The organism is Paenibacillus tyrphae, assembly GCF_000722545.1.
Lineage (GTDB): Bacteria > Bacillota > Bacilli > Paenibacillales > NBRC-103111 > Paenibacillus_G > Paenibacillus_G tyrfis.
In genome coordinates this window covers 1-115343 of sequence record NZ_JNVM01000020.1, presented here as the reverse complement: position 1 = coordinate 115343, position 115343 = coordinate 1, and the positions used below count along the sequence as shown (strand labels likewise).

101 protein-coding genes, 1 tRNA gene and 3 riboswitches (1 of these 105 running past the window's edge) are annotated in these 115343 nt (G+C 55.7%); of the genes, 82 read left to right on the top strand and 20 right to left on the bottom strand.

The features are described from left to right. Window positions 1-1465 carry the 3' portion of a bifunctional metallophosphatase/5'-nucleotidase gene (locus ET33_RS23840; protein WP_036687754.1) on the top strand. It extends 119 nt beyond the left edge of the window, so the window shows 1465 of its 1584 coding nt (coding positions 120-1584); its start codon lies off the left edge, out of view; its stop codon occupies window positions 1463-1465. An 85-nt stretch (window positions 1466-1550) separates the two neighbouring features. On the opposite strand, the gene ET33_RS23835 is transcribed toward ET33_RS23840, so the two are convergent. Together ET33_RS23835 and ET33_RS23830 are read right to left on the bottom strand one after the other, a co-directional pair. Next, complete coding sequence (locus ET33_RS23835) at window positions 1551-2876, bottom strand: nucleobase:cation symporter-2 family protein (protein WP_051775560.1); 1326 nt, start codon at window positions 2874-2876, stop codon at window positions 1551-1553. A 50-nt stretch (window positions 2877-2926) separates the two neighbouring features. Beyond that, the gene (locus tag ET33_RS23830) at window positions 2927-3526 is read right to left on the bottom strand and encodes a xanthine phosphoribosyltransferase (protein WP_036687751.1); all 600 of its coding nucleotides are present in this window, start codon (window positions 3524-3526) and stop codon (window positions 2927-2929) included. A 164-nt stretch (window positions 3527-3690) separates the two neighbouring features. Continuing rightward, window positions 3691-3793: riboswitch (purine riboswitch) on the bottom strand. A 771-nt stretch (window positions 3794-4564) separates the two neighbouring features. Between ET33_RS23830 and ET33_RS23825 the strand changes: the two genes are divergently transcribed. Next, a complete protein-coding gene (locus ET33_RS23825) occupies window positions 4565-4873 on the top strand; it encodes a CD3324 family protein (RefSeq protein ID WP_010499607.1) in 309 nt (102 codons plus the stop codon). A gap of 137 nt (window positions 4874-5010) precedes the next feature. Here ET33_RS23825 and ET33_RS23820 read toward each other — a convergent pair whose 3' ends face one another. After that, window positions 5011-5151, bottom strand: coding sequence for a hypothetical protein (locus ET33_RS23820; protein WP_036687748.1), 141 nt, complete (start codon window positions 5149-5151; stop codon window positions 5011-5013). 212 nt (window positions 5152-5363) lie between these two features. Between ET33_RS23820 and ET33_RS23815 the strand changes: the two genes are divergently transcribed. Then, complete coding sequence (locus ET33_RS23815; protein WP_036687826.1) at window positions 5364-5768, top strand: gamma-glutamylcyclotransferase family protein; 405 nt, start codon at window positions 5364-5366, stop codon at window positions 5766-5768. 12 nt (window positions 5769-5780) lie between these two features. On the opposite strand, the gene ET33_RS23810 is transcribed toward ET33_RS23815, so the two are convergent. Continuing rightward, window positions 5781-6029, bottom strand: coding sequence for a hypothetical protein (locus ET33_RS23810; RefSeq protein WP_036687746.1), 249 nt, complete (start codon window positions 6027-6029; stop codon window positions 5781-5783). A gap of 212 nt (window positions 6030-6241) precedes the next feature. On the opposite strand from ET33_RS23810, the gene ET33_RS23805 reads away from it, so the two are divergent. The 3 genes from ET33_RS23805 (at window position 6242) to ET33_RS23795 (ending at window position 10040) form a co-directional block, all read left to right on the top strand. Continuing rightward, window positions 6242-6625 (top strand): response regulator, encoded by a 384-nt coding sequence (locus tag ET33_RS23805; protein ID WP_036687744.1) that lies wholly within the window; start codon window positions 6242-6244, stop codon window positions 6623-6625. Between the two features lie 25 nt (window positions 6626-6650). Then, window positions 6651-8372: a response regulator gene (locus ET33_RS23800; RefSeq protein ID WP_235206800.1), complete on the top strand. Its 1722-nt coding sequence runs from the start codon at window positions 6651-6653 to the stop codon at window positions 8370-8372. A gap of 120 nt (window positions 8373-8492) precedes the next feature. After that, window positions 8493-10040, top strand: a complete 1548-nt coding sequence (locus ET33_RS23795; RefSeq protein ID WP_036687742.1) for a methyl-accepting chemotaxis protein — start codon at window positions 8493-8495, stop codon at window positions 10038-10040. 98 nt (window positions 10041-10138) lie between these two features. Here the strand turns inward: ET33_RS23795 and ET33_RS23790 are convergent, their stop codons facing one another. Both ET33_RS23790 and ET33_RS23785 read right to left on the bottom strand, forming a co-directional pair. After that, window positions 10139-11176, bottom strand: coding sequence for a ribonucleotide-diphosphate reductase subunit beta (locus ET33_RS23790; protein ID WP_010499619.1), 1038 nt, complete (start codon window positions 11174-11176; stop codon window positions 10139-10141). Between the two features lie 296 nt (window positions 11177-11472). Continuing rightward, the gene (locus tag ET33_RS23785; RefSeq protein WP_036687737.1) at window positions 11473-13698 is read right to left on the bottom strand and encodes a ribonucleoside-diphosphate reductase subunit alpha; all 2226 of its coding nucleotides are present in this window, start codon (window positions 13696-13698) and stop codon (window positions 11473-11475) included. Window positions 13699-14203: 505 nt separating this feature from the next. Here ET33_RS23785 and ET33_RS23780 point away from each other — a divergent pair. Together ET33_RS23780 and ET33_RS23775 are read left to right on the top strand one after the other, a co-directional pair. Further along, window positions 14204-15871 (top strand): copper resistance CopC/CopD family protein, encoded by a 1668-nt coding sequence (locus tag ET33_RS23780; protein WP_036687734.1) that lies wholly within the window; start codon window positions 14204-14206, stop codon window positions 15869-15871. 144 nt (window positions 15872-16015) lie between these two features. Next, window positions 16016-17752, top strand: a complete 1737-nt coding sequence (locus tag ET33_RS23775; RefSeq protein ID WP_036687731.1) for a putative bifunctional diguanylate cyclase/phosphodiesterase — start codon at window positions 16016-16018, stop codon at window positions 17750-17752. A 107-nt stretch (window positions 17753-17859) separates the two neighbouring features. Here ET33_RS23775 and ET33_RS23770 read toward each other — a convergent pair whose 3' ends face one another. Then, window positions 17860-18789 carry an aldo/keto reductase gene (locus tag ET33_RS23770; RefSeq protein ID WP_036687729.1) on the bottom strand — a complete coding sequence of 310 codons (930 nt, stop codon included), beginning with the start codon at window positions 18787-18789 and terminating at the stop codon, window positions 17860-17862. 192 nt (window positions 18790-18981) lie between these two features. On the opposite strand from ET33_RS23770, the gene lepB reads away from it, so the two are divergent. After that, window positions 18982-19497 carry a signal peptidase I gene (gene lepB, locus ET33_RS23765; protein ID WP_081890460.1) on the top strand — a complete coding sequence of 172 codons (516 nt, stop codon included), beginning with the start codon at window positions 18982-18984 and terminating at the stop codon, window positions 19495-19497. Window positions 19498-19565: 68 nt separating this feature from the next. Here lepB and ET33_RS23760 read toward each other — a convergent pair. Then, a tRNA-Gly gene (locus ET33_RS23760) sits at window positions 19566-19636 on the bottom strand. A 242-nt stretch (window positions 19637-19878) separates the two neighbouring features. On the opposite strand from ET33_RS23760, the gene ET33_RS23755 reads away from it, so the two are divergent. Then, complete coding sequence (locus tag ET33_RS23755; RefSeq protein WP_036687724.1) at window positions 19879-21111, top strand: MFS transporter; 1233 nt, start codon at window positions 19879-19881, stop codon at window positions 21109-21111. A gap of 9 nt (window positions 21112-21120) precedes the next feature. Here the strand turns inward: ET33_RS23755 and ET33_RS36640 are convergent, their stop codons facing one another. Next, window positions 21121-21792, bottom strand: a complete 672-nt coding sequence (locus ET33_RS36640; RefSeq protein WP_051775559.1) for a helix-turn-helix domain-containing protein — start codon at window positions 21790-21792, stop codon at window positions 21121-21123. Window positions 21793-21985: 193 nt separating this feature from the next. Here ET33_RS36640 and ET33_RS23745 point away from each other — a divergent pair, with 193 nt between their 5' ends. Continuing rightward, complete coding sequence (locus tag ET33_RS23745) at window positions 21986-22420, top strand: ArpU family phage packaging/lysis transcriptional regulator (RefSeq protein WP_036687721.1); 435 nt, start codon at window positions 21986-21988, stop codon at window positions 22418-22420. 146 nt (window positions 22421-22566) lie between these two features. On the opposite strand, the gene ET33_RS23740 is transcribed toward ET33_RS23745, so the two are convergent. Both ET33_RS23740 and ET33_RS23735 read right to left on the bottom strand, forming a co-directional pair. Then, on the bottom strand, window positions 22567-23037 hold the full coding sequence (locus ET33_RS23740) for an ImmA/IrrE family metallo-endopeptidase (RefSeq protein WP_036687718.1): 471 nt from the start codon (window positions 23035-23037) through the stop codon (window positions 22567-22569). Window positions 23038-23062: 25 nt separating this feature from the next. Then, window positions 23063-23509, bottom strand: a complete 447-nt coding sequence (locus ET33_RS23735) for a helix-turn-helix domain-containing protein (RefSeq protein ID WP_036687715.1) — start codon at window positions 23507-23509, stop codon at window positions 23063-23065. A 263-nt stretch (window positions 23510-23772) separates the two neighbouring features. Between ET33_RS23735 and ET33_RS23730 the strand changes: the two genes are divergently transcribed. The 22 genes from ET33_RS23730 to ET33_RS23625 all read left to right on the top strand — a co-directional run bounded on the left by ET33_RS23730 (window position 23773) and on the right by ET33_RS23625 (window position 42303). Beyond that, window positions 23773-24090: a hypothetical protein gene (locus tag ET33_RS23730; protein WP_036687713.1), complete on the top strand. Its 318-nt coding sequence runs from the start codon at window positions 23773-23775 to the stop codon at window positions 24088-24090. Between the two features lie 74 nt (window positions 24091-24164). Beyond that, window positions 24165-24677, top strand: coding sequence for a DUF1492 domain-containing protein (locus tag ET33_RS23725; RefSeq protein WP_036687709.1), 513 nt, complete (start codon window positions 24165-24167; stop codon window positions 24675-24677). 117 nt (window positions 24678-24794) lie between these two features. Beyond that, window positions 24795-25430, top strand: coding sequence for a hypothetical protein (locus ET33_RS23720; RefSeq protein WP_051775558.1), 636 nt, complete (start codon window positions 24795-24797; stop codon window positions 25428-25430). 362 nt (window positions 25431-25792) lie between these two features. Next, window positions 25793-26221: a phage tail terminator family protein gene (locus tag ET33_RS23715; protein ID WP_036687707.1), complete on the top strand. Its 429-nt coding sequence runs from the start codon at window positions 25793-25795 to the stop codon at window positions 26219-26221. Continuing rightward, a complete protein-coding gene (locus ET33_RS23710; RefSeq protein WP_051775557.1) occupies window positions 26214-26435 on the top strand; it encodes a hypothetical protein in 222 nt (73 codons plus the stop codon). The genes ET33_RS23715 and ET33_RS23710 overlap by 8 nt, the downstream gene beginning before the upstream one ends. After that, window positions 26436-27752, top strand: a complete 1317-nt coding sequence (locus ET33_RS23705) for a phage tail sheath family protein (RefSeq protein WP_036687704.1) — start codon at window positions 26436-26438, stop codon at window positions 27750-27752. 1 nt (window position 27753) lies between these two features. Beyond that, on the top strand, window positions 27754-28227 hold the full coding sequence (locus ET33_RS23700) for a phage tail tube protein (protein WP_036687701.1): 474 nt from the start codon (window positions 27754-27756) through the stop codon (window positions 28225-28227). 25 nt (window positions 28228-28252) lie between these two features. Continuing rightward, window positions 28253-28675 carry a phage tail assembly chaperone gene (locus ET33_RS23695; RefSeq protein ID WP_036687698.1) on the top strand — a complete coding sequence of 141 codons (423 nt, stop codon included), beginning with the start codon at window positions 28253-28255 and terminating at the stop codon, window positions 28673-28675. A gap of 224 nt (window positions 28676-28899) precedes the next feature. Then, a complete protein-coding gene (locus tag ET33_RS23690; protein WP_036687695.1) occupies window positions 28900-31263 on the top strand; it encodes a hypothetical protein in 2364 nt (787 codons plus the stop codon). Beyond that, window positions 31263-32051: a LysM peptidoglycan-binding domain-containing protein gene (locus ET33_RS23685; protein WP_036687692.1), complete on the top strand. Its 789-nt coding sequence runs from the start codon at window positions 31263-31265 to the stop codon at window positions 32049-32051. Before ET33_RS23690 ends, ET33_RS23685 begins: the two co-directional genes overlap by 1 nt. Before the next feature lie 12 nt (window positions 32052-32063). Continuing rightward, window positions 32064-33047: an XkdQ/YqbQ family protein gene (locus tag ET33_RS23680; RefSeq protein ID WP_036687690.1), complete on the top strand. Its 984-nt coding sequence runs from the start codon at window positions 32064-32066 to the stop codon at window positions 33045-33047. A 2-nt stretch (window positions 33048-33049) separates the two neighbouring features. Then, window positions 33050-33349, top strand: a complete 300-nt coding sequence (locus ET33_RS23675) for a DUF2577 domain-containing protein (protein ID WP_036687688.1) — start codon at window positions 33050-33052, stop codon at window positions 33347-33349. After that, complete coding sequence (locus tag ET33_RS23670) at window positions 33346-33756, top strand: DUF2634 domain-containing protein (RefSeq protein ID WP_036687685.1); 411 nt, start codon at window positions 33346-33348, stop codon at window positions 33754-33756. The genes ET33_RS23675 and ET33_RS23670 overlap by 4 nt, the downstream gene beginning before the upstream one ends. Continuing rightward, window positions 33749-34828, top strand: a complete 1080-nt coding sequence (locus ET33_RS23665; RefSeq protein WP_036687683.1) for a baseplate J/gp47 family protein — start codon at window positions 33749-33751, stop codon at window positions 34826-34828. The genes ET33_RS23670 and ET33_RS23665 overlap by 8 nt, the downstream gene beginning before the upstream one ends. Continuing rightward, entirely contained in the window at window positions 34821-35405 is a 585-nt protein-coding gene (locus tag ET33_RS23660) for a putative phage tail protein (RefSeq protein WP_036687681.1), read from the top strand. Before ET33_RS23665 ends, ET33_RS23660 begins: the two co-directional genes overlap by 8 nt. Continuing rightward, a complete protein-coding gene (locus ET33_RS23655) occupies window positions 35402-35683 on the top strand; it encodes a hypothetical protein (RefSeq protein ID WP_036687678.1) in 282 nt (93 codons plus the stop codon). Before ET33_RS23660 ends, ET33_RS23655 begins: the two co-directional genes overlap by 4 nt. Window position 35684: 1 nt before the next feature. After that, entirely contained in the window at window positions 35685-35903 is a 219-nt protein-coding gene (locus ET33_RS23650) for a hypothetical protein (RefSeq protein WP_036687675.1), read from the top strand. 14 nt (window positions 35904-35917) lie between these two features. Next, window positions 35918-38224, top strand: coding sequence for a glycoside hydrolase family 78 protein (locus ET33_RS23645; RefSeq protein WP_152570693.1), 2307 nt, complete (start codon window positions 35918-35920; stop codon window positions 38222-38224). Between the two features lie 16 nt (window positions 38225-38240). Next, complete coding sequence (locus tag ET33_RS23640) at window positions 38241-38669, top strand: hypothetical protein (RefSeq protein ID WP_051775556.1); 429 nt, start codon at window positions 38241-38243, stop codon at window positions 38667-38669. Further along, window positions 38656-41085 (top strand): hypothetical protein, encoded by a 2430-nt coding sequence (locus tag ET33_RS23635; RefSeq protein WP_036687672.1) that lies wholly within the window; start codon window positions 38656-38658, stop codon window positions 41083-41085. Before ET33_RS23640 ends, ET33_RS23635 begins: the two co-directional genes overlap by 14 nt. Before the next feature lie 151 nt (window positions 41086-41236). Beyond that, window positions 41237-41638: a phage holin family protein gene (locus ET33_RS23630; RefSeq protein ID WP_036687670.1), complete on the top strand. Its 402-nt coding sequence runs from the start codon at window positions 41237-41239 to the stop codon at window positions 41636-41638. Next, the gene (locus ET33_RS23625) at window positions 41635-42303 is read left to right on the top strand and encodes a glycoside hydrolase family 73 protein (RefSeq protein ID WP_051775555.1); all 669 of its coding nucleotides are present in this window, start codon (window positions 41635-41637) and stop codon (window positions 42301-42303) included. The genes ET33_RS23630 and ET33_RS23625 overlap by 4 nt, the downstream gene beginning before the upstream one ends. 143 nt (window positions 42304-42446) lie before the next feature. Here ET33_RS23625 and ET33_RS23620 read toward each other — a convergent pair whose 3' ends face one another. Next, window positions 42447-42812 carry a hypothetical protein gene (locus ET33_RS23620; RefSeq protein ID WP_036687668.1) on the bottom strand — a complete coding sequence of 122 codons (366 nt, stop codon included), beginning with the start codon at window positions 42810-42812 and terminating at the stop codon, window positions 42447-42449. Window positions 42813-43229: 417 nt separating this feature from the next. Next, window positions 43230-43434, top strand: a riboswitch (cobalamin riboswitch). Window positions 43435-43789: 355 nt separating this feature from the next. On the opposite strand from ET33_RS23620, the gene cobJ reads away from it, so the two are divergent. From cobJ to ET33_RS23565, 10 genes are all read left to right on the top strand, one after another. Next, window positions 43790-45529 carry a precorrin-3B C(17)-methyltransferase gene (cobJ, locus tag ET33_RS23610; RefSeq protein ID WP_036687665.1) on the top strand — a complete coding sequence of 580 codons (1740 nt, stop codon included), beginning with the start codon at window positions 43790-43792 and terminating at the stop codon, window positions 45527-45529. 68 nt (window positions 45530-45597) lie between these two features. Then, window positions 45598-46626, top strand: coding sequence for a sirohydrochlorin chelatase (locus ET33_RS23605; RefSeq protein ID WP_036687663.1), 1029 nt, complete (start codon window positions 45598-45600; stop codon window positions 46624-46626). Then, complete coding sequence (cobK, locus tag ET33_RS23600) at window positions 46623-47402, top strand: precorrin-6A reductase (protein ID WP_036687661.1); 780 nt, start codon at window positions 46623-46625, stop codon at window positions 47400-47402. The genes ET33_RS23605 and cobK overlap by 4 nt, the downstream gene beginning before the upstream one ends. Then, complete coding sequence (locus ET33_RS23595; protein ID WP_036687659.1) at window positions 47402-48052, top strand: precorrin-8X methylmutase; 651 nt, start codon at window positions 47402-47404, stop codon at window positions 48050-48052. Before cobK ends, ET33_RS23595 begins: the two co-directional genes overlap by 1 nt. Window positions 48053-48056: 4 nt before the next feature. Further along, window positions 48057-49193: a cobalt-precorrin-5B (C(1))-methyltransferase gene (locus ET33_RS23590; protein ID WP_036687657.1), complete on the top strand. Its 1137-nt coding sequence runs from the start codon at window positions 48057-48059 to the stop codon at window positions 49191-49193. 78 nt (window positions 49194-49271) lie between these two features. Continuing rightward, window positions 49272-50522: a bifunctional cobalt-precorrin-7 (C(5))-methyltransferase/cobalt-precorrin-6B (C(15))-methyltransferase gene (locus tag ET33_RS23585; protein ID WP_036687655.1), complete on the top strand. Its 1251-nt coding sequence runs from the start codon at window positions 49272-49274 to the stop codon at window positions 50520-50522. After that, window positions 50515-51225 (top strand): precorrin-2 C(20)-methyltransferase, encoded by a 711-nt coding sequence (gene cobI, locus ET33_RS38560; protein ID WP_036687654.1) that lies wholly within the window; start codon window positions 50515-50517, stop codon window positions 51223-51225. Before ET33_RS23585 ends, cobI begins: the two co-directional genes overlap by 8 nt. Continuing rightward, window positions 51226-52002: a precorrin-4 C(11)-methyltransferase gene (gene cobM / locus ET33_RS38555; RefSeq protein WP_036687652.1), complete on the top strand. Its 777-nt coding sequence runs from the start codon at window positions 51226-51228 to the stop codon at window positions 52000-52002. Beyond that, complete coding sequence (locus ET33_RS23570; RefSeq protein WP_235206802.1) at window positions 52002-53246, top strand: cobalt-precorrin 5A hydrolase; 1245 nt, start codon at window positions 52002-52004, stop codon at window positions 53244-53246. The genes cobM and ET33_RS23570 overlap by 1 nt, the downstream gene beginning before the upstream one ends. 78 nt (window positions 53247-53324) lie before the next feature. Next, window positions 53325-54710, top strand: a complete 1386-nt coding sequence (locus ET33_RS23565) for a cobyrinate a,c-diamide synthase (protein ID WP_036687650.1) — start codon at window positions 53325-53327, stop codon at window positions 54708-54710. An 80-nt stretch (window positions 54711-54790) separates the two neighbouring features. Here the strand turns inward: ET33_RS23565 and ET33_RS23560 are convergent, their stop codons facing one another. Then, a complete protein-coding gene (locus tag ET33_RS23560; RefSeq protein WP_051775554.1) occupies window positions 54791-55432 on the bottom strand; it encodes a hypothetical protein in 642 nt (213 codons plus the stop codon). A 73-nt stretch (window positions 55433-55505) separates the two neighbouring features. Continuing rightward, complete coding sequence (gene efeB / locus ET33_RS23555) at window positions 55506-56816, bottom strand: iron uptake transporter deferrochelatase/peroxidase subunit (protein WP_036687648.1); 1311 nt, start codon at window positions 56814-56816, stop codon at window positions 55506-55508. 347 nt (window positions 56817-57163) lie between these two features. On the opposite strand from efeB, the gene ET33_RS23550 reads away from it, so the two are divergent. Beyond that, window positions 57164-58186: a LacI family DNA-binding transcriptional regulator gene (locus tag ET33_RS23550; protein WP_036687646.1), complete on the top strand. Its 1023-nt coding sequence runs from the start codon at window positions 57164-57166 to the stop codon at window positions 58184-58186. Window positions 58187-58296: 110 nt separating this feature from the next. Further along, entirely contained in the window at window positions 58297-61575 is a 3279-nt protein-coding gene (locus ET33_RS23545) for an alpha-mannosidase (protein ID WP_036687645.1), read from the top strand. Window positions 61576-61634: 59 nt separating this feature from the next. Here the strand turns inward: ET33_RS23545 and ET33_RS23540 are convergent, their stop codons facing one another. Continuing rightward, entirely contained in the window at window positions 61635-61892 is a 258-nt protein-coding gene (locus tag ET33_RS23540; RefSeq protein ID WP_036687643.1) for a hypothetical protein, read from the bottom strand. A gap of 95 nt (window positions 61893-61987) precedes the next feature. Continuing rightward, window positions 61988-62449, bottom strand: coding sequence for a carboxymuconolactone decarboxylase family protein (locus ET33_RS23535; RefSeq protein ID WP_036687641.1), 462 nt, complete (start codon window positions 62447-62449; stop codon window positions 61988-61990). Between the two features lie 465 nt (window positions 62450-62914). Here ET33_RS23535 and ET33_RS23530 point away from each other — a divergent pair, with 465 nt between their 5' ends. The 5 genes from ET33_RS23530 (at window position 62915) to ET33_RS23510 (ending at window position 71511) form a co-directional block, all read left to right on the top strand. Beyond that, window positions 62915-63298 carry a nuclear transport factor 2 family protein gene (locus tag ET33_RS23530; protein WP_036687639.1) on the top strand — a complete coding sequence of 128 codons (384 nt, stop codon included), beginning with the start codon at window positions 62915-62917 and terminating at the stop codon, window positions 63296-63298. Between the two features lie 447 nt (window positions 63299-63745). Then, window positions 63746-64780 (top strand): phenylalanine--tRNA ligase subunit alpha, encoded by a 1035-nt coding sequence (gene pheS / locus ET33_RS23525; RefSeq protein ID WP_036687637.1) that lies wholly within the window; start codon window positions 63746-63748, stop codon window positions 64778-64780. A gap of 23 nt (window positions 64781-64803) precedes the next feature. Further along, a complete protein-coding gene (gene pheT, locus ET33_RS23520; protein WP_036687635.1) occupies window positions 64804-67254 on the top strand; it encodes a phenylalanine--tRNA ligase subunit beta in 2451 nt (816 codons plus the stop codon). A 120-nt stretch (window positions 67255-67374) separates the two neighbouring features. After that, window positions 67375-70941 carry a cell division protein ZapA gene (locus ET33_RS39010; RefSeq protein WP_036687632.1) on the top strand — a complete coding sequence of 1189 codons (3567 nt, stop codon included), beginning with the start codon at window positions 67375-67377 and terminating at the stop codon, window positions 70939-70941. Window positions 70942-70944: 3 nt separating this feature from the next. Further along, complete coding sequence (locus tag ET33_RS23510) at window positions 70945-71511, top strand: CvpA family protein (RefSeq protein WP_036687630.1); 567 nt, start codon at window positions 70945-70947, stop codon at window positions 71509-71511. Window positions 71512-71666: 155 nt separating this feature from the next. Here the strand turns inward: ET33_RS23510 and ET33_RS23505 are convergent, their stop codons facing one another. Both ET33_RS23505 and ET33_RS23500 read right to left on the bottom strand, forming a co-directional pair. Further along, window positions 71667-72038, bottom strand: coding sequence for a cupredoxin domain-containing protein (locus ET33_RS23505; protein ID WP_036687627.1), 372 nt, complete (start codon window positions 72036-72038; stop codon window positions 71667-71669). A 129-nt stretch (window positions 72039-72167) separates the two neighbouring features. Beyond that, a complete protein-coding gene (locus ET33_RS23500) occupies window positions 72168-73625 on the bottom strand; it encodes an aminotransferase-like domain-containing protein (RefSeq protein WP_036687624.1) in 1458 nt (485 codons plus the stop codon). A 157-nt stretch (window positions 73626-73782) separates the two neighbouring features. On the opposite strand from ET33_RS23500, the gene ET33_RS23495 reads away from it, so the two are divergent. After that, on the top strand, window positions 73783-74400 hold the full coding sequence (locus ET33_RS23495) for a LysE/ArgO family amino acid transporter (protein WP_036687622.1): 618 nt from the start codon (window positions 73783-73785) through the stop codon (window positions 74398-74400). 59 nt (window positions 74401-74459) lie between these two features. Here ET33_RS23495 and ET33_RS23490 read toward each other — a convergent pair whose 3' ends face one another. Beyond that, window positions 74460-74828: a phage holin family protein gene (locus ET33_RS23490; RefSeq protein WP_036687620.1), complete on the bottom strand. Its 369-nt coding sequence runs from the start codon at window positions 74826-74828 to the stop codon at window positions 74460-74462. A 193-nt stretch (window positions 74829-75021) separates the two neighbouring features. Between ET33_RS23490 and ET33_RS23485 the strand changes: the two genes are divergently transcribed. The 21 genes from ET33_RS23485 (at window position 75022) to ET33_RS23380 (ending at window position 96922) form a co-directional block, all read left to right on the top strand. Next, window positions 75022-77409 (top strand): endonuclease MutS2, encoded by a 2388-nt coding sequence (locus ET33_RS23485; RefSeq protein ID WP_036687617.1) that lies wholly within the window; start codon window positions 75022-75024, stop codon window positions 77407-77409. A gap of 175 nt (window positions 77410-77584) precedes the next feature. Then, window positions 77585-78265, top strand: a complete 681-nt coding sequence (locus ET33_RS23480) for a PspA/IM30 family protein (protein ID WP_036687614.1) — start codon at window positions 77585-77587, stop codon at window positions 78263-78265. A gap of 90 nt (window positions 78266-78355) precedes the next feature. Continuing rightward, window positions 78356-78778: a DUF350 domain-containing protein gene (locus ET33_RS23475; protein WP_036687612.1), complete on the top strand. Its 423-nt coding sequence runs from the start codon at window positions 78356-78358 to the stop codon at window positions 78776-78778. Window positions 78779-78976: 198 nt separating this feature from the next. Beyond that, window positions 78977-79489: a hypothetical protein gene (locus ET33_RS23470; protein WP_200879235.1), complete on the top strand. Its 513-nt coding sequence runs from the start codon at window positions 78977-78979 to the stop codon at window positions 79487-79489. A gap of 127 nt (window positions 79490-79616) precedes the next feature. Then, the gene (locus tag ET33_RS23465) at window positions 79617-80927 is read left to right on the top strand and encodes an MFS transporter (protein WP_200879234.1); all 1311 of its coding nucleotides are present in this window, start codon (window positions 79617-79619) and stop codon (window positions 80925-80927) included. Window positions 80928-81000: 73 nt separating this feature from the next. Then, window positions 81001-81930 (top strand): cysteine synthase A, encoded by a 930-nt coding sequence (gene cysK / locus ET33_RS23460; RefSeq protein WP_036687607.1) that lies wholly within the window; start codon window positions 81001-81003, stop codon window positions 81928-81930. Between the two features lie 153 nt (window positions 81931-82083). After that, a complete protein-coding gene (locus ET33_RS23455; RefSeq protein WP_036687604.1) occupies window positions 82084-82386 on the top strand; it encodes a hypothetical protein in 303 nt (100 codons plus the stop codon). A 277-nt stretch (window positions 82387-82663) separates the two neighbouring features. After that, window positions 82664-83140 (top strand): Lrp/AsnC family transcriptional regulator, encoded by a 477-nt coding sequence (locus ET33_RS23450; protein WP_173426612.1) that lies wholly within the window; start codon window positions 82664-82666, stop codon window positions 83138-83140. 16 nt (window positions 83141-83156) lie between these two features. Next, window positions 83157-84350 (top strand): aminotransferase class I/II-fold pyridoxal phosphate-dependent enzyme, encoded by a 1194-nt coding sequence (locus tag ET33_RS23445; RefSeq protein WP_036687601.1) that lies wholly within the window; start codon window positions 83157-83159, stop codon window positions 84348-84350. A gap of 136 nt (window positions 84351-84486) precedes the next feature. Then, window positions 84487-84756 (top strand): aspartyl-phosphate phosphatase Spo0E family protein, encoded by a 270-nt coding sequence (locus tag ET33_RS23440; protein WP_010497004.1) that lies wholly within the window; start codon window positions 84487-84489, stop codon window positions 84754-84756. Between the two features lie 124 nt (window positions 84757-84880). Next, the gene (locus ET33_RS23435) at window positions 84881-85399 is read left to right on the top strand and encodes a hypothetical protein (protein WP_036687598.1); all 519 of its coding nucleotides are present in this window, start codon (window positions 84881-84883) and stop codon (window positions 85397-85399) included. Between the two features lie 44 nt (window positions 85400-85443). Continuing rightward, a riboswitch (cobalamin riboswitch) is annotated at window positions 85444-85645 on the top strand. Window positions 85646-85825: 180 nt separating this feature from the next. Next, on the top strand, window positions 85826-86851 hold the full coding sequence (locus ET33_RS23425; RefSeq protein ID WP_036687593.1) for an ABC transporter substrate-binding protein: 1026 nt from the start codon (window positions 85826-85828) through the stop codon (window positions 86849-86851). After that, window positions 86852-87892 (top strand): FecCD family ABC transporter permease, encoded by a 1041-nt coding sequence (locus ET33_RS23420; protein ID WP_036687591.1) that lies wholly within the window; start codon window positions 86852-86854, stop codon window positions 87890-87892. It begins immediately after the preceding gene. A 109-nt stretch (window positions 87893-88001) separates the two neighbouring features. After that, window positions 88002-88784, top strand: coding sequence for an ABC transporter ATP-binding protein (locus ET33_RS23415; RefSeq protein WP_081890458.1), 783 nt, complete (start codon window positions 88002-88004; stop codon window positions 88782-88784). Further along, window positions 88781-89863: a nicotinate-nucleotide--dimethylbenzimidazole phosphoribosyltransferase gene (gene cobT / locus ET33_RS23410; protein WP_036687589.1), complete on the top strand. Its 1083-nt coding sequence runs from the start codon at window positions 88781-88783 to the stop codon at window positions 89861-89863. The genes ET33_RS23415 and cobT overlap by 4 nt, the downstream gene beginning before the upstream one ends. A gap of 29 nt (window positions 89864-89892) precedes the next feature. After that, window positions 89893-90438 (top strand): bifunctional adenosylcobinamide kinase/adenosylcobinamide-phosphate guanylyltransferase, encoded by a 546-nt coding sequence (gene cobU, locus ET33_RS23405; RefSeq protein ID WP_036687798.1) that lies wholly within the window; start codon window positions 89893-89895, stop codon window positions 90436-90438. A 260-nt stretch (window positions 90439-90698) separates the two neighbouring features. Further along, window positions 90699-91679: an adenosylcobinamide-phosphate synthase CbiB gene (cbiB, locus tag ET33_RS23400; protein ID WP_036687587.1), complete on the top strand. Its 981-nt coding sequence runs from the start codon at window positions 90699-90701 to the stop codon at window positions 91677-91679. Next, the gene (cobS, locus tag ET33_RS23395; protein WP_235206798.1) at window positions 91658-92500 is read left to right on the top strand and encodes an adenosylcobinamide-GDP ribazoletransferase; all 843 of its coding nucleotides are present in this window, start codon (window positions 91658-91660) and stop codon (window positions 92498-92500) included. Before cbiB ends, cobS begins: the two co-directional genes overlap by 22 nt. 11 nt (window positions 92501-92511) lie before the next feature. Beyond that, a complete protein-coding gene (locus ET33_RS40450; protein ID WP_036687585.1) occupies window positions 92512-95265 on the top strand; it encodes a cobyric acid synthase in 2754 nt (917 codons plus the stop codon). Further along, entirely contained in the window at window positions 95262-95831 is a 570-nt protein-coding gene (locus tag ET33_RS23385) for a cob(I)yrinic acid a,c-diamide adenosyltransferase (RefSeq protein WP_036687583.1), read from the top strand. Before ET33_RS40450 ends, ET33_RS23385 begins: the two co-directional genes overlap by 4 nt. After that, the gene (locus ET33_RS23380) at window positions 95828-96922 is read left to right on the top strand and encodes an RluA family pseudouridine synthase (protein ID WP_036687581.1); all 1095 of its coding nucleotides are present in this window, start codon (window positions 95828-95830) and stop codon (window positions 96920-96922) included. The genes ET33_RS23385 and ET33_RS23380 overlap by 4 nt, the downstream gene beginning before the upstream one ends. A gap of 62 nt (window positions 96923-96984) precedes the next feature. Here ET33_RS23380 and ET33_RS23375 read toward each other — a convergent pair whose 3' ends face one another. Continuing rightward, a complete protein-coding gene (locus tag ET33_RS23375) occupies window positions 96985-97728 on the bottom strand; it encodes a YdcF family protein (protein ID WP_036687579.1) in 744 nt (247 codons plus the stop codon). Between the two features lie 164 nt (window positions 97729-97892). Between ET33_RS23375 and ET33_RS23370 the strand changes: the two genes are divergently transcribed. The 10 genes from ET33_RS23370 to ET33_RS23325 form a co-directional block, all read left to right on the top strand. After that, window positions 97893-98270, top strand: a complete 378-nt coding sequence (locus tag ET33_RS23370) for an arsenate reductase family protein (RefSeq protein WP_010496984.1) — start codon at window positions 97893-97895, stop codon at window positions 98268-98270. A gap of 26 nt (window positions 98271-98296) precedes the next feature. Then, entirely contained in the window at window positions 98297-99382 is a 1086-nt protein-coding gene (locus tag ET33_RS23365; protein ID WP_036687793.1) for a site-2 protease family protein, read from the top strand. Between the two features lie 47 nt (window positions 99383-99429). Beyond that, entirely contained in the window at window positions 99430-100611 is a 1182-nt protein-coding gene (locus tag ET33_RS23360; RefSeq protein ID WP_036687576.1) for an aminotransferase class I/II-fold pyridoxal phosphate-dependent enzyme, read from the top strand. A gap of 131 nt (window positions 100612-100742) precedes the next feature. Further along, window positions 100743-101825, top strand: coding sequence for a Gfo/Idh/MocA family protein (locus ET33_RS23355; protein WP_036687574.1), 1083 nt, complete (start codon window positions 100743-100745; stop codon window positions 101823-101825). Between the two features lie 24 nt (window positions 101826-101849). Beyond that, a complete protein-coding gene (locus tag ET33_RS23350) occupies window positions 101850-102869 on the top strand; it encodes a Gfo/Idh/MocA family protein (RefSeq protein ID WP_036687571.1) in 1020 nt (339 codons plus the stop codon). Next, window positions 102866-103831 (top strand): AraC family transcriptional regulator, encoded by a 966-nt coding sequence (locus tag ET33_RS23345; protein ID WP_036687568.1) that lies wholly within the window; start codon window positions 102866-102868, stop codon window positions 103829-103831. Before ET33_RS23350 ends, ET33_RS23345 begins: the two co-directional genes overlap by 4 nt. A gap of 585 nt (window positions 103832-104416) precedes the next feature. Further along, window positions 104417-105217 (top strand): thioesterase II family protein, encoded by an 801-nt coding sequence (locus ET33_RS23340; RefSeq protein ID WP_051775553.1) that lies wholly within the window; start codon window positions 104417-104419, stop codon window positions 105215-105217. A gap of 299 nt (window positions 105218-105516) precedes the next feature. Continuing rightward, complete coding sequence (locus ET33_RS23335) at window positions 105517-107319, top strand: ABC transporter ATP-binding protein (RefSeq protein WP_081890456.1); 1803 nt, start codon at window positions 105517-105519, stop codon at window positions 107317-107319. Then, complete coding sequence (locus ET33_RS23330) at window positions 107294-109075, top strand: ABC transporter ATP-binding protein (RefSeq protein ID WP_036687563.1); 1782 nt, start codon at window positions 107294-107296, stop codon at window positions 109073-109075. The genes ET33_RS23335 and ET33_RS23330 overlap by 26 nt, the downstream gene beginning before the upstream one ends. Window positions 109076-109168: 93 nt before the next feature. Then, a partial coding sequence (locus ET33_RS23325) for a non-ribosomal peptide synthetase (RefSeq protein ID WP_036687560.1) occupies window positions 109169-115343 on the top strand: 6175 nt, incomplete at its 3' end.

The window sequence follows — 115343 nt, the reverse complement described above, 5'->3', positions numbered from 1 at the left end:
CATTCGTAAGGAACGCCAAAAGGGCGGGCCGCTGCTGCTTATCGATAACGGGGATTTGATCCAGGGCACGCCGCTGGCATATCATCATGCCAAGCTGAACGGCGGGGAGCCGAATCCGATGATTCAGTGCCTGAATGAGCTCGGGTACGATGCAGCCGTCATCGGGAATCACGAATTCAACTATGGGATGGAGCTGCTGCGCAAAGCGGTCGGGGAATCGAGCTTTCCTTGGCTCAGCGCCAATATCGTCGATGAGACGACGAGCGAACCGGTATTCGGCAAGCCCTATCTGGTGAAGACGCTCGAGCAGGGGCTCAAAATCGGCGTGCTGGGGCTGACGACGCCTTACATCCCGCATTGGGAGAAGCCCGAGCATATCGCGGGCCTGCGCTTCGAGGATGCCGTCGAGACGGCCAAGCGGTGGGTGAAGCATCTGCGAGAGCACGAGGGAGCGGACGTTGTGATCGTCTCCTATCACGGAGGGTTCGAACGGCATCTGGAATCCGGCGAGCCGACGGAGCCGTTGACGGGGGAAAATCAAGGCTATGCCCTCTGCCACGAGGTGGAAGGGATCGACGTGCTGTTTACGGGTCACCAGCACCGTTCGATCAGCGGAACGAGCATCAACGGGGTGACGGTCGTGCAGCCCGGCAGCGCAGGCGCCTGGCTCGGCAAAGTTACACTGACGCTGGGCTTGGAAGCGGGAAGCTGGCGCGTTCTGGAAGCCGCGTCCGAGCTGGTGTCCCCGCAAGACGAAGCGCCCGATTCCGCGGTGCTAACTATTGTGGAGCCGCATGAGCGCCTCGCGCAGGTATGGCTCGATCAGCCGATCGGGCGTCTGCTTGGCGACATGCACGTCACCGATCCGATGGAGGTCCGGCTGAAGGAGCATCCGCTCATCGAGTTTATCAACCGGGTGCAGATGGAGCTGTCGGGAGCCCCGATCTCCAACACCGCGCTGTTCGACAACGTCTCGCCAGGATTTCCCGAGCACATTACGATGCGGGACATTGTTTCCAACTATATTTATCCGAACACGCTGCAGGTCATCCGGGTGTCGGGACAGGATATCCGTGCCGCGCTGGAGCGCTCGGCCTCGTATTTTGCCCACTATGACGGGCACGGCCCGGTACAAGTGAGTGCGGAATTCAGCGATCCGAAGCCGCAGCATTATAATTACGACATGTGGGAAGGCATCGAATACCGCATCAACATTTCCCGTCCGGTAGGACAGCGGATCGTCGAAATGAGCTATAACGGCAAGCCGATCGATCCGGAAGCGGAATACGACGTCGTCATGAACAATTACCGGGCGGCAGGTGGCGGAAACTACCTGATGTTCCAAGGGAAGCCGGTTGTGAAGGACATTCCGACCGATATGGCGGAGCTGCTGGCCGGCTATATTATGGAGCGGGGAACGATCGAAGCGTCGCTGAACCGGAATTGGGAAGTTATTTGGGACTAAACCAATAGGATATATGGCAAAAAAGAAGACTGCGATTCTGTGATATGCTCACAGGCCGCAGTCTTCTTATATAATGTCAATTCAATTAGTTCGAGGCGCTTTGCGGCTGCGAAGCATCGGCAACCGACCGTTTCCGACGGAGGTTGAACACCAGATTCAGCACGATCGCGGTAAAGCTGCCTGCGACAATGCCGTTGCCGGTCAAAATTTGCACGGCTTGCGGCAGTTGGTTGAACAGCGTCGGAACGACCGTCACGCCGAGGCCCATGCCGACGGAGCAGGCGATGATCAGCAGGTTCTCATGGTTGTTCAGATCGACCTGCGAGCCGAGCATGCGGATTCCGGAGGAGACGACCATGCCGAACATGGCTACGGTCGCGCCACCGAGCACAGGGGTCGGGATCAGCGTCGTCAGCGCTGCGACTTTCGGGATCAGGCCAAGGACGATCAAAATGCCGCCTGCGGTCATGATCACGTCGCGCGTCCGGACGCCGCTCATTTGGATAAGCCCGACGTTCTGCGAGTAAGTCGTATACGGGAAGGCGTTGAATAAGCCGCCGAGAATGATCGCGAGACCTTCCGCGCGGTAGCCGCGGGTCAAATCCTCGGAGCGGATGTCGCGGTCGCATATTTTGCCGAGAGCCAGAAAGACCCCGGTCGACTCCACCAGACTGACCGCAGCGACCAGAATCATCGTCAGCACGGAAGTGATTTCAAACGTCGGCGTGCCGAAGTAGAGTGGGTGAACCATATGAAACCAGGAAGCTTCATGGAACGGAACGAAGCTGACTTTGCCGAGCAGCGCCGCGACAAACGTCCCGACAATCAACCCGAGCAGAATCGAGATTGCCCGCCAAAAGCCTGTGAAAAAACGGTTTATGACGATAATCAGCGCGAGCACGCCGAACGAAAGCAGCAGATTGACCGGCGCGCCGAAATTCGGGTTGCCGACCCCGCCGCCCATATCGTTCAGCGCTACAGGAATGAGCGTAAGACCGATGATCGTGACAACCGAGCCGGTCACGACCGGAGGGAAGAAGCGGATCAGCTTGCCGAACAGTCCGGCGAAGATGACGACGAACAAGCCCGCGGCAAGGATGGCGCCGTAGACGGTCGAGATGCCGTGCTGGCTGCCGATGGCAATCATGGGGCCGACGGCCGTGAACGTACAGCCGAGCACGACCGGCAGGCCGATGCCGAAGAAGCGGTTGCTCCAAACTTGAAGCAGGGTTGCGATGCCGCACGTTAACAGGTCGATCGAAACGAGATAGGCGAGCTGCTCCGGCGACAGCTTCAGCGCGCTGCCGACAATCAGCGGCACGATGACGGCGCCGGCGTACATGGCAAGCACGTGCTGCAGGCCGAGCGAAAACCGCCGCATCGGCGGCTGGCCGGTTGTTTTTGCATTCATAGACACAGGAAGGATACCTCCGGGAATGGATTGTTGGGCACGGATTTGATTTATACCGGATTCGTCTGCGGCTCAGGCTTGTCCGCGAACGTGACCCGTCCGTCCGCCAACGAAGCGATGGGCGCGAGCGACTCTACCCGATAGCCTGCGTCCAGAAGCTTCCGGCCCCCGGGCTGAAAAGCCTTCTCGATCACGATGCCGATACCGGCAACTGTAGCGCCCGCTTTCTCGGAAATTCGGGCCAACCCGAACGCCGCTTCGCCGTTGGCGAGGAAATCGTCGATCAGCAGCACCCGGTCGCCGGGCGACAAAAACTTTTTGGAGACGGATACTTCGCTTTCTTCCTGCTTGGTGAAGGAATACACTTTCTCCGTAAGCAGATCGTCCCGCAGCGTCAGCGACTTGCGCTTGCGCGCGAAAATGAGCGGCACGCCGAGCTGCAGCGCCGTCATGACGGCGGGAGCGATCCCGGACGATTCGATGGTGAGCACCTTCGTAATGCGCTCGCCGGCGAAACGGGCGGCAAATTCTTTGCCGATCTCCATCATGAGGACAGGATCGACCTGATGATTCAGAAACGAGTCAACCTTAAGCACCTGTTCTCCGAGCACGATTCCTTCCTGCAGCACTTTGTTTTTAAGCAGTTCCATTACTTTTTCCTCCCGAACGTTAACAAGATCCTAAGCCCGATAAACACAAAAAGCCCGATTCGTCCGTTTCTGCAATAAGAAACGGGCAATCGAGCGATACGCAAAAGCAAGAAAAGGCGCAAAACGGTCGGCCGGGCTGCAAGCAGCGCGGTCTTCCTTTCTGCGTCCGTATGTGTACCGCCCGTAGTCCTGCCGTTGCGGAGGCAGGGTAGAGACTCGCAGGCCGATTCATCCTGCAATTATACGAGCTTTTTTATATTCGTTTCCGGCGCTTTACTGTATGCCATTATATACGATACGGGCGGTTTGCGCCAGTTCAAAAATACGGGAAACGTCGTTTTCCCGGCAGAAGCTTCCGTGAGGCGCAGCAGCGGACAGGATAAGGATAAAATCGTTATAAAAGTTTTCCACCTTGCGGCACCGCAGCCGATTATGAGTTAATAGGAGATGTAGCCGGCCAGCTGACGCTTAAGGAAAGGAGTGATCAGAAACAATGATTACGGTATCCGAGGTGGTCTTCGCGTAAGCGGAGACGCCAGTCAAGGGGGGCCTTCGGGCCCCTTATATATTCGCGGATGGACAATACAAGAATCGATGGGTTATAATGTAAGAGAAATTCTGTGTCTTCAAAAAATTTCAGGTGAAAGGAGTGTCGTGCAATGGTATTGGTACTGGACACAATGAAAAAAGGAAAAGGGTTTGCTAACAAGTGAATAAGCATTTTTCTCCTTCACCGTCACCTGAACCGTCATTGAATGATACATGACATATAGAGGCATTCAGGCACGATATGGCGATCGTGTTTTTTTGTTGATAAGAATTTATAAGTTAACGCAACTTATAGCTTCGCGTCAACCTTGATAAACGCGCTTATCCTTCATGATGATAAGGACGACGTAGACGTTTATCCTGAATTTCATGCCCCTAATGCTTGCGACGTCAGTTTTGCTTCGGCAAAACTCAGAGGAGGTGTAAAGATGAAAATGCTTATTACTTTCGAGGCTTTGGCCAACATGGCGCGAAAGGAGGCTTTCATCGGTGGGGTACAAGAATGGGAAGGATATTTTGCCGCCTAGTCTGCTCAAGCAACTGCAGGACTATATTCAGGGCGAAATCATTTATATACCGAAAAAAGAACAGACCCGCGCAGGCTGGGGTGAGAACAACGGCACCCGGCAGTCGATTATGCGTCGGAATTTCGAGATTTTCAGGCTGTATGAGAACGGACATACAGTGACCGATCTGATCCGTCAGTTTCATCTGTCGGAGGACAGCATTCGGAAAATCATCGTGAAAACCCGCGGACTGAATTCGCGGCAGCAGGAAACGGCGTCCACGAGGCACTAGCCGAAAGGATAGCGAAAATAATCGCAAACGGAACAAGCCAGAAGTGGACGCTTTTGGCTTTTTTCTATTGTCTTCATTCTCCCGCGCGGCAGCGCAAAAACGCCGCTTCCTGCAGCGGCGTGCTGGTCTTCAGCCCTTTATTGTTCCGGCTGTCCGGAAGCTTTGCGCAGCTCGTTGGCCAACCGGTTGAACTCTTTACGCGCCTGATCCGAATCGGTGCAAAAATAAGCCGCCGACAAAAAGCGAATGATCTTGTTCGCATCTTCAGGACTAAGCATGGCGCACTCCCCCCTTCCCCCCAAAGACTTTGTCTTATGGACAATTTATGCCGGTCTGCTTTTCTCGGACACGGCGCGCATTCAAAGATAGGGCAAATCACCCGCTTCCCCGAACTTGGCTTATGGTATGATGGAGGAAAATGGAATTCGTACCAGCCGGCAACCGTCGCCAGGGAAGCAATTCGCCGGTTGGGTTGAAGGAGGGAACCGATCTGATCCGGGTTTTCGTCTATGGAACGCTGCTGGTCGGCGAATCGAACCATCACGTGGTTGCGCCTTATGTGCTCTCGGTCCGGTCCGGACGGGTGCGCGGCGCATTGTTCGATGCGGGAGCTTACCCCGGACTCGTTCTGTCGGGCTGCGGCGGCGAGACGGACGTCGAGGGCGAATGGCTGGTCGTGACGCAGGAAGGTCTGAATCGGATGGACGAACTGGAGGAGTATTACGGGCCCGGCGCGCGGAACGATTATGAACGCGTCTGGGTACGCGACAGCCGGCGGGAAGAGTGCGAGGGATGGGTTTACTTGTGGAATGAGCCGCGGGGATATCCGCGCATTGCCGGCGGATCCTGGCGCGAATATGCCCGTAGGAAGCAAGAGCTTGGCAGTATGCTTTGAAATCGTTCCCAATCAGGTCCGTTTGGAATACGGTCTCCAATCCTCCCGTTCCGACTTCTTGACGATTTCCGTCATTCGCAGAATGACATGATGCGATTGTTCCTCGCCGATGGCGTTGATCAGCTGCTCAATCAAATAAAACGCTTGCATCGGCATGCGCGGGTCAGACAAGCGCTGGCTTACCACGGACCCCGACGAAACGGGCTGGCCGAACGAAACGTACTTGGATACTCTTTTGATCAGATGGTCCATTGGATTCATGTTACCCGCCCTTTTAACTAGGAAAAAGTACTCTAAAAAAATAAAATTTTCATCAAATTTTAGTTTATTTTTATCATAACATAGTTCTTTTGGTTTATAAATGGCACTTTGGGTCTATGTGCGGCGGGAAAGTTCCCTGTAACCCTGCGGCAATCATCCATGTTATAATGATCTTCATAGAACATGCACCATGAAGGAGCGTTCGACGGCTTATGACACCTTATCAAATTTTATTGGCCGATGACGAAGCGGCCTTGCGGTTCTTGTTAACGGAAACGTTGGCCGAGGAAGGATACGAGCTCACCGAAGCGGAGGATGGGGCGCAGGCGCTCGCCTATTTGCAGGAGCAGCCGTACGACTTAATTATTCTGGACTATATGATGCCCGAACGCACTGGAGTGGAGGTTTGCGAATGGCTGCGCGGCCATGCGAATCCGAATGCGGACACGCCGGTTATTCTTTTGACGGCCAAAGCGCTGGATAAGGACCGGGAACGTGCCAAGGCGGCGGGCGTTACGCAATATATCGTTAAACCGTTCAGTCCGCTGCAGCTGCTGGATACCGTGGAAGAGCTGATCCGGCGCGATGCGCGTTAACCGATAGAAATACCGGAGACGGGAAGTGAAGGCTTTGCATCAAACACCCTCTGATGACCGGATGAAACGAGAGGCCCGGCTGCTGAAGGAAGGCCGGAAAAAATATATTCGCGAGCTGAATAAGCAGCTGCTGCAGCTGCGGCATTGGACCGAGGATGCGGAGCCGGAGGATGCGTCCGAGACGGCCCGCCGGTTTTACCGTATCGTGCATACGCTGAAAGGCAGCGCCCCGATGTTCGGTTTTGCGCGCATCGGGACGCTCGCCGAGAATTTGGTTGAGCACTGGGAATGGTCGCAGGACGAGGAAGCTGTGGCGTCGCCGGAGGCTCGGGCGCGGTTTCGGCGGTGTTCGCAGGCTTCCCTTGCGCTGGTGCTCGAATTGGAATTGGAGATCGATACCATCGCCCGCGAGCTGGAGCCGGATGAGCAGCAGGGGCAGCTGCAGCGCACCCTCACGCCTCCACAGGGCGAACGGCTGCTTGTGATCGACGATGACGATGTGCTGCGGGCTTATCTGGTCCGGCGTCTGAAGCTGGACGGCTACGAGGTGGATGAAGCCGCAGACGTCAGTTCGGCGCAGCGGCTGATCCGGGAGCGTTCGTACGACTTGATTTCGCTCGATCTTATGATGCATCCGGACAGCGGCTACGAGCTGTTCGAGTTTTTGAAGGAAGACCCGAATTTGAAGCTCGTGCCCTTGATCGTGCTGTCCGGGCGCAGCGACGTGTACGACAAGGTCCGCTGCTTCTATTTTGGCGCGGACGACTACGTGGTCAAGCCGTTTCAATACGAAGAGCTGGCGGCCCGCATCTACAGTTTGCTCAAGCGGACCAAGACGTTCGAGCAAATGGCATTCCGCGACCCGTTGACGGGGGTGTACAACCGCCGGTATTTCGATCACCAAATTCAAGTCGAGCTGCAGCGCGTCGCACGGTATCCCGGGACGATCTCGATGGTATTCATCGATATCGACCGGTTCAAATCGATCAACGATACGTACGGGCATCCGATCGGGGATTTGGTGCTGCAGGGCCTCGCCCATCTGCTGCAGGCCAACCTGCGCGCTACGGATCTGATCGCCCGCTTCGGGGGCGAGGAATTCGTGGTGGTGCTGCCCGGCACGTCCGCCGCCGACGCCAAAAAGACGATCGAAGGCATTCTGAGGCTGACGCATCAAGGACCCGTGGCGCAAAACGAGGGCCAGTCGTTTCACATTACGTTCTCAGCCGGCGTGTCGGAGTGGCAGCCCGACCTTACGCTGAGCGAGTGGATCCGGCGGGCGGACGATGCGATGTACGAGGCCAAGCAAAACGGCCGCAATCGGGTGATGCTGTATACCGGCGACGCTGCCGGCACGGAGACGGACGCGGCGGCGCGCAAGATGGTGCTGATTGCCGACGACGACAATATTTTGCGCTCGATTCTTATGGCGAAGCTCAAGCACCTACCGATCGACTTCAAGGAGGCGGCTGACGGGGAAGAGGCTTATTTGGAGCTGCTGGGCAGCCCGGTTGATCTGTGTATTCTCGACGGCGTGATGCCGCGTCTCGACGGGTACGGCGTGCTTGAGCGGATGAGGGAGCGCGGCACGCGGCCGCCCCATACGAAAGTGCTCGTTCTTTCCGGGCGCAGCCGGGAAGAGGACACGAGCCGGGGAATGCAGCTTGGAGCGAATGCGTATATGCATAAACCGTTTTCCATGGTTGAGCTGGAGCTCAAGGTGAAGGAATTGCTGGAATTAAGCTGAGACCGTGACAACGACTTGTCACGGTTTTTTCATTTTTTACTTTAAAAAATAGGACTTCCGACCGATATAATATGTGATAAAGAATATAGCTTCGACCTTAGCGAATAGGATGTGAACTTTTTGTTATCCACGAAGCCCGATGTGTTGGCGATTAAAAACCGGATGACCTTGCCGGTGACGTTCGGAACGTATTTGTTGGCGGTGCTTGTATGCGCTTTATTCCGATGGGTGCATGTCTTTAAATCCGAGCACGATTTGCTGGCTTATGAGGTACTGCTTAATGTGTTTTTGGGGGTTCCGCTGCTTCTGCTAATCGTCGCTGGGCTATTATTTTGGCGGGGGCATCAACGTTACGTTCCGTTGTTCAATGCGCTGTCCATGACATTCACGAGTATGGCGATGATCGTCGGATCGGGCGGGATGGTCGAATTTTATTTCTCAATCTTCATGGTTATTGCCCTGATGGCCTTTTATGAAGATACGAAGTTGATTTGGCTGATGACGGCTTTGTTCGCCCTGCAATACCTCGCCGCCTACTGGCTGTATTCGGCGCTTGTGTTCGGCGAGGACGGGTACGGCATCGAGATGCTGGCGATCCATGCCGTGTTCCTTCTGTTAACTTCCGGAACGACCGTATGGCAAATTACGAAGAAAAAAGCAACCGTGGCCTTGCTCGAAGCGGACAAGCAGGAGAAGCAGAAGCTGCTCGGTAACATTCTAAACAAGCTGACGGACAGCTCCGAGCAGCTCGTCGATTATGTGGGACGGCTCAATGAGAATACCGAGCAGACGCTGCTGGCGAACCGCCGGATCATGAGCTCCATGGAAAACATGGCGTCGGGAACGGAAGAGCAGGCGCAAACCAGCAAAGACAGTGCGCGGGCGATGGAAGAGATGTCCATCGGCATACAGCGTGTAGCCGAATCGTCGGCGACCGTCTCGGAGGCGTCGCTCAGCATGGTGGAGGAAGCGGAGAAAGGCAACGATACGATCGGCCATGCGGTATCGCAGCTCGGCGCTTTGAAAAGCTCCTCGACGGAAGTGTCAGCAGCTTTAAAGCGGTTGGAGAAGCAGTCGGTCGAAATCGGAGAGATCGCTACGCTGATTTCCGGGGTAGCTTCCCAAACGAACCTGCTTGCGCTGAACGCAGCGATCGAAGCGGCCCGGGCAGGGGAGCACGGAGCGGGCTTTGCCGTGGTGGCGCGCGAGGTCCGGAAGCTCGCGGAGCAAGCCGAAGCGTCGGCGGGTGAAATCACGCAGCTGATCGAAGAGATTCAGCAGGCGACGGTATCGGCGGTATCGGTGATGCGCGCAAGCGCCGGTCAGGTCGAAACGAGCCATACGGCGGTGAACGAAGCCGGGGACGTATTCCGACTCATTGTCGACGAAGCGAAAAAAGTATGCGATCAAATCCAGGATATTTCGGCGGCTGCCCAGCAAATGTCGGCGGGATCGGAGCAGGTGACGGCGGCCTTGAACGAAGTGGCGCGCATTTCCGACGACAGTGCGGCAGGGGCGAATCATGTGCTCTCCTCGTCGCAGGAGCAGCTGTCGGCGATGGAGTCGATCACCGCTTCGACGGAAGGGCTTACGCGGCTCGCGAAGGAGCTGGAGACGATCTGCCACGAGCTGCAAACGGAACGAAAAAAGCATATGTCTTCTTTATAAAGAAGACGATTATATGAAAAAGCATCCCGCTTCGCTGCCGTCAAGGCAAAGGAAGCGGGATGCTTTCGTTAATCAGGTAAGCGCGTTGGGGATCCGACTTACAGGTCGTCCCAGTTCAGGTTGGACGATTTGCTGTAGTTGGTCACTTTTTGCTCGAAAAAGTCCGTCTTCATGCTGTTCATGTTGCTGAACGTCTCGACCCATTTCATCGGATGCTCGACGACTTCCGGGTACAAAATTTCCAGGCCCAGCTTGCGCAGGCGCTCGTTGGATAAATATTTGATGTACTGGTCGATGATGTCGTTGCTCAGGCCGTGAATGTTGTTGTTCGTGATGTATTGGCCCCACTCGATCTCGTGCTGGACGGCCGTTTTCATCATTTGGCGCAGATCTTCAATCAGCTCGTCCGTGAACAGCTCCGGATTTTCCTTGCGGATTTCGCGGAAAATGTTCTGGAACAGCGCCAGATGCGTCAGCTCGTCGCGCTGAATGTACTTGATCTCCGAGACGGTTCCTAGCATCTTGCCTTGGCGTCCGAGCGCGTAGAAGAAGCTGAAGCCGCTGTAAAAATAAATGCCTTCGAGAATGTAGTTGGCCATGATGGTACGCATCAGGTTTTCCGTGGAAGGCGTCTCGATGAACCGTTCATACAGGTCGGTGATGAACCGGTTGCGGCGCAGCAGATGCTTGTCCTCGCGCCATTGGTTATAGATGTCGTCGCGCACTTCTGCCGAGCAGACGCTGTCGAGAATGTACGAATAGCTCTGGCTGTGTACGGCTTCCTGGAACGTCTGCACCGTCAGGCACAGGTTGACCTCCGGAGCCGTGATGTACTCGTTGATGTTCGGCAGGTTGGCCGTTTGCAGCGAGTCGAGAAAGATCAGGAAGCTGATGATTTTGTCGTAGCTTTGGCGTTCCACGGGCGATAGGAATTTGTAGTCCTTCGCATCCTGCGCGAGCGGGATTTCCTCGGGAATCCAGAAGTTGTTCATCATCGTGCGGTACATCTTGGTTGCCCAGTCGTATTTGACGTTGTTCAGCTCGATCAGGTTCGTCGTGTTGCCGCCGATCATGCGGCGCTTGCCCCAATCCCGGTCGCCGTGCTCGTTAAACAGCTTTTTCTTTTGAAGCTCCATAGGTTGACTTTACCCCCTAAATCCCCCTGCAAGGGGGACCCCAGGGGACCCTGCCCCCTGGACCCCCGAAGCTGTCGTAGGTTCGACAACGTGCAGGAGATGTATGTTTGATGGTGGATCGCTTTCGTACATAAGACTCTTTGCAGATGCAAAGAGTCTTATGTACACGCTTTACGTTTAGAGCGTTGGAGTTCATTGGGTGGCGCGCTTCGCTGCCGCCCGCGAACTCCGGGCTTTCTCGTTGGGGAGGGGCGCTCAAGCGCGCCCGGCCCTAACGGATTGGCTTGTGGAAATATTTACGCGCTGCAGCTTACGCAATCCTCGACTTCGAGGCTTTTGTTACGGCAGTAGTAGACGGTTTTCAGGCCGTGCTTCCAAGCGGCGATGTACATTTCCAGAAACTCGCGGGCGGACAGCTCCGGTGTGATGTACAGGTTGAACGATTGCGATTGGTCGATGTGGCGCTGACGGGCGCCGGCGGCGCGGATGCTCCAGTGCTGATCGATCCGGTGCGCTTCCTTGTAGAACCACATCGTCTCCGGGTTCAGGTTCGGCGCGGTTTGCGGGATGACGGCATTCTTCTTCTCTTCGACGAAAAACTTGTTGAAGATCGGGTCGATCCCGGCCGTCGAACCTGCGATGAGCGAAGTGGATGCCGTCGGTGCGATGGCGAACATCCAGCCGTTGCGGACGCCGTGTTTCGCGACTTGTTCCTTCAATTCGAGCCATTCCGGGCTGTTGTAGCCGCGGGCTTCGAAGTATTCGCCGGTCTGCCATTCGCTGCCCTCGAATACGGGGTAGGCGCCTTTTTCTTTGGCGATTTCCATCGAAGCTTTGATGGCGTAGTAGTTCATCCACTCGTATACTTCGTCGGCTTTTTGCACGTGCTCGTCGGATTCCCATTGAATTTTGAGCTGAGCCAGCATTTGATGGTAGCCGCTGGAGCCGAGGCCGACCGCGCGGTACTTTTTATTCGTAATTTCCGCTTGCGGAATCGGATAGTAGTTCAGGTCGATAACGTTGTCCATCATCCGCATTTGCGTCGTGACGACGCGCTCGATGTCTTCCTTCGTATAGACGCGGCCAAGGTTGGTCGACGAGAGGTTGCAGACGACAAAATCACCACTTTTTACCTTCGTCGTAATGATGCCGTCCTCGTGCTCCGTCTGGATCACCTCGGTGGCGCTCATGTTTTGGCAAATTTCGGTACACAGGTTCGAGCAGTAAATCATGCCTTTATGCTTGTTCGGGTTGGCGCGGTTGACCGTATCGCGGAAGAATACGAACGGCGTGCCGGTTTCGAACGAACTGGTCAGGACGCGCTTCATGATATCGATGGCCGGAATTTCGTCCTTCGAAATTTTGTCGTCGTTCACGCAATCCCAGTAGCGGCTTTCGAATTCCTCGCCCCACGAATCCTCGATCGAGTAGCCCTTGATCTTGCGCACTTCGTGCGGATCGAACAAGTACCATGTGCCGCGCTCCTCGACCGTTTTCATGAACAGATCGGGAATGCAGACGCCCGGGAAAATGTCGTGGGCCTTCATCCGGTCATCACCGTTGTTTGTCTTGAGGTTCAGGAAGTCCAAAATATCCTTATGCCACACGTCAAGATAGACGGCGACGGCTCCGGAACGGACACCCAACTGGTCGACGGCGATGGCCGTATTGTTGTAGTTCTTGATCCATGGCACGACGCCGCCGGCGACGCCCTTGAATCCGCGGATGTTGGAGCCGCGGCTGCGCACTTTGCCGACATAGATGCCCATGCCGCCGCCGTGCTTGGATACCTGCGCGAAGCTTTGGTCTACGTTGTAGATGCCCCACAGGTTGTCCGGCACCGTATCGATAAAACAGCTGGAAAGCTGATGCAGCGGCTTGCGGGCGTTCGCCAGCGTCGGCGTCGCTACCGTCATCTCCAGATTGCTGAGCACGTCGTAGAACTGCTTCGCCCAATGCAGCTTATCGGTTTCCTGCATGGCCAAGTGCATGGCAACACCCATGAACAGCTCCTGCGGCAGCTCCAGCACTTCTTTGTCCAGTCCCTTGATCAAATAGCGGTCGGCGAGCGTTTTGAGGCCGATGTAGTTCAGCAAGTAATCGCGCTCCGGCCTGATATAAGCGCCGAGCTCCTGAATTTCTTCCCGGCTATAGTGCTCCAGAATGTATTTGCCGTACAAGCCCATATCGGTCAAATAGGTGATCAGCGAATACAGATCGCCGTAGCCGAAATGGCCGTATTTGCGGTTTAAACGGGCTTCCTTATAAAGATCGTATGAAAGCAGCTTGGCGGCGACGTACTGCCAGTTCGGCTGCTCGACGCTTGTTTTTTCCACGGCCACCTGAATGAGCAGGCGCTGGATTTCCTGGGTTGTAATCCCGTTGCGGAACAAGGGGAGCAGAGCGGTTTCCAGCTCCAAGGGATCGCATTCCGGATAAGCTTCGCACGCGAAGTCGATGACTTTTTTCATTTTTGCGAACACGAGTTCTTCTTTCGTGCCGTCCCGTTTTACGATGATCATGTATTCAGCTCCTCTGGAATGTTCAAAGAAAAAGCATGCCGCCACCTTGCAGGCAGACGCATGCCACTAACGCTTCGTATGAAGCGTTAAATGTCTGGTAACGCGCAGGGTATCTGCTTCTGAAGCGTATTCCTGTCGTTCTGCCGGTTCGCCGTCGATCGGGCCTGACGAACCGTGCGGGTACGGCTTCATTACCGTAGCGGTGCCCTAACGAGTTTCCACAATATGTCGTAGTTCTTGATTCTTGAACCTACAATATGTAGTTGTTTTTGCAAAGCAATATCATGAATTTACCGCATCGTCGCTTCGCTGTCAATCTATTATTTCGGCCGAGAATCGCCAATTGATTAGGAGAAAACCGCGAAAAAACGCCGAATTTGGTTTGTTATTGCGTTTTATGCTACATTTACTATGGGCTATGGGAAACCTGCCTTTTTTTGCTGATAAAATTGAGGTCATGGGATGATGACACCGGGTCTCCGGTGAACGATAGGAGGAGTAACGAATGGAATGGAGAGGGAATTGGGGAGGGACGTACAGGAGGCTCGCCTTATGGCTGCTAATCGTCGGCTTCGGCTTCATGTACCTGTTTGGGTCCGCGGCTCCAGCCGGGGCGCACGCCTCCCTTGTGCAGACGATTCCGGCAAGCGGCGCGGAGCTGAAGCAGCCGCCGGAGCAGGTGGTCTTGACGTTTAACGAGCGTCTGGAGGAGGGGCTGTACTATCTAAGGGTTTACGACGGCAGCAAGCGCAAGGTGACGGACAAAGCGGCCGTGATAAACGATACCCGCACAACGTTGACCCTAGATTTGCCCGGACTGGCCAAAGGTATCTATGTGGTGACTTATCACGTCATCTCGGCGGACGGGCATCCTGTGGACGGCACTTATTTGTTCGCGGTCGGCCAAAGTTTGGACCAGCCGTCGGGCGTCAGCGGCAGCGCGCCCGCGATTGAGCATTTGCACCGGCACGACGGTCCGATGAGTACGTTTGGAGTGAAGGATGTACTGCAGTTCGGCTCACGTATTTTGTTTTATTTGGCTTTGCTCGGTTTCACGGGCTGGCTGCTCTGGCTGCGCTGGTTCGCTCCCGGAGAAAAAACAGATCCGTCCCGCGTCCGGCTAAGGCAGTGGGCGGAACGGCTGCAGCAGCTCTATTTGATCGCGTATATTTTGTTCATGTGGGCGCATATGGGCGATCTGATCGGCGATGGTGGAGCGGAAGGGCTGCTGCGTTTGTTCACCCAAACGACGGTCGGCTACGCCTGGCTCGGAGGCCTGCTGCTGGCGCTGCTGTCCTTTATTGTCCTGCACCGTAGCGTCTTTCTCGACTATATCTGGCTTGCGCTCGTCTGGTTTGCCAAAAGTCTCCTCGGGCATGCGGCCGCTTTCGAACCGAAAAGCGAAACGCTCGTTCTGGACTGGCTTCATCTGGCTGCCTCCTCGGTATGGGTAGGAGGCTTACTGATGCTGTTCGTCTTGTGGCGGACGGATAAGGAGCTGGGCAAACGGTTCCTTCCGCGCTTCTCTACGGCAGCGCTAATCAGCATCTTGCTATTGACCGTCTCCGGCGTGCTGACCGTGTTCATTTTTCTCCCGGACGTACGGTATATCGTGGAGACAGGGTGGGGCAAGCTGCTTCTGGCGAAAACCGGGCTCGTGCTACTGGTCGTCGTGACTGCGGCACTGATCCGCTTCTTGTTCCGTAAAAGCAGCGAACGGGGGGCAGGCCGCCTGCTTGGCGTCGATGCCGTGCTGATGACGCTTATAGTCGGCGTCGTCGGTGTATTTACTTATTTAACCCCGCTTCCGGCCAATGAACCGATGAACTGGCATGTAATGGGCGAGAAGGTTCATATGACCGCGCAGATCAGTCCGAACGTGCCGGGCGTCAACGATTTTGCCGTAAAAGTGTGGCTGCCCGAAAAGCTCGGCAAACCGAAGCAGGTGATCATGAAGCTGCAGGCGACGGACAATCCGGAAATTGCGCCGCTCTTGGTGCCTGTCGAATATACGGAGGATGTGAGCTTCGAGGAGTCGTTCGGGTTAAAAAGACATACGTACAAAGCGCGCGGAGCTTATTTGCCTTATCCCGGCCATTGGAAGCTGGAGGTACGGGTTATGGACAGCAATGACGACGAAACGGTATATGAACATACGTTCCAAGTTTATTGATCGGAATTTCAAACAAGATCATGTTGAATATTATCGTTTTATGTCGATTATCATGGGTCTTTATAACTAAAATTCTCTTGTTCTTTTGGTTCTGGGGAATTAGAATAAAAGAAAACCCTTCATCAGAGGAAGCAGAGGATCGACATGGCAAAAAACCGGAGTCCTGTAGGTTTGGGTCTGCTGCGGGAATGGCGGCATAAACTGTACCGACACGGTGCGCTTCTGCATCTGTGGTGCGTCATGGCCGGTGCGGAAATCGTACTGCTTTCGCTCAAACAGTTGTTTGGTGTGCCTAATGACCCGTTGGACTTCATGACATCGGGCTTGATCGTGCTGTTGGTCGCCCCGATCCTGAATGCGTCCGTTCGGAAAAACAGCGTCAAGCCGATTCGGGCGCTGGTCCCGGCCATCGTTATTATGGCTTTCGCAGAGATTGTAGAATCGGCGGTGCGCTATTCATCCGGGCAAACCGTCGACTGGATGGGAACAACGGCTGATTTGGCGGGTCTCGCTCTGCTCATGACGCCGATCCTTTACTTTGTGCTGACGGATATGCGCAACCGGGAGTTTACGGTACGGCAGCTTACGTACCTCGCCTATCACGATATGCTGACCGGGCTGCCGAACCGCCAGAAGTTCCAACAAACCGTCGGCATGTCGATTCAGGCGGCAAAGCTGTCGGGGAGCAAGCTGTCCGTCATGTTCATCGATCTGGACCGGTTTAAGAACGTCAACGATACGTTCGGCCATGCGTTCGGCGACCTTCTGTTGACGGAGGCGGCGGAGCGGCTCAAAAGCGGGCTGCAGGCAGACGATAGCGTATCGCGGCAGGGCGGGGACGAATTCACCGTGCTGATCAAGGATGCGTCACAGTCGGAAGATGCCGAGAAGATGGCAAATAAAATTATTCATCTGCTCAGCCAGCCCTTTGCGATAGATGGCCACGAGCTTCGTGTGGGGTGCAGTATCGGAATCGCGATGTATCCGCAGGACGGGGAAGATCCCATTACGCTCATGAAAAATGCCGATACAGCCATGTACCGGGCCAAGGAGCTCGGGAAAAATGGCTACCAGTTCTACAAGGCCGAGATGAACGATACGGTCATTCAGAAGCTGGTGATGGAAGAGTGGCTGAACAAAGCGCTGGAGCAGGAGGAGTTCGTCCTGTATTACCAGCCGCAGGTCGATATTTTCACGTCCCGCATGAACGGAATGGAAGCGCTGATCCGTTGGAATCATCCGCGGCTTGGCTTTATCTCGCCGGGTGAATTTATTCCGCTGGCCGAAGAGACGGGATTGATCATTCCGATCGGACAATGGGTACTGCGCACGGCCTGTAAGCAGAACAAGGCATGGCAGCTCGCCGGGTATCCGCCGCTGAAGATGGCGGTGAACATCTCCCCGATTCAGTTTCACCAGCACGATTTCGTCCAAGTCGTTCTCGATGCGCTGCAGGAAAGCGGGCTGGAGCCGCGGTATTTGGAGCTGGAAATTACCGAAGGTATTGCGATGTACCATGTGGATCAAGTCATTCAAAAGCTGCAAACCTTGCGCGAGCTCGGTGTACATATCTCAATGGACGATTTCGGCACCGGCTATTCGTCCCTCAATTATCTCAAGAAGTTTCCGATCGACAAGCTCAAAATTGCACAGCAGTTCGTCCGCGACATTACGGTCGATCCCGACGATGCTGCCATCGTCCAAGCGATTATGGCTATGGCGCTCAGCCTAAAGCTGAACGTGATTGCCGAAGGGGTCGAGACGGAGGAGCAGCTCTCCTTCCTGCTCGATATCAAATGCAGGGAAATTCAAGGCTATATTTACAGCAAGCCGGTTCCGGCACACGAATTTACCGATTTGATGCTGCGGCCTCCCGCTTGACGGAAACAAAGAAGCGTTCCAGCCTCGTCCAATACGAGGGCCGGAACGCTTGTTTATTTTTTGGAGGCGGGGACTTCTGGGAGGCGTGGAGCGACCGGCTCGGGTGCTCAGGCGTTCGCTTCCTGCCAAGCCTGCGGGTGACCTTCGCCGACATACCTCGCGGCAGCAGCGTTGGAGATGACTTGCTGGCGGCTTTTGCAGCCCGGGATCACCGCGCTGACCGCAGGATGCTTCAGGCACCAAGCCAGCGCCCACGTCGCCATATCCATGCCCTCCGGCACTTCGTGCTCGCGGATGCGCTTTACTTCCTCCAGCTTCAGCCGCGTTTGCTCCTGGTCGTGCCGATGGCGGACGTCGTTCTCCGCGAACGAGGCGCCGGGATTGTATTTGCCGCTCAGGTAGCCGCTGGCCAGCGGCACGCGCGCCAGCACGCCGAGTCCTTGACGCTCGCAGGACGGGAAGACTCGCTCCTCGGGCTTGCGGTCGAGTCGGTTGTAAACGACTTGAATCACTTTCGAGTTCACGCGCTCTGAGGCGTCCGTCTGATGGAGGTTGTCGTTGCTGCCGATGGACGTGCCGAGGTGCCGTATTTTTCCCGCCTGTACTTGTTTATCCAGCAAGGTCCACAGCTCGTCCTGATCGAAGGCTTCATCTGTGCCCGAATGAAACTGATAAAGATCTATGTAGTCCGTCCGGAGCGCTTTGAGCGAGGCATCGAGCTGTGCCAGCACTGCTTGCGGCGACCATTCCTGACTCCGGTCTAGATGGGCGTGAAATTTATGCCCGAACTTGGTGGCAATGACCCAGTCTTCGCGCCGGCCCCGGGAAATGTAGCTTCCGATGAGCGATTCGGACGTATGGTCCCCGTAGCATTCCGCGGTGTCGATCAGGTTGATGCCGCACGCTTTGGCTTCGTCCAGAATCGCATCCGCTTCCTCCTGGGTAAACGGCTTGCCCCATTCTCCGCCGAACTGCCATGTGCCGACGCCGATGACGGACACCTTCATGTTTGTTTTGCCCAGCTTCCGGTATTTCATCGATAATTCCCTCCTCAAGCGAATGATTTTGCACTTCCCCCTGATTGTACCTAATTCGTTAGCTTGCTTCAAATGTACGGCCAACGGTCGGCGGTTTCTCATTTTAAGGTTATTTTAATACTCCTTCCCTCCGTATCCGGTATAGTTAAGAGAAACGACGTTGAGAAGGCGAGGGAGAAGCTCTTGAACCGAATGATGCGATGGGCGAAGGAATGGATAGCGCCGCTTGGCTTGGCCGTCATCATCAGCTTTTCGTTCAACACGTACGTAGCACAGGGGATGAAGGTGCCGACCGGTTCGATGCTGCCAACCATTCAGCTCGACGATAAAGTGTTTGTGGAAAAGATGGTCGCACTAACCGATTTTAAGTTCGGAGACATCGTTGTCTTTTATCCGCCGCTCAAGGGAGAAGAAGACAAACGCTACATCAAACGGCTGATCGGATTGCCGGGCGATACGATTGAAGTGAAGGACGGCGCGCTGTATCGCAATGGCGAGAAGGTGGACGAGCCATATGTGAAGGAGCCGATGAAATACCAGTTTGGCCCGGTTCAAGTGCCGGAAGGGAAATATTTGTTCCTTGGCGATAACCGCAACGACAGTCTGGATTCGCATCTATGGCCGACGCCGTTCGTGAACAAAAGCAAGCTTGTCGGCAAGGCGCTGTTCCGTTACTACCCGTTCGATCAGTTCGGGGAGATTAAGTAGCGGGGTGGGGATGAAGGTAATTTTGCAAAATAAGAAAAACCCTTGAATTTTCAAGGGTTTTTCTTGTAAGCGGGTGATGGGAATCGAACCCACGCCACCAGCTTGGGAAGCTGGAGTTCTACCATTGAACTACACCCGCAGGAAGTTGTATTGGAATTATCGCACAGTACTGGAGAAAAATCAAGCAGTTATTGTATGCGGGACAGATCACCTCGTTACTAGGAGTGGTCTGTTTCTTTTTGTGCGGTCCTTTGGCGGAGTGCTCAAGTCAGCTTTGCACCAAATTGTATTGCTTCCTCAAGCCGACGCCTATATAATAAATCCTGCACACTTAACATACATATAAGTATAAAAAGTATGTTATTCTGCGGGGGATTGCGCTTGAACCGTTCATTTTACGCTTTATTGGTCAGCCAAACGGCAACAAATCTTGGCTTTGCGCTCTATACGATGGTTGTGGTCATGCATCTGTATGCGCAGACCGGTTCGACGGCTTTGTCTGCTGCCGTGACGCTAATCAGCGCCATTTCACGAATGGTCAGCGGCGTTGTTTTGCCGTCGTTTTCCGACCGGTTTCGGCTACCCGCGCTGCTAATCTTTTCGCAAACGACGCAGCTGGTAATTCTCCTGCTTCTTGCGCTGATGCTGACGCAGGACGTTTCCGCCTTGAGCTTGATTGTCATCATGGTGCTGCTCGCGATCATTTCTTTTTTCAATGGCTGGTTCTCGCCTGTGAAAAGCTCGTTGCTCCGGGCCGTCGTGCCCGAGAAGGAGCGGGTGAGAGCGATCGGCTTGCTGTCGACGGTGGACCAAACGTTCCAATTTGCCGGGTGGAGTCTGGGGGGCGTACTACTGTCTGTTTTGGGCCAAGGCGCCGCGCTTGGGATTACTTTTGCGCTGCTCGTCGTATCGATCGGATGCATGTTCCTGTTGAAGCGGCACGGGAAGAAGCATGAACTGGCAGGGCTTCAAACCGAACAAGGATTTGTTGCCGGATTAACGGCAGGCTGGAAAATTCTTTACAGGCATGAAGGACTGCGCGTCCTTGTCATGATGGATCTAATCGAATCTTGGGTCGGCACGATCTGGATCGGAGCCGTCACGTTAACTTTTGTCAAAGAGGCTCTGCACGAAGGTGAAGCTTGGTGGGGGTACATTAACGGCGGTTACTATTTAGGTACCATCGTCGGCGGCTTGATCGTCCTTCGGCTTTCCCGTCGGATGCGGGGAAGGTTAACGGCAAGTATGCTGCTGGGAGCGTCTCTGTTCGGGCTGCTGACGCTGCTGTACGGCTTTGTATCGAACAGCATGCTGGCGCTGCTGCTCGTCCTGTTGATGGGGCCGGCTTATCAAATCCGCGATCTGGCGCAAGAGTCGATGATTCAAAATAGCTCGAACGAGCATACCTTGCTTAAAGTGTCGGCAGCCCGGTCTACCTTGGTCCAGCTCATCTCGATGCTCTCCATTGCCGTGATCGGAATCGTAACAGACGTTATCGGCGTTCGTTTGGTTTACATCGTCTCCGGCTGTGTGCTTCTCGTTTCATCCGCGTACGGTTTCGTGCAACTGCAGCTTCGGAAAAAAGGGGCTTTGTTGGAGAGCGAACATCAGTAACGCCATTTCTCAATCGTTGGACTGCTCCTCGTATTGAGGGAACAGCAGCTTGAGCATCCCGAGAATGCGCTGCCGGTCTTGATCGGTAAGCAAGTGGCCGTTGTATTGGAGGCCGTCAATATATTGGAGCGATTTGCCGATATCGTACAGATGCTCAAGCGTCTGGGTATCGGTTTTTTCCGCGTCCGCTCCTATTGTTCGGAACTGCTCCGCCATGCTTTCCAATTGGCCGATCAGCTTGTAAATTTCGACCTTCGGCGGATCTTGCTGAAGCAATGCTTGTAGCGTGTCCGGCGTAATCTCGAAATCGTCGCCAAAGAACGGCCGATAATCCTGCTCCAATCGTTTGATGGCCGCCCGGGGAATGATGGGAAGGGCTTGAACGATCCCGTCGAGGTCAATACCGAGAATATCGAGCAGGTCCTGGAACGCCTGCCGGTACTTGTGGGTGTCGGCAAGCTTCCGATAACCGGCAGCAGCCATCAGGTCGGCATACTCGACGCCGAGCGGCTCGACCAGCTTTTCCAGCAGTCCGGGCGAGGGCATGTTTTTTTTCTTGCCTGTTTCGATCTGGGACAAATAAGGGTTCGAGTAGCCGATCCGATCGCCCAATTGGGTAAGCGTCAGCCCTTTGGCTTCTCTTAGGCTTTTTAAATAGGCTCCGAACTGCTGAACGTTCATCCGCGCACATCCTTTCTTGTTCTTCTATTATACACTTTTACTTGCTATTAGTAAATATTGTTTGTAATATTGTTGTTAATAGCAAGAATGTGTGATAATGTTACTAACACCAAACAAGAAAAGATGAACAGCAGCCCGCAGTTGCTTGCCCGCTGCAAGAATAACCATTCGGGTGAATCGAAAGGTGGTCGCTATGAACGATACGCTCACGCTTATGCAAAAAAAAGCCGTCCGCGCAGCTATGGAAGAACGGCTGGCTCTGTACCGAAGCTACAAATACAGCAGCTTCGAACGCCGCGAAGCCCGGGTTACCGCCAGCTACGACCCGCGATACCATGGGGCGACGAATGCGGTAAGCGATCCTACTGCGCAGATCGCCGTGTACAACGTAAACGAGCAAATGCACCGCAGTTACGTGTGCGATACCGTGGAAATCGCGCTGAGCCTGCTGCCGGAGAAGCAGCGGTCGATCATCGAAACGCGGTATATGCGGCAAAATACGCCGACGGATACGCAGGTATGCGGCAGGCTGAGCATGTCCAAAGATACGTACGACCGAAACCGGCTTGCGGCGATGTACGAAATGGCTTTATTTTTGGAAGTGGATTGCGGGTTCGAGCTGACATAGCAGAATAAGCAGGCAGCAAATAGGCCGTTCTCTCTCGTGGGAGGCGGTCTATTTTTCTATATGCGGCTCTCATGGGGAAATATACCGAAAAAAAGCCGGTGTTTCCTACGCTAAGGACCACCGGCTCTGTGTTTTACTTACGCTAATTAGATAGTAAAATACGTATCTTCGCTTTTCCAGATACTGCGCTGCCGCTTCGGGAGACTCTTTAAATGCGCTACTTCCTGCGGCACGCCGCTTGCTGCCGCCGCCTCGTAGATCGTCATGCCGCCCAGGATGAGCTCGTCGGGCATCAGCAGCTCGACGGCGAACTGATTGGCTTCGCTCTCGATCCGGTCGATCGAAACGAGCGTGTTCCTGCGAAGGAAGGGCGTATTCACTTTGGGGTGAAGGATCACGTGCCCGAGCTCATGCGCGCACGTAAAGTGCTGGCCGGATTTATCCAAGCCTTGGTTGATATGGATGCAGCGGATTCGTTTGTACGTGCTGAAGTAGCCGAGAATGTTGCCGAGTGGCTCAAAGAGAACATGGATGTTTTTCTGAGATGCGATTTTGAAAGGGTTGTTCGTTCCGTACTTTTTAATCAGTCGCAAGGCTGCTTGTTTCGAATTTCGCATCTGCTTATCTACCCCCGTACCGATTTTATTTTCGATATTTGTTCGGGGTAAACTTCTGTTTCGCTAACTGCTTGGCAAGCCGCATGGAATTCTCTAGCGATATTCGCAGCAATTCTTTACTCTCCTCATCCAAGGTTTCGCCATGAAAGGCAAGTGCTTCGTCGGACTCGAGATCGCTGAGCATTCGTTCGAGATCCCGGGCGATGTCCTTCTCTTCTTTGGGTGTCAAGGAAGACGCGTCCCGCTTCTCCTCCATGGCCGATACGTTCGGTGAAGGCTCGTCGGACAAGCCGAGAAGATAGTCCGTCGTTACTTGAAAATAGGCGGCGAGCTTGCCGGCCATATCGGCGCTCAGCCGTTTTTTTCCCCTTTCGATCTCGTAATAATATTGAGGCGTAATGTTCAACAGCTCGGCGACAACGGTCCCCGCCATATTCCGTGCTTTTCGAATGTCCCGCACCCGATTCCCCATAAGACATTTCACCTTTTCTGAACTGGCTTTTTAATAGAAGAACATTTGTTTCCATTATATCAGCTTTTAGCTTAATAATCAAGCTTGGAAAAACAGAAAATGAAGAAATTGGGAGAAAAATTAAGCAAATGGTTTGTTTTTTGGATGTTTTTATGCGATAATTAATCTATATGATTAAATTAACTGGTTGTCATTTTGAAGCTAATAGCTTATTCTTAGTTTTGTAAAACGAACGATATGCTAACGAATGGAGGCGCTCGAATATGACGAATTACGTCCAAAACCTCGAATCTGCAAACGCGGCTCAACCGGCTAACCTTGTAAAGGAGCGGCGGCAGATTGCCGCAAAAACGGCAAAGAGCAACAAGGCGGAGCAGGTTTACAGTGGGCAAGCAGAGCCTTGGGAACCGCGTCAACCGGTAACTTTGGAGATGATCCGGACGAAGTTTGCCGGGCTCGTTCAAGCCGGACGTCAATGTGAAATTCGGGCGCTCCTCCGGCATTACGGCGCCGAACGGCTGCCGGACGTTCCGACGAAATATTTTGACGAGCTGCTCCACGCGGCGGAAAAGCTCGGGTGAACGGTGCTGCAAGTTTAAGCTGTAAGTTCGATCGGACATGCTTCCAGAGAATGACGAGAGGGGAACAAACCGGAATGATGATGCTTAATCTCGAACAAAACTACGAAAAAATGGCTATAGATCAGCTTCGCGGATATAAACGGCTTGTCGGACGAATCAAGATGCTTGAGAAATACCCTGTCAGCGGCGGGATGCGGCTCGGCACGATTGTTCAGGACGGTCAGCTGCAAGACCTGCACCGGCAATGGCGGAAGCTGGCGACATCCGGGGCAGACCAAGAAGCGCTTCGAAGCACGGAGGCGAAAATCAAAGCGCTATTGGAAGGGCAACTGGGTACGTCGGACGGTTATCAGGGGATATTGGCGCGGGTAAGCGAGTTGGAGGAGCTGGGACGGCAAAAAGAGCAGATGGAGCAAGCCATGGATGCTCTGGACGATTTTAAACACGAATACGCGCAAGTGCTCAAATTGCTGTATGTGGATGGAAACGAGCCGCATGACATCGCTTGCGATCTGGGCATCTCCTTATCCACCTTCTATGGATGGAGACGCAAAGCATTAAAGGAATACGGAATATTGATTAGCTAGAGTCGCAGCGGTCTGCGGCTCTTTTTTGCGTTTATGGGTCTGCTTGACCAGTTCGGCAGGCTTCGCTTGTGCTATAATGAAGCTAATTTTCAATAAAGAGGAAATGGGGAGAAACCGATGCTTCAGCAGGATTTGGCATTTATCAAAAACGTAAAAATGGAAGAGATTCCGTGGCAGCGCCTGATCTCCTCCTACGGACGGGCAGCGGCGGTCCCGCAATGGTTTCATGCGATGGCTTACGGAGATATGGAGGCAATGGACAATGCCGCCGGGCGATTGGCTGAGGAGCTTGAGCATCAAAGCACGCTGTGGCACGCTACGCCGTTCGGCGTCATTTTTGCGATGAGGATGCTTGGCGAAGCTGCGAACGACTCCGCGAAGCAGGAATTAAGCGAGCAGGAGCGCGAGCGTTTGATTGTGCTTATCGTCGCGATTCTGAACATGTGCCAGCCCATTGCGGTTGCGTGCGCAGATACGCTAGGCCATGTTGTGGACATGGAACCGTTCTCGTCCATCACCGATCTGCTTCATGAAAATGAGCTTTGGCCGGAAGACGAAGAAGAGGACGAGGAACGTTGGGAGGACGATCCCGTCTCCGATCAGGCATTTTACAGCTTCGTTTACTATACGGCACAAATTTTGCTTCTATATAAGGAAGAGATTCGCCGGCTTTGCGATTCGGTGCGTGAGGAAGTGCGGAATGCCGCGGAGGAGCTGTATGCGGAGGTAGAAAGTATCGAGGCTGTGGGCTGAGTTGAGAAAGATAGGCTTGGTGGAAAAACGTTGGAATTCGTCTGCAAAAGCATTGGAATAACTATGGACAACCTTTGTAACGAAGTGAGGTTTTCCCGTGCTATGATGTTAATGTAAGATAATTGTGCTAAGGGGAACACGAACGAAAGAGTCGCAGCGATGCGGCTCTTTTTGCATTCGCTCCGCCGCACAAGATTAGGCTTCAGGGGGAGGGAGGATATGGAGCGGTTGCGCAAACTGGATGGTACAGTTCGAGCAGGCGATTTCCGGAGCACCCTTTGAGGTGTAAGCCGCTGCCAGGCGGAAACGCAAGCTGCGGCAATTCATGAAGCTTTTATCCGGCTTCTATCGGGGTGGTGAACGTGGAAGAAATTAAGCAGGGGATCGCGAAACGGCTCAAGGAATTGTTTCCGGCCGCGAGCGTCTATACGGAACAAGTCGAGCAGGACTTTACGAAGCCTGCTTTTTTTGTTCGGCAAACGGAAGGTGCGCAGAAGCACGTAATGAACCGCCGGTATATCCGGACGGGGACGTTCGACATCGCCTACTTTCCGGTTCCGGGCAGTCCGCAGTTGATCCGAGATTGCGAGACGGTCCGGGATACGTTGTACGAGCGGCTTGAGCTGATCCCGTGGGAAGGTCATACGTATCGCAGCTCAGGCATGCGTTACACTTTGGCAGACAACGTGCTTCATTTTTACGTGAGCTTCGAGGTTCATGTAATGCGGCCCAAAGAGGCCGTGCCAACGATGCGAAATTTAGTACAGGAGGAACATATCCGACATGATTAAAAAAGGGACGTCGAAAGCGGCAGCCATGAAGGAAGAAACGACTGTGGCGCAGGAGAGCTTGCCGGCTTTTACGAAGCAGCAGTTTTTGGAATCGCAGCTGTTTACGGGGCAGCAAAAAGATTTGCTGAACGCTCTGCTGCAAGACGAGGAAACGTATACGACCGATCAGGTCAAACAACAAATCGAACAATATTTGAAAAAGGCGGTGGAGTAGATGGCAGGCGGAACATGGACAACTCAAAACAAAGTACGCCCAGGGGTGTACATCAATTTCGTAGGTGAAGGAAAACCGGCCGGTGCAGCCGGCGATCGCGGGATTATGACGATGGCGCTGCCGCTCGGCTGGGGCGAAGCGAAAAAGGTGCTGACCATCAGCGCAGGAGACGATGTGAAGACGCTGCTCGGCTACGATATCGCAGCGCCTCAGCTGCTGCTGGTTCGGGAGGCTTTGAAGCGCGCGAAAATGGTGCTGCTGTACCGTTTGAATGCAGGGACGAAGGCGGCCGCAACGGTCGGCGCGCTGAAGGTAACGGCCAAGCACGGTGGCGTGCGCGGCAACGATTTGTCGGTCGTCGTTCAAGCGAATATCGACGACAATACGAAATTCGACGTGAAGACGCTGCTGGCCGGCCAAGCCGTCGATTCCCAGACGGTGGCCAATATCGCCGGGCTGAAGGCGAACGATTGGGTCGTATTTAGCGGCACGGGCGACTTGACGGCAACGGCGGGCGCTTCGCTCACCGGCGGTGCTGACGGCACTGTGACGAACCAGGACCATACCGATTACCTCGGGGCGATCGAAGTGTTCGACTTCCAAACGATGGCGCTCGCATCCGGCGACGCTACGTTGAAATCCGTGTACACGGCATTCGTGAAGCGGCTTCGAGACACCGAAGGCAAGAAGGTGCAGGCCGTGCTGGAAAACTATCCGGCAGCCGATTTTGAAGGCATCATCAGCGTCAAAAACGGCGTCGTGCTGACGGACGGCACCGTTCTGGATGCAGTGAAAGCGACGGTATGGGTAGCTGCGGCTACAGCCGGGGCGCAGGTGAACCAATCGCTGACGTACCAAGCGTACGACGATGCGGTGGACGTGGACATCCGTTACACGAACTCCCAAATCGAATCCGCGCTGCGCGGCGGCGAGGTTGTGTTTGTGCAAAACAAAGGCCGTGCCATTATTGAGCAGGACCTGAACACGTTCAAAAGCTTCCTGCCGACCAAGGGCAAGGCGTTCTCCAAAAACCGCGTAATCCGCGTGCTCGACGGCATTGCCAACGATATTAAGCGGATTTTCGAGACATTCTATATCGGTAAGGTGAGCAACGACCACGACGGGCGCAATTTGCTGTGGAACGAGGTCGTCACTTACCTGAGATCGCTGCAGGCGAATGCGGCCATCCAAAATTTCAATTCGCAAACCGATGTGAATGTCATTCAAGGCCAGGACGCGGACAGCGTGTATGTGGAATTGCACGTCCAGCCGGTGGATTCGATCGAAAAAATCTACATGAAAGTGACGGTGAAGTAACATGGCAGATCAAAAAGTGTTACACGCTCGCGATACGATTAGCGGTCAGGAAGGCCGTGCTTACGCAACGATCAACGGAAACAAGGAAGAAATGTTCTACGTTAAAAAGCTGGAAGCCAAGGTCGAGAAGGAAAAGGCCGAAATCAAGGCGCTCGGTCGCCGGGGAACGCAAAGCAAGGCAAAAGGTTGGAAGGGTACCGGCAGCATGACGATTTACTATATCACGACGCTTTTCCGCGACCTGATGAATGAATATATGGTCAGCGGCAAGGATACTTATTTCGATATTACGGTAACGAACGAGGACCCTTCCTCTTCCGTTGGAATGCAAACCGTTATTATTAAAAATGTCAACCTGGACAGTGTCATTATGGCGTCTCTCGATACCGGAAGTGACACGTTGGAGGAGGAAATTTCCTTCACCTTCGACGGTATTGAAATTAAAGATCGTTTCAAAGCCCCTTCCATGAACTAATCATATTAACAGGAGGACATGATACATGAGCGATTTAAGCGTATTTTTTGCCCAAAATGCAGAAGCCAACACAATTGAGGAAGTCATTATTTCCGAACGATTTAAGGACCGGGAGGGCGTTCCGGTGCCTTGGCGTCTCCGCAGCATGACGGAGGATGAAAACGAGGCGGTGCGTAAAGCCGTAACGAAGCGCGTCAAAGGCAAAGGCGGCAGCTATACCACTGAAGTCGACCAGAACGAGTATATCGCCAAGCTGGCCGTGAACAGCGTCGTTTTCCCGAACCTCAAGGATGCGGAATTGCAGCAATCGTACGGCGTGCTCGGCGCCGAGTCGCTGCTGCGCAAAATGCTGCTCCCCGGGGAGTACGCAAACCTGCTTCAAAAAGTGCAGGAGCTCAACGGCTTCGACAAGGATATGAACGAGCTGGTTGATGAAGTAAAAAACTGATCAACGAGGGCGCAGGCGAGGCGAATTATGCCTACTATGCCCTCCATGAGCTTCACATTTTACCGCAGGATCTCATGGCGATGTCGCGGCACGAAAGGGCCGCGATCTACGCCATGATCGACGTGCGGGTGGAAAAGGAAAAGCGCGCCCGCGCTAAAAAAGGGCTATGAGAAGCGTCTCTTAGGAGGCGCTTCTTTTCAGGTTGTAGAAAGGAGGTAGTGGATGTGAATTTTGGTCTCAAAATTTTTGAACGTACGGCAACGGCGTTTGGACAGGTTCCAAAGTTAGTGCAATCCGCTCGGACAGGCATATTGCGTATAAGCACAATGGCCTTTCTGCAATTTCAACGAGTGTCCGAAGCTGCGAGTGCATGGGTGACTAATCTGAAGAAGAATATTATTCAAAAATTACGTCAGATTCGATTGCCGTCCCTCAACATTCCGTCTTCGATGGTCCGGATCGTCATTAACGTAACGATTAATGTCTCCGGCAATTTGTCAGCACTTCAACAGCTTCAGCGATCGCCAGGAAAAATATCCGGAATGTTCCGCAATATGGGAGAAAAGGTTAATAAAGCATTTCAGAATATAAAGCAATTCAAATTGCCTTCTCTTAATTTAAAACCGATAGCCCGAGCCGCAGAGGCAATAAAGCAAGTGTTGTTCAATGCTTTTACAGCCGGGCTGCAAAAGTCTAAACAAGTAATTTTGGCGATATCGACGGGCTTTGGTAAGTTAAGAAACTATATTTCAACAGCCTTACAGAAAATTAGACTACCGAATGTGGGACAATGGTTTCGAGGATTACGAGGAACGGCCGCGGCAGCTCAAGGAACAGCGAATGCGGGGCCACAAAGAGCCTCAAATACGGCAGCACAAAATGCGAAAAGCTCATTCCAAAAATTTGGATCTGCTTTTGGTTCATTGCTATCCGAGAATGGGCAGAAGCTGTTTCAGGCTACCATTGGAGGGGCTATGGAGCAGCAAAAGCGAAAAGACATGTTCATTGAACGTGCGGGAGGCGATAAGAAAAACGATAAGTTTGGCGAATCCATGTTTGAATTCTACAAAGCAGAAGCGCTAGGGTTAGGGGTCGATGTCAACGAGTATTTGTCCAGTGCATTAACGTTCATGCCTGTTGCGCAGAACGCGGACCAGATCAGCAAGCTGAACAACATTGCTCATCGACTGGCGACATTCGATCCCCAGAACCAAGGTTTGCAGGCTAACGGATTGGCAGTAAAAGAGGCATTGAGTGGGGATACGGCTTCTATGGCTGCTTTGGCAAAACGTTTTGGGATGAGTCAAAACCAGGTAAATGAGCTGAAGCTTGATGAATTAGCAGATAAAGGCGACATTGAAGGATTCGTTTCCGCTTTCGACAAGCTGCTCGAACAGAACAATATGGGTCAAAAAGCTTATGAAATTATGATTAATAGTCCGACGGAACAAGTTGGAACGTTGGTAACTAATGTTAAGAATGCTTTTGCTGAAATGGGTCAAGCTGCTTTTCAGGCGTTTGGTAAATTGAGCGAAAAGATTAACGAAGCTTTCAAATCCCAAAAATTTCAGTCTTTCATTGAAGGTATTCGAGCCGGCCTTTTTGTAATTGCTGACATAACGTCGACTGTAGTGCAGTTTCTCGTTAATAATTTTGGCCTTGTTCAAAATATACTGGTAGCTCTTGGTATCGTTTTATTGGTGCTAGCGGGCATATGGCTAGTGCAATGGTTTGCCGCTCTATGGCCTGTATTTTTGGTCATTGCAGCTATTGTAATACTTCTTGAAATTTTAAATTATTTTGGGATTACAACGAGTGAAGTTATAGGCTTTGTAATTGGGTTATTTATGAGCTTGGAGGCATCCATTAACAACTTTTTTGCAGTTTATTGGAATATTTTGGTCGCCTTTGCTGAGTTTTTTGCGAATGTTCTCACCGATCCGGCGTATGCGCTTCAAAAATTGTTTTACGATATATTTCTAAGTTTACACGAATATTTCAGTAACTTTATTAATGACTGCGTCAAAGGGGTAAATTGGTTAATTGAGAAATTTAATGATTTTGCAGGGACTGAAATTCCTCCTATCCCTACATTCAAAGTGGAGGTTGAAAAATTAAAGCCGAAGACGGACAAAGATGTGGTCGATTATTCTAATCGCCGCATGGGGCAAAAGAGCACTTTCGATGCAATTGGCGAAGGTCAAAAGTTTATGAATGCAATCATGCCACCTGTTGTAGGTAATCCTGATGACAAGACCAATGACATCAAAGAACGAGTAAAAAAGTGGACTAATGTACCGAAAAACTTCCCTGCTGGCAAACAGCCTGGCTCCGAGCTTCCTAATCTCAACCACGTGAACTCGATCGGCCAAATCGATAATACGGTCGATATTTCCAGCGAAGACTTGGAGGTCATGCGGGATTTGGCTGAAATTCAGAGCATCCAAAACTTTGTGACGCTGACACCGACCGTACAGGTGACCACAGGGGATATTCACCAGCCGACTGATGCGAACGAAATGATCCGGCGCATCGAAGAAGTGATGTCGCGCGAAATCGCAAATTCCGCTCAAGGGGTGTACGCGTGATGGAAGACCATTATTTTATTTATTTGAGTTTTAATAACCAGGCCGAGGGTTGGAGGCTGCCGGTCAACCCGGAATCGATCGAAATTTCGGAAGAAGGTCAAGGGAAGACGTACAACATTGTCGGCAAAGGTGGGGGGACAGAGGAGACGCGCGCGGGCGAAATTAATGTCATTCAGAGCCCGAGGCTGAAAACGGTCAGCTTCAGCAGCTTCTTTCCCTCAAAATCGCATAACTATCCGTTTATTGTACAGGGAATTCCGGAGCTGACTCCGAATCCGAAGTATCTGTATCTTAGCGATGGGATTCATGACCCGATGAAATACGTGAAAGATATCCGCAAATGGATGGAAACCAAGCATCCCATTCGTTTTATGTATATCGTTCGTCGTGGTCGCGAAGATGGAAAACTAGATAACGCCAGCGATCGAGATCTTAACTTTCCGGCCTCGATCGAAAAGTTCGAATGGAAGGAAGTTGCCGGTTCCCCAGGTGATATCGAATATACGCTGTCGCTTAAGGAATACGTCTTTTACTCAGCCAGAAATGTTCAGCCTGTTGTGAATGCCAAAGGGGAGACCGTTCTCGTTCAGCAGCAGCCTGCTCGTCCGAACGAAGGGGTCATGCCGGAGACGCACATCTTCCAAGACGGGGACAGTCTTACGAAAATATCTACAAAGTACTACGGCGACAGTGCGCGTGCCCGCGAAATCCAAGAATTGAATGGGATTTCCGATTCAGAGGTAGAAGGTATCCGAAACGGCACGGTACTGAAACTGCTGCCAAAGTAAAGGGGGACCGTCATGCTCCAGATCGAAATCGATAACAAGGACGGCTTCCTATGGGACCTTTCGGGGATCGTCTCCGAAGCGACATTTAAAACCGCCCGGGTCGGACAGGCTTCAAGCTTTGAAATGACCTTGATCAAGGGCGGTTTCTACGAATCGAAAGAATTCAAGTACAACCTCGGCGACATTGTTCGGGTTAGACAAGACGGCCGCAATGTGTTTTACGGCTATATTTTCTCCATCGAAAGCGGGAGAGAGGAAACCGTACAGATTACGGCCTACGATCAAATGCGCTATTTGCTTGCAAATGACTCTTACGTGCTCTCGAATGTAACGGCAACGCAAGTGGTGGAACGTATCGGCAAAGACTTTGGGCTGAAGCTCGGGAAGCTGGACGATACAAAGCATGTCATTCCGGGGCTTAGCGAAAATAATACGAAATTGCTTGATATCATTTTCAAAGCGCTTGACAAGACGTTAATCGCCACGAAAAAAATTTACGTCCTCTTCGACGATTTCGGGGAGTTGACGCTTCGTGATGCCGAAACTATGGCACTGGATTTTTCGCTTGGGGATACGAGCCTTGTTTACGATTACAAGCAGAAACGCTCTCTCGACAAAACCAGCAACAAGATCAAGATCGTCCGGGACAATAAAGAATCCGGAAAGAGAGAGCTGTACATTGTTCAAGACAGCCGAGCCATCGCCAAATGGGGGCTGCTTCAGCATTACCAGACCGTCGACGAAAAGGTGAGCGTCGAAAAAGTCAAAGAAATGCTGGACAATCTGATCCAGCTGAAAAACCGCGAGCAAAGGTCGTTTTCGATCGACGCTCTTGGGGATATCCGCGTGCGAGCCGGCTGCTACGTTTCCATTAACATGGAAGAGCTGGGATTGAACCAACGCTTTTTGGTCAATGAATGCACGCATAAATTTGACGGCAGTGTCGAGCATACGATGAGCTTGGAATTGATCGACATTCGCATTGGGGAGAGGTAGGAATGGGACTCTTAAATCTTATCAAACAAGCCGGTCTCGATGCCGTCGAGGCGGGCAATCCGGTATCCGTATTGTACGGAACGGTAGCAAGCGAAAGTCCTCTGAGTGTAACCATTGACCAACGGTTTACGCTGACGGAGGACTTTTTAGTTGTTCCGGAACAGCTGACGGATTACCGGGTGACGGTGGGGGGACAGGAGATCGTCATCCGGGAAGGCCTGAAAACGGGTAACACTGTCATTTTGCTTCGCATGCAGGGCGGGGAGCAGTATGTCATTGTAGATCGGGTGGTGACGGCATGATTCCGCAAGGCGGTGTGCTGGGAAACAACCGGAACGTGGAAGTTGCGCAGCTTCCCAGCCGGACTTACCGGTTGGATAATGCGACGAACCGGATCGTCGGTATGACCGACGGGCTGGACGCGGTCAAGCAGGCTGCGCAGCTCATTTTGGAGACAGAGCGTTTTGAGCATTTGATCTATAGCGGCAACTATGGCCGCGAGTTCGCCGGATTGCTTGGACGAGAGCCTGCTTTCGTGCAGGCGGAGCTCCACCGGCGCATCCGGGCGGCGCTTATGCAGGACGATCGGATTCGGGATGTGCAGGACATGCGGATCACGGTTATGGGGGACGAAGCTTCGGCTTCGTTCACCGTCGTATCGCAATACGGCAGTTTTGAGATGACGAAAGGAGTGGGAGCGGGTGTATGAACATCAGACGTTTCAAACGATTCTGAACCGGATGCTTTCCCGTGTGCCGGCAGACGTGGACAAGCGGGAGGGCAGCATCATCTATGACGCCCTTGCGCCGGCCGCTTTGGAGCTGACGGAGATGTATTTTCAGCTGGATACGAATTTGAACCTTTCGCTTGCAGATACGTCGAGCGGTGAATTTTTGGAACGGCGGACGGCCGAATTCGGTGTTGAACGTGAAAAGGCCAGCAAATCGCGCCGCAAGGGGCTATTTTACGGGAATGCCGACGCACCGACGGATGTGCCTGTCGGCAGCCGGTTCGGGGCCGGAGACCTGCGGTATGCGGTTGTTCGCCGCATTGCGGCTGGCGTGTTCGAGTTGGAATGCGAAACGGCCGGCGTCACCGGAAACCATTATTTCGGCGCGCTGCTGCCCATCGATTATATCGCCGGACTTGTCCGCGCTGAATTGGCTGACGTGCTTGTCCCGGGAGAGGACGAGGAGACGGACGAGGTGCTTCGGAAGCGGTTTTTCCAAGGACAGAAGGAGAAGCCGTTCGGGGGCAACGTGGCGGATTATAAACAAAAGATCGGCAATATTCCCGGCGTTGGCGGGGTCAAAATCTTCCCGGCATGGCAGGGAGGCGGAACGGTCAAATGTACCTTGTTGGGCAGCGATTTTAATCCGCCGTCTGCTGCCTTGATCGAAGAAGTGCAGACGGCCATAGATCCTACGGTGAACCAGGGCAAAGGCTGGGGGCTGGCTCCGATGGGCCATACCGTCACGATTGGCGGCGTTCAAAACGTGAAGATCGACGTGGAGACGACGATTACGCTCGGTGCCGGTGTGACCGTCGGGCAGGTGCAGGGGGAGATTGAGGCAGCCATTTCGTCCTATTTGCTCGGATTGCGGCAAACCTGGGCGGAGGAATCGCAACTGATCGTCCGGATCAGCCAGATCGATGCGCGTATTTTGACCGTATCCGGGGTGAACGATGTGAAGGGTACCCGCTTGAATGGCCAGACGGCGAACATTACTTTGTCTACGGAGAAAATCCCGCAGATGGGGAAGGTGACGCTGCATGCCTAAGCTGATGGAATATTTGCCGGAGCATTTTCATGAGATCAAGGAAATGAAAGAGCTGAACCGAACCGAGGACGAGGAAATCGAGGCGATTGCCCAAGCGGTCCGGCAGTTTTTGGATAACCAATTCGTCACTACGGCGCAGGAATGGGTGATCAAACGGCGGGAGGATATGGTCGGTATTCGTGCAGACTCGGCAGTGGAGACGCTGGAGTTCCGGCGCAACCGGTTGATTAACCGTTATTCCACGCGTCCGCCGTTCACCGTCCGCTACCTGCAAAGCCGGTTGGATTCTCTCATCGGGCCGGGCGTGGCGAAGGTTGAAGTGGATGGGCAAAATTTCATTTTGAAAATTACGATGGGTGTACCCGATGCGGCGTATTTCAAGGAGATCGAGCATACGGTACAAATCGTTAAGCCGGCGAACCTTGTATACAACCAAGCGACTTCTCTGGCCGATCGCGTCGGGCTGGAGGAGCGCATTTGGAAAACGCCGCTTACCCGGATGACCCGGCTTTCCACGACGTGGAAGCTGGGCAGCACCCCATTCGCCAATCGTGGCAAGGAGGTACAGGTGAAATGATTCCTAAAACGTTTATAAGCGAGTTGGCTCAATTTACGAATACGCAAATTGCAAAAGTGGTGCTGAACGGGAACTATGAGATCGATACGTTCCGGATCAAAAAAGTGGAAGCGGGCATCGTGGAGCTGGAGTATATGATTCCTGCCGGATCGGTGGCTGAGGTGACTTTGATCGAGCTCAAAAGCAGCAAAGGGCAAGTGGTGAGCTCTAACGAGGCGTATGTGCCGATTACGAGCGATACGGTGATTAAGCATACAATGACGGTTAAGGAGGTTTAACATGGCATACACCGGAAAAACGGATTGGAAATACGATGAGGTTGTTACGGAAGACGATATGAACAGAATCGAAAAAGGTGTCATGGATGCACATGAAGAGCTTCAAGGCGTCAAGGACGGAATCCGAGCAGATAAAACGAAGCCGCTCGTTGTAGAGGTCCGAACATCAGACCCGGATTCTCCAGCTATGGGCCGTATGTGGATTCGCAGCGATCTGTAAAGGGGGAATTACTCGTGCCATATATAGACTCATCTGCTTATAAAGACGCCTGCTATCGAGGAGGTTCTGGCTCTAGCGGTACAAGTACAACAATGCAGATAGGTGAATTTAATGGTGGCTTTGCTGTGGGAATGGTGGCGTTTAACTACATATCCATACCACAAGGAAATGTAATAACAAAAGCGGAAATTTTTTTAGTTGGAGCTGGAATTACTACTGGAGTAACAACTGGAACAATATCAGTCAGACCTCTAATCTCTGATTGGACAGAATCCTCCTTTGCTCCAAATCATTCAGGAGAAATATCAAGTACTCCTTGGTCAGGCGATCCATTTCCAGGTAATTATTACTCCTTTGATGTTACAAACTATGCTAGGAGTAACCTAAATCAGTTTTTTGATAAAGGCGTCGGCATATGGTTCAGCGCAAACGGTCTGTTATCTTTCCGTACTAGGGAGAGTGGAAGTCCTCCGATTCTAAGGGTCACCTATGCTCCAAATAATCCTCCAAATGCTCCCGGTCTACAAACTCCGGTCCATGGTTCGATTACCAACAATCGGAACCCAGTCTTTAACTGGACTTTTTCCGATCCAGACGGAGGAGACCACCAGACGGCTTGGCAAATACAAGTCAGCGCTGGCGACGGTGGCGCATTTACTAATATTGTTATGGATTCAGGGAAAAACACAACGGCTACGAACCAGTGGACGTTTTATGACTTTGGGGACAATCAGTATTATTACCGAATTCGTACATGGGATCAATATGATGCTGTAAGCCCTTGGTCATGGGTACCATGGTTTGGTATTGAAACTAAACCGCCTGAAGCCGGAAGTATAACGGGTACACAACATCTGAATGTACAACCGAACAATACATTCAGGGTGTGGGCCTATAATGTAAAGGACAACTGGTCCGGTGTCTCTGTAGTGAGATTTCCCACCGCTGGGCCGGGATATGATTTCCAGTGGCGAGATGGCATCAAAGACGGCGGAAGTGATAATTGGTTCTGCGACATTCCAATCAATGCCTATAACAACAATGAAGGCATTTATACTACCCATGTCTATGCCTACGATAACGCGGGGAATAGCGGATTTCTTGGTGAAATCAAGACATTCGTCGATAGGACACCAGCCACAATCGGCAGCGTATCTGGTATTCAATATACTCAGGGTTCTTCCGCAAGAGTGTGGGCAGCTGACGTAACTGACGGAATATCCGGCGTGGATCGGGTTACTGTGCATGTGGTGCGTCCTGATGGTTCATGGTACTTTTTGGCTAATGCTACTCGAGATGGTAACTCAAATAATTACTTTATTGACGTTCCATTAGATTACGAGGGAAATTGGGGAGTAGATTTCCGAGCTTATGATAGAGCCCAGAATGAACCTGTAATGGTTCGGGCCAATGTAATAAGAGATAATTCTGCACCCAAAATCACAGGCGTCCAAGGCTATAGCTATTCAAACCAAACTGGAGGTACACGTCGTACCTGGATTTATGGTGTGAGTGATGCGTTAAGCGGAGTTGGAGCGGTTGAAGCCTACTACGTTAAATCTGGGATGAGTTTTATTGGGCCTCAAGCTGCCGGACAGTCTGGAAGCGATTATTACTTCGATGTTCCGATTTATGCGGGCGATGGTGAGTACATCGTTCATTTTTATTTACGGGATAAGGCGGGTAATCAAAGCGGACCGCATGAGGTGAAATTCTTTGTCGATACTCAACGCGCAAATGATCCGAATGTTTCAGTAACTTATGAGGAGACGAGAGCTACTTTCACATGGCTTCGTTTTTCTGATCCTGTGCCATCCTCAGGTTACGCTCGAACTCTTTTCTATTTAGGCGAGTGGACAGGAACATCTTGGGTTGGCGGTTCACCAAATTTATTTAATGGTGTAGAGATTACAAATGATATTAATGTAATTGAAAAATCAGTATTTAACTTAAAAAAAGGAACAAGATATCGTTACACAGTAACTCATTACGATAAGGCAGGGAATGAAAGTGCGTACACATACCGAGAATTTGTAACTAAAAAGAAGATTGATGAAATCCATGTAAGAATTAATCAAGAAATAGTCGCACTCAATATTTACGACATTAATTCTGGTGTACTTGGGTCAACAGCATTAAGAATAGCTTTGAAAGATAATACAATAGGGTGTTTTGAGTTGCTTCCTGTCGCGGATTCGAATGCAACACCGTATCGAATAAAAACAAAAGATGCAATAAGGGCTATTGCCAAAGGACAAGTGATTGAAACAATCAAGCCTGAAAATCATATAACGTTACCTCTTACGTTTACAGCACAATAGAAAGGATGACGAACCTATGCCATTTACATTTCCTACAGACAATCGGGAACGAGCAGGGGCTGTGAGACCAACTAATGACGGAAATAATTTCTATATTCCAGTCGTTATTTTTGGAGCTGATGGGGTTACACCCATCAGTTTCAATCCTGATGGCAGCCAAAATGTTGCCATAACTGGATCTAATAATTTTAAGCATGGAATCGTAGATGTACCTAATAAGGGAACAAAGGTTAGATTACCTGACGTAAAATGCACAGAAGTAACCATAATCGCTAAAAAAACAAATACAGGAAAAATTTATATAGGTAATAGTTCACTTACTTCTACAAATTATGCAATAGAGCTTGATGCTGGTGAATCAGTTACATTGCCTGTATCTAATGTGAATTTAGCGTACATTGGCGCTGGTATTGATGGTGAGGGGGTTACCTATGTCTCGTTTTAATTATAATGCCAATGTTAAAGTAAAAGAGGCCATTCATAAGATAACAGAAACTAGCGAAAATCTAACCAATGCAGAAACTGTTCGAATAGAGGCTGAGCTGAAAAGGAATTCGGCCGAGACGACTAGAGCCAGTAGTGAGAGTACACGCAAAGATGCAGAAACCTCAAGGACGGATAAAGAGAAAGCAAGAGAACTATCTGAAGAAACACGGCAAACAAATGAACTAACGCGAAAAACGCAAGAAGCTGCTAGAGTAGAAGCAGAAACAGTCAGACAAGCAAGTGAGACAGCAAGGGTAAACGATCATAATGCATTTAAATTGTTGGAAGCTTTTGATAAGACTCACACTTATGTTCCCATGAATAAAGTTATCTATCAAGGGAGCACATATCAATGTATTGCTGATTCAACTGGAAATTTGCCGACGGATACAAACTTCTGGGTATGCATAGCTCAAAAGGGACTAGATGGACAAGGCGGATCTAGACCGATGAGAATAGTGGAAACAAATGAAGATCTTGATAGTGTTTCTGATCGGCAAATTGGAGATTCGGTTCTTGTTAAAAATTATATTAACAGAATTGATCCCCCAAAAATTATTACTGCAAACCTTTATACAAATAATGGCCCTGCATCTGTTCCAGCAGGGTCTTCTAGTTGGTATGTGGAGGGCATTACTACAAACGGTATTAGTACAGGCGTGGGCATTCCCATTGAGGTGCCTGAGGCTGGAAGCCCTGTACCTACGGATAAATATACGTTAAAAATGACAATTGCCATTCCGCCTAATATCTCAAAAATACAGGTCTATGTTAAATATGGAGCAAATACAAGAAGGGCCACTTTTTCTGGATCTAGTCTTATTGATGTCACTCCAAACAGTGATTATTTTTTCGATCCTATTGCACTTAACGGCTCTCTTAGTTTTTTTCCTTTTCTTCCTTCCAATGCAACATCACAGCCACCGGTAGAGACAATTTTTCGGTGGGATGGCTCTAATTGGGTTCAGGATGTAACAAAATCCAAGCTTACTTCCGTTCTTGGGTATTCTCCTGCACAGAATTATTTGGTTGAAACACCTTCTCAATTGAATGCAATCAAAGGAATGAAAACGGGAGACAAAGCACTGGTTAAAGTGGAAGGGGTATCCAGTTCTTATAAAGCTTCATTTAACACAGACTCAATAAAAGCTTATTTTCATCGCATAGATAATGTAGGTAACTTAAATGTCCCAAATGTAAAATATGCCGTTGTTGTAGTAACCGATCAAGGAGAAAGCGAACCAGTCTATGTTGATGTACCTATTACGTCAGATAGATATTCGAATGCAGCAGTTTTTATTAATTTTAGCGGAGATAAAAATTTAGAAAGAGCACAAAAAATTACAGTGCTTCGTAGTTTAGATTCCGGAACGACATGGTATCAAATTAATTCTGGCCCAATGTTAGGTGGGCAGTGGGAAACAACTGATATTGGTTATGGCACAGGTAAAACTAGATCGTTTTACAATAATTCAACTGAGGTGTATGTAAAATCAGGGAATTATACTTATGATGGAAACGCATGGGTTAAAGAAAAGCTAGCAAAATGGTACAAAGTTAAATACTTTGAAGATTTACATAATATGACAATTTCGTGTAACGCTGGCGATTTTTTGCTTGTTACTCATAGCAAACCGAATACCCTTTTACAGAAACCACAAGTGGACTCAGCAAATGTTTCCTTAGTGAATTCAACAACTATTGGCGCGAATGACGGTGGGTTAGAGTCCTTATTTGTTTTTACTGCCTATAATGAGTATGGTGAGACAGATGGTGTCGAAGTTAGATTGCCCAATTCTTCAGGAATTGGAAACGGTAAATATTTAACTGCAAGTATAGATGTGACTGGTAAGATTCCAGAAGAAGCTATTGGTATAAAAGTATATCATGCCTCACAACAACCTGGAGGTCCAGCATCCCAAGCAAAGCTGATAGCTAATTTGTCAGCCTTCAATCCAAAATATGTGTACGATATGTCATGGAGAAGTCTTAACCAGAAAACACCAAGTAGTAATAATGCTTATGTCAATAGTTACCCAGAGACTTATTACTTTGACGGTGCATTATGGAGAAGTTGCTTTTCTGTAGCTCCAAGTGATGTCGTTGATTTTATCGGATATCAGCCTGAAAACCTAAGTACTTATCGAAGTGGAAAAGACGCGAATGGGAAATACACAATAATTGAGTATAAAAGACAGGGATCTAATACGTTATATTCAAAATCCGAGCTGTCTGGTACGGTGGATTCGAAGGGGAATTATCCAATTAGAAAGCAGTATTATTATGATTCAGATGGGATAACCGTAATTAAAACTATCACGTATACAAGAACATTTGACAGTAATGGAGAATTGTTAAATGAAGTTATTACCTAAATTAAATGTGGCTTTGTCTGCATTCTAATACTTGATGTGCCTATAAAATCTTATGTGATTGCTTCTCAAAATGGCGGATTGAGAAATGCGATACGTGGCCCCGAGCAATCGGGGTTATTTTTCATACCCGAAAAGGGGAAGAGGGGTTGACATGGACAAACCATTGATTTTCAAAACTGCCTTCGGAGCAGTAGGAGCTTTTTTCTCATGGGTCGTTGGTGGGTTAGGCTTGGCCTTTACCATTCTGTTGGGACTAATGCTGTTGGACTATGCGACAGGACTTATGGCGGGATACGTCAGGAAGGAGCTCAGCAGTCGGATTGGAGTCACAGGGCTTGCTCGAAAGACGTACATTATTATCTTGGTCGGCTGCGTGTACATGATCGAAAAATCGGTCCTGAACTCAAACGGCGTAATTGGCGACGGCGTTGTTATCGCGTACAGCGTCATTGAGTTTCTAAGCATCGTCGAGAATGGCGGAAAGCTCGGGGTACCTCTCGGGCCATTGAGCAACGTTATATCCGCGATCAAAGGGAAGGAGGAGAGTCATTGACAAGGGAGCAATTTATTGCTACGGTTGCACCTGTCGCTGTGGAACTGAGAAGGGAAGGTTCTCGGATCTTCCCTTCGGTTCGGATCGCTCAGGCTTTGCTAGAGACCGGCGGCAAGATCCATGAGTGGAACAATCTCGTTGGTTATAAAGTCGGCAGCGGCCGGCCCAACGAGTTTTGGAAAGGAAAATCGGTAAGCACCAAGACGTGGGAAGTATATGACGGCGTTCGAGTAGATGGTGTGCAAGCCCATTGGCGCGCCTATGACTGTCTTGAGGATTGCTTTCGGGATCAAGATTTGCTTTTTCAATGGAGTCGGTACGACCGTGTACGAAGCGCCAAGTCGCCGCAGGAACAGGTAGAGATGCTGCTCGTTTGCGGCTATGCCACCGATCCGGATTACTCTAAAAAGTTAAACAGTTTGATCGCGAACTATTCGCTTGAACAGTATGATAAGGAGGCAGCCGAAGCGATGCTGGATGCAGGAGTAGCCAATACGATTATCGATACATGGATGAGTCCAGCTTGGAAGGAATCCGAGGTAAAACGCTGCGAGGCGGAACAACAAGGAGACACGAATGCGGCTTCCGCTCATCAAGAACAAGCGGATTATATTCATTGGCTTGCAAATGAGCTTCGGAAAGCTTCCGGGCAGATTTTGCAATAATCGGATGCATAACGAAATAGACTAAACCTATCCCTATCGGCTTCGGCTGGTAGGGATTTTTTTGTTTTAAATATAGTAAAAAAAGTACCTCTAACCGGAAACATGTAGTTTAGAGGTAACTTGGTTATTTTATAACAAAATAACTACTTTTTCTTCAACACTTCGATATCGGCTTCCATACGAAGCTGGCGGCGATTAAGAATGTCGACGCTATGCTCGAGGGTATTTTGTTCCGCTCGAATCTCTTTATTTGCTTTGTTTTGTTCGCCAACCATATGAATCAATTGACCGATCATGCTTTCATTGTGATCGAAGCGAGTATGAACCTTGCGGAATTCGTCGTCTACTTTCTGAAACTTCTCAGTGAACTCGGAGCGCACGCTTTGGATCTTTGATTTCATGTCTGATACTTCAAACTTCATATCGTTCATTTCCGAGCGTAAGCTACCAACTTCTGAGCGCAGACCACCGATTTCGGAGAGAATCAAGTCGAGTTTATTTTCGTCCATGGGAGCACGTCCTTCTGGAGAAGAGATGATATAACTATAATGCGAACGGGATGCGAACGACAAGGTGGATTTGGCGAAAACTGTAAGAAAAAGGGGGGCAAACTGTGGCAGGAACCGAAGTGGTGTTGAACGGTTTGGTACTTTTGATTAGACGTCTTCCTGAAAGCGTACCGCTCACTGCGTTCATCTTGACCGCGCAATAAGTCCAAGTCCGAATCGAAATGCTCACTCACGCCTCCCCACAAGCCTCCCCTCCAAGAGTCCCCCGCAGCACCTCACATACATGCATTTACATTGCTTCTATCCAATGGCAGGACGACGACGAAGCCGCTTCCCAAACACAACGGCAAGGTAGACACGCGCGCGAGAAACATGCTATCATTACACTGTTTCCTAGCAAAAGTTTTCTATAATAATTTCATATCATATAGAGCAGGTGTCGATGTCCGTGAAAGCGGAATCGGCTTAAAAGGGAAGCCGGTGAGAATCCGGCACGGTCCCGCCACTGTAAGCGAGGAGTTTTTTCCGTATCGCGTACGCCACTGTTGCCAAGTCAATGGGAAGGCTGCGGAAAAAGCAACGAGACGCAAGTCAGGAGACCTGCCCGCTCTGTTGCGGCTGTTTCGTTCGACGACGGCCGGCAACGAAGTCACCACAAAACCTACGCGGATAGGGAGGTGTACGGGAGCGGTACAGGACAGGCAGCAAGGCTGGCGATCTGGCGTCACAGCGGCGCTCGTCGCACAAGTCAATGCTGGCTACACTCGTCTCAGCAACCTAAACTCGCACAAGCATCTTCCGATAAGGGAGATGCTTTTTTTGTTGCTCTCTCAGTTTCTGGAAAAAGAAATCGGCATGAGTCGCCAGTTCTTTGAATAGGGTTTATCGCATGGACAGACGGCGGGAGTACGTCAGTTACAGGCCTCGGAAGCCTTGTACTCCGTGAGGAAGCATACTTGACAGGAGGCGGCAATAAGATGAAGGGAAAATTGTCAGTCATCGGGTTCGGCCCCGGCAGCTTCGATCATATTACGAAACGGGCAAGGGAAGCAATCCAGGAAAGCGACGTCGTAATCGGCTACAACACGTATGTGGATTTGATCCGGGGGCTTTTGAACGAGCAGCAGGTGGTCCGCACCGGGATGACGGAGGAGGTCAGTCGGGCGCAGGAAGCGGTACGTCAAGCCGAGGCCGGGAAACGAGTGGCGGTTATCTCGAGCGGTGATTCGGGCGTGTACGGGATGGCCGGGCTCATTTACGAAGTATTGATGGAAAAAGGATGGCGGCGTGAGGAAGGCGTCGAAGTGGAGGTCGTTCCCGGCATTTCGGCGATCAACTCTGTGGCTTCACTGCTGGGCGCGCCGGTTATGCACGATGCCTGCACGATCAGCTTGAGCGACCATTTGACGCCGTGGGAGATCATCATTCGACGGGTAGAAGCGGCGGCTTCCGCCGATTTCGTGATTGCGCTGTACAATCCGCGTAGCGGCAGACGCACGCGGCAGATCGTCGAGACGCAGCGCGTGCTGCTCCAGTACCGGTCGCCGGATACGCCGGTCGGAATCGTGAAAAGCGCCTATCGCGAGCGCCAAGACGTAGTTATAACGACGCTTGGCAAAATGCTCGAGCACGACATCGGCATGCTGACGACGGTCATCATTGGCAATTCGACGACGGTCGTTTACGACGGGCTGATGATCACACCGCGCGGTTACCAGCGCAAGTATACGCTGGACGCCGACGTGCAGCCGCTCCGGCCGCACGAAAGGCTGCAGACGGAAGCGGAGCCTTGGTCGCTGGAAGCGCAGCAGGATGAAGCGTTCAAGAGCGTGAGCGAGGAAAATAAAGCGTTGGCAGTCGAATCACGTTCAGACGAATCGAGCGAGTCCGTGAAAGGCCCATACGTCGTCGATTCGATGCTCGATCCGCTGGGCGGACCGGCTTACGGAGCGAGAACGGACGGCGAATCGCCGTTGGCCCTTGCGCTGGAAGCGCTGCGGCTTGTCGATGCGCACCGGGGCGTTCCCGAGTCGGCTCAAGACGAGCGGAGCGGTTACCTGTTTAAGCAGGAGCAAATCCTGGAATTTGCCGTAAGCCCGGGGCTTGCGGAGAAAAAGCTGACGGCGCAGCAGCTCATGCTGCTTGCGGAAGTCGTTGGCGAGCACGGGACAATGGAATATACGCCGCATCATCAGATGCTCGTGCGCATTGCGACGTGGGAGCCGGAAAGCGTAACCGGAAGGCTTCGGGCTGCCGGACTGCTGCTTGCTCCGGTCGGCGATGTCGCGCAGATCAAGGCTTGCGATTTTTGTAATATGGATAAGGCCGATTCGGTACCGTACGCCGAAGAACTGCATCGTCGTTTGGGAGGCATACGCGTACCCAAGGAGCTCAAAATCGGCTTCAACGGATGCGGCATGGCCTGCTACGGCGCGGTGAAGGAAGATATTGGAATCGTGTACCGTAGGGAGAAATTCGATTTGTTCCTCGGGGGCAAAACGGTCGGACGCAACGCCCATGTGGCGCAGCCGGTCGCCGAAGGAATCGAGCCGGAGCGTTTGGTCGAAACGATCGAGCGCATTGTAGCGCGTTATGCGGTGGACGGGCATCCGAACGAGCGGTTTCATAAATTTTATAAACGCGTCAAGGAGCTGGAAGGCTACCGGTATCAGGAAGTGCCGGCGTTTCAGATCGAAAATGCGGTGTGTGGGGATTAGAGGTTTCGCGCCTTATGAAGGAACTGTTTAAAAAGGGATAAGCAACAATGAAAATGAGGAGGAAGCGCATGAACGCAGTATTGTTTGTTGGCCACGGCAGCCGGGACCCGGAAGGGAACGAGGAGATCCGGGAGTTTATCCGTTCGGTGGAAGGCCGTCTCGGGGAGCCGATCGTGGAGACGTGCTTCTTGGAATTCGAGGCGCCGTCCATTTCAAAAGGCATCGCCACATGCGTAGCGAGGGGAGCCACGCGGATCGCGGTGGTGCCGATTACGCTGTTTGCGGCTGGCCATGCCAAGCTGCATATTCCGGCAGCCATCGATGAAGCGAGATTGAGGTACCCGGCGGTGCAGTTTATGTACGGCCGTCCGATTGGGGTGCACGAGCTGGTGCTGGACATTTTGATCTCCAGGCTGACGGAAGCGGGTGTGGACGGCTTGGCCGGGGCGGACGATACGGCGCTTCTGGTCATCGGACGCGGCAGCAGCGATGCGGATGCGAACAGCGATTTATACAAAATCTCACGGCTGCTCTGGGAGCGGCTTAAGGTAAAATGGGTGGAGACGGCGTTTATCGGAGTGACGGCGCCGCTGGTGGACGAAGGAATCGAACGCTGTATCCGGCTTGGGGCGAAGCGGATCGTCCTGCTGCCTTACTTTTTGTTCACCGGCGTACTGATCAAGCGAATGGAGCAAATGACGGAAGCTTTTGCGGAGAAGTATCCGGATGAATCGTTTATCCTGGCCGAATACTTCGGGTTCCACCCGACGCTGCAAACGATTCTGCTGGAGCGGGCCCAAGAGGCGCTCCAAGGCGAAGCGCGGATGAACTGCGATATGTGTCAATACCGTCTTGAAGCGATGGAGCATCTGGACCACCATCATCACCACGATCATGAGCATGGACACGATCATCACCATCATCACCATCATGACCACGATCACGACCATGATCATCATCACGACCATGATCACCACCATGATCACGATCACGCGCATAACCACGATCATGATCATGAGCACCATCAGCCGGAAAGCGGCGGTATGAAGCCTGCGGGATCGCCGGAGGCGGCTGCGTCGAAAGAGGTGCTGTCATGATCGTCGTGCTGGCCGGGACGAGCGACGCTAGGGAGCTTGCGCAGCTCATCCGCGCGGCGGGCTATCCGCTCGTCGCCACCGTCGTGACCGAGAGCGCGGCCAAGAGCCTCGAAGACGCGGGGCTCGAGGTGCGCATGGGTCGACTTGACGCACACGGCTTGGCCGACTTGATCCGCAGCCGCAGCGCCCAAGCGGTGGTCGATGCGAGCCATCCGTTTGCGGAGGAAGCGTCCCGCAATGCGATGGCGGCGGCCGAGCAGGCAGGAGTGCCTTACATCCGCTACGAGCGCGAGCGCGGATCGTACGATGGGCACCCGCGGCTGTTTTTCGTCGACGATTACGAAGAGGCGGCCGAGCTGGCGGCGCAGAAGCGCGGGGTTATCATGCTGACGACGGGAAGCAAGACGCTGCAAATTTTTGCCGAGAAGCTGATCGGATTGCCGGACACGACGCTGGTGGCGCGCATGCTGCCGCGCAAGGACAATATGGAGAAATGCGAGCAGCTCGGCCTGGAGCAGAAGAACATTATCGCGATGCAGGGGCCTTTTTCCAAAGAGCTGAACCAGGCGCTGTACAAGCATTACGGCGTCAACGTCATCGTCACGAAGGAAAGCGGTAAGGTCGGCGCGGTAGAGGAAAAGCTGTCGGCGGCGCTCGAAATGGATATCGATACGATCGTCATCGGACGGCCGCAGCTGGAGTACGGCGAAGTATATTCGGATTTTGAAGGCGTCACGAACGCGTTAAACGCATTATTTCAGGAGGTGCGCGATTAATGGATTTTCGCACGGAATTTAAACCGCTTACCGTTCAACCGCAGGAAATCGAGGAAAAAAGCTTCGAAATGATCACGGAGGAGCTTGGCGAGCACAACTACACGGAAGAGCAGTTCAAGGTCGTACAGCGCGTCATTCACGCGTCGGCGGATTTTGAACTCGGGCGCAGCGTGGTGTTCCATCCCGATGCGATCCGCGCCGGGATCGAAGCGATCCGCAGCGGCAAGCCGGTCGTGGCGGACGTGCAGATGGTGCAGGTCGGTATCAGCAAGCCGCGGCTGGCCAAATATGGCGGCGACGTGCGGGTATACATTTCGGACGCGGATGTGATGGAGGAAGCGAAGCGGCTGAACACGACCCGTGCGATCATTTCCATACGGAAAGCGGCGCGGGAAGCGGACGGCGCGATTTATGCGATCGGCAACGCGCCGACGGCGCTGTTGGAGCTTATTCGCCTTGTCAAGGAAGGAGAGGCGCGTCCGGGACTGATCGTCGGCGTGCCGGTCGGCTTCGTATCGGCGGCGGAGTCCAAGGAAGAGCTGCTGAAGCTGGACGTACCGTTTATTACGAATATCGGGCGGAAGGGCGGCAGCCCGGTCGCAGTGGCGACCGTTAACGCGCTGTCGCTGCTCGCCGAACGGCAGGGATAACGCGATGGCGGACGGCGGGGAAAAGGAAACGAAGCCGCTCCGGCATGGCTATACGACGGGCGCCTGCGCGACGGCGGCGGCTCAAGCGGCGCTCGAGGCGCTGATTGTCCAGGAGTCCCAGACGCATGCGACCATTCGCCTGCCGATCGGGCAGGACGTGACGTTCGAAATCGTCGCCTGCGCTTATGCGTCCGATTGGGCGTCCGCCGAGGTGATCAAAGACGGCGGCGACGACCCGGACGCCACGCACGGCGCGCGGATCATCAGCGAGGTGTTCTGGCGCGAAGCGCCGGGGATCGAGATCGACGGCGGCGTCGGAGTCGGTCGGGTGACGAAGCCGGGGCTGCCCGTCGATGTCGGACAGGCGGCGATCAATCCGGTGCCGCGGAAAATGATCCGCGAAGCCGTCGAAGCGGTGCTGAACCGCTATGAGCTGCATCGCGGCGTGCGCGTGGTCGTCTCCGTGCCGGACGGTGAGGAGATTGCGAAGAAGACGCTCAACGCCCGGCTTGGCATCCTTGGTGGTATCTCGATTTTGGGGACGCGCGGCATTGTGGTGCCGTTCTCGACAGCCGCTTACAAAGCGAGCGTCGCGCAGGCGATCCGCGTGGCGGTGAAGGGCGGCTGCAGCCACGTGGTGCTGTCGACCGGCGGACGCAGCGAGAAGTTCGGCATGGAGCTGTATCCGGAGCTGCCGGAGGAAGCGTTTGTCGAGATGGGCGATTTCGTCGGCTTTGCGATTCAGCAATGTGTGCGACAGGGCATTAGCAAAATTACCCTTGTCGGCATGATGGGTAAATTTTCCAAAGTAGCGCAGGGCGTCATGATGGTTCATTCGAAGAGCGCCTCGGTCGATTTCGGATTTCTGGCGCGCATGGCGGAGGAAGCGGGAGCGCCGGAGGCGGCCGTCAAGGAAATTTTGGAAGCGAATACGGCGGCGCAGGTCGGCGATCAGATGCAGGCGCTGGGCTGTACCGCATTTTTCGACGTGATGTCCGGTCACTGCTGCCGGGAGTCGCTGCGGGAAGCGGGGGCGCTTGGACCCGAAGCGAAGCTGCGGACGCCGCTGGAAGTCGAGACGGTGATCATTTCGATGAAGGGTGCGCTGTTGGGGCGCAAAAGCATGACGAACGAGCTTTAAGGGTCTGTTTTGCAGAGAGGGCTACGATTGACCGGACGTGGACTCCGGCAGGTGAGCGAGAAGGAAAGGGGTACATGCATGGGAGAAAAAAGCGCAGTGATCGGGATTGGCGACGACGGAGCGGCAGGCTTGCCGCAGGCGTATCTCGATCGGATTCGGCAAGCCGAGCTATTGATCGGCGGGGAGCGGCAGCTTCATTTTTTTGCTGATTCGGCCGCTGAAAAGGTCGTGCTCAAAAGCGGGCTGTCCGAGCTGACGGAGCGCCTGAGGTCGGAAACCCGGAACGCGGTGGTGCTGGCTTCGGGCGATCCGTTGTTTTACGGGATCGGAGGCTATTTGGCCGGCAAGCTGCCCGGGCGGGTGGAGGTTTACCCGCAAGTGAGCTCACTGCAGCTTGCTTTTGCGCGGATCGGCGAGAGCTGGCAGGACGCCGTAGTCGTCAGTGCACACGGACGCAGCATACAAGGGCTAGCGCAGCGGATCGACGGCGCGAAAAAAGTGGCGCTGCTCACGGACGAGCATAATACGCCGGGGGCGATTGCACGATATTTGCTCAATTACGGCATGACCGAGTACGACGCGTTCGTCGGCGAAAACCTCGGCGGACCTGCCGAGCGGACGGGCTGGTTCGGGCTGCAGGAGCTGGCCGATATGGCCGAGACGCACTTTTCGCCACTTAATGTCGTCGTGCTGCGGATGAGCAAAGACGCCGAACCGCCGCGCTGGGCGCTGGGCATCGAGGATGGAGAGTTTGCGCAGCGAAAGCCGGACAAAGGGCTCATCACGAAAAAGGAAGTCCGAGTGCTCAGCTTGGCGGCCCTGCAGTTGAAGCGGAACAGCGTCGTTTGGGATATCGGCACCTGCACGGGTTCGGTCGCGATCGAAGCGGCGAAGCTATGCCGGGAAGGCGCGGTGTACGCCATCGAAAAGAACGAGGGCGATCTGGACAATTTTCACGAGAACGCCCGCAAATTCCGTACGGACATTACCGCCGTGCACGGCAAAGCGCCGCAAGGGCTGGATCAGTTTCCCGATCCTGACGCGGTCTTTATCGGCGGCAGCGGCGGCGAACTGCGCGAACTGCTCGCCGTGTGCTGTGCCCGGCTGAAGCCGGAAGGGCGGATCGTGCTGAACGCGGTGACGATCGAGAATTTGTCCGCCGCGGCGGAAGCTTTTGCCGAGGAAGGGTTCGTGACGGACATTACGCTGACCCAGGTGAGCCGCAGCAAGCCGATTTTGGACATGACGCGGTTTGAAAGCTTGAATCCGGTATACATCATTGCGGCGCGGAAGCGGACGGATAAAGGAGAGGATGGAACGGATGAGTAAGCTGGGCACGTTGTACGGATTGGGCGTGGGACCAGGGGACCCCGAGTTGATTACGGTGAAGGCGTTCCGCCTGCTGAAGGAGTCGCCGGTAATCGCCTACCCCCGAAAGAAATCCGGGGCCAAGAGCTACGCTTTGGCGATTACGGAGCTGTACGTCGATACCCGGGAGAAGGAAATGGTCGGCCTGACCTTCCCGATGACGAAGGACCGCGAAGCGCTGGAGAAGCAGTGGAACAAAACGGTCGACACGGTTTGGGGCTATCTCAGCCAAGGGCAAAATGTCGCGTTCGTCACGGAAGGCGATCCGATGCTGTACAGCACCTACATTCACCTGATGCGGCTCATGAAGGAGCGTCATCCCGAGGTGGAAGCCGTATCCATACCTGGGATTTCGTCTGTGCTTGCTGCTGCGTCGAGGCTCGGTCTGCCGCTGGCAGACGGAGACGAGCAGGTGGCCGTCGTGCCGGCGACCGACGATTACGATGCGATGCGCCGGGCGGTTGAAACGCACGACTGCGTCGTGTTCATCAAGGTAGCGAAGGTCATCGACCTGATGCTGACCGTGCTGCGCGATCTGGGGCTGGTCGACAAGGCGGCCGTCTTGACCAAGGTAACCTCTGCGGAGGAGCTGATCTGGCGCAACATTGAGGAGCTGGCCGGACGGGAGCTGGAATATTTGACGCTGATGGTGGTGAGAAAATAGATGAAAATTTATATTATCGGAGCCGGTCCCGGCGACCCGGATTTGATTACCGTCAAAGGACTGCGCATTCTGCAGGAAGCGGACGTCGTGCTGTATACGGACTCTCTCGTCAATGAGGAGTTGATTGCCCGGGCGAAGCCAGAGGCGGAGGTGCTGCAAAGCGCTGGCATGAGCCTGGAGGACATGGTCGCGGTCATGACCGACCGAGTCAAAGCGGGCAAGCTCGTCGCCCGGGTGCATACCGGCGATCCGGCCGTGTTCGGGGCGATTATGGAGCAAAAGGCGCTGCTCGCCAAAGAAGGCATCTCCTGCGAGATCATCCCGGGCGTCAGCTCGGTGTTTGCGTCCGCGGCCGCGGTCGGAGCGGAGCTGACGATCCCGGATCTGACACAGACGCTGATTTTGACGCGGGCCGAAGGACGCACCCCGGTGCCGGACCGCGAGCAGTTGAAAGAGCTGGCGTCGCATCACTGTACGATCGCGCTGTTCCTCAGTGCGACGCTGACCAAAAAAGTCGTGCGCGAGTTGACCGAAGCCGGATGGAGCCTGGATACGCCGGTAGCGGTCGTGCAGCGGGCGACGTGGCCGGATCAATTGATCGTCCGCACGACGCTGGAGAAGCTGGACGAGGATATGCGGACGAACGGCATCCGCTCGCATGCGATGATTTTGGCCGGGTGGGCACTTGACCCGAATATCCACGAGAAGGACGAATACCGCTCCAAGCTGTACGATAAAACGTTCACTCACGGCTACCGCAAAGGAGTGAAGGAATGATGAGCGCGAAGGGCGGAGACGGAGAGCGGGACGTTATGGGGACGGAGGCAACGTCGGCCGCAGCTTCGAAAGGAGCGGTAAGCAACACGCCCACAGACGCAACAGGCGGGGCTCAGCCCGTTGTTCTGCAAGAAGGCATAATCCCGACGGTCCGCTTGAACGGCGATTACGCCGTCGTCGCCATTACGAAGCACGGCGTGGAGCTGGCAAGGCGTTTGCAGAGCACGTTTTCCCATGCCGACGTGTATTACATGTCCAAATTCGCGCGAGGCGACGAGGCGACCAAAGGCATCCAATTGTTCGAGGGCAGCGTGCGGCTGCTGTTTCCCGCGCTGTTCCCGGCGTACAAGGGGATCATTTGCATCATCTCGCTCGGCGCGGTAGTCCGGATGATCGCGCCGCTGCTGGAGGATAAAAAGAAAGACCCCGGCATCGTCGTCATCGACGACAAAGGGGAGCATGTCATCAGCGTGCTGTCGGGTCATCTGGGCGGAGCCAACGAGCTGACACGCGAGGTGGCGGCGGCGCTGGGCGCAAGACCCGTGCTGACGACCGCGTCGGACGTGCAGAAGACGATCGCCGTCGATTTGTTCGGCCGCCGCTTCGGCTGGACGTGGGAATCGGCCGACAAGCTGACGCCGGTCAGCGCTTCCGTCGTCAACGAAGAGCGCGTCGCGGTCGTCCAAGAGTCCGGCGAGCCGGACTGGTGGCTGTACGACACGCCGCTGCCGCAGACGATCCGGGTGTACGACGACGTGCGGAGCGCACTGGCGAACAAGCCGCAGGCGGCGCTGGTCGTGACGCACCGGCTGCTGGAGGCCAACGAGGAAGCGATTCTCGCCAACGGCGTGCTGTACCGGCCGAAGGTGATCGCGCTCGGCATCGGCTGCAACCGCGGAACGTCTGCAGAGGAGATCGAAGCGGTGATCCGCGAGACGCTCGAAGAGCTGCGCTTTTCGATCCACAGCGTCAAAGCGGTCTGCACGATCGATCTGAAAAAAGACGAGGAGGGGCTGCTCGCCGTCTGTGCCAAATACGGATGGCCCCTCGAATGCTACACGCCGGGCGAATTGAACGAGATGCCGATGGAAGAGCCGTCAGACACGGTGTTCAAGTTCACCGGCGCTTACGGAGTCAGCGAGCCTGCGGCCAAACGTTACACCGGCGCGGAGCGGCTGGCGCTGACCAAGAAGAAAAGCGGCAACGTAACGATTTCCGTCGGCCTCCTGGCGTTTGGGAAGTAGCCACGCGCACGCTGCTGCTGTTCGGAAGCATAAAAACGGAAATTTCAGCTTTGCTGCGGAAAGGAGCCGATGAACCTCATGAGCGAATCTAGAGCGCACCGAAGCCTCGTCGTTGCCGGAACGGGAAGCGGAGCGGGCAAAACGACCGTCACCCTCGGCCTCATGGCGGCACTCCGCCGCCGGGGAATGACGGTGCAGGGCTTCAAATGCGGCCCGGACTATATCGATCCGACCTATCATAAGGCGGTGACGGGCAGACCGTCCCGCAATTTGGACAGCTGGATGCTAACCTCAGACACGGTGAAGGAAATTTACGCCCGGTCTTCCCGGGATGCGGACATTTCGATCATCGAAGGCGTGATGGGATTTTACGACGGCAAAGATCCGTTGTCCAATACGGGAAGCACGGCGGAAATCAGCCTGCTGCTCGATTGTCCCGTCCTGCTCGTCGTCAACTGCCAGAGCATGGCCCGCAGCGCCGCGGCCATCGTCAAAGGCTTCCAGTGCCTTGAACCGCGCGCACGCGTCGCCGCCGTATTCGCCAACAAGGTCGGCAGCGACGGCCATTACCGGATCGTGAAGGAAGCGATCGAGCAGGAATGCGGCATTCCCGTTATCGGATACATGAAGCGGGAGGACTCGCTTTCCGTTCCCGAACGGCATCTGGGTCTGGTGCCGTCCATCGAGCGCGGGGAGCTTGGCGGCTTGTTCGAAACGCTGGCTGACCGGATCGATCAGACGGTCGATATGGATCGTCTGCTGGAGCTGGCGCAAGCGTCCGAGCCTCCGGCCGTCCCGCAGCCGCGCTTGTTCGCCGAGCCGTCCCGCCGTTATGGCGTACGGATGGCGGTTGCCCGGGACGCCGCATTTCATTTTTATTACCCGGAAAATTTGGAGCTGCTGGAGTTGTACGGAGCGGAGCTTGTCTATTTCTCGCCGCTGGCGGGTGAACCGCTGCCGGAAGACGTGCAGGGCTTGTATATCGGCGGCGGATTCCCCGAGGAGTTTGCCGAGCGGCTCAGTGCCCAGACGCAGGTCACGGACTCGATCCGCAGCGCCGTGGAGCGCGGGCTTCCGACGCTGGCAGAATGCGGCGGCTTTATGTATTTGACCGGGGCGATCGGAGATACGCAGGGGAGAAGCTACCCGATGCTGGGCCTCGTCCCGGGTCAAGTGACGATGCAGAGCAAGCTGGCGGCGCTCGGACTGCGGGAGGTCACAGGGGCGGAAGGCAACTTTCTGCTGCCTGCAGGGGAGACGGCCCGCGGGCACGAGTTCCATTACTCGGTCTACGAGCCGCAGGCGGAGCTGCCCCACGCTTACGAGACGAAGGGACTGCGCGGCGTGAAAAAGGACGGCTGCCTGCTCCATCAGACGGTAGCCGGCTACACGCATTTGCATTTTGCTTCGAATCCCGGTATCGTGACGCGCTGGCTGGAATGCTGCGAAGCGTACGGCCGGTAGAATGAGAAAAGAGGGCTAATCGGCGGTCGGTCGCACGACGCGTTTATTGGCCCTTTTTGGCGTGTATTGCTTCAAAATGGCTAAATCGTCCATTGATCATGAACGATGCCGACCAAATACCAAACCTCAGCGTGCTGTTGGAACACGAGCCTCAGACTGCTCCAGCCCATTTCGTTATGGTCCGCATCGCGGCTGAAATGGTACTCGACAAAGATCGAATTCGGATAGGCCTCGCGAATGTTAATGACCGAGTTACCCTGCCTCACGATCTCGTTGTAACCGATTTTTTCCGGCTTCGCATAATCTCGGTCGTATACGAAACGTTTGTAATAGTCTTGAAACGTCAGCTGGATCGGAGCGCCGCTGCCGTCATAGGTTCCCCAAGTATTCACAGTCTTGTCTTGAAGCAGCCCCGGAAGCTGTCCGGCTTTAAAAACCAAGTCGTGCTTTACATCAACCGTAGCATACGGGGAGAACCGGATACCTTTTTCAGGGTGGACGTATCGCTTTAGCTGTTTCATATCTTGATGCTTGAGTGCTTCAATGACAGCTTCTGCTTCACCGGCAATGACTTTTTCCGCCGCATCCGGCGATAACGTCACGTTACCCTTTTGACCCGGCTCGTCAATGGATACGGTCTGTGAAGAGGAATCCGTTTGGAGGGAGGATGCGACCGGGGCGAGAAGCAGCATCAACCCCAATAAAACCCCATGAACAAGCACGAAACTTCACCTCTATTTCTCAAGGAAAATTGGACTAGCTTAAGGTTTACTGCGGCCCGTATAGTTATGTATATTATCGATTTCCGGAGCGAAACAGCGTCTCGCCGACAAATCCGCCTTCTCCCGCACCGGGCGGACAAGCGAATACGGCGCTGGACACATGCGAAGTGAATTTATTGAGCGCATCGAGCTTCGCAAGCAGGGACAGCATGGGTATGAACTGCTGCTTGACGCTCCGCTGAAAGCTGATAAAAAAGAGGCCGGCATCCCACCCGCCTGTCCCTGCGTCGATCCCTTCGACGTAGGAATAAGCCCGGCGAAGCATTTTCGTTCCCGCGCTGCGGGCCAGCCACACATGCGAGCTCGCCGGAAATTGGCTCAGCGGAGCAGGATCGAATTCGTTCTTTTTGCCAAAAGGAGCGCCGCTCTCCTTCAGCCGGCCGAAGGTGATCTCCTGCTCGGCCAGCGTGGCCCGGTCCCACGGCTCCAGAAACATGCGAATTTTGCGTGCGACCAAATAAGTGCCGTTCGCCATCCATGCGGGCGCGTCGGACGATGATACCCAGACGTGCTGCGATCTCGCCGCGTCTGAATCGAGTTCGCGGTTGGCCGTGCCGTCCTTGAATCCAAAAAGATTTCTCGGCGTCTGCCCGTCAGGTGCTCCGATGTAGCCGCTCTGAACCCACCGGATTCCCGCGGTGCCCTTGGAGGCTTTGGCAAGGTTGCGAATCGCATGGAAAGCGACGCCCGGATCGTCTGCGCAAGCTTGTACCCCGATATCTCCGCCGCACCATTGCGGGTCGAGCCGGTCGCCGGGCATAGGCGGAATATCGGATAGCTCGGCCGGCTGCTCGGAGGCGAGGCCGAAGCGGTCTTTGCCGTTGCTCTGGAACAACGTGGGCCCGAACCCGAACGTGAGGGTCAGATTCGAGGGGGAGAGCCCCTTCGTTTCTCCGGTATCCGTCGGCGGCGAGGTAACGTCTCCGCCTTCTCTCAGAGGCTTCCCTGCTGTCATTACGGCGCTGGCCGCGGACCATTCTTGCAATAATTTCAATAGCTGCCCGGCATCCTGATGCAAAATATCGAATGCGGCGAAGCATACGTACGACTGCTGAGGGGTGACGATCCCGGCCTGTTGCGGACCATAAAAAGGGATCGCATCGCTCGCCCCTGCTTGAGGCTTCGTCGCTGACATGCCGGAGCCCGGGCCCGGATCGGCTCGTTTAAGAGACATTAGGGTTGCCATCCCGCTCATGCCCAGCACAACGCCGGTTCCGGCAATGGTAGTCAGCTTGAGCATATCGCGGCGGCTGATCGATTCACTCTCCCTTTCTGGCCGCTCTTCTCTGGCATCATTCTTTTCTTCCTCTGGCGTACTGTTCATTGGAAAAGCCCCCTTGTTTTTATGCTTCAAAGCCCCGATGAGTCGGTACTGTTTCGGTACAGCATGGCATCAACCCGATGCAGGAAAATGGCCGGCCTTTTCCGCGCTAACCGACATTATGGCTTTTTACGTTGTATTAGGACGAATAAAAGAGACCAAACGGTTTCTTTTTTTACAGTAATTCAGAATCCAGCTGTTTTCAACCGTCTCATGTTACGAATTTGCGACAGCCGTATCTTGCCACAGAGATCTGCGAGTTAAAAAGGGGAGCTAAGGTGGTAAGCTGAAAAATGTCATTGACTGCCAATATAACACGTGTTATTTTAAGCGTAGGAGGGGATTCGGTTTTGAAACGCGTAACAAGCTTTGACGTGGCGGCAAAAGCCGGCGTCTCCCGCAGCGTCGTCTCTGCGGTGCTTAACGGCACGCCGGGGATTGGCGTTAGCGAGGAGAAGCGGCGCGCCGTCCTGCAGGCAATCGAGGAGCTGAATTACGTCGTCGATGCGCAGGCCCAAGGGATGCGTACCGGACGCAGCCGCTGCATTGCGGCTTGCGGCGATCTGCGCAATCCGCTTTTCGCGCAAATGCTGGAAGGACTGCAAAAGGCTTGCGCCAAGCAAGGGTACCACGTCCTGCTGTACGGCGGCACCCAGCTTGCCTCCGATCAGCAAGGCCTGATGGAGCTGTTCCTGCAGCGCCGGATCGACGGCATCGTCACCAAGGACTCGACGAGTTTTCAGGACGACGAGTGGCGGCAGCAAGTCGAACGCCACCGCATTCCTTACGTGTCGGTGGAGGGGTATCCGGAAACCGCGGAGGTAGCCTCCATTCAGATGGACTACGTCCAAAGCATCCGGACCGCGCTCGATTATGCGTGGAGCAAGCTCGGCAAACCTTTGACCTACGTCGAGCTGTACAATGGCCCCGGGCATCGGCCGAACTGGGGGGACCGGAAGCGGACGGAGGCTTACGCCGGTTGGATGCGGGAGCGGGGCATGGAGCCGCGCATCCAGATTAAGCCGCAGGCCGAATGGCCGGAGGACAGCGGCTGGTGGCGGGAGCTGCTGCGCAGCGGGTCCGAAGCGCCTGGCTGCTTGACGAACTGGTCGCGTGCGGCGGTGTCTTTGTACCGCGCCGCTTTTGAGTCGGGGATGCGCATCGGTCAAGATTTCTTCGTGATGGCTGCGGACAATACGGAACGGCTGAATGCGGGGCTGGTGCCCTCGTTAAGCGCGGTGGAGGTGCCTTATGCGGAAATGGGCGAAGCTGCGGGAAATCGGCTGATCGAATACATCGAGGAGCGGCGAGAACGGACCGATACGGCCCGCATATGGCTGCCGGCCAAGCTGATGGCGCGGGAAAGTTTGTAACTCCCGCGCCAGCCGCTACGCGATGATTAACATAATATTTTTTTGTCGCAATATAACACGTGTTATTTCGTGCTTTAACCATTCATTTTGTACTGAGAGGATGATCGGTCATGTTATGGACGGAAGAGAAGCTTACGGCGCGCATTCAGGAGCTGGACCGGTTTCGCTATCGCGATGATCGAGACGTTGCCGCCATGTCGCGGCGGTTCGACACGGAGGGAAGAATCGCCGCCTATCCGCCGGAGGAAGGCGAATGGGAGCCCGTGCAGATTGGCGATCGTTGGACGGGGCGCGATCTGTATATGTGGCTGGCCTTTGACATGGAGATTCCTGCCGCTTGGTCGGGCAAGAAAATACTCGGCCGCTTCGATTTCGGCCGCACGGGCGGGGGCGGCAACAGCGGCTTTGAGTCGCTGCTGTTTTTGAACGGGGAGCCTTATCAGGGGGTGGATACGAACCATGGCGAAGTGTTCCTTCCGCCGGACACCGCAGGCACCACGGTGCGCTTCCGCTTCCGGCTGTGGTCCGGACTGAACGGCTACGGGCCCGCCGCTCCGATCGAGAATCGGCTCCGTCTTGCGAAGCTGTGTTGGCTGGACGAAGCGGCGGACGACTTGTTTTACACCGCCCGCGCGGTGCTTCAAACCGTCGAACGGCTCGGCGAGCACCAGCCGGAACGCCACGAGCTGCTGTCGGCGCTCGACCGGGCTTTCCTGCACATCGACTGGTCGTCTCCCGGCTCGGCGCCGTTCTATGCCTCACTCGAAGCCTCGCGCAATCTCCTGCGCCAGCAGCTGGACGCTATCCCCAAGCATCATCCGATCACGGTCCGCTGCATCGGGCATACGCACATCGACGTCGCCTGGCTGTGGCGGCTTAAGCATACGCGCGAGAAGGCGGCGCGGTCGTTCTCTACCGTGCTTCGCCTGATGGAGCTATACCCGGATTACGTCTTTTTGCAAACGCAGCCGCAGCTTTACGAATACCTGCAAACCGATTACCCGGCGCTGTACGAGCAAATCCGCGAGCGGGTCGCCGAAGGACGCTGGGAAGCGGGCGGCGCGATGTGGCTCGAAGCGGACTGCAACCTGACGTCGGGCGAATCGCTGGTGCGCCAGCTGCTGTACGGCACACGTTTTTTCCGGGAGCAGTTCGGCGTCGAATGCCGCTACCTGTGGCTGCCTGACGTGTTTGGCTACAGCTGGGCGCTGCCGCAAATATTGAAGAAGTCCGGCATCGACATGTTCATGACGACGAAAATCAGCTGGAACCAGTACAACCGCATGCCGCACGATACGTTCCAGTGGCGGGGGATCGACGGCAGCGAGGTGCTGACTCATTTCATCACGACGCCCGATCCGGGCGGCGATGAGGGAGCTTTCTATTACACGTATAACGGCAGCATTACCCCCGACTCCGTGCAGGGGATCTGGGAAGGCTACCGCGACAAGGAGCTGAACCGGCATCTGCTGCTGTCTTACGGCTATGGGGACGGCGGAGGCGGCGTAAACCGCGAGATGCTGGAGATGCGCCGCCGGCTCGAGTCGATGCCCGGGCTGCCGCATGTCACGACGGGGCGGGTTGACGACTATTTTGCCGAGCTTCAGGGGCAAATGGCCTCCACTGACCGGTATGTCCACACATGGGACGGGGAGCTGTACTTGGAGCTTCATCGGGGGACCTATACGAGCCAAGCCTACAATAAGCGGGCGAACCGGAAGCTGGAGCTGCTGTACCGCGAAACGGAGTGGCTGATCGTGCTCTCCGCGCTGCACGGGGCAGGTTGGTCAAGCTACCCGCAAAGCCGTCTATACGAAGGCTGGAAAATCATTTTACGCAACCAGTTTCACGACATCATTCCCGGTTCGTCGATTGGCGAAGTGTATGAGGACTGCCGGAAGGAATACGCCGAAGCGTTCGGTATCGGCTGCGAGGCGTGGATACGGGCGGCCGAAGGATTGATCCCTGACGGAACATCGGCAGCCGGGCATCCTGCGGAAACGGTAAACGGAACGCTGGCGGCGGCTTTCGAATCGGCGTCCCCGGAATCCGCCAAGCAAGTCTCCGACGAACCCGGCGTGTCGAACATCCGCTATGTCACGCTGTTTAACGGGGCGTCTTGGGAGCGGGCCGATACCGTTCGCCTGACGGCTCGTCCCGGTATGGAACAGGGCTGCTGGTGGGATGCTCAGGGCCGCACGCTTGCATCCCAGCGATCGGGCGGCGATTGGCTCGTAAATGGGGACGGTCTGCCGTCCATGGGCTATACTGTCCTGCAGTTTGAAGCGGTAAGCGTCGTCAGTGAGGCTAGGCCGGAAACCGGAAGCTCGCCTTTTCAGATTGGGGCCAGCAGCCTGTCCACGCCGTTCTATGACATCGAATGGAACGAACAAGGTCAGCTGACGCGCCTTTACGATAAGGCCGCCGAGCGCGAGGTACTGGCACAGGGGCAAGCGGGTAACGTGCTGCAAGTGTTCGAGGATAAACCGAAGGGACGTCATGAGGCTTGGGACATCGATATTTTTTATCGGGAAAAAATGGAGCCGGTCAGCGTTCTGACACGGGCCGAAGTGACGGAAACCGGCGCCGTCCGGGTGGTCGTGCGTTTCGAATGGACGTATCGGCAATCGACCGTTGCACAGGACATGATTTTGTATGCGGCAAGCCGCCGGATCGACTTCGTGACGAACGTCGATTGGCACGAGCAGCGGAAGCTGCTCAAGGTCGCTTTTCCGGTCGAGATCCGCGCCACCGAAGCGACCTACGACATTCAATTCGGGAACGTAAAGCGTCCGACGCATTGGAACACGAGCTGGGATTATGCGCGTTTTGAAACGGTCGGGCATCAGTGGGCCGATCTGTCCGAGCGCAATTACGGCGTCAGCCTGCTGAACGACTGCAAATACGGCTACGACATCAAGGATAACATCATCCGCTTGTCGCTAATCAAATCGGCGATGGTGCCGGACCCGCATGCCGATCAAGGAGAGCATCGGTTCACATACGCACTGCTGCCTCACGAAGGCGAATGGCATCAAGGCCGAACCGTGCAGGAGGCATGGTCGCTGAACAATCCGGTGACCGCCGTATACGGCAAGCCGGAGCGGAGCGCCTTGTCGCTGCTTTCCTTGTCTGGTGCCGCATCGGGGCATGTCATGATCGATGCGGTCAAAAAGGCCGAAGACCGCGAAGCCGTCATCGTGCGGCTGCATGAGTTCGCCGGAATCCGGGGCGAGGTGAAGCTGGCAAGCGATCTGCCGGTCGAGACTTGGCAGGAGCTGGACCTGATGGAACGCCCGGCAGGCGAGAGACAGGCAGGGGGCGCGATTGATTTTGCCATCAAGCCATACGAGATCAAGACGCTGCTGTTGCAGATGAACGGATACTAAAAAATAGAAAAAGGATAGAGGCGGCAGAAACAGGTCTGCTGCTCTATCCTTTTATGAACCTACCCGATCAACACTCCGGCGTCAGCCAGACGCTTGGCGATATCATCAAGTGAACCTTCGTATTCCCAATACACGTACCGGCCGTCCGCGTAATCGGTTAAAATATATTTTTCGCTGACGGACTTGATGCGGTTCACCGCGACGATTTTATCCGTATACTCCTGTACGGTGACCGTCTCCACAATTTCCCGGTTATCCTTATCAAATCCGTGCAAGATCTGGTGACTCCCGACCTTTAACCGAATAAATTTCTCCATCTTGCGATTCCTCCTCCGCTTAGCCTCTACCTCATCGTAGCATCGGATTTGGAGCGAGACAACCTTAGGTTCCCAGACGTTCCCCCACAACCATTTTACTTACCAGACTGCGGATCGAGGCAGCCCGGGAACATGCCGGTGGAGATGGCAAGCCGGTTCCAGCCGTTGATCGTTACGATGGCCATAATCAGCGCGACATACTGTTTCTCGTCGAAATGCTCGCGTACCCGCTCATACAAGCTTTGCGGCACTCCGCCGTCCGAGATCAGCGTTACGGCTTCCGTCAGCTCAAGAGCTGCTCGTTCCGCTTCCGTGAAAAATGGCGATTCCCGCCAAACGCTAATGAGATGAATTCGGCGTTCGTTGCCGCTCACTTTCAGCAGCGCCTCCGTATGCATATCCAGGCAAAAAGCGCAGCCGTTGATCTGCGACGCCCGAATTTTGATCAACTCATAGAGTGTGTGGTCCAGCCCGCTGCTTGTGGAAAATTTCTCCAGGCCAAGCATCGTTTCATACGCTTTCGGGTTCACTTCGTAATGATTCATCCTTGCTTTCATGGAAATCCGCTCCTTCGGTTTTTGTTTTTGTTTGCTTACACTCCTAAGACGAGGCAGCGATTTTTTTTGTGACCGGACGATTTCCCACTTGCCGCTTTCCCGCCGATTGCTTATAATACCCATTAATTCCATACGCCAAATGCGTTGACGGAGAAAAGTAAGCAGTGCATCTTCACAGGGAGGAGACGCCGGAGATTGAGAGCGTGTCCGAAGAACCAGGCTGCCGAAGTTCGCTCCCGAGCAGTCCTTTGAAACTGAACGGTTCGTCCGACCCGTCGGCAAGTAGGAGGAACCGGTCCGAACGCAAGTTCCCGAACCGTTACGTTCAATGAAGAGGAAGACTTCAGCGGTTTAGTCGGTCTTCTGAAACAAGGGTGGTACCACGGCTTTTTCGTCCCTTACCGGGATGGATAAGCCTTTTTTGCGTGGTCGAATTCATACACAATCGAAGAGGAGGCTTATTTCATGAACAACGAGCAAAAAGAAGCGATGATCCGCGCGTACATCCGGTATTACAATTCCTTTGATATGGACGGCATGGTATCGCTTTTGCACGAGGAGGTCCGGTTTCGCAACGTATCGAACGGCGAGGTGACGACGGAGACGGTGGGAATCGAAGCGTTCAGAAATTTGGCCGTGCAATCGGCCGCTTTGTTCGAGAGCCGCTGCCAAAAGGTGCTGACCTTCCGCTTTTACGAGGACCAGGCTGAAGTTGAAATTGACTATGAAGGTACGCTCGCTGCCGATCTCCCTGGCGGGCCGAAGGCCGGCGAGACGATCAAATTACGGGGCTCCTCGCGGTTTGCTTTTCAAGACGGGAAAATCTCCGCCATCGAGGATCGTTCATAACATTTTCTTCATCCTACTTCCCGCATGAACATGCTGTGAACTGCGCCGTTTGCGCTTGCATTCGGCCGCCGGTTTGCATATAATACTTCTCATATACTGAATACTGCCAAATGCGTTGACGGAGAAAAGTAAGCAGTGCCTCTTGACAGGGAGGAGACGCCGGAGATTGAGAGCGTGTCCGAAGAACCAGGCTGCCGAAGTTCGCTCCCGAGCAGTCCTTTGAACCCGTGCGGTCCATCCGGCCCGTCAGCAAGTAGGAGGAACCGGTCCAGAACGCAAGTTCCCGAACCGTTACGTTCAATGAAGGAAGAAGATTTCAGGCAGCTTAGCCGGTCTTCTGAACAAGGGTGGTACCACGGCTTTTTCGTCCCTTACCGGGATGGAAGAGCCTTTTTTGCGTTCGCGGACACGGCGCAGGCGGAAATCATACAAGGAGGGAATGCAGGCATGAAAGAACGATTGCTTACACTGAAGGAAGAAGCGCTGCGCGAGCTGGCCCAAGTGGAAAACCAGCAGCAGCTGGCCGACCTTCGGATCAAGTATTTGGGCAAAAAAGGCCCGCTGACGGAAATTTTGCGCGGGATGGGAGCTTTGAGCGCGGAGGAGCGTCCGGTCATCGGTCAGGTGGCTAACGAGGTTCGCGGCGCGATTGAGGAAGTCATTGAGGCGAAACAGGCGGCATACAACGAGGCGGAGACGAATGCCCGGCTTGCGGCGGAGCGGATCGACGTGACTTTGCCGGGACGTCCGGCGGCGCGCGGCGCGGTGCATCCGATCAGCAAAGTGATCGAGGAGATCGAAGACATTTTCATCGGGATGGGCTATACGGTAGCCGAAGGTCCCGAGGTGGAGCAGGATTACTACAACTTCGAAGCGCTCAACCTGCCAAAAAACCACCCGGCCCGCGACATGCAGGATTCGTTCTACATTACCGACGAAATCCTGATGCGGACCCAAACGTCGCCTGTTCAGGTTCGTACGATGGAGAAAATGAAAGGGCATGCGCCGGTCAAAATCATTTGTCCGGGCAAGGTATACCGCCGCGACGACGATGACGCGACCCATTCCCATATGTTTACGCAAATCGAGGGACTGGTTATCGACCGGAACATCCGGATGAGCGATCTGAAAGGAACGCTGCTCCAATTCGTGCGCGAGCTGTTCGGCTCCAATACGCAAATTCGTCTGCGCCCGAGCTTTTTCCCTTTCACTGAACCGAGCGTAGAAGTGGACGTAACCTGTGCCATGTGCGGAGGCAGCGGCTGTCGGGTATGCAAGCAAACCGGCTGGCTCGAAATTTTGGGGGCAGGGATGGTACATCCTCGCGTGCTCGAAATGGGCGGTTACGATCCGGAGGAATACAGCGGTTTTGCGTTCGGCCTTGGCGTCGAACGGGTTGCTATGCTGAAGTACGACATTGAAGATATCCGGCATTTCTATACGAACGATCTGCGCTTCTTGAAGCAGTTCGTGCATTTGTAAGCGAGAGGAGCGTGGGCTAAATCATGAAAGTATCTTACCAATGGTTGTCGCAGTATGTGGATGTCAGTGGCTATTCAGCCGCCGAGCTGGCGGAGAAGCTGACCCGCAGCGGCATTGAAGTCGATATCGTGGAAAGCCGCAACAAAGGCGTGTCGCAGGTGTTTGTCGGCTTCGTCAAATCGCGCGAAAAGCATCCCGACGCCGATAAACTGAGCGTCTGTATCGTCGACGTAGGTCAAGGCGAGGATCTGCAAATCGTGTGCGGGGCTAAAAACGTAGCCGCAGGGCAAAAGGTGCCTGTCGCCATCGTCGGTGCAAAGCTGCCGGACGGTCTCGTCATCAAGCGGGCCAAGCTGCGCGGAGTAGAATCGCAAGGCATGATCTGCTCGGCCAAGGAGCTCGGCTTGAACGATAAGCTGCTGCCGAAGGAAATTCAAGAAGGCATCCTGGTGCTGCCGGAGGATACGCAGGTCGGCGCAAGCATCCTTGATGTCCTTGCGTTGAACGACGAAGTGATGGACTTCGACCTGACGCCGAACCGTTCCGACTGTCTCAGCATGCTGGGCGCAGCCTACGAGATCGGGGCGATTCTGGGCCGCGAGGTGAAGCTGCCAGATGCGGAAACGGGCTTGAACGACAGCTCAGCAGCCGTCAAAGCGGCTGACCGGATTTCCGTGGAAATTTCGTCCAAAGAGCAATGCTCGCATTACGCGGCGCGTTTAATCGAAGGCGTAAAAATCGGGCCGTCGCCGCTTTGGCTGCAAAACCGCCTGATGGCTGCTGGCGTGCGTCCGATCAACAACATCGTGGATGTGACCAACTTCGTCATGTTCGAATACGGCCAGCCGCTGCACGCTTTCGATGCGGATCAGCTGAATAACGGCCATATCGACGTGCGGCTTGCCCGCGAAGGCGAGAAGCTCGTGACGCTGGACGATGCGGAGCGGAACTTGGAGCCGCACATGCTGCTGATCACCGACGGGGTGAAGCCGGTCGCGATCGCGGGCGTCATGGGCGGAGCGAACTCTGAAGTATCGGACGGAACGACGCGCATCCTGCTGGAGTCGGCCAATTTTGCCGGTTCCTCGGTCCGCAAAACGTCGCGTCAGCTCGGACTTCGTTCGGAAGCGTCGCTGCGCTTCGAGAAGGAAGCGAATCCGGAAGCGGTCATTCCTGCGCTGAACCGTGCGGCGGCCCTCATCGCCGAGCTGGCCGGTGGCCAAGTGGCGTTCGGCATTGTCGAAGCGGTAGCGGGTGAGCGCAAGCCGGTGCAAATCGAGTTGACCGTAAGCCGCATCAATGGGTATCTCGGCACGGAGCTGTCGGTTGAAGAAGTAAAAGCGATCTTCGAACGGCTGAATTTCACGGTCGAGCCGCTGGAGCAGGACGGACTGCTGGTGCATGTGCCAAGCCGCCGCGGTGATATTACCCGCGCGGTCGATCTGATCGAGGAAGTGGCCCGTCTGCACGGCTACGACAACATTCCGACTACGCTGATGAACGTGGTCACGACGCCGGGCGCGCTTACCCGGGAGCAGGCGATCCGCCGCTTGACGCGGACGCTGCTGACGGGCAGCGGCCTGCATGAGGCGATTACGTACACGTTCACGCATCCCGAGCAAATCCGCCAGTATGCGGGCGATTACCCGGACGCGAAGCCGATTGCTCTGGCGATGCCGATGAGCGAAGACCGCAGCGTGCTGCGCACGAGCCTGATCCCGCATTTGCTCGATGTGGCGGTATATAACCGGAACCGGAATCAGGACGACGTCGCCGTGTTCGAAATCGGCCGCGTATTCGTTACCGAAGATACGCAGCTGAGCCGTCTACCGGAAGAAAAGCTGCAGCTTGCCATCCTCATGACCGGCAAACGAAGCGAGCTGCATTGGACCGGCAAGCCGGCCGATGTCGACTTTTACGATTTGAAGGGTATTTTCGAAGGGGTAGTGTCTTATCTCGGAATCGACGGCGTCCGGTACGAGGCCGCCCAGCCGGAAGGCTTCCATCCGGGACGGACGGCGCGGATCGTTGTCGAAACGCCGAACGGCAGCCGGGCCATCGGAACGATCGGCCAGCTTCACCCGGCGCTTCAGCAGCAAAAGGACCTCGTGGACACGTATGTCCTCGAAGTCGAGCTGGATACGCTCGCGCAATTGGCAAGCGAAAGCTTTGCCTACCGTCCGCTGCCTCGTTTCCCGGCAATCGGCCGGGATATGGCGCTTGTCGTGGACCGCAGCGTTCCTGTCGGCGATCTGCTCGCCAAAGCGCGGGAAACTGCAGGCAGCCTGCTTGAATCGATCCAGGTGTTCGACATTTACACCGGCGAGCGGCTTGGCGCGGATAAGAAGAGCGTGGCCATTTCGCTGGTCTACCGCACTCTGGAGCGGACGTTGACGGATGAAGAGGTCAGCGAGCTGCACGGCCGTGTCGTAGCGGCCCTTGAGGAAGGGTTCGGCGCCGAGCTCAGGAAATAATTCCCTTGTCTTTTGTCCGGCAAAAGTCTGAAAAAGACAGCAGGAAAAGCGATTCTCCGTATCGAAGTCTATAGGATACGGAGAATCTTTTTTTGTGTTTCGGAAAGGGGAGCAAGGCGCATGAGCGGTGAAGAGAAAGTTCGGATGACCGTCGATATTTATGGTACTCAGTACAAGCTGGTTTCAAAATCCAGCCCTTCCTATATAAAGCAAGTGGCCACTCTGGTGAACGATCAAATGCACAAGATCGCGGATAGCAGCCCGCGGCTTGATTTGCCTAAAATCGCGGTGCTCGCAGCCGTCAATATGGCGGACGAATGGAGCCGGATGCGTCAGGATTTTGAATCGGTAATGGAACGTCAGCGGCAGCTCGAGCAGGCGAGTGAAGAGCTGGAACGGTTAAGCGAGCGCCATGCGCAGCTTCAGCAGGAGCTGGAGACGGAGCGTGAGCGGCTGGCCAAGCTCGAAGCGGAGCGCGGGGAGCAGCAGGCTTCGCGGGAGCGCGCCGAAGCGGAGGCGGCAGCGCTGCGGGCCGAGCTGGAACCGCTTCGCGAGCGTTTGTCCACGCTCGATAGCGAGCTCGCCGAGAGCCGGGAACGATTGACCGGCCAACTGGAGCTGAGCGGCGAACTGGAGCGCAAGCTGGCCGAGACGCTGGAGCGGGCCCGCGAGTTCGAGGGGCGCTGCGCAGCTGAAGCGCAGGAAGCGGAACGCCGCGGACAGCGGATCCAGGAACTGGAGCAGGCGAAGCAGGAGCTTGAGCGCCGGGCGGCTGAGCAGGTCAAGGAGCGGGACGGCCTGCGGGCGAAAATCGCTTCGCAGGAAACGCAGCTGAGCAAGCAGGCGGAGGCGGAGCGTCAGATGCGGGAGCGGCTGACGGCGCAGGAGAAGCGCGCAAGCGAGTTGGAGCAGCGGCTGCAGGCGACCGAGCAGGCGCGCGGCGATGCGGCGAAACGGCTCGCGGAGCGGGAACAGCAGTACGCCGAGCTGAGCGACCAGCTCGACGGGCTGCAGGAGCAGCTTTCTGGCCAGCAGCAGGAGATCGAGCTGCAGGTGGCGCTTTATAACGAGCTGCAGGAGCTGAGCGAAGCGAAGGAACGCGAGCTTCAGGAGCAAGCGGCCGCAGCAGAGGCGAAGCTAGCGGAGCAGGCGCGCGAAGCGGAAGCGCAGGCGGTCGCGGCAGCAGCGCAGCAAGCGGAGTTGGAGCGGCAGCTCGCGGCCGAGCGGGAGCGCAGCCGCGAGGAAGTAGCCGTGGCGGAGGCACTGCTGGCGGAGCAGGCGCATGAAGCGGAGGTGCAGGCGGCCGCGGCGAAAGCGCAGCAAGCGGAGCTGGAGCGGCTGCTGGCGGCTGAGCGTGAGCGCAGCCGGGAGGAAGCAACCGCGGCGGAGGCGCTGCTGGCGGAGCAGGCGCGTGAAGCGGAGGCGCAGGCGGCCGCGGCGAAAGCGCAGCAAGCGGAGCTGGAGCGGCAGCTCGCAGCCGAGCGGGAGCGCAGCCGCGAGGAGGCAGCCGCGGCCGAGGCGCTGCTGGCGGAGCAGGCGCGCGAAGCGGAGGCGCAGACGGCCGCGGCGAAAGCGCAGCAAGCGGAGCTGGAGCGACAGCTCGCAGCTGAGCGTGAGCGCAGCCGTGAGGAGGCAACTGCGGCCGAAGCGATGCTGGTGGAGCAGGCGCGCGAAGCGGAAGCGCAGGCGGCCGCGGCGAAAGCGGAGCTGGAGCGGCAGCTCGCAGCCGAGCGGGAGCGGAGCCGCGAGGAAGCAGCGGCAGCGGAGGCGATGCTGGCGGAGCAGGCGCGCGAAGCGGAAGCGCAGGCGGCCGCGGCGAAAGCGGAGCTGGAGCGGCAGCTCGCGGCCGAGCGGGAGCGCAGCCGCGAGGAAGCGGCCGCGGCCGCAGCGCAGCAAGCGGAGCTGGAGCGGCAGCTCGCAGCCGAGCGTGAGCGCAGCCGCGAGGAGGCAGCCGCGGCAGAGGCGGTGCTGGCGGAGCAGGCGCGCGAAGCGGAAGCGCAGGCGGCCGCGGCGAAAGCGCAGCAAGCGGAGCTGGAGCGGCAGCTCACTGCCGAGCGGGAGCGCACCCGCGAGGAAGCAGCGGCAGCGGAGGCGATGCTGGCGGAGCAGGCGCGCGAAGCGGAGGCGCAGGCGGCAGCGGCGAAAGCGCAGCAAGCGGAGCTGGAGCGGCAGCTCGCGGCCGAGCGGGAGCGCAGCCGCGAGGAAGCAGCCGCAGCGGAGGCGATGCTGGCGGAGCAGGCGCGCGAAGCGGAAGCGCAGGCGGCAGCGGCGAAAGCGCAGCAAGCGGAGCTGGAGCGGCAGCTCGCGGCCGAGCGGGAGCGAAGCCGCGATGAAGCAGCCGCAGCGGAGGCGATGCTGGCGGAGCAGGCGCGCGAAGCGGAAGCGCAAGCGTCCGCGGCGAAAGCGCAGCAAGCGGAGCTGGAGCGGCAGCTTGCGGCCGAGCGGGAGCGCAGCCGTGAGGCTGTAGTTGCGGCAAAGGCGATGCTGGCGGAGCAGATGCACGAAGCGGAAGCGAGCTACGCCGAGCGTCTAGCGGCTCGCGAAGCGGAGCTGAAGGAGCAGAAGCGCCGCCTTGAGGTGCAGCTTGGCGAGCAACTGGAGAAGACGCGCGAGCAGTTGCAGCGCGGCGACGGCCTACAGACGGAGCTGGAAGCCCTGCACGGAAAGCGGCGCGAGCAGGAAGACGAGCTTTCGCTGCAGCAGGAGCTGTACAACGAGCTCGAAGGCGAGCTGGCCGCTTTACGGGAGCGCAGCGGTGCCCAAGAAGCGGAGCTGCAGCGCAAGCTGGAGACGCTGGAGCAAGAGCGCGCCGCAGAGCTTACCGAAGCAGAGCACCGTCAGGCGGAGCTGGAGGCACGGGCAGCCGAGAGCGGCGCCCGGCTGGCGGCCCGCGAAGAAGAGCAGCGGCGACAGCTGGAAGCGCTGGAGCGGAGGCGGGAAAGCGAGCTGGCTGAAGCGAAGAAGCGGTTCGACGAAGAAGCGGCTACCTTGGCGGCGCGCATCGCGCAGCTCGGACAGCAGCTTAGCGAACGGGAGCAGCGCAGCGAGACGCAGGCGGCGCAGGTCGACGAGCTGCGCGCTAAGCTCCGTGAGCAGGAGGAAGAGATTGGCCTGCATCAGGAGCTCTATGACGAGCTGCAAGGGCAGCATGACGAGTTGGCGCGGCGCTTGGCCGAGCAAGAAGCGGGTCTGCGCGAAGCGGCGGCTGCACAGGAGGCGCGTCACGCGGAATTCCAGCGCCTTCTCGGCGAGCGCGAACGCGAACTTGCCGAGCTGCGTCAGGGACGCGAAGCAGCTGAAGAGCTGAGCCGTGCCCTGCAGGAGCAGTGTGCCGCGCTTGAGGATCGGCAGCAAACGGCACAGAGCAAGCGGGAGACGCTAGAGCAGCGGTTGGCTGCGCAGGAAGCGAGAATCGCCGAGCTGTCCGAGCAAGCGGCGCAGGGAGCTCAACTGCGGATCGAGCTGGCGGAGCAAAAGGACGAGCTAGAGCTTCAGGTCGAGCTGTACAATGAGCTTCAAGAGCAGCTCACCGAGCAGATGAAACTGCACAAAGCGCTGCAGGCCGAATACGGGCAGCATCAGGATAAGGCGGAGCAAGTATTCGAGGAATTGCAGAACTTGAAATCCGAGTACGAGAAGCTCCAGATCGAATATAACGAATGGATCGAGCTCGTGGAGAAGGAATAGCGAATGAACGGATTGGATTACACCGTTCTGGCGGTGCTCGCCGTCGGAACGGTTCTAGGGTTCGCGCGCGGCTTTATTGGCCGACTGGTATCGGTCGTCGGTCTCGTGGCCGCGTACTTAATCGCTTTTTTCTTTTATGACGATGTGGCGCCGCTGGTGGGCAGTACGCTTGCGCTATCTGGGCATGAAACGTACCAGAAGTATGAATTTTTGGCCAAAGGCATGAAGCTGGACACTTACGTGTATAATGCATTGGCGTTTGCACTATTGTTCTTCGGGGTCAAAATCGCGTTCAGCATCGGTGGGCGGCTGCTGAACTGGCTGGCGGCGGCGCCGGGACTCAAGCAGGTCAACCAATGGAGCGGTGCGGCGCTTGGCTTTGCCGAAGCGGCGGTCATCGCAGTGATCGCCGTCCATGTCATGACGGTCATCCCGAACGACGGCGCGCAGAATCAGCTCAAACACTCCATGCTGACACCGTACGTCCTAGAGCATACGCCGATTTTGACCGATAAGCTGCAGAAGCTCTGGAACAACCGCAGCGGCCGGGTCAAAGCGGGGGAATCCTGAAACCGCAGAATGGAATAACTGAAAAAAGGCTTGCTTCGCGCTTGGAAACCAAGCCACGGAGCAGGCCCTTTTTTATACTTTAAATTATAAACGGCCCCGTCCATCCTGCAGGACAAACGGAGCCGCTTTGGAATTATTTGCTGTCAGGCTATCCCTTATTCCACGATAAGTGTGGATTTCATTGTAGCATGGCCTTGGCCGCAAGGAACCGAGCAGACGATATCGTATGTGCCGGCCTTGTCGATTTTTACCGTTTTGGTCTTGTTGTTATTGTCCAAACCGACGTTTACGCCGCTGATTTGCACGGCATGCAAGCCCTGTTTGTTTTCCAGCGAAAACGTAACGTCCTCGCCTTTTTTCACTTTATATTCTTTCTGATCGAACTGGAAGTTCGTGGCTACCAATTTTACCTGCTGAGCCGCCGGATTGCCGTTGGCCGGCTCCGCTTTCGGGGTTTCTTTGGCTCCGCACGCGGACAAGGCGAAAATCATCCCGACTGCTGCCATACTGACGATCCATTTTTTCATCCGGTAAGTCCCCTTTCACAACCATCATGGAATATTTTTCTTACCCCATGATACAGCAACCGCCGGCCTTCTGGCTGTGTCGGAGCGGTGACAACAATATGAAAACATCGTGTCATTTCTCGTCGAACCTTACCTTGGTTGGGAATTCAGTTCCCGGATCAGTCCGGCAAGCTTCCCAAGGCCAAAATTCAGGCGTTCCGCCGATTCGAAGGAATAAGAGAGCCGGATGTAAGGGCCGCCGAGCGAGTCGTACACCGTTCCGGGGTTGAACAAGATGCCCTCCTGAAGCGCACGCGTAAATAGCGCATTCATGGAGACGGGAGGCACGATTCGCAGCCAAATGTAAAAGCCGCCCGTAGGCACATGCCATACCGCAAGCCCCGACAAATGCTTCTGCAGCATGTCCAACACATCGTCGCGTCTTTGCCTTAATACGATACGCACCCGGCTTAAATGCTCCTCATGAAAGCCGCGTTCGAACCATTCTGTCAGCGCCCATTGGGAAATCGAGCTTGACCCGTAATCAGTCTGCATTTTGAGATCCGCAAGCCGCCGGATAACCGGCTCCGGTCCGACGATCCAGCCGGTACGCAGGCCCGGGCCGACCGTTTTGGAGACGCTTCCCAAGTAAAGGACGAGGCCGCTCGGATCGCGTGCTTTCAAGGGTAGAGGCGGCGTGGTGTCCAGCCACAGCTCGCGATAGACGTCATCCTCGATTACCGGCAGCTGCAGCCGCTCGCATTCCCGCAGCAGCTCAACGCGCCGTCGCTCCGACATGACGATGCCCGTCGGGTTGTGGAAGGACGGAATCGTATACAGCATCCGGTTCGGCTGGGGCTTCAGTTCGGTCAAACCGCGGATGCGAATGCCCTCCGAATCCATCTCCAGCCCCGCTAATCGGACCCCGGTGGAGTGAAATACATGCAGGGAATGCAGGTAGGAGGGGCTCTCCGCGATCATGGTGGCTCCTGGCTTGACGAGTCCGAGGGAAATAAGCTGCAGGGCTTGCAGCGCTCCCGAGACGATCAGGATGGAGGCCGGAGAAGCAGCGATGCCGTGCGCTTGTAGGTGGCGGCTTAGCTGCTCCCGCAGCGGCAGCAGTCCGCGCGGCTCTTCGTAGCCGAGCGTGTGAATGCGGGAGGCAAGGCGGCCGAATACCTCCCCGAGCAGCGGCTGCGGATACAGCGACGGAGACGGCTCCCCCGTGCTTAAACGGATCATCCCGGCTTGAAATTCCGTTTCATTGATCGTTTGGATGGTCGGCAGATTCGGCCGGTGCCAGCCGGCCTGGACATACGAATCCCAGTCGGGCGGGGTGCGCGAGGTCAGCAGGGACCACGGATTGTTCACCACCTTCGTGCCGCGGCGACCGTCGCCTTCAAGCAGTCCGTCGGCGATCAACTCCTGAAGCGCCGTAACGACTGTGGAGCGGTTGACGCCAAGCGCCTCGGCCAATTGTCGCTGTGTCGGGATGCGGCTGCCGACCGGCCATTCGCCGTTTTCGATTTTGCGTTTCATATAGGTTTTGATTTGCAAATAGAGCGGCAGCGGCGAATTCTCGTCCGGCTGCCAGTCGATGCGGTACATGAGCGGCCATCCCTCCGTATAAAGTCGGTTACTCCAATTGTAGCAAAGATTGTTTTGGTTGGGTACTCGACCAACCGTTTGGTTGAAGACTTTTCCGCCGGGGGAGGTATGATGGATGAAGACCATTTAATCAGACAGCTTCAGGAGGAGAGAGGGCATGCAAGCGGTACTGCACGGATTTGTTTTAGCTTTGGGATTAATCCTCCCATTGGGGGTACAAAACCTGTTCATTTTCCAGCAAGGGGTTGTTCAGCGGAGGTTTGTCCTTGCACTTTCTGCTTCGGTCACAGCGGCTCTGTGCGACACGATTCTGATTTTGGCTGCCGTTTTAGGGGTTTCCGTCGTCATTTTGGCGTTTGCTTGGGTCAAGACGGTGCTGCTTATCGCGGGCGCCGCATTTTTGCTCTATTTGGGCTGGAACGCTTGGAAAGCCGCTTCGGCTTCGGGACCATCCGTTCAAAGCTCGCCCGAATCATTCCGAATTTCGAAGCAAATCGCCTTTACGGCATCCATCTCGCTGCTTAATCCGCATGCGATCCTCGATACCGTCGGTGTCATCGGAACGAGCTCGCTGAACTATGCGGGAGCGGACAAAGTCGGGTTTACCGCTGCGGCCATCGTCGTATCGTGGCTGTGGTTTATCGGGATGGCAAGCGTCGGTCGGATCACCGGAAAGCTGGATACTTCCGGGCGGTTCCACGCTTGGTTGAATCGGGTATCGGCTCTGATGATTTGGGGGACGGCGTGTTATTTGATTTACTCGTTATTTATATGACCATATTCCGTGAAGACGAAGAAATCGGCCGCAGACGCTTATGCCTGCGGCCGACTCGCTTACTTGGCGTTCTCACGACCGGAACGGCCCTGCTCAAACGGTGTTTTCACCGGAATGAACAGGTCGATGATTCCGATAACCAAGGCAGCCAAAATTGCACCGATAATGCTTGTCGATACGCCGCTGACGATAAACTGGGCGAGCCAGATGATCAGCGCGCTTGTTAGAAAACCGACAATCCCCCGGCCGAACGGAGTGATCTTTCTGCCGAAGATTCCTTCAATGACCCATGCCGCGATCGCGATAACCAAGGCCAGGAAAAAGGCGCTCCAGAAGCCTCCGACCCTAAAGCCGGGAACGATCCAACTGACAATCAGCAGCATTAAGGCGGAAACGATAAACCTGACAAGATGTCCAAGCAAGTGCATCGTACAGTTCCTCCTTCGTGTCTTTGCGGTATTCGTCAAACGCTTTCGGTGCACCTTATAGGTTTTCCCAAGTCTTCGGCTTTATGAATGGCAATCCTTAGCGGAAATTCATTAGCTTTACTACCCGGACTTGGATATAATAGCAATGGAGAGGTTTTTCCGGTAAGAAAGGCAGGTTTCTAAAACAAAAGCGATGAATACGAACAAGACATCATACAATCAAAAAATATTGGCGACGATGGATTTCCGGACGGTGCTCGAGCGCTGCGCGAATCATGCGGCGACATCGCTCGGCAAAGGCCGGGTGGAAGAGCTTGAACCGAGCGGCGACTTTCATGAAGTGAAGCGTAGGCTTCAGGCGACCGACGAAGCGGTCAACGTGGACCGCTTGAAGGGCGGCGCGCCGTTCGGCGGCATCCGCGACATCCGCGCTGCGGTCCATCGGGCGCGGATCGGCGGCATGCTGAACCCGGTCGAGCTGTTGGATATTGCGATGACGAGTCAAGGTGGCCGCCGGCTGCGCAGGTTTCTGGAAGCGACGAATGAAGATTACAGCATTCCGCTGCTGCTTGAACTGCTTGAGCCGATGACGGACCATAAGGATTTGGAAGAGCGGATTCGCAGGTGCGTTGACGAGAACGCGCAAGTTATGGATACTGCAAGCCCGGAGTTGCTGAAAATCCGTCAAGAGCTGCGGTCGAGCGAATCGAAAGCCCGCGAGCGGTTGGAACAAATGGTGCGCACACCGTCCATTCAAAAGATGCTGCAGGACAATCTCGTAACGATCCGGGGAGACCGGTACGTCATACCCGTAAAACAGGAATACCGCGGTCATTTCGGCGGCATGATTCACGATCAATCGGCTTCCGGGGCGACGCTGTTTATCGAGCCGGAAGCGGTTGTGCAAATGAACAACCGCGTACGTGAATTAAAGCTGAAGGAAGAGGCGGAAGTCGAGAAAATTCTCCGCATGCTGTCTGCCCTCGTAGCGGATAGCGCGGATACGCTGCTTGTCAACGTAGAGGCGTTGACCGAACTTGACTTTATTTTCGCCAAAGCGGGCGTCGCGCGCGAGATGAAAGCGACGCTGCCGCTGCTCAACGACCGCGGCTTTATCAAGCTCAAGCGTGGACGGCATCCGCTCATTCCCGCGGAAAAGGTCGTTCCTCTTGACGTGGAGCTGGGCAACCGCTATTCGACGATCATTGTGACCGGACCGAATACGGGCGGCAAGACCGTTTCGCTTAAGACGATCGGACTACTGTCGCTCATGGCGATGGCGGGTCTGTTCGTTCCGGCCGAGGAGGGCAGCCAGCTTTGCGTGTTCGATGCGATCTATGCGGATATCGGGGACGAGCAAAGCATCGAGCAGAACCTCAGTACGTTCTCCAGCCATATGACCAATATCATCCGGATTCTCAAAGAAATGACGCCCAAGAGCCTTGTGCTGCTCGATGAGCTTGGAGCCGGAACCGATCCTGCGGAAGGCTCGGCGCTGGCGATATCGATCTTGGAGTATATGCACCGGATGGGCTGCCGCATCGTTGCGACGACGCACTACAGCGAGCTGAAGGCGTATGCCTTCGACCGGCAGGGCGTCATCAACGCCAGCATGGAGTTCGACGTGCAAACGCTGCGTCCGACGTATCGGCTGCTTGTAGGCGTTCCCGGACGAAGCAACGCGTTCGCGATTGCGGAGCGCCTTGGTCTGGCTAAGACCATCATCGACCATGCCCGCGGCCAGGTCGGCGAGGAGGATCAGCGCGTTGAATCGATGATCGCCACGCTTGAAGAGAACCGGCTGCAGGCCGAGGCTGAGCGCGAATCGGCGGAGCGCAACCGTCGCGAAGTCGAAACGCTGCGTGAGCAGCTTGCCGCCGAACGCCGGCGCTTCGAGGAGCAGAAGGATAAGCTGTTCGAGCGTGCGGAATGCGAGGCGCAGGAGGCGGTGGCGAAAGCCCGCCGCGAAGCCGACGAGATCATCACCGAGCTTCGCAGAATCCAGCGCGAGGAAGCGGGCGGAGTGAAGGATCACAAGCTCAGCGAGCTGAAACGGCGGATGAACGATGCCGCTCCCGAGCTCCGAAGCAAGTCCAAGGCCGGTACGCCGCGCAAAAAAGCCGACCGTATCGAGCCGGGCGACGAAGTGCTGGTGACGAATCTCGGCCAGCGGGGACATGTGGTCGAGCTGGTGAGCGAGACGGAAGTGACCGTGCAGCTCGGCATTCTTAAGATGAAAGTGAACAAAGCGGACCTGGAGCTGCTGAAGCAAGCCTCCGCCCAGAAGAAGCCGCAGCAGCAGGCAACTTCCAGCCTGAAGCGGACGCGCGACGAGAACGCCAAGATGGAGCTGGACTTGCGCGGGGCCAATGTGGAAGAAGCGATCATCGAAGTGGACCGCTTCCTGGACGAATCGTACTTGGCCAATTTCGGCCAAGTGTTCATCATTCACGGCAAAGGCACTGGCGTGCTGCGGACCGGTATTCAAGAGTTTTTGCGCAAGCATAAGCACGTCAAAAGCTTCCGGATGGGAGCTTACAATGAAGGCGGCGCAGGGGTTACGGTAGCCGAGCTGAAATAGAAAAAGCCCGCTCTTCCTTCCGGTCGAAGCGGGCCCGCACTTATCTCGAAAAAATTTTTTCGACAATTGAAACTCCGGCCCGCATCTTCCGTATATACGAGTGTAAGCATCGATGTTTGTGAAGCTCTGCAGGCTGAAGCGATATTTTAAACAAACGTACAGGAGGAATTTTAACATGGGAATTTTTAAAAGACTGCGTGATATGACGATGGCTTCGATTAACGATCTTCTGGACAAAGCGGAAGACCCGGTAAAAATGCTCAATCAATTCCTTCGGGATATGGAAGAAGATATTTTGGAAGCCGAGTCGGCAGTTGCCAAGCAAATCGCGATCGAGAAGAAGTTCAAGCAGCAGTACGAGGAAGCGCAAGAAATGGTTCAAAAACGCGAGGAGCAAGCGCTCAAGGCGCTGGAATCCGGCAACGAGGATTTGGCCCGCCGCGCGCTGCAGGACAAGAAAGAGCATCAATTGCGCTTCGACGAAATGAAGCAGCAATACGATACGGCGAAAGCCAACGCCGACCGTCTGCGCAACCAATTGTCCGAGATGAAAGACGAATTCAGCAAAATGAAGAACAAAAAGGACATTTTGGTAGCCCGTGCGGAAGCAGCCAAAGCCCAAAAACAGATCAACCAAGCGATGACCGGCTTCGGTACAGACAATGCGGCAAAAGGCTTCGACCGGATGAGCCAAAAAGTAATGCAGCTTGAAGCGGAAGCCGAAGCGAGCAACGAGCTGCATTCCAAAGGCAAAAGCCTCGACGACGAGTTCGAAGCGCTCAGCAAAAGCGACGGCGTCGACGATGAACTGGCAGCGCTTCGTGCGAAGCTGGCGGCCAAGAAGCAAGCGGAGTAAGCAACATAAGGAGACTGAAGGCTCAGCGCCTTCAGTCTCTTCAGTGTTAAAAACTCAACTTGATTGAGGCGAAAGGCAGGGCGAGTCGATATGGCGGATAAAGAGGTAGATTTTTTGTTGAGCAACCCTTATGTTGAGACGCTGGCGTTTTTTTCGATCGCCGTGCTGGCGCTGATTGTCTTTTTGGCGATTTTCGAGCTTGTCACCAAGTATAAGGATTGGGACGAGATCAAGAACGGCAACTTGTCGGTAGCGATGGCAACCGGGGGCAAAATATTCGGGATATGCAACCTGTTCCGTTTTGCGATCTTGAATAACGATTCGGTGCTGCATTCGTTGATTTGGGCAGGGTACGGCTTTTTACTGCTGCTGGCGGCTTATTTTATTTTTGAATTTATGACGCCGTATTTCAAAATCGACGAGCAAATCCAGAAGGACAACCGGGCCGTAGGTTTTCTATCCATGGTGATTTCGGTATCGTTGTCCTATGTTATCGGCGCTAGCGTGACCTGATGCCGGGGGCCGGCGAAGAGGGCCGGCCAGAATCGGATCGTTCTTCAAGACCGGAGGAGGAAGATTCCTTGTGAAATATTTATGGGGCACCTTATTTGCGCTTGCGCTTGTTTTTTTGGGCGCGGGCGTTTACTATTTTATTAAATTTGCATAGCGTGAAGGCGTAAATCAGACCTTCACCCGCCGCCGCTAAGGGGGATGACGCGTTTGTCGCAATCAGAGAATCAGGTTTGCCCGTGGTGCCATACGGAGATCGTGTGGGACCCGGAAATCGGTCCGGAAGAGGAATGTCCGCACTGCTTCAACGAGCTGGGCGATTACCGGAGCATTAATCTGCAGGTGGAGAGTTCCGATTCGGGCATTCAATATGACGATGAGGAAGAAGAACTGGATAACGACTTGGAGCTGTCGGACAAGGAGCTACAGCTGGCAGACGACTACGGAGAAGGCGTTCAGCAGCTGCTGGACAGCCAAGAGGAAGCGCCGGAATGCTCTTCCTGCCACAGCTTTATGCTGTTGGCCGGCACCGAACCGGCCTCGGAGGCTTTTGTTCCGTTCGTGCATCCGGCGCTTGGCAAGCCGCTGCTGCAAGCGTCATTCGGCGTTCAGGTTTACTTGTGCCCGTCCTGCTTCAAAGTCGAGAGGCAGTTGACGGAAACGGACCGGCTCGCGTTGGTGGAGCAGCTTCGGGACCATGGAACGAAGAAATAAGACCTACTAAAAAAAGGAATTCGGAGCAGGCGTTTGCCGGCTTCCGGGTTCCTTTTTTTGGCCTTCATTCATGATTTCCGCCGAACAGGGAAGCTTAACTAAGACATTACGGATACAAGGTGAGAGCATGCATTCCGGAGCTAAACATTTTCCGCACGATTGGGTGCGAGGCAAGGATCGTGCGGGGGAGCACAGTTGGCGGGACATAGAGCAGGCAGGCCCGGCTGGCGGAAAGCCGAAGAAGAAAAAAGGCGGCCCGTTGTCGGGGCAATCCCGGCTTCTGCTGACGGTGAACGGCTTGTTTGCCGTGGCCAACGCCCTGTCGGGCACGTTCGTCAATGTGTATCTATGGAAAGCGAAGCATGATTTTGCGGTTATCGGCTGGTTTTCGCTCATTCATCATTTGACGATGGCGCTAACGTTCTGGATTGCGGGCAAATGGGTCAAAGAGCACAACAAAATGAACTGCTTGCGCACGGGGGTTGCGGTTGCGGCTGTCTTTTACTTGCTGGTGCTTTGGTTCGGAGGGAAAGCGGCAGACTATTTCGTGCTGCTCGGAGCTGTACAGGGCCTGTCATCGGGCTTGTTCTGGCTTGCGTTCAACGTCGTCTACTTCGAGGTGACGGGTCCGGACGACCGCGATCGGTTCAACGGATGGGCGGGCCTGCTCGGATCGGGCGCCGGGATGATCGCCCCTTGGATTTCCGGTTATTTGATCGTCCGGATGCATGCGGCGACGGGCTATCGGCTCATTTTTACCATGTCGCTTATCGTTTTTGTGGTCGGGGTTATTTTCAGCTTTTTCCTGAAAAAGCGCAAGATGTCAGGGACCTATGAATGGTTTCTCGCTTGGCGGTGCTTAAGATATCAGGATACGGCTTGGCGCAAGGTCGGGCTCGCGCTGGCGGCCCAAGGCGTCCGGGAGGGCGTATTCGGCTTCATGATCGGGCTGCTGGTGTATGTTCATACGGGAAGCGAGATGTCGCTGGGCAATTTCTCGCTCGTCACTTCCGCGGTAGCGCTGCTTAGTTTTTTGGTGGCGGGCAAGCTGCTCAAGCCCCGATTTCGGGGGAAAGCGATGCTGCTCGGCGCGGTGATGCTGGTGCTTGTCATTTTGCCGTTTTTTTGGAAAGTCAATTTCGTCACGCTGCTGCTGTTCGGGGTGGGCGCGGCCGTTTTTTACCCGCTGTACGGTATTCCCATGACCTCCATCGTCTTCGATCTCATCGGGCGGGAAGAGGAGAGCGTGAAGAAGCGGGAGGAGTATATCGTCATGCGGGAGCTGGCGCTGAATACGGGCAGATTGCTCGGCACCGCTGTGTTTATTGCCGTCGTTTCGTTTACGCAGTCGCCTGCCGCCATGAACTGGCTGCTGCTTGGCATCGGCAGCTCGCCGCTCGCCGTATGGTATTGGATGCGCAAAGCGGAGGTGGCGTGAACTCCCGTTAGCCTTGCTAAAACCATACCTTCCCGATAAAATAAGAGGGATAGGGAAGGGAGCGGCAGGCAGCATGAGACGTACTACCGGAAAAATGGTAAACAGCATTACGGAGCTGATCGGCGATACGCCGGCCGTACGGGTCCGCAGGCTCGTTGAGGAAAACGATGCGGAGCTGTATGTGAAGCTAGAATATTTCAACCCGAGCGGAAGCGTCAAGGACCGCGCGGCGTTCAACCTGATCGCGCAGGCGGAGAAGGACGGCCTGATCGGCCCGGGCGCGACGATTATCGAGCCGACCAGCGGCAATACCGGGATCGGCCTGGCGATGAACGCCGCGGCCAAGGGCTATAAGGCGATTCTGGTCATGCCAGACAACATGACGAAAGAGCGGATCAACCTGCTGAAAGCGTACGGAGCGGAGGTTGTCTTGACGCCCGCGGAGCAGCGGATGCCCGGAGCGATCCGCAAGGCGGTGGAGCTGCAGGCCCAAATTCCGAACAGCTTCATCCCGCAGCAGTTCGAGAATAAGGCGAATCCGGACATTCACCGGACGACGACGGCGCTGGAGATCATCGAGCAGATGGAAGGGCGGCTCGATGCGTTTGTGGCGACCGCCGGTACGGGCGGCACGATTACAGGTACGGGCGAAGTGCTTCGCGAGAAGCTTCCGGGAGTGCAAATTTACGTCGTCGAGCCGCAAGGCTCTCCGGTTCTGTCGGGTGGCGAGCCGGGACCGCATAAGCTTGTCGGCACGAGCCCCGGCTTCGTGCCGAAAATTTTGAACACCGGCGTCTATGACGAAATCGTCCAAGTATCCGACGAGGATGCGCTGCGAACGACGCGGGATCTGGCGCGTCTCGAAGGCATTCTGGTCGGCCCGTCCGCCGGAGCATCGGTGTGGACGGGGCTTCAAATCGCCCGAAAGCTCGGCCGCGGCAAGCGTGTGCTGTGCATTGCGCCGGATACCGGGGAGCGCTATTTGAGTATGGGAATCTTTTGATCCGTAGGGAAGACGGGCTTGTCCGATAAGGGCAGGCCTATTTTATTTGTAAACTCCGTCGGATGTATTGAATAAATATTCATTTAAATGTATAATAATCAATAGAGAACAATCTCGACATTGAAAAGCAGTATGGAAGAGAGGGAACCAAGGATGAAAATCGCGCTGCATAACGAGCTTCCGGGCGAAGCGCAGTTTCAGCAGTTGATCGACTCCGTGTCCGAACGGACCGGCGAGCGCCGGCCGCTGGCTTACGAGGCTTTATGCGACGGGGGACCTGTCATCGCGGCCTACGATCAAGGCGTGCTGGTCGGCCTCGGGCGGCTGGTAAGCGACGACATCGGACAGCAAGCGTTCGAATGCAAAATCAGGCCCGGCTATGAACGGCGGGAAATCGAAGCCTACATGCGCAAACTGCTGGCCGTTTCCCCGGTACCGAGTCATTGCCATTGCTGATATGGGCTTGTCATAAGCTGTTATCAACCTCCGAGCGTTCGGAGGTTTTTTGCTATGCATGAGAAGAGTGTTCCCGTGGTCACCGAAAGGCGAGCCATATAATTTTACTTTGCCAAAGCGTGGCTGACAGGTGTAATATGGAGTAATAAGCCATCGGTTCCGGCACTCGTTGCGAGGCTGCGACCCCGCAGGCTTCCCGGCTCACGGTGGATTCGCCGGGTGAGGCCGTTTGCTTCGTATAACTAGTAGGAGGGCGTTGTCATTGGAACAATTCAAAATGAAAATCATCGAGCTGCTGAAGGAAGACGCGAGACGTACGCCGGCTCTGATTGCGACTATGCTGGGGGCATCCGAAGCCGAAGTGGCGGAAGCCATCCGCGAGCTGGAGGAAGCGAACGTTATCGTCAAATATGCGACGGTCGTCAACTGGGCGAAGGTGGACAACGAGAAGGTCACCGCCTTGATCGAAGTGCAGATTACGCCGGAGCGAGGACGGGGCTTCGATGCGATCGCCGAGCGCATTTACTTATATCCGGAAGTCAAATCGGTTTATTTGATGTCGGGGGCCTACGATCTGCTGGTGGAAATCGAAGGGAAGACGCTGAAGGAAGTGGCGTCGTTCGTCTCCAACAAGCTGTCTCCGATCGACCGGGTGCTTTCGACCAAAACGCATTTCATTCTTAAAAAATATAAACAAGACGGAATCGTCTTTGAAGATCATGAGGATGACCGCCGTCTTTTAATCTCGCCGTAAAGGACGCTGAAAAGCAATGATTGAGTCAAAACAGGTACAGCAGGTCAAGTCAATGCGCGGATATTTAGCGCCGCTCGTGCAGGAAATTCCGCCTTCGGGGATTCGCAAGTTTTTTGACTTGGTAAGCGGGAGCAAGGATATTATTTCTCTTGGCGTCGGGGAGCCTGATTTTCACACGCCTTGGCATGTCCGGGAATCGTGCGTTTACTCCTTAGAGCGCGGCAATACGAAATATACGCCCAACGCCGGCCTGCTCGAGCTGCGCGAGGCGATCGCGGAGTACTTGTACGAATCGTTCCAACTGCTCTACGAGCCGTCTGACGAAGTGATGGTGACGGTCGGAGGCAGCGAGGCCATCGATCTTGCGCTGCGGGCTTTGATCGCCCCGGGAGACGAAATTCTCATTCCGGAACCGACTTACATTTCCTACAGTCCGATCGCGCGGATTGGCGGCGGCATTCCTGTCGGGATCGAAACGTTCGCCAAGGACCAGTTCAAGCTGAAGCCGGAAGCGCTGAAAGCGGTCATTACGCCCCGCTCGAAGGTGCTCATTTTGTGTTACCCGAGCAACCCGACCGGCGGCATCATGACGTACGAGGACTGGCTGCCGATTGCGAAAATTGTTGAAGAGAACGACCTGATCGTCATTTCCGACGAAATCTATGCCGAGCTCACCTACGAGCAAAAGCATGTCAGCTTCGCGTCGATGCCGGGTATGCGAGACCGCACGATTCTCGTGAGCGGCTTCTCCAAAGCGTTCGCCATGACTGGATGGCGGATGGGGTATGCTTGCGGGCATCAGGATCTCATTTCGGCGATGCTGAAAATCCATCAGTATACGGTCATGTGCGCTCCGTCCATGGCGCAAGTGGCTGCGCTCGAAGCGCTCACGAACGGGATGGAGGAGAAGGATAAGATGGTCGAATCCTACAACCAGCGGAGACGTTTGGTCGTCCATGGCTTCCGAGAGATCGGCCTGCCGTGCCATGAGCCTCAGGGCGCGTTCTACGCTTTCCCTTCCATCCAGTCCACGGGACTTACTTCGGAGGAATTCGCGCAGCGGCTGCTGTTCGAGGCCAAGGTCGCGGCGGTGCCCGGGCAAGTGTTCGGTCTTGGCGGCGAGGGCTTTATCCGCTGCTCGTATGCGACATCGGTCAATCAATTGACAGAAGCAATCGACAGGATTGGAAATTTCATAAAAAAGTTGTAATTTCGTCAAAATAAATCATTTTCAAATCCCCCAAAAACTGGTATCTTATAGGTATAAAAGGTTTAAATCTATGACTTACCTATAAAAACTTGTCAGCTTAGGTCTGATGACGACGACCCGGTGGGAGGGATGAGGGATGGCTTTTCCGGAATATCAGCTTCGGCAATATTTGAACGTCGGCTGGATTCGCGACAGCGAGCACAAGGCCAAGTGGACTTTTGGGAAAAGAAAACAGGCCTCAGCCGCCGTTTCGTTGGAAGATGACATCTACAAGCTCCGGCGTCAGCTGGAACAGCTTGTACAGAACGGGAACAGCCTCACATCCCCGGAAGTTGTCGAAATCAGCATGCAGCTGGATATTAAAATCAATGAATATATGAATCGCCCTAAAGGGGACCGTCGTTGAGCGGTCCCTTTTTGCTTTGTCGAAAAAGTTTTGAAAGCGCAGCCCCGTCATGGTAAGATACAAGGATAGAGAGCCGCGGAGACGGGCTTCCGGCGGCACGGATAGAGGGGGAGACAAAGGGACGATGAGAAGAAGATGGCTTCTCGGTCTGCTGCTGATCTTCGTGCTTGCGGGCTGCGGAGGACCGAAGGCGGACGTGACGGTGTTTTTAATGGGGAAGAGCGGCATTCCGACGGAAATCGGGGAAAAGCTTCAAGCGTCGTTGCAGAGCAAAATCGGACAGACGCCTACCGTGCAAGTCGTGACGTCGCCGTTGTTTTCGCTTGAGAAGATGATGGTTGAAATCGCCGCCGGAGGGCATGGGGTGTTGATTATACCGGCGGAGCAGTTCAAGGGCATGGCGCAGCAGGGCGGTTACGTGTCGCTCGACGATGTGGCGAAGCCGGAGGATTTCCCCGAAGGCGTTATGGAAATTCCCGTAGGCGACAAGAAGGAGAAGCATCTGTACGGCATCCCGATGGAGAAGTCCCTTTGGTTCACGGAGCTTCAATTGAACGGTAAGGATTTGTTCGCGTTCATTCCGCAGAGTGCTCCGGACCTGGAGAAAGCAAAGCAAGTATTAAAAATCATTGCGCAGAAGTAACGGTTCGTAAGGCTGGCTCTATGCGGGAGCCGACGGCGGACGAATAATCGAATAGCGGTTCGGGTGCTTGCGGCGGATGGAAGCTTGCAAGTTAAAAGGGAAGCCGGTGCGAATCCGGCGCGGTCCCGCCACTGTGAACAGGCGAATGCTCTCCGGTAAGCCACTGCTTGATGTAAAGCGGGAAGGCGGGAGGGCTCCGGAAGGAAGCCTGTAAGCCAGGAAACCTGCCCGAACGGCAAGCGAAGCGTCCTTCGAGGAAAAGGAGCGGAATCGGGCAGCCGGCCGGCGGTGCGCCGTCTTTGGACAGGCGGATCGCGGCCGGCGGCCCGTTTGTGCTCTTCGCCCCGGAGATGCTCCCGGGGTGAGGGGCCTTTTTCGTTTTAGGCGAAAACAAACTATACCATATATCCAGAGGAGATAAAGAAGATGAAAGCTAAACTTACCACCAAGAGTTTGCGTAAAACATGGTTAGCTGCGATCTTGAGCTTGGCGCTGGCCGCATCGCTGGCCGGCTGCGGAAGCGCGGTGAAGACACCGGGGCAGGGAGAGCTTGCCAATCCGCCGAAGGCCGACGGCACGAAGCAGGATGGAGCGGCGGCGTCCGCCAAGCGAACGTCGTATCCTTTGAAGGTGAAGGATGCTACGGGCAAGGAGTTCGTGTTTGAGAAGGCGCCGGAGCGAATCGCGTCCACCTCGCCGAGCGAAACGGAAGCGCTCTTCGCTCTGGGTCTCGGAGATAAGGTGGTCGGCGTATCGGACTTCTGCGATTACCCTGCGGAGGCGAAATCGAAGCCGAAGATGGGCAGCATCGTCAAGCCGAATGAAGAAGCGCTGATCGGGGCTAATGCGGATCTGGTCATGACCGGGGTATCGATGAAGACGCAGGTGGTCGACAAGCTTCGCGAGCTGAAAATTAACATGTTCAAGGTCGAGCCGAAAACGTTGGACGACGTGATGAACAACCTTCTGATGATGGGGCAAATCTTCGACCGTCAAGAGCAGGCGCAAAAGCTCGTCGATTCGATGAAAGCCGACCGTCAGAAGGTCGCGGATGCCGTGAAGGAGTTGAAGCCGGAGCAGAAGAAAAAGGTGTTCATCGAGTTTTCCCCGGGCTGGACGGTCGGCAAAGGCGAATTTATCGACGAATTGATCACGCTGTCCGGCGGGATCAACGTAGCTGGCAGCGAGAAAGGTTATGTCCAAATCAGCGAAGAGAAAGTCATCGCGGATAATCCGCAGGTGATCATCTACCCCAATGGAATTATTGACGACAAGTCGAAAAAGCCGATGGACCAACTGATCCGCGAACGCAGCGGCTGGGACAAAATCGAAGCGGTCCGGTCCGGCAAGCTGGTCGGTGTCGACAAAGATTTGATCAGCCGTCCGGGGCCGCGCATTACGGCCGGGCTCGTCGAGATCGCCAAAGGGATTTATCCGGATCTGGTGAAATAAATGAAGCGCAAGCTGTGGATATGGGGCGGAGGCGCTATTGTCCTGCTTCTGCTGTCCGCGACGGCTGCCTTGTCCGTCGGTTCGGTTCGCGTGCCGTTCGGGCACGTATGGGGGATTCTCCTGCACCAGCTTCCATGGCTCGGCGAGCGCATCCCCGAGACTTGGAGCGTGGCGTCGGAGCAAATTATATGGAAGGTGCGGCTGCCCAGGGTGGCGCTCGGACTGCTGGTCGGGGCGGCGCTCGGGCTGGCTGGCGCGGCATTTCAAGGCGTGCTGCGCAATCCGCTTGCCGATCCGTATACGCTCGGCGTCTCGTCGGGTGCATCCGTCGGAGCCTCCTTCCTGATTTTGTTCGGGCTGCAGTTTTCGCTGCTCGGGGAATGGAGCGTGCCGGTTGTCGCGTTCGCGACCGGGGCGCTTACGCTGGGCGCGGTGCTGCTGTTGGCCCGGACGGAAGGCAAGCTGCGGATGGAAACGGTCATTTTGTCCGGCGTCGTGATGCAGGCGTTTCTCGGTTCGTTCGTTTCGCTGATGGTCTCGATGTCCAAGCAGGTCATCAACGAAATCGTATTTTGGATGATGGGCAGCCTGGCGCTTCGGGGATGGTCTTATTCGCTTATACTGCTTCCTTATCTGGCCGTCGGAGCGGCGATATTGCTTGGATTCGGAAGGGCCATGAATCTGTTTGCTCTCGGCGAGCGGCAGGCAGCCCATTTGGGCGTTCACGTGGAACGGACGAAGCTCGTCGTCTTGATCGCCTCTACTTTGATTACGGCGGCTGCGGTATCGGTGTCCGGCGTCATTGCTTTTGTCGGCCTGCTCGTGCCGCATCTGCTGCGTTTGCTGGTCGGTCCGGACTACCGTCTTCTGCTGCCGCTGTCGCTCATCGGAGGCGCCATCTATGTCGTTTGGGCGGATACGCTTGCTCGGACGCTGCTTAGTCCGACGGAAATTCCGCTCGGCGTCGTCACGGCTTTTATGGGAGCACCCTTCTTCGCTTATTTGCTGCGGCGGCGGAAGCGGGCGATTCGGGAAGGATAAAGCCGGAGCCGCTGCGTTTGAAATCAAGGGTAATCAAACGGGGACCGGAGGAAATCTGTTCATACGGCGCTCCGCATAGTATAGGACTGCTGGAAAGGGGGCCAAGCGGGTGATACGGGTGGAAGTGGAGCAGGCAGCCAAGGCGTTCGGCGGCAGGCCGGTGCTTCGACAAATCGGCTTCTCGGTGGAGCCGGGCGAATGGTTCGGCATTCTTGGCCCAAATGGCAGCGGGAAGTCAACGCTGCTGCATATGATATCCGGCGCCGAGCGTGCTGACGCCGGAACGGTGAAGCTGGACGGCCGTCCGGTGGAAGCCGTCTCCCGCAAAGAGCTGGCCCGGCAGCTCGCCGTCCTGCATCAGGATGCGCTGCCCCCGCTCGGGTTCACGGTGCGCGAAATCGTCGAGATGGGTCGTTACCCATACCAAAACTGGTTGGGGGACGAGCCCGGGGATTCCGCAGCCTTAATCGAGCGAATTTTCGATTGGCTGAAGCTCCGACCCTTGGAGGAGCGTACGGTCGACGGGCTGAGCGGCGGCGAGCGGCAGCGGGTGGCGCTGGGCAAAGCGATGGCCCAGGAGCCGAAGCTGCTGCTGCTGGACGAACCGACGACCTTTTTGGATATCGGGTACCAGGTGGACCTGATGGACAAGGTCCGTCAATGGCAGCAGGAATGCGGGATGACCGTCATTTCGGTGCTGCACGATTTGAACTTGGCCGCGCAGTATTGCGATCGGCTTATGCTGCTTTATAACGGCGAGGCAGCCGGAATCGGTACGCCGGAGGAAGTGCTGCGCGCCGATCTTTTGGAGAACGTATACGGCACGCGTCCGTACGTGCTTCGACACCCGGACAGCGGAGTACCGCAAATTTTGCTTGGAAAAGGGGAATGACCGTGTCGGATCAAAGCCGGTTACAACAAGTATTATCGGACATTCGCCCGCTTGATGCGGAGATCATCGAAGAGGCTGCCCGCAGGCTGGACCAATTGACCAAGCCGCCGGGCAGCCTCGGTCGGCTGGAGGAAATCGCGAAGCAGCTCGCAGGCATTCGCGGCGAGGTGATGCCGGAGCTGACGCGAAAAGCCGTCGTCGTGATGGCGGGAGATCATGGCGTATGCGAGGAAGGGGTTAGCGCCTTTCCGGCGGAGGTGACGCCGCAGATGGTGCTCAATTTCCTGAACGGCGGAGCGGCCGTCAATGTGCTCTCAAGGCAGGCCGGTGCGGATGTCGTTTGCGTGGACATCGGCGTCAACGCCGAGCTGTCGCATCCGCTGCTGCGTTCGCGCAAGATTCGTATGGGAACGGCCAACATGGCGAAAGGCCCGGCGATGACTCGGACGGAGGCGGAAGCTGCAATTATGGTCGGCGTGGAATTGGCCCAGGAGCTGGCGGGCGAAGGCTATCGGCTGCTCGCTACGGGCGAGATGGGCATCGGCAATACGACGGCCAGCTCGGCGCTTTTGGCCGTGCTCGGAGCGACTGATCCCGCCGCTGCGGCAGGACGCGGAACCGGAATCGACGACGAGCGGCTGCGGCACAAGCAGGCGGTCATTCGCCAGGCGATTGAAACGAACCGGCCGGAAGCTGCCGATCCGCTCGATGCGCTTGCCAAGGTAGGCGGCCTTGAGATCGCCGGACTGGTCGGCCTTATTCTCGGTGCGGCGCAGAGCCGCATCCCCGTCGTCATCGACGGCTTCATCTCGTCGGCCGCGGCCTTGGTTGCGGCAAGGCTGGCCCCGCTCAGCGTGTCGTATATGATCGCGTCGCATCTCTCGCAGGAGCAGGGCCATGAGCGCCTGCTCACAGAGATCGGCTTGACGCCGATGCTTCGCATGGATATGCGGCTGGGCGAAGGCACCGGCGCGGTGCTGGCTTTCCCGATGATCGAAGCGGCGGTCCGCATTATGAAGGAGATGGCGACCTTCGCAGATGCCGGAATTTCGGGCGCATCGGAACGGGCAGGCGTATGAATGCCGGTCAACGGGAAGGAAACGCGCCGATGAAAGTGCTTGTAACCGGAGGGGCGCGAAGCGGCAAAAGCGGGTTCGCCGAGAAGTACGCGGCGGTGCTGGGCCACGAGGGCTTATACGTCGCCACCGCGCAAGCGTATGACGACGAAATGCGGCGGCGCATCGACCTGCACCGCCAATCGCGCAGCGAGCGCGGCTTCCGCTGGACGACGGCTGAGGAGCCCTTCGCCTTGGCGGAGCTGCTCGAACGCTCGTCGGCACCGGTCGTGCTGGTTGATTGCCTGACGCTCTGGCTGTCGAACTGGCTGCTGCGGCTGGAACAGGAGTCGGATGCGGAAGCGCAGCTCGAAGCGAAGATCGATAGCCTGGCTGCCGTCTTTGCGGCGGCGAAGCAGTCGACCGTTCTCGTGACGAACGAAGTCGGGGCCGGGCTTGTACCGGAATACAAGCTCGGCCGCATTTTCCGCGATTTGTCCGGCCGGATGAATCAACGTCTTGCCCGCGAGGCCGATCAGGTATTCCTTGTCGCCTCCGGTATTCCTCTTGAACTTAAGAGCATGGCTTTTAAGCTATAGCCCGCGGTTTTATTTATAGTTTTTAGGTCTTGGGGGCGAGCGGGTGCGTTTTTTTGGGAGCGACTTTTGACGAAGTCAACGGAGCGAACCAAGAATCATGCCCGGCTCCATGCCCGCCGCCGGCAGCGCATAAAAAATTAAGCGCCCTGCAAGGCGGCGCGTCAAGCTTTTTAGTCTTTTATAGGGAGGAGGTGTATCTCTTTGAGAGCGACTTTTGACGAAGTCAAGCGGAGCGAACAAAGAGATACACCCACCAAAGTATGAGTGAAACGCTAATCATGGTACTGGCCGCCATCGTAATCGATTGGGTGCTCGGCGATCCGTCATGGCGCTGGCTGACGCATCCCGTCATCTGGATCGGGCGGTGGATTTCCGCCGTGGAAAAGCGGCTGTGGCCGGAGGGGGCGCAATCGGCCGGCGTTCACGGCAAATGGGCCGTACGCTGGCGCGGCATTGCACTTACCGCATCGACGGTAGGCTTGGCGTTCGGCGCGATGTATTTCATCGTCTGGGCTGCGTCGATGGTGCATCCGTGGCTCGGCTATGCGGTGAACACATGGTTCATTTCGACCACGATCGCCATCAAAGGACTGAAGGATGCAGCTATGGCGGTATACCGCCCGCTGGCCGAAGGGCGTCTGGATGAAGCGCGCAAATATGTCGGCTATATCGTCGGACGGGATACGACACAGCTGGACGAGCCTGGGATTACGCGGGCGGCCGTAGAGACGGTGGCTGAAAATATCGTGGACGGCGTCGTATCGCCGATCTTCTTTGCTTTGCTCGGCGGAGCTCCGCTGGCGATGTTATACCGCGCGGCGAATACGCTGGACTCGATGGTGGGCTACAAAAATGAGAAATATCTGCACTTTGGCTGGGCTTCGGCCCGGTTCGACGATGTGCTCAACTGGATTCCGGCACGGCTAACCGGAGGACTGCTCATCTTGGTTGCGCTTGCAAGTCCCGGACTGGCTGCCGTTCGCGCTGCAAAAGCTGTCCTGACGTTTGCCCGGCTGCATCCGAGTCCGAACAGCGGGATTCCGGAGTCGGCGGTGGCCGGTGCGCTCGGCATCGAGCTTGGGGGCGTGAACGTGTACCACGGCCGGACAAGCGAGCGGGCCCGGATGGGCTGGCCGCTGCGGGAGCGCACGCGGGAAGATATTAAGCGGACCGTGCGCATGCTGTACGGCGTCAGTTACGTCATTGCGGGGGGATTGCTGTGCGCGCTTTTATTCATTTGATGCGGCTTTGGGGCGAAGCCTGCGCGGCTGCGTTTCAATTTTTAACCCGATTGCCCGTACCGGTGAACCTGGACTATAACGACGCTTTGTTTCGGCGGAGCGTCGTTTTTTATCCATTCGTCGGCTTGGTGCTAGGACTGATCACAGCCGCTGCCGGTCTGCTGCTAACCAGCGTGCTGCCTCCGCTGCCGGGAGCCGCCCTGCTGCTCGGGATCTGGGTGATGCTCACCGGGGCGCTGCATCTCGACGGTCTGATGGATACGGCCGACGGCATTTTGAGCCATCGCTCGCGGGAGAGAATGTTGGAAATCATGAAGGACAGCCGGGTTGGCGCCATGGGCGTCATCGCCGCCGTGCTGGTGCTGCTGCTGAAATGGTCGCTGCTGACGGAGCTGCTGCCTGCTGCGGCAGCAGGCGGCCAGGGGACTCTGTGGCTCCTCTTGGTGCTGGTTCCGCTCTGGAGTCGGTGGTACATGGTCATCGCGATAGCCTGTTGGCCGTATGCGCGGCAGGCGGGGAGCGGAATGGGCGGCTTTTTTCGCGGTGTCGGAGCTGGGCATGCCGCGGGCTCGGGGCTTGTGGCGCTGCTGCTGTCGTTATGCGTTGTCGCGGCGGGAGAAGCGTTCGGAGGGCTTCCGCTGCCGTTTTGGCATATGGTAGGAATAGTTGTTATTCTGCTCGCCGTGACGATGGGAGCAGGTGTTCTGATGAGCGTTTCAATTCACCGGAAATTGGGCGGCCTGACGGGCGATACGTACGGCGCGATGAACGAACTGCTGGAAGCGGCTCTGCTGCTCGTGCTTGTGTTGATTAAGGGATAGGAGAGGTTGCGATGCTGGAACGATACGGACACGGCGGCGATTTGTGGACGGCCGCGGAAGCTTTCGGCAAGCCGCGGGAGCGGTTTGTCGATTTTAGCTCGAACATGAACCCGCTCGGGCCGCCTGAGGCGGTAGGACGCATTTTGGCTGAGCAATGGCAGGAGGTCGTCCATTATCCGGACCCAGCGGTGCGGGAGCTGACCGGCAAGCTGGCGGCCAAGCACGGCGTTCCGGTCGAATGCGTGCTCGTCGGCAACGGGGCCGCGGAGCTGATCGATTTGGCCGTCCGGGTGCGCCGTCCCCGGGTGACGGGACTGGTCCGTCCGTCTTTTGCCGAATACGAGGAAGCTGTGGAAAAAATCGGAGGGCGTATCGTCGACATCTCGCTTGATGAAGCGAACGGCTTTGCACTTCGTTTGTCCGACGTGCAAGGAGCTGCGGGCCGGTGCGATCTGCTGTTTCTCGGGCATCCGAATAATCCGACCGGGCGTCTGCTGCCGGATGACGTGGTGCGGGCGTTGGCCGACGGACAGATTCCGGCCATCGTCGACGAGGCGTTTCTTGATTTTTGTCCGCGGGAGGAGGAGCTGACGCTGGTCCGCGCTGCGGCGCAGAGCCCCAACTTGACCGTCATCCGCTCAATGACGAAGTTTTATTCGATTCCCGGACTTCGTCTCGGGTACGTAGTGGCGCATCCGGAGCAAATCCGCGAAATGAAGCGGCTGCAGGTGCCGTGGAGCGTAAACGCTTTATCTCAATGGATCGGCTCGGCCGTCCTGGAGGAGCGGGAGTTTGCGCGTAGGACGCTGGTGTGGGTGAAGGAAGAGAAGGAGCGCTTGCGCGCCGGGCTGCAATCGCTCGGCCTGACCGTGTATGAGAGCGATGTGAATTTTGTGCTGTTTTCGCTGCGGCCGCTGGGACTCAATGTCCGGGCGCTGCAAGCGGCGATGGGGCGGCGGGGCATTTTGATCCGGGACGCTTCGCTGTTTCCCGGGCTGGACGAAACGTATTGCCGGGTGGCGGTCAAGCTGAGGGAGCAGAACGAAGCGCTGTTGGACGGCCTTAGGCAGTCGATTGCCGAACTGCTCGAAGCGCGAGAGCGCACGACGGCGGGCGAAGAAGCCGCAGCAGCCCGGAGGCTGGGAGGCTCGCAGAGCAGCGGTGGGGTCGTACCCGATTCCGCATCACTGAAGCTCGCTCCGACCTTCATGCTGCAGGGAACCGCCTCCGATGTCGGCAAAAGCTTGCTGACGACGGCATTGTGCCGCATTCTGCTGCAGGACGGCTTGCGCGTGGCGCCGTTCAAATCGCAAAACATGTCGCTCAACTCCTACGTGACGCCGGACGGCAAAGAAATCGGCCGGGCGCAGGGAATGCAGGCGGACGCCTGCCGGATTCCGGCCACGACGGACATGAACCCGATTTTGCTCAAGCCCAAAAAAGACATGGTCTCGCAAGTGGTTGTCCACGGCAAGCCTTACCGTGACCTGGATGCGCGTACTTACCGGGAGAAATACTTGCCGGAAGCCGAAGCGGTGGTGAAGGAAGCGCTCGTCCGACTGCGGCAAACGTATGACGCGGTCGTGATCGAAGGGGCAGGCAGCCCAGCCGAGGTGAATCTGAAAGACCGGGATATCGTCAACATGCGGCTGGCCGGATGGGCGGACGCCCCGGTGCTGCTTGTGGCGGATATCGACCGCGGGGGCGTGTTCGCTTCCCTCGTCGGGACACTGGACATTTTGTCGCCGGAGGAGCGCGGCCGGGTGAAGGGCTTTATCATCAACAAGTTCCGGGGCGACGTTACGCTGCTTACGCCGGGGATCGAATGGCTGGAGAAGCGGACGGGCAAGCCGGTGCTTGGCGTTATTCCTTATTTGCCGCAGCTTGGGCTGGAGGACGAGGATTCGGCTTCGCTCGATCGCAAGCTGGCGGAGGGCGAACTAGGTCGCACGGATACGTCGCTGTCCGAAGATATGCTCGATATCGCCGTCATCCGGCTGCCGCGCCTGTCCAATTTTACGGATATCGATCCGTTGGAATACGAGCGCGATGTCCGGCTCCGTTTTGTGGATTCGGCGGAGACGTTCGGGTCCCCGGATGCGGTGATCGTGCCGGGTAGCAAAAATACCGTCGACGATCTTTTATACCTTCGCGACTGCGGGCTTGACCGTAAGCTGCTTGATTTTGCTAAAAGCGGCGGATGGGTCACGGGCATCTGCGCGGGATATCAGATGCTGGGGGAAAAGCTGCTCGATCCGAATGCGGTCGAATCAGACCAGCCGGTGCTCGACGGACTCGGCTTATTCCCGACGCAAACCGTATTTGGTGCGGAGAAACGGACTGTAAGAGCCGCAGGTACGACACGGCTGTATGCCGGTCCCGAGCAGGAGTTTGAAATCCAAGGCTATGAGATTCACATGGGCGTGACTTCGTTCTTGCGGCCCATCGACCACCCGTTCGAGTTATCGCATCCCGATTCCGGGCCCGTCGAATCCGGTTCGACGCCAGACGGCGCGGTCTGTGCGGACGGACGGCTGTGGGGCACGTATGTGCATGGCATTTTGCATAACGATGATTTCCGCCGCGCGTGGCTGAACCGGATTCGCGCAGCGAAAGGGCTGGGGCCGCTGCCGGCGGAGCTGCGCTTTCAGGAGCGCCGGGAGGCGGCCTTTGACCGGCTCGCAGCCCATGTGCGGGAGCACTTGGATATGGAACGATTGTATGAGATGATAGGGTGGAATAAAGGCCGGGAGGGATTCCAGTGAAAATTTATACGAGAACGGGCGATGCCGGGAAAACCGGGGTGATCGGAGGGCGCGTAGATAAGGACGACGTCCGCGTCGAGGCGTATGGCACGGTCGACGAGTTGAATTGCTTTATCGGCCAGGCGATGGGACTTCTGGATGCGGAACGCGATGCGGATCTGCTAGCCGATCTGCTGCAAATCCAGCATGAAACGTTCGACTGCGGCTCCGATCTGGCGCTGCTGAAGCAGGAGCTGCGGCCGTATAAGGTGACGGCCGAGATGGTGGACCGGCTGGAGACGTGGATCGACAAATACGATGCGGAGACGCCGGATATCCAGCGTTTTATCCTTCCGGGAGGGAGTCAGGCGTCGTCGGCGCTGCACGTATGCCGGACGGTATGCCGCCGCGCCGAACGCCGGGTCGTCACGCTCGCGCGCACGCAGCCGATCAACGAAGAGGTGCGTCGTTATTTGAATCGGCTGTCGGATTTGTTCTTTACGATCGCCCGGGTGGCCAATCATCGGGCCGGCAACGGCGACGTGGAATATATTCGGAGCGCCGAGGTGTTCAGACGCAAGTCATGAGCTATTATAAACCGCTGGAATATATCGTCCCGGCAGAAGATGACGGCATGGTGCTGAGGACGATTTTACAAAAACGAATGGGCGTATCCCGCAAGCTCCTCTCGCGGCTGAAGCTGACGGAGCAGGGCATTACGGTTAACGGGGAACGCAAATATATCGATGTGAAGGTGCGCGCCGGAGACCGGGTCGCCGCGCGGATGGAGACGGAAGCGTCGGACGATATTTTGCCGCAGCCGCTTCCGATCGACATTTTGTATGAGGACGACGACCTGCTGGTGCTGAACAAGGAGGCTGGGATGATCGTGCATCCGACGCACGGACATTACACGGATACGCTGGCGAACGGCGTCGTTCATTACTGGCGGGAAAAGGGCGTGAGCTTCCGCTTCCGCCCCGTGCACCGGCTTGATCAGGAGACGTCCGGGGTGCTGGCCGTCGCCAAAAATCCTTACGTGCATCAGCAAATTTCGGAGGAAATGCAGGCGCACGGGCTGAAGAAAGAATACGTCGCGCTCGTGCACGGCGTGATCGGCAGCGACGAAGGGACGGTCGACGCGCCGATCGACCGCAACCCGCTTGCGCCGCATGTCCGCATCGTCACACCGACCGGCTATCCGGCGGTCACGCATTACCGCGTGGAGCGGAGGTTTCGCGAAGCGACGCTCGTGCGCTTGTGGCTTGAGACGGGGCGGACGCACCAGATCCGCGTGCATATGCGGCATCTCGGTCATCCGCTGCTCGGCGATAAAATGTACGGTCCCGGCGGAACGGCGGACGAGGTGGATAAGGCGGCTGCGGAGGGACGTATTCCGGAAGCCGGCGGTGTGCAGCAGCGGCATGGTGCTTTGAAGCCATTATCCGAGGGCATAACCGATGCCGACCGCAGCGCAACGCAGCAGCAGGCGGCGCCAAGCGTCTGTCAAGCGGCTTCGCCCGCATCTGACTATGGGATGGAGCGTCAAGCGTTGCACGCCTGCACGCTTGGGCTGACGCATCCGGTCACGCGGCAGCGGATGGAATTTCACGCGCCGCTGCCGGCGGATATGGAGCGCTGCATCAAGCAATTGGAGCAGTCGGAAGCTGCACAATAAGCATAAAAAATCCGCCGTTCCCGAGATACGTTCGGGGAAACGAGCGGATTTTTTGCTTTCGTTCATTTCTGAAGCAGCCCCAAATACTCTTTCAGCGTGAGGCTCAGATCATCCATGGCCGCAGAGGTCGGAATCCATAGTCTCCCTGTCCAGCCTGTACCGCGGCTGATCTTGTAATCGACCGGATACGGAACGACCTGAACGTGCTGGGCGGCAAAATGCTTCACCGAGCGCGGCATATGAAAAGCCGACGTCACCAGAATCGGCCGCTTCCAGCCGCCTTTGTCCAGCAGCTGCTTCGAGTATTGCGCATTCTCTTGAGTCGTCCGGCTCTTGTCGTCCAGCCGGATCGCTTCGGCCGGAACGCCCAGCGCGATAAGCTTGCTGCGGGCCAACCGGCCCTCGTTGGCCGTATCGGCGTACACCTGCCCGCCCGAGACGATGATGGGCAGCGGCTTGGCGGCGTACAGCTCGGCCACGGAGACGACACGATGCAGCGTGCTGCCGCTCAAGTGGCCGGTACCGCTTACGTCCGGGGTCCCCGACACGGCTCCGCCGGTCAGCATGACGTAGACGTCACCCTGCAGGACGGCAGGTGGCGAATAACGATTTTCAATCGATTGCAGCGCTTTTTCGCCGACAAGCGGGATTGAGAGCAGATAGACGAGGCAGGCCGAGGCGAACAGGACGATGCCGGCCGAGCGGCGGACGCGGGCGTAAAGCCACCATCCGATCAGGAGCAGCAGCGGAACGAAGCAGCCGGGAGGCATCAAGAAACTGTAAATGAGTTTAAGAACATAAATCATGGCTAAGCTCCTTCTGTGGGACTCTTTTCCATTATCTGCGCTTCGCCGCCCTTTTTCAACCTTTAGCCGCGCCGGCGGCGATTTGCAGGACCCGCCGATTCATCGGTATAATGAATTCATGTCATAGTTAACCATTTCAGGATAGGATAAGGATGAGAGAAATCATGAGTAAGAGCAAGACGATCAAAGTTTTTCAATACCCTGCTTGCAGCACCTGTCGGAGCGCGTTGAAATGGCTCAAAGAGCACGGATGGGAAGTCGAGGCGATCCACATCATGGAGCAGCCGCCGACCGTGGAGGAGCTTCGGACGTTGATCCCGCAAAGCGGGCTGGACATCAAAAAGTGGTTTAACGTCTCCGGCGAGGTGTATAAGGAAATGCAGCTCAAGGACAAGCTGCCGCAGCTGAACGACGAGGAGAAAATGAAGCTGCTCGCATCGAACGGTAAGCTGATCAAGCGGCCGGTCGCGACGGACGGGAAGCGGGTGACGGTCGGCTTCAAGCCGGAGCTGTACGAGGAAAATTGGGGGAACGAATCGTAAGGTTTGTCTAAGGAGCGTGAGTCTTGTTGCAGCAAAGACCTAAACCGAAAAAACAAAATCCGCTTTGGTATATCGGCGCAGCTGCGACCTTCATTCTGACGCAGCTGAAAACGCTGCTGCCGCTGCTGAAGCTCGGTAAATTCGGGGGAGCGATCATCTCGATGGCGGTGACCGTCGGTGCGTATGCGATCGTGTTTCCGTGGCAGTTCGCGATCGGCCTGGTCCTGCTGCTGCTCATCCACGAGCTCGGTCACGTCATTGCCGCCAAGCAAAAAGGGCTGCCAGTGACGGCCCCGGTGTTTATCCCGTTTCTGGGCGCGCTGATCACGATGAAGCGGAATCCCAGGGATGCGGTGACGGAAGCGTATGTCGCTTTAGGGGGACCTGTGCTCGGAACGATCGGCGCCTTGGCCGTGTTCGGCGCAGCCTATGCGCTGGATAACCCGGAGTATAGTAAACTGCTTTATTCAATTGCTTATGTCGGCTTCTTTCTCAATCTGATCAACCTGCTGCCGATTCATCCGCTTGACGGAGGACGGATCGTGACGGCGGTAACGCGCTGGCTTTGGCTGGTCGGCTTGGTCGGAGGTTTGGTTGTAATTATATACCTGCGCTCGTATTTGTTCTTCATCATTTGGGCAATGTTCGCCTACGACCTGTACAAAAAATTCGTCAAACACCGCAAGCAAGGCGAGGAGCGGTACGTCAACGCAAGCTTTCTGGTGGCGGCCGAGCCGCTGCTGGCGCTGGGCTATATGATTCCCGGCCCGGAGCATAAGCGGGAGCTGCCTTTTGTCACGTTCTCGGATTTGGACGGGCAGCAGTATGTCAACGTCCTCTGGGAAGGCCTTCATTTTCAAGGAACGGTGCCGCTCATGCATCAAGGAATCATCAAGCGTGCCCACGTGACCCGGATAGAGCATCTCCGGAAAGAAGACGGTCTGCATCTAATGATCCACTGCCAGATCGATTACCGTCTATACGAAAATGACAAATACTATGAAGTTCCTACGGCGGCGCGGTGGAAGTTCGGGACGGCGTATGCGCTGCTTGCGGCGTTTCTCATCGGCATGATGTGGTACGTGCATGAGGTAACGGGATTGAAGGTGTAATCAACATTCCGAATCGGCGTTCGGAAGGAAAACGAGGTAGCGCATAGATGAAACGATGGGAATCGAAACGATTGGCCGAACTGGGTTCGGCTATTTTTTCTGAGATGGCGGCGTGGAAGAAGGAAGTGATGGCGCGCGGCGTCGATGTGATCGACCTCGGCATCGGGAGCCCGGACCGGGCGCCGTCCGCCCGTGTCATGGAAGCGCTGACGCGCGCGGTGAACGATCCGGGCTTATACGGGTATCCGACATCGGAGGGGAGCGCACAATTCCGGCAAACGGTCGCCCGCTGGTACGCCCACCGGTTCGGGGTTACGCTCGATCCGGAGAATGAAATCGTCACGCTGATGGGCTCACAGGATGGCCTCGCGCACTTGGCGATGGCAGTGACGGACCCTGGCGATGTCGTGATGGTTCCCGATCCGGGCTATCCGATTTATTCCGCGAGTCTGGTGCTGGCCGGGGTGCAGCCTTACTATATGCCGCTGCGCGCCGATAACGATTTTTTGCCGAAGCTGGAGGATATCCCGAAGGAAGTGGCGCGGCAAGCGAAATTCATGCTCTTGAACTATCCGAGCAATCCGCTGTCGGCAGTGGCCGACTTGGCGTTCTTCGAGCGGTTGGTGGAATATGCCCGCGAGCACGAGCTGCTGCTGGTGCACGACCTTGCCTATTCCGAGATGTCGTTTGACGGCTTCAAGCCGCCCAGCATCCTGGAAGTCGAGGGAGCGAAGGACATCGCCGTCGAGTTCCATTCCTTGTCGAAAAGCTTCAATATGGCCGGCTGCCGCATCGCTTTTATGGTCGGACAGCGTGACGCGGTCCGCGCTCTGCGCGTGCTGAAGTCCAATATCGACTACGGCGTGTTTTTGGCGGTGCAGCAGGCCGGCATCGCAGCGCTGGAGGAAGATATGATGCCGGGGAGCCGATCGGTCGCAGCGCTGTATGAACGGCGGCGGGATATTGTGATCGAAGGGCTGAACGAAGCGGGCTGGAGCATTCCGAAGCCGAAGGCGACGATGTTCATCTGGGCGCCGATCCCGGAAGGCTGGACGTCTCGACAGATTTCCCGGGAAATGCTGTATTCTGCGGGAGTCGTCGTTATTCCGGGCGACGCGTTCGGCAAGGAAGGCGAAGGCTACGTCCGCGTCGCTCTCGTTCAGGAAGAGGAGCGGCTGCGGGAAGCGGTCCGCCGGATCGGACTGTTTTTGCAGGAGGCTTCCCGATAATAAAATAGTTGCTCTGTATTTTTAACGATGTCGTGATATCTTACTTTTTCCTGTCGTCAATTTGCAATTTCATCGCCGCCGCAATCATGCTACTATGAAGGCATGTCGTACAAAAATAGGAGGCGTATCAAGTGTCCCAGAAGCTCAAAATAGCCATTATCGGATGCGGCGGCATCGCGAACGGAAAGCATTTGCCGAGTCTGTCTCGTTTGGAGCAAGTTGAACTTGTCGCATTTTGTGATATTATTTCCGATCGGGCCGAGGAAGCGAAAGCGAAGTACGGCAGTGCGGAGTCGAAGGTCTATGAAGATTATAAAACGCTGCTGCAGGATGCGTCGATCGACGTCGTTCACGTGTGTACACCGAACGATTCCCATGCAGAGATTACGATTGCGGCACTGGAAGCGGGCAAGCATGTGATGTGCGAGAAGCCGATGGCCAAAACGGCAGTCGATGCGCGCCGGATGGTCGAGGCGGCCGAGCGGACAGGCAAGAAGCTGACGATCGGCTACAACAACCGGTTCCGGGCGGACAGCCTTTACTTGAAACGCATTTGCGAGGAAGGCGAGCTTGGCGACATCTACTATGCGAAAGCGCATGCCATTCGCCGCCGCGCCGTGCCGACTTGGGGCGTCTTCCTGGACGAGGAGAAGCAAGGCGGAGGGCCGCTGATCGATATTGGCACGCATGCCCTCGACCTGACGCTTTGGCTGATGGACAACTACGAACCTAAGGCCGTTCTTGGAACGGCGTTCCATAAATTATCGGGGAAAGAAAACGCTGCCAATGCTTGGGGGCCGTGGGACCCGAAGAAGTTTACGGTGGAGGATTCGGCCTTCGGCATGATCGTGATGAAGAACGGCGCGACCATCATGCTGGAATCGAGCTGGGCGCTCAATACGCTCGATGTGAAGGAAGCGAAGAGCACCTTGTGCGGAACGGAGGGCGGCGCAGATATGGAGGACGGCCTCCGGCTGAACGGCGAGAAGCTGAGCCGCTTGTACATGAACAAGATCGAGCTCGGCAGCGGCGGTGTCGATTTCTACGACGGGCAGAGCGAGAGCGCGCCGGATACGGAAATGCGTCTGTGGATCGATGCGATCCTGCACGACAAGCAGCCGGTCGTTACGCCGGAGCAGGCTTGCGTCGTGTCCGAAATTCTCGAAGCGATCTACGAATCGGCGCAAACGGGCAAAGCCGTATACTTCGACTAAGCGCCGGAAGGAAGGATGGGAACGATGATCAGAGTAGCGATGCTCAGCTTTTGGCATGTGCATGCCGCCGATTACGCGAAGCAGGCGACGGAGCATCCGGATACGGAAATTGTGGCCGTATGGGATGAGCTGCCGGAGCGCGGACGCCGGGAAGCGGAGGCGCGGGGCGTCCGGTTTTACGACAAGCTGGATGAGCTCCTCGCCCAGCCCGATATCGATGCGGTGATTGTCGATACGCCGACCAACCTGCACCGGGATGTGATGGTGGCTGCGGCGCAAGCGGGCAAACATATTTTTACGGAAAAAGTCGTTGCGCCGACGCTGAAGGAAAGCAACGAAATTATGGAGGCGGTCCGCAAGGCCGGCGTCAAATTAACGGTGTCGCTTCCGCGATTGAACGAAGGCTATACGCTGGCCCTACAGGACGTGCTGAACCGAGGGCTGCTTGGCGAGGTGACGCTCGTCCGCACGCGGCTGTCTCATAACGGCGCGATTCCGAACGACCATTCGGCGAACGGCTGGCTTCCCGCACACTTCTACAATGCCGAGCAATGCGGCGGCGGCGCGATGATCGACCTCGGTTGCCATCCGATGTATTTGGCCCGCTTGTTCCTCGGCATGCCGGAGAGTGTAACGGCCAACTACGGCTTCGTCACCGGCAGAGAAGTCGAGGACAATGCGGTGTCCGTGCTGCGTTATGCCAGCGGAGCGCTTGCCATTGTGGAGGCGGGCTTCGTCAACCGGCACTCGCCGTTCGTTATTGAAGTACACGGCACGGAAGGCAGCTTGCTCTATTCGACGCACGACAACCGTTTGCTCGTGCGCACAGCGAAGGACGGGGCAGCGTCGGACGAGGAATGGCGCGTGCAGGAGCTTTCGGCCGGTCGCCTGTCGGCGTTTCATCAGTGGGTAACCCACATTCAGCGGGGGACGACGGCGGAGGAAAATATCGGGCTTGCGCTTGACCTGACGCGGTTAATGGAAGCATCGAACTTGTCCGCACGTTCCGGAGCGGCCTGCAAGCTTAGCGATTTGCAGCCATGAACGGTCAGTCCCGAATCGGCGCGAGGCCGTATCCGTTCGAGCTGATGCTGGAAAACCCGACGGCGCTTGACCGGCTGGAGGTGGAGTTCAAATGGGGCCATTACGGCATTCGCATGCTGAATTTTCACCACACCAGCTTTGCTCCGGGCCGGATCGTTCATTTTCATAAGCATTCGGACTTTGAGTTTCATTTTATCCCGCGCGGCAAAGGGAAGGTCATTCTCGGCAGCGAGCCGTATTCGCTGCAGGAAGGCCAGATGTATTTGACCGGTCCCGGTCTCCTGCATTATCAGGAGGCGGACGCCTTCGAGGCGATGGATGAGCTGTGTCTGCATATCGACATTCAGAAGCTGGAAGCGGAAGAGACGGCAGACTCGGAGGCGTGGGGAGCCCGCTGGGAGCAGGCGGAAGCGGAATCGTGCATCCGCCGCTTGGAGCAGCTGCCTCCGCGGCCGATGGCCGACAAATACAAGGCGATGGAATGCTTTATGACCGCATACCGGGCCTGGTACGAAAATCAGCCGGGCGTCCTGACGGTGATCAAGCAATCGATCATTCAGGTGCTGCTGCGGATGACGCGCGCCTACGACGATACGCCGCAGCGGGACCTGCCGTCCCGCGATATGAAAAACTACCGGTACCAGCTTGCCGCCCAGTTCATCAAGGACAACTACATGGCGCCGTTAACGCTGGAGGTAGTGGCGGAGCGGGTGCAGGTCAGCCCGAGACAGCTGCAGCGCATTTTTCGCGAGCAAACGGGAGGCACGTTCAGCGAATACATCGAGCATGTGAGGCTCGCGCAAATCTGCAAGGAATTGGCCGAGAGCGAGCTTACGATCGATCAGATTGCGTTTCAGAACGGCTTCTCCAGCGCCAACTATTTGCATTACGTATTTAAGAAAAAGCTCGGCACCACGCCGATGCAGTACCGTTTGCAGCATGACGTTAAACAGAACACCTGACGTTGTTCTCCTTCGTTCGCATATCGAATGCGGGAAAACACCTGTCGGGTGTTTTTCATTTTTCGAACCTTGCACAATGCACAAAAAGCATGTTTGAACTTTGTGAACAGGCATATAGGTCTTAAGTCCCTGTATCGGGAATGTGAGCTTGACATGATCCGACAAGCGTATTTTTTCGACGCACTGCCGGAGATCGTTTTGTGTTAACGGAATCTTCGTTTTATTTCTTTAAGTTTCGTAAATTTTAACAAAACGGCTGTGAATAAAGATGACATGGGGAGTCTGAGGAAACCGGACTTTTTTAGATTGGTCTTAATGAAATTGGCGTCAGTTTACCGTTTCTTTAGAATTAAAATGAATGAATTGTAAAATGAATAAGCCGATCTATTAAATGTAAATAAAAGTAAAAATAAACAAATAAATATAATATTATTATATAAATGAGTAAAAATACATATTTTTCTTTCCTTATTTACCCTTTCCTAAAATTAGGAAATATGTCTCATGCCAATGGGTCCTAATATTTGTATATAATTAGCAGAGAATGGGATTCACTCTTCGACAACACATAGAGGGGGGATAGACATGATTTCACGAACGCCTTCTTGGTTTCTGAATGCCGAGGCCAGTTCGCGTATGCAAATTCGTTTATTCTGCTTTCCATATGCGGGTGGCGGAGCGTCGGTATTCGGCAACTGGAAACGAAAGTTTCCGCCAGAGATTAAAGTATGCCCTGTGCAGCTCCCCGGTCGGGAAAGCAGGGCACTGGAGAGCCCGCTAAACGCTCTTCCGGATATCGTGCACTCGCTTGTTTCGGAAATGACGCCATTCCTACACTCTCCGTTTGCTTTTTTCGGTCACAGCATGGGGGCGCTGATTGCTTTTGAAACGGCCCGGAAGCTGTACCGGGAACATCAGGTATTGCCTACACACTTCTTCGCATCAGGAAAAGCCGCACCGCACCATACCTCTAGAAAAAAAATACTTCATCATCTGCCAGACGACCAATTTAAGGATGAGCTTCGGCTCATCAAGGGAACACCGGAAGAGATTTTGGACAATGACGAATTAATGCAAATTGTTATGCCTCGACTGCGCTCGGATTTCGCCGTTTGCGAAACGTACGTTTATCATCCGGAAGAGCTGCTGAGCTGCCCGATTACCGTTTTTGGAGGGGCACAAGACCATGATGTGAGCATAGACTCGCTGCGTGCTTGGCAGGAGCAAACAAGCAGCGAATTCAAGCTGCAGCTGTTCGAGGGCAATCACTTCTTTCTCCATGAGCAGGAGGCGGAGGTTATTGACAGCATTATGCACGTATTGTCGGCGTCAAAGAAACCGGCTGTTTTCCGGCAGGACATGGTCCATGTCAATAGTTTAGGTTAAGCCGGAAGATCACCCCTTTTATTGTGGGACAACCTCTCCTATATACTTCATAAATTTTATCGGAATAATATGTGTTTAGTTGCAAAGGTTCACTGAAACGTGACGTTTATCGAAAGGGTGGAAGAGAAATCCAGATCAACCTGCCATGCGAAAGGAGATAGGGATGATAACCGCATGTTGAAGCTTTTGAATTCAAGGCTCCTCGGCTATCTGCAATGACTATGGACAGGCACGACGTGATTGGCGGTTTAACAGCTGCTAAGCCGTCGAAAGCCGTTCCCATGATAGGAGGCTCCCTTTTGTCCAAACGAAACCCCGCTTTTTCCAGATTGGCCCGCTATGTCAAACCTTATTTTCCATGGGTCGCGCTCACAGTGTTCGCTTCCCTCTGTGTGGCCGCCATCGACATCGTGTTAGGCAAAGCTATCGAACGGTTGGCCGAGGAAACGTTCGGTTCGCCCGTCGCTATGATTTTTATGGTCCTTGGGATGGTACTGGTCGGAATGCCGTGCAAATTTATGATCAAATACGCTTCGGCGAAATTTAGCGTCAGCGCGTTAAAGGATTTGCGAAACGAGCTGGTGGACCGGTTCGGCGATCTGGCGATGTCGAGCGTGGAGCGCCGCTTTACGGGAGATCTTGTCTCCCGGCTGACGAACAATACCGCCGTGCTGCAGAACTTCTTCATCCAGCATTTCGCCAACCTCTTTTATCTGCCGGTTGTTTTTATAGGCGCTCTGACCTTGCTCTTGCTCACGAGCTGGAAGCTGGTGCTGTCCAGTCTGGTGCTGATGCCGCTCGGCATCGTCTTGGCCGCTTTGCTGAACAAGCCGATTCAATCGTACTCGGCGCAGCTTCAGGAAAAGATCAGCGAGCTCAATGTCGTGGCCCAAGACGCGATCGGCGGAATTGCCATCGTCAAAGCGTTCAACATGCAGGCGGCTTTTTTGAAAAAATATACGCTGATCATGGATGAGGTGATCAGGCAAGGCTTGCGCATGGAAAAGCGATATGCGGCGATCACGCCGATAGGCGTCGCGCTCTTCTCCACGCCCATTATTCTGGTCATAGCCTATGGCGGTTATTTGATCGCGCAAGGGGAGCTGAGCGCAGGCGGGATCGTCCTGTTCCTCTATCTCATTACGTTCGTTCTGCAGCCGATTTCGATGCTCCCGACGATGATCTCGCAAGTCAAAGAAGCTGCGGGAGCCGCCCAGCATCTGTTCGAGGCGCTGGATTGGCCGACGGAGCGGAAAGGGCAAATGAACCTGCCGGTCCGTCCTACTGCCGCTCCGGTCCGGTTCGAGGCGGTGACATTCTCCTACGACGGCGAAACGAAGGTGCTGGACCGGATCAGCTTTCAAGTGAACGAAGGCGAAACGGTAGCGATCGTCGGCGGCAGCGGAGGCGGCAAAAGCACTCTTTTTAAGCTGCTATGCGGATTTTACGAGCCTGAGCCGGAAGGCGGCATAATCGAAGTGTTCGGCCGTCCGCTGTCCGATTGGGATCCGGCCGAGCTGCGTGCCCGTCTATCGCTGGTGTCTCAAGAATCGTATTTGTTTCCGGCCACGATTGCCGAAAATATCGGTTACGGGCGCACAGACGCCACCCGCGAGGAAATCGTCGAGGCAGCGAAAGCCGCTCATGCGCATGAATTCATAATGCAGCTGCCGCAAGGCTATGAGACGCCGCTTGGCGAACGGGGAGGCGGTCTGTCCGGCGGGCAAAAGCAGCGGATTTCCATCGCCAGGGCGTTCCTGAAGGACACTCCCCTGCTGCTGCTGGACGAGCCTACCTCGGCGCTCGACAGCCACTCCGAAGCGCTTGTGCAGAGTGCGCTGAAAAGCATGATGGGAGGCCGTACCGTGCTCGTCATCGCCCATCGATTGTCGACCGTCCGGCAGGCCGACCGTATTCTCGTGCTGGATCAGGGAAGGATCGCGGAGAGCGGGACGCACGACGAGCTGCTGAGACATAACGGAGTGTACAGCAAATTATACGTTCAGCAGTTTGCAGCTGCGGAGGACGAGGATACCGGCGGGCTTGACCGTTCGCAGGCGGCAAGGAGGGGAGAGCGTGGCCTTCAAGCAGGGGTTCGATGATTTTAGGAAATTAATGTCATTTATGAAGCCGCGAAGCAAGCTGTACTACATCGGTTTGTTCGGCAACAGCCTCACCAACGCAAGCGTCCCGATTTTATTATCTTTTGTGCTCCGTTACTTGCTTGATTTTGTGGTCAACCGGGATACGGCGGAGCTTTACCGGGCGGTTTATCTGGTGTGCGGCACGTTTTTGGCGCTGAGCATTGTATCGCCTTTATGCAGCTATGCGTACCACCGCTGCGTGAAATTGACTTTGGCGGACATCCGCGTGCAATTGTTCGCGCATATCGGCCGGCTGCCTTTCCGGGCGGCGGAAAGCCGTCACTCCGGCGATCTGATTTCCCGGATGACCAACGACGTGCAGACGCTGGAGAGGGCATATACGGAATATATGCGATCCATCATTTTGGAAATCACCATGTTCGTCAGCTCGATCGTGATCCTGCTTGCGCTGGACTGGCGCTTTGCCCTAGTCACATTCGGACTTACCCTGCTGTCAGCCTGGCTGAATGCCAGGTTCGCGGGGAGGATGCGAACGATCAGCGGACGGCTGCAGGAGCAGACGGCACGGTTCACGGAACGGCTCAGCGATCTGCTGACCGGCCTTCAGGTGGTCAAGCTGTTCGCTTTGAAAGGGAAGGTCGGCCGTTTGTGCAGCGAAGCGAGCGACGGGGTAAGCGAGACCGGAATCAAGCAGGGCCGCCATCTCGGCCTGCAGGATGCGTGCAATTTCTTCATCGAGTTTATGACCTTGGGAGGTGTGCTTGTGATCGGTCTCCTGATGGTCTCCTGGAAGCAGATGGAGCTTGGTACGCTTGGGCAAATCGTACAGCTGCAAACCGGCATTTCAGCAGTTTTTCTTCAGCTCGGCTCGGCCGTCTCGCTGATGCAAAATTCGTTTGCGAGCCTGACCCGGATTCGTGAGATTTTGGATGAACCCGGGGAACCGGAGCGTTTTTCCGAAACGTTTGCAGCGCCCGATCAGGCGCCAATCGCAGCTTCGCCGCAAGCGGCCTTGGAATTAAGCAGCGTCTCATTCGGCTACGATTCGTCCCGCGCGGTTTTGCGACGGCTTAACCTGACGGTGGAGGAAGGACGGATGACGGCGCTCGTCGGTCCGAGCGGAGGCGGTAAAAGCACCGTCATGAAGCTGCTGCTCGGCTTCTACCCTCCGGATGAGGGAACGGTGAAGATCCGGGGGAAGTCGGCGGGGCACTATACGCTGGCGGAGATCCGGGACTTCATGGCTTACGTCCCGCAGGAGTCGACGCTATTTCACGGCACCGTCGCCGACAATATTCGGTTCGGCTCTCCCGGAGCCTCGATGGAGGAAGTGGAGGCCGCAGCCAAGGCGGCGTATGCCCATTCGTTCATTACGGAGCTGCCGGGCGGCTATGATACCGTCCTCGGGGAGCGGGGCGTCAATCTGTCCGGCGGCCAGCGCCAGCGCCTTGCTATTGCCCGGGCGGTGCTGAAGAACGCGCCGATATTGCTGCTCGACGAAGCGACGTCGGCGCTGGATGCCGAATCGGAGCATGAAGTGCAGCAGGCGGTTCAGGCGCTCATGCTGGGGCGGACGACTCTCGTCATCGCCCATCGGCTGTCCACGGTGGAGCAGGCGGACGCCATTTGCGTCATTGCCGATGGCGAGGTGAAAGAGAAGGGAACTCACGAGCAATTGCTCGCCGAAGGGGGGCACTATGCCGAACTGTACCATCTGCAGTTCCGCGCGGACCGGGCTGGACAACCGGCCTGATGTCCGCCGGCTGCGATACGGCAGGCGGTTCGGTAGGGAGACTGGCGTTTTATAGGATATCTTTTCCAAATATTTTTACAAGGGGAGAGACTTATGAGCGGAAATACGATCCAGTTTTATTCGTTAACGCAGCCTCAGCAGCGGATTTGGTATACGGAATTGCTTTATCCGCACCGCAATACGTCCACCATCATCGGGACGGTTAAAATAAGAGGCCATGTGCAGGTCAACGTCTTGAAGCAAGCCATCAACCAAGTGATTGCCCGGAACGATTCGTTTCGGATTCGCGTCGTGTCGGATAACGGGGTTCCCCGTCAATATGTGAGGCCGCATGCCGATCAGGAGATCGAATGCCTCGACCTGGACTTGGCGCAGGCGGAGGAATGGGTGCGTCGCCATAATCTGGTGCCGTTCGAGCTGCTGGATTCGGATTTGTACCGGTTCGTTATTGTTCGGATCGGCGAGGAAGAAACGTGGTTCAATTTTAAAATGCATCACATCGTCACCGACGGCGTGTCCATGAATCAGGCTATCAACCAAATCAGCGAGCATTATTCCCAGCTTACGAGCGGAAAGACTCCGGCCGACGCGGGGAAAAATACGCCTTCCTATCTCGATTTTATTCAGGTGGAGCAGGAGTACGAGCAATCGGACCGCTATCAGAAAGACAAGACGTATTGGATGGGCAAATTCGGCGAATTCCCGGAGACGCTCGGGCTGAAATCCTACAATCCGTTGACGCTCGGCACAGCCGCCAGACGGGAAAGCGTTGTGCTGAACGACGGGCTTTATCAAGGGATAAAAGCGTTTAGCGAACAAAACGGAATCGGTCTGTTCACGTTTTTCTTGACCGCTTTGTCTATCTACATGTACAAAATGACGCAGGAGCAGGATATTCCGATCGGAACGCTATATGCGAATCGGACGTCGAAGAAAGAAAAAGATACGCTCGGCATGTTCGTCAGCACGGTCGCGACCCGAGTTCGGATGGAGCCCGAGTCCGAGCTGCTGGCGTTCCTGCAAACCGTAGCGAAAGAGCAGGCGTCGATCCTGCGTCATCAGCGCTATCCTTACAACAAAATCGTTCAGGACCTGCGGGAAGCCCGGCGCAGCCAAGATATTCAGCGCTTATTCGGGGCATCTATCCAATACCGTACTTTGAGCTTCGCCCCGTTCGGCGATTCGGTCATGCAGGTGGACAACGATTTTTGCGGGGATATCGTGAACGACTTCGATATTCATATGGTCGAAATGCTGGACGACGGAAAGCTCGTCCTGTATCTGGATTACCGTATTGAACTGTTTGATGAAAAGGAAGTCGCGCAACTGATCCGGCAGTTCCTTTGCGTGGCTGAACATATGATCGAGAGCCCGACCCAAAAAATAGTCGATTTATCGCTTATTGATGCTGAGGAGCGCGACAAGATTGTCAACGTATTTAACGCTACGACGGCGGACTATCCGAGGGAGCAGAGCATCGGCGCGCTGTTTGAAGCGCAAGCGGAGCGGACGCCGGGGCAGACGGCGGTCGTGTACGAGGACACAAAGCTGACCTACCGTGAGCTGAACGAGCGGGCGAACCGTCTGGCACGGACGCTGCTGGCTGCAGGGGTGAAGCGCGACGAGCCGGTTGCGATATTGGCCGAGCGTTCCGTCGAGATGGTAGTTGGGGTGCTGGCGATTTTGAAGGCCGGAGGCGCGTATGTTCCGGTCGATCCGGACTACCCGGAGGAGCGCGTCCGCTACCTGCTGGACGATTCGGGCGCCAAGCTGCTGCTGACGCAGCGCCGGGATCTGGTGCGTGCGGACTTTGCGGGAACGGTCGTCGACCTGAGCGATGCCGGGGCTTACCACGACGACGCTTCAAATCTGGAGCCGGTGAGCAGAGCGGACGACTTGGCTTATGTGATCTATACGTCAGGAACGACGGGCAAGCCGAAGGGCGTCATGGTCGAGCACCGCAACGTGGTCCGATTAGTAAAAAATACGAATTACGTTCGGTTGGACGAAACGACGCGCATATTGCAGACGGGGGCCGTTGTGTTCGACGCGTCAACGTTCGAAATATGGGGAGCACTGCTGAACGGCGGGCAGCTGTATTTGGTCAGCAGCGACGTTATTTTGAACGCGGCCCGTTTGGAGGAAGCGATCCGGCAGTACGGCATCACAACGATGTGGCTGACTGCACCGTTGTTCAACCAGCTGACGCAGCAGAACAGCCGTCTGTTTGGAGACATGAACACGCTGCTCGTGGGCGGGGACGTATTGTCGGTACCGCACATCAACCGGGTGGTGCGGGACAACCCGGGGCTGCGTCTGGTCAACGGCTACGGTCCGACGGAAAATACGACGTTCTCGACGACGCATGCAATTGCAGGGGAGCAGACGGAAGCGGTGCCGATCGGCCGTCCGATTGCGAATTCGACGGCTTATGTGGTCGACCGCGGGATGAAGCTGCAGCCGGTCGGAGCGTGGGGCGAGCTGATCGTCGGCGGGGACGGGGTGGCGCGAGGCTACTTGAACCGCCCGGAGCTGACGGCGGAGAAGTTTACCGCCAGCCCGGTGCGCGAAGGAGAGCGCTGTTACCGGACGGGAGACTTGGTGCGCTGGCGTGCGGACGGGACGCTGGAATACAAAGGGCGGATCGACGAGCAGGTGAAAATCCGGGGCTACCGGATCGAGCTGGGCGAGGTGGAAGCGCAGCTGCTGCGCGTGGAAGGCGTGCGGGAAGCGGTCGTGATCGCGCGGGAGGACGAGCAGGGGCAGAAGCAGCTGTGCGCGTACTTTACGGCGGAGAATGAATTGATGGCAAGTGAGGTTCGAAGCGCGCTGTCACAGGAGCTGCCGGGGTACATGGTGCCGTCGTACTTCGTGCAGGTGGAGCGGATTCCGCTGACGCCGAACGGCAAAGTGGATCGCCGGGCGCTGCCTGCGCCGGAAGGAAACGTGCAGACGGGAACGGAATACGTGGCCCCGCGGACTGCCGTGGAGCAAGCGCTGGCATCGGTATGGCAGGCGGTTTTGGGAGTCGAAGCCATTGGGGTGCTGGACAATTTCTTTGAGTTGGGCGGCGACTCGATCAAGGCGATTCAGGTGTCTTCGAGAATGCTTCAGGCCGGCTATAAGATCGAAATGCGAGAGCTGTTCCAATATCCGACCGTGGCCGAGCTGGGGGGTCATGTGCAAGCTGTCGACCGCATCGCCGACCAAGGGGAAGTCGCGGGCGGCGTGAAGCTGACGCCGATTCAGCGCTGGTACTTCGAGCAGAAGCCGGCTGAACCGCATCATTATAACCAGGCGCTGCTGCTTCATCGGGAAGCGGGCTTCGACGAAGCGGCGCTGCGTCAGGCAATGCGCCACATCGTCCAGCATCACGACGCATTGCGCACCGTTTACCGTCGGACGGCAAGCGACGGCTACGAGGCATGGAACCGAGGCGTCGGCGAGGGCGAGTCGTTTACGCTGGACATCGCGGATTTTACGGGCGAAACGGATTGTGCAGCGGCCATTGAAGCGAAAGCGAACGAGATTCAAAGCGGCATCGACCTGAGCGCCGGACCTTTAGTCAAACTGGGGCTGTTCCGCAACACGGATGGAGATCATCTGTTGATCGCCATTCACCATTTGGTGGTAGACGGAGTGTCATGGCGTATTTTGCTCGAAGATTTGGCAACAAGCTACGAACAGGCGTTGAAGGGAGAAACGGTTCGTCTCCCGCACAAAACGGATTCGTTCCAGGTCTGGGCGGAACAGTTGTCGCACTATGCGAGCGGTACGGCCATCGAGCGCGAACGGGCATATTGGCGGCAGATCACGGAAGCCGATTATGGCGCGCTGCCGAAAGATTACGCGCAGGATCAGGCGAAGGTCGAGGACGGGGAAGCCGTTACGGCGGTATGGACGACGCAGGAGACGGAGCAGCTTCTGAAGCAGGCGTCGCGTGCGTATAACACGGAAGTGAACGATCTGCTGCTGACGGCGCTGGGTATGGCGGTTCACGAGTGGACCGGGATGGAGCGGGTGCTTGTCAATCTGGAGGGACATGGCCGGGAAGCGATCCTGCCGGAGCTGGACATTACGCGCACCGTCGGCTGGTTTACGAGCCAATTCCCGGTTGTACTGGAGCTGGGCGCAGAGAAGGACGTGTCCCGACGGATCAAGCGGGTGAAGGAAGGGCTGCGGCACATCCCGAACAAAGGGGTCGGCTACGGCATTTTGAGATATTTATCCTCCGCTTCTGATTCGTGGGGGAATAAGGAATTCGAGATCGAGCCGCAAATCAGCTTTAACTATTTGGGGCAGTTTGACCAGGATTTGCAAGGCAATGCGTTCCGCTTGTCGCCTTATTCGAGCGGAGCGGCTGTCAGCGGAAGCCTGGCCAGAAGATATGAGCTGGATATTAACGGCATGGTCACGGACGGCGAGCTGCGGCTGTCCATCGGCTACAGCGGCAAAACGTACCGCAAGGAAACGATGGAGCAGCTGGCCGGGCTGCTGGAGGCGTGCTTGCGCGAGGTGATCGCCCACTGCGCGGCCAAAGAGCGGCCGGAGCTGACGCCAAGCGACGTCCTGCTTAAAGAGCTGACGGTGGAAGAACTGGATGCGCTTGTCGAACGCACCCGCTCTGCCGGCGAGCTGGAGAACGTGTACGCGCTCACGCCGATGCAAAAAGGGATGCTGTTCCACAGCCTGCTGGAGCCGCATTCGGGGGCTTATTTTGAGCAGGCGACATTCGATCTGGAAGGAAGCTTCCATGTCGGCCTATTCGAGAAGAGTCTGGGGCTGCTGGTGGAAAGATACCCCATGTTCCGGACGAATTTTTACAGCGGCTGGCATGAACAGCCTTTGCAGGTCGTTTACCGGAGCAAACAGGCGGGCTTCCGTTACGAGGATTTGCGAGGCATGGAGGAAGCGGAGCGTCAGGCGTATGTCGCGGCTTTCCTTGAGGAGGATAAAGCCAGCGGCTTCGATTTGAGCGAAGACGCGCTGATGCGCGTATCCGTGCTGCAAACGGGCGACTCGGCGTACCGTTTTGTCTGGAGCTTCCATCATATCGTGATGGACGGCTGGTGCCTTGCTTTGGTGACGAATGAAGTGTTCGGCACTTACTTCGCGCTGCTGGAGAAGCGGCAACCTGAGCTTGCTCAAGTTGTCCCGTACAGCCGTTATATCGAGTGGCTGGAGCGTCAGGACGGCGAGGAAGCGGCCCGCTATTGGAGCGGCTATTTGGCCGGCTTCGAGCATCAGACGCTGCTGCCGCAGGAGCGCAAGGCGGAACGGTATGACGCGCAGAAGCTGTCGTTCCAGCTTGGCAAAGGTCTGACGGAGCAAATGCAGCGCACGGCGAAGCAGCATCAGGTGACGATGAACACGCTGCTGCAGGCGGCTTGGGGCGTCGTGCTGCAAAAATACAACAACAACGGGGACGTCGTTTTCGGCAGCGTCGTGTCGGGTCGTCCGGACGACATTCCGGGCGTCGACCGGATGATCGGGCTGTTCATCAACACGATCCCGGTGCGGATTCGCTGCGCAGCGGAAACGACGTTTGCGGAATTGCTGCGGAGCACGCAGGAGCAGGCGCTGGCTTCCCGCGCTTACGAAACGTATCCGCTCTATGAAATTCAAGCTTTGACCGAGCAGAAGCAGGATTTAGTCAACCATATTATCGTGTTCGAAAACTATCCGGTCGAGCAGCGGATGGAGCAAATGGGCAGCCGTGGGGCAGAGAGCTTCGCGATTGCGGGTGTCGCGATGTCCGAGCAAACGAACTATCCGTTCAACATTACGGTGATTCCGGGGGACAATCTGGGCATTCACTTCGAATACAACGCGCTGGCGTTCGATCGTTCGACGCTGGAACGGATGCGGGGCCATCTCGTCCGCGTGCTGGAACAGGCGATAAGCAACCCAGACGCACAGGTAAACGAGCTGGAGCTGGTTATGCCGGAAGAGCGGGCGGTGCTGGTGGACGGCTTCGGCAGCGTAGGCGTAGAGAAAGGCTACGCGCCGGAGCAAACGTTCAACGCATGCTTCGAGGCGCAGGCGGAGCTTGTGCCGGAGCAGACGGCGGTCGTGTATGCCGGAGAGCAGCTGACGTACCGCGAGCTGAACGAGCGGGCGAACCGGCTGGCCCGGACGCTGCAAGCCCGCGGAATCGGGCGCGAGTCGATCGTCGGCATTCTGGCCGACCGTTCGACGGACTTGCTCGTCGCCGTGTTGGCCGTGTGGAAAGCGGGCGGCGCGTATGTACCGCTGGACCCGGACTATC

Bases quoted from the DNA above. Each gene is read 5' to 3' on its own strand.
- ET33_RS23490 (WP_036687620.1), bottom strand. From the start codon at position 74,828: ATGCACTTGCTTGGACATCTTGTCAGGTTTATCGTTTCCGCCTTAATG.
- cobU (WP_036687798.1), top strand. From the start codon at position 89,893: ATGAAAGTGCTTGTAACCGGAGGGGCGCGAAGCGGCAAAAGCGGGTTC.
- ET33_RS23650 (WP_036687675.1), top strand. From the start codon at position 35,685: ATGGCATACACCGGAAAAACGGATTGGAAATACGATGAGGTTGTTACG.
- cobT (WP_036687589.1), top strand. From the start codon at position 88,781: ATGACCGTGTCGGATCAAAGCCGGTTACAACAAGTATTATCGGACATT.
- ET33_RS23675 (WP_036687688.1), top strand. From the start codon at position 33,050: ATGGGACTCTTAAATCTTATCAAACAAGCCGGTCTCGATGCCGTCGAG.
- ET33_RS39010 (WP_036687632.1), top strand. From the start codon at position 67,375: ATGAGCGGTGAAGAGAAAGTTCGGATGACCGTCGATATTTATGGTACT.
- ET33_RS23745 (WP_036687721.1), top strand. From the start codon at position 21,986: ATGAACGATACGCTCACGCTTATGCAAAAAAAAGCCGTCCGCGCAGCT.
- cobJ (WP_036687665.1), top strand. From the start codon at position 43,790: ATGAAGGGAAAATTGTCAGTCATCGGGTTCGGCCCCGGCAGCTTCGAT.
- ET33_RS23785 (WP_036687737.1), bottom strand. From the start codon at position 13,698: ATGATCATCGTAAAACGGGACGGCACGAAAGAAGAACTCGTGTTCGCA.
- ET33_RS23360 (WP_036687576.1), top strand. From the start codon at position 99,430: ATGAAACGATGGGAATCGAAACGATTGGCCGAACTGGGTTCGGCTATT.
- ET33_RS23480 (WP_036687614.1), top strand. From the start codon at position 77,585: ATGGGAATTTTTAAAAGACTGCGTGATATGACGATGGCTTCGATTAAC.
- cobM (WP_036687652.1), top strand. From the start codon at position 51,226: ATGAAAATTTATATTATCGGAGCCGGTCCCGGCGACCCGGATTTGATT.
- ET33_RS23595 (WP_036687659.1), top strand. From the start codon at position 47,402: ATGGATTTTCGCACGGAATTTAAACCGCTTACCGTTCAACCGCAGGAA.
- ET33_RS23440 (WP_010497004.1), top strand. From the start codon at position 84,487: ATGGCTTTTCCGGAATATCAGCTTCGGCAATATTTGAACGTCGGCTGG.
- lepB (WP_081890460.1), top strand. From the start codon at position 18,982: ATGATGCGATGGGCGAAGGAATGGATAGCGCCGCTTGGCTTGGCCGTC.
- cobI (WP_036687654.1), top strand. From the start codon at position 50,515: ATGAGTAAGCTGGGCACGTTGTACGGATTGGGCGTGGGACCAGGGGAC.
- ET33_RS23495 (WP_036687622.1), top strand. From the start codon at position 73,783: ATGCAAGCGGTACTGCACGGATTTGTTTTAGCTTTGGGATTAATCCTC.
- ET33_RS23770 (WP_036687729.1), bottom strand. From the start codon at position 18,789: ATGAAATACCGGAAGCTGGGCAAAACAAACATGAAGGTGTCCGTCATC.
- cysK (WP_036687607.1), top strand. From the start codon at position 81,001: ATGAGACGTACTACCGGAAAAATGGTAAACAGCATTACGGAGCTGATC.
- ET33_RS23720 (WP_051775558.1), top strand. From the start codon at position 24,795: ATGCTTCAGCAGGATTTGGCATTTATCAAAAACGTAAAAATGGAAGAG.
- ET33_RS23630 (WP_036687670.1), top strand. From the start codon at position 41,237: ATGGACAAACCATTGATTTTCAAAACTGCCTTCGGAGCAGTAGGAGCT.
- ET33_RS23830 (WP_036687751.1), bottom strand. From the start codon at position 3,526: ATGGAACTGCTTAAAAACAAAGTGCTGCAGGAAGGAATCGTGCTCGGA.
- ET33_RS23505 (WP_036687627.1), bottom strand. From the start codon at position 72,038: ATGAAAAAATGGATCGTCAGTATGGCAGCAGTCGGGATGATTTTCGCC.
- ET33_RS23605 (WP_036687663.1), top strand. From the start codon at position 45,598: ATGAACGCAGTATTGTTTGTTGGCCACGGCAGCCGGGACCCGGAAGGG.
- ET33_RS23565 (WP_036687650.1), top strand. From the start codon at position 53,325: ATGAGCGAATCTAGAGCGCACCGAAGCCTCGTCGTTGCCGGAACGGGA.
- ET33_RS23695 (WP_036687698.1), top strand. From the start codon at position 28,253: ATGAGCGATTTAAGCGTATTTTTTGCCCAAAATGCAGAAGCCAACACA.
- ET33_RS23680 (WP_036687690.1), top strand. From the start codon at position 32,064: ATGCTCCAGATCGAAATCGATAACAAGGACGGCTTCCTATGGGACCTT.
- ET33_RS23700 (WP_036687701.1), top strand. From the start codon at position 27,754: ATGGCAGATCAAAAAGTGTTACACGCTCGCGATACGATTAGCGGTCAG.
- ET33_RS23540 (WP_036687643.1), bottom strand. From the start codon at position 61,892: ATGGAGAAATTTATTCGGTTAAAGGTCGGGAGTCACCAGATCTTGCAC.
- ET33_RS23730 (WP_036687713.1), top strand. From the start codon at position 23,773: ATGACGAATTACGTCCAAAACCTCGAATCTGCAAACGCGGCTCAACCG.
- ET33_RS23380 (WP_036687581.1), top strand. From the start codon at position 95,828: ATGAGCTATTATAAACCGCTGGAATATATCGTCCCGGCAGAAGATGAC.
- ET33_RS23340 (WP_051775553.1), top strand. From the start codon at position 104,417: ATGATTTCACGAACGCCTTCTTGGTTTCTGAATGCCGAGGCCAGTTCG.
- ET33_RS23545 (WP_036687645.1), top strand. From the start codon at position 58,297: ATGTTATGGACGGAAGAGAAGCTTACGGCGCGCATTCAGGAGCTGGAC.
- ET33_RS23455 (WP_036687604.1), top strand. From the start codon at position 82,084: ATGAAAATCGCGCTGCATAACGAGCTTCCGGGCGAAGCGCAGTTTCAG.
- pheS (WP_036687637.1), top strand. From the start codon at position 63,746: ATGAAAGAACGATTGCTTACACTGAAGGAAGAAGCGCTGCGCGAGCTG.
- ET33_RS23735 (WP_036687715.1), bottom strand. From the start codon at position 23,509: ATGGGGAATCGGGTGCGGGACATTCGAAAAGCACGGAATATGGCGGGG.
- ET33_RS23500 (WP_036687624.1), bottom strand. From the start codon at position 73,625: ATGTACCGCATCGACTGGCAGCCGGACGAGAATTCGCCGCTGCCGCTC.
- ET33_RS23805 (WP_036687744.1), top strand. From the start codon at position 6,242: ATGACACCTTATCAAATTTTATTGGCCGATGACGAAGCGGCCTTGCGG.
- ET33_RS23485 (WP_036687617.1), top strand. From the start codon at position 75,022: ATGAATACGAACAAGACATCATACAATCAAAAAATATTGGCGACGATG.
- ET33_RS23660 (WP_036687681.1), top strand. From the start codon at position 34,821: ATGCCTAAGCTGATGGAATATTTGCCGGAGCATTTTCATGAGATCAAG.
- ET33_RS23835 (WP_051775560.1), bottom strand. From the start codon at position 2,876: ATGAATGCAAAAACAACCGGCCAGCCGCCGATGCGGCGGTTTTCGCTC.
- ET33_RS23345 (WP_036687568.1), top strand. From the start codon at position 102,866: ATGAACGGTCAGTCCCGAATCGGCGCGAGGCCGTATCCGTTCGAGCTG.
- ET33_RS23640 (WP_051775556.1), top strand. From the start codon at position 38,241: ATGCCATTTACATTTCCTACAGACAATCGGGAACGAGCAGGGGCTGTG.
- ET33_RS23445 (WP_036687601.1), top strand. From the start codon at position 83,157: ATGATTGAGTCAAAACAGGTACAGCAGGTCAAGTCAATGCGCGGATAT.
- ET33_RS23375 (WP_036687579.1), bottom strand. From the start codon at position 97,728: ATGATTTATGTTCTTAAACTCATTTACAGTTTCTTGATGCCTCCCGGC.
- ET33_RS23685 (WP_036687692.1), top strand. From the start codon at position 31,263: ATGGAAGACCATTATTTTATTTATTTGAGTTTTAATAACCAGGCCGAG.
- ET33_RS23725 (WP_036687709.1), top strand. From the start codon at position 24,165: ATGATGATGCTTAATCTCGAACAAAACTACGAAAAAATGGCTATAGAT.
- ET33_RS23775 (WP_036687731.1), top strand. From the start codon at position 16,016: ATGGCAAAAAACCGGAGTCCTGTAGGTTTGGGTCTGCTGCGGGAATGG.
- ET33_RS36640 (WP_051775559.1), bottom strand. From the start codon at position 21,792: ATGAACGTTCAGCAGTTCGGAGCCTATTTAAAAAGCCTAAGAGAAGCC.
- ET33_RS23470 (WP_200879235.1), top strand. From the start codon at position 78,977: ATGACGCGTTTGTCGCAATCAGAGAATCAGGTTTGCCCGTGGTGCCAT.
- ET33_RS23435 (WP_036687598.1), top strand. From the start codon at position 84,881: ATGAGAAGAAGATGGCTTCTCGGTCTGCTGCTGATCTTCGTGCTTGCG.
- ET33_RS23655 (WP_036687678.1), top strand. From the start codon at position 35,402: ATGATTCCTAAAACGTTTATAAGCGAGTTGGCTCAATTTACGAATACG.
- ET33_RS23780 (WP_036687734.1), top strand. From the start codon at position 14,204: ATGGAATGGAGAGGGAATTGGGGAGGGACGTACAGGAGGCTCGCCTTA.
- ET33_RS23820 (WP_036687748.1), bottom strand. From the start codon at position 5,151: ATGCTTAGTCCTGAAGATGCGAACAAGATCATTCGCTTTTTGTCGGCG.
- ET33_RS23450 (WP_173426612.1), top strand. From the start codon at position 82,664: ATGAAAATCATCGAGCTGCTGAAGGAAGACGCGAGACGTACGCCGGCT.
- ET33_RS23590 (WP_036687657.1), top strand. From the start codon at position 48,057: ATGGCGGACGGCGGGGAAAAGGAAACGAAGCCGCTCCGGCATGGCTAT.
- ET33_RS23570 (WP_235206802.1), top strand. From the start codon at position 52,002: ATGAGCGCGAAGGGCGGAGACGGAGAGCGGGACGTTATGGGGACGGAG.
- ET33_RS23790 (WP_010499619.1), bottom strand. From the start codon at position 11,176: ATGGAGCTTCAAAAGAAAAAGCTGTTTAACGAGCACGGCGACCGGGAT.
- ET33_RS23530 (WP_036687639.1), top strand. From the start codon at position 62,915: ATGAACAACGAGCAAAAAGAAGCGATGATCCGCGCGTACATCCGGTAT.
- ET33_RS23705 (WP_036687704.1), top strand. From the start codon at position 26,436: ATGGCAGGCGGAACATGGACAACTCAAAACAAAGTACGCCCAGGGGTG.
- ET33_RS23420 (WP_036687591.1), top strand. From the start codon at position 86,852: ATGAAGCGCAAGCTGTGGATATGGGGCGGAGGCGCTATTGTCCTGCTT.
- ET33_RS23710 (WP_051775557.1), top strand. From the start codon at position 26,214: ATGATTAAAAAAGGGACGTCGAAAGCGGCAGCCATGAAGGAAGAAACG.
- ET33_RS23510 (WP_036687630.1), top strand. From the start codon at position 70,945: ATGAACGGATTGGATTACACCGTTCTGGCGGTGCTCGCCGTCGGAACG.
- efeB (WP_036687648.1), bottom strand. From the start codon at position 56,816: ATGAACAGTACGCCAGAGGAAGAAAAGAATGATGCCAGAGAAGAGCGG.
- ET33_RS23635 (WP_036687672.1), top strand. From the start codon at position 38,656: ATGTCTCGTTTTAATTATAATGCCAATGTTAAAGTAAAAGAGGCCATT.
- ET33_RS23370 (WP_010496984.1), top strand. From the start codon at position 97,893: ATGAGTAAGAGCAAGACGATCAAAGTTTTTCAATACCCTGCTTGCAGC.
- ET33_RS40450 (WP_036687585.1), top strand. From the start codon at position 92,512: ATGCTGGAACGATACGGACACGGCGGCGATTTGTGGACGGCCGCGGAA.
- ET33_RS23670 (WP_036687685.1), top strand. From the start codon at position 33,346: ATGATTCCGCAAGGCGGTGTGCTGGGAAACAACCGGAACGTGGAAGTT.
- pheT (WP_036687635.1), top strand. From the start codon at position 64,804: ATGAAAGTATCTTACCAATGGTTGTCGCAGTATGTGGATGTCAGTGGC.
- ET33_RS23350 (WP_036687571.1), top strand. From the start codon at position 101,850: ATGATCAGAGTAGCGATGCTCAGCTTTTGGCATGTGCATGCCGCCGAT.
- cobK (WP_036687661.1), top strand. From the start codon at position 46,623: ATGATCGTCGTGCTGGCCGGGACGAGCGACGCTAGGGAGCTTGCGCAG.
- ET33_RS23740 (WP_036687718.1), bottom strand. From the start codon at position 23,037: ATGCGAAATTCGAAACAAGCAGCCTTGCGACTGATTAAAAAGTACGGA.
- ET33_RS23620 (WP_036687668.1), bottom strand. From the start codon at position 42,812: ATGGACGAAAATAAACTCGACTTGATTCTCTCCGAAATCGGTGGTCTG.
- ET33_RS23535 (WP_036687641.1), bottom strand. From the start codon at position 62,449: ATGAAAGCAAGGATGAATCATTACGAAGTGAACCCGAAAGCGTATGAA.
- cbiB (WP_036687587.1), top strand. From the start codon at position 90,699: ATGAGTGAAACGCTAATCATGGTACTGGCCGCCATCGTAATCGATTGG.
- ET33_RS23465 (WP_200879234.1), top strand. From the start codon at position 79,617: ATGCATTCCGGAGCTAAACATTTTCCGCACGATTGGGTGCGAGGCAAG.
- ET33_RS23475 (WP_036687612.1), top strand. From the start codon at position 78,356: ATGGCGGATAAAGAGGTAGATTTTTTGTTGAGCAACCCTTATGTTGAG.
- ET33_RS23810 (WP_036687746.1), bottom strand. From the start codon at position 6,029: ATGAATCCAATGGACCATCTGATCAAAAGAGTATCCAAGTACGTTTCG.
- ET33_RS23585 (WP_036687655.1), top strand. From the start codon at position 49,272: ATGGGAGAAAAAAGCGCAGTGATCGGGATTGGCGACGACGGAGCGGCA.
- ET33_RS23425 (WP_036687593.1), top strand. From the start codon at position 85,826: ATGAAAGCTAAACTTACCACCAAGAGTTTGCGTAAAACATGGTTAGCT.